Raw genomic sequence first — 92626 nt, 5'->3', positions numbered from 1 at the left:
CGGTGCTTCGGCCTCAAATATTGTGCCCCTTTCAACAACATTCACTTCAGCCCATCAGCCGACTGGAAGATCTGGATCAACATGCCCGCTATGGACTTAAACCCGGAGGTCTTTAACAGCAAGCACGATGGTTAATGAGCAGGCTGGGGGCGCTTTGGCGCAGGCAATCCGCAGCGCCGAACAGAGTGAGTCTGCCAGGATAGCCCGCAGGGACGCGGGCGAAAGGCGGGGCGGCACAGGGATGTGCCATCCCCGCCGTTCCGTCAGGCAGACGAACGAAGTGAGGGCACCGCGTCAGCGGCGCGAGGACGCCAGCGCCAAAGCGCCCCCAGCCTGCGTCGCCACCTGCGGACAACAACATCATTACCTGCGAACTACCACTTCAGCTGTGAATTAATCTGCGAGCATGCAACTGCATCAGCCAGCCTCAATATTTTCTACAGATTCAGGTGCAAAATTCAGCACCCGAACCCTATGCACGAGCCAGCAGCGCCACCAGTTCCTGCACATCCGCGACGTCATCCAACTCCATACAAATCGCTTCCAACTGTTCAACCTGCTCAACCGGCAATACACGCCCCGCTAAGCTACGGTATTTAGCCAGCAGCGCTTCAAGACTTAACGGATTGGCGGGCGCACCCGACGGCACCGGCACATGCTGCTGCCACTGCTCGCCCTGCTGGGTTTCAATCCGCACCCACGGCTCGTCATCGCGCCCCTGCTGCTCATCAATCATCAGCTCAATCCGCGCCATAAACGCATCAACCTGAGGGTGCAGACGTTTGGCATCATCGTAACTGGCTAACTCAGCGGAGCCGTACAACGCTCGTGCTGCCAGTGCATACGGCAGGCTCATTTGTGCACTTGCCAGGCTTTTCAGCTCACGTCCGCCACACATCTCCAGCAGGAACGGATTTAATCCCACCAGGATACGTTCAATCTGTGCAGGCTGTACCGAATGCTGCGTCAGCATCAGGTTCAAGGCATCCACCGCAGAATGGGTTCCACGACAGGCGGCATACGGCTTGATCGAGCAGCGTGCCAGCTTCCACACCACGCCAAGATCGGCGGTTAACGCAGCGGGTTGCTGTGTTTCAGATGCAAGGGTTTGCAGGAATCCGCCCCACTTCGCTTCGAATACCGCCGATGGCCCATTAATACCGCGCTGCGCCAGTTGCGCTGCCTGCACCCCACCTTCAGCTGCACGTGCGGCATGCAGCTTTTTGGTGTGCGAACCGTCGTGAATAAAGCCCCACAACCCACCGCTAAAGCTGGCGGCAATGCCCATGGCCGACGCGCACTGTTCGCGATCCAGCTGCAGCAGTGAACACACCGCCGCTGCGGCACCAAACACGCCACAGCTGGCGGTGGAGTGCCAGCCTGCGCCGTTATGCGCAGAGTAGCCGCCGCAAGCTTCCAGCACCCGGCGTCCGACGTCATAACCGATCACCATCGCCACCAGCAGCGCCTGGCCGTCAACCGGCTGCGTCGCCAAAGGCAGCGCCGCCAGAATAGCGGGAATAACCACCGCGCCCGAGTGATCGCAGCCGCCGGTATCATCCAGCTCATACATATGCGCAGCCACGCCGTTGAGCCATGCCGCCTGGCGTGGACTCACCTGCTTTGCACTTCCCCACACTTGTGCCTGCTGATGCCCACCTTCTGCGAGCGCCATTAGCAGACATTCGCGCCAGATTGGGCTGTCGCTGCCCGCCAGTGAAGCCCCGAGCGTATCCAGCAAATGGCGTTTTGCCTGTTCGACCAGCGCATCAGGCAGCTGTTCAAAACCTGTTTCGGCGATAAATGCCGCCAGTTGATCAAGCGAACTGCCCATGCGCACCTCCTGTGATGCGGGTAAACACTTCGGCTGGATGGGAGATATCGTTACCCGGCTGCGTTTGCCAATGCGTCGCCAGCTGCTCCGCCGTGGCGATCCACACGTTGTGCTGTTGCAGCGTCTCGATCAATTCACGCAGCAAGCCGATGCGCCCGGCAGTGCCGATGATTTCCGGATGCAGGCGCAGCAGATAACACAGGCCAAAGCGGTGGAAGCCCTGGAAGTCTTGCGTCATGTTTGCCAGCGTTTCGGCATAAGGTGCAATCCGCGACTGCCCCGGCGGGATGGCCGGGCTCAGGTTAAAGGCGAAATAGGGTTCGTCTTCCAGCGTGTAGTGCATCGGCAATTCCACCAGCCGCGTGCCTGGATGGAAGTACGGCAGATCGTCGCCGCGCCAGCTGGATGACCAACGAATACCCTGATCCACCAGCGCCTGTGCCAGACCCGGTTTCCACTGCCCTGCTGGGGTGCGGAAGCCCTGAATCGGTTTGCCGGTAAACTGTGCCAGCTGCTCACAGCCGCGCGTCACGCTGGCAATCTGCTGCTCCAGCGACAGCACCGAGAAATCTTCATGGCGCTCGCCGCTACAGGCGATTTCATGGCCATCAGCCACGATGCGTTTAATCAGTTCCGGCTGCTCTTGCGCGACGATTGCCGGTAAGCACCAGCTGGCTTTCAGCTGTTTATCTGCCAGTAATGCCAGTAAGCGATCCACACCGCGCAGGGTGCCATAGCGCCATACCGACAGGGTTTTATCGCGTCCGGCGACGGCCGGTGCCTGCGTCAAAATGCCGTGAATGTCGTTGAAATCGATGGTCAAAACGGCGGCGGACTGGAAGCCCAGCGGCCAGCGGGAAGATTCAGTCATGCTGTTGCTCCTGCAGATACCACTGCGCCACCGCATCACAGCGTGCAAACCACACGTCGTCACGCGCTGTCATATGTTCAAACAACTGCTCCAGCAGCAAGATACGCCCTGGCTGGCCAGAAATTTTCGGGTGGAATAACGTGGTCAGGCACAAGCCTTCATCCATCGCACCATCGAATTCGCGCTGCCAGTTATCGCGTGTGTGCGCATAGCTGGCGATGCGGTCGCCGCCTTTCGGGAAATCGGGCTGGCGCGTGTAAGCCAGCGAGGCGTAATCATCCATCTCCCACTTGCCAGGGATCTCGACCAGCGGCGTGTGACCCGCCACCGGGATGCTATAAGGACGGTCGTCGCCGCGCATGCTGCTGGAGTAAATCACCCCAGCATCACGCAAAATTTGTGGCGTTTCGGCATGCCAGTCACCCGACGGCGTGCGGAAACCGCAGGCCGTAATGCCCAAATGCTGTTTAAAGATTTCAGCGGATTTCGCCATCACGGCACGCTGTTCATCCGGCGAAATCGCCCAGAATGATTCGTGACGATAGCCGTGATAGGCCACTTCGTGGCCTTGTTCGATAATCGCCTGACACTGCTGCGGCCACTGCTCCACCACCCACGCCGGCACAAAAAACGTAGCGGGAATCTGGAAAGCGCGCAGCAGGTCGAGCAACCGCCCGAGCGCACGGTACGGCCCATACGCACCGAAGGTGAAATATTCTGGCGTTGACCACAGGCTGCCATTCAACATGGCATCGCCAGTGGGACCATCAAGGTCAAACGCCAGCGCCATACAGCCGCGTTTCCCCTGCGGCCAGCGCACTGCGCCCGGTTGTTGCATCGCTACGCTCCTTTAGCCCTGGTTAACGGTCGCCTGAGTCACGCCATTGTCGGCCAGACCCCATTTCGCGAGGATCTTCTGGTAGCTGCCATCGGCAATCATCGCGTCAATGGCCGCCTGAATGGCTGTGGTCAGCTCGCCTGCATCTTTACCGATTGCCATGCCGGTGTACTGGAAGGAGAAGGCTTTATCGAGCGGCTTATATTTGCCTTTCTCAAGATCCATGATGTACGGCAGCGTTTCACTCCCCTGCACCACGCCATCCAGACGGTTTTGACGCAGCTGAGTACGCGCATCGGCCGTCCCTTCGGCGCCGACCACAATGATCGCTGGCTTGCCGGCGGCTTCGCAGTGCGCTTTCGACCAGTTGGCAATCTCTACCGGGAAGGTGGTACGACGGCTGGTGCCGACTTTCTTGCCGCACAGATCCATGGCGCTGTTGATGTCGCTGCGCGCGGCCTGGGTGTAGAACTGCGGGCCGGTTTTGAAGTAATCGATGAAGTTAACCACCTTCTGGCGTTCTTTGGTGTCGGTCATACCGGACATCACCAAATCGACACGCTTGGTCACCACGGCGTTCACCATCTGCTCAAAGGCGATCTCCTGCCAATTGATCTTCACACCCAGCTTCTCACCGATCGCCTGACCGAGATCGTAATCCACACCAGTGAGCTGGTTGGTGGCCGGATCTTTGAAATCCATGGGCGGATAGTTCGGCATGATCGCCACGGTCAGGCCTTTCTCTTTGATGGCGGCCGGCACGGCGATGTCCGCCCAGGCGGAAGATTGCAGTAACAGCGCGGCACTGATGGCACTCAATAACAGTTTTTTCATGTTTTTCACCCCGGTCACGTTAAAGAAGAATCGCGTTAATAAAGTTTTTCATCCGTGGGTTTTGCGGGTTCAGCAGAATGTCTTCTGGTGCGCCCTGCTCGATAATGCGTCCCTCGTCCATAAACACCACCTGATTGGCCACTTCACGGGCAAAGCCCATCTCATGAGTGACCACCAGCATGGTGGTGCCCTCTTTTGCTAACTGGCGCATAACGGCCAGCACTTCGCCCACCATCTCCGGATCCAGCGCCGAAGTAGGTTCGTCAAACAGCATCAGTTTCGGTTTCATCGCCAGCGCACGCGCAATCGCCACACGCTGCTGCTGCCCGCCAGACAGTGACTGCGGGTAGTCGTGCGCTTTGTGTGCCAGACCAACGCGATCCAGCAGTGCCATTGCCTCTTCCGCCGCCTCACGCTTCGGACGCAGCAGGACACGGCACGGCCCTTCGATAATGTTCTCCAGCGCGGTTTTGTGCGGGAACAGATTAAAACGCTGGAAAACCATGCCGGTTTGCAGGCGCTGGCGGGCAATCTGCTTATCGCTTAACGCATGCAGTTTGTTGCCTGCAATGCGATAGCCCGCTAATTCGTTGTCGACCCAAATGCCACCCTGATCGACCTTCTCCAGCTGGTTGATGCAGCGCAGGAAGGTGCTTTTACCGGAACCGGAAGGCCCGAGGATGCACATCACCTCGCCGTAATTCACTTCGAGGCTGACATCCTTCAGCGCGTGGAACTGGTCGAAATATTTGTTCACCTTGACGGCGCGCACGATGTTTCTCATCTCTCTCTCCCAATTACTGACGCTGGCGGTGGCCGCGTGAGAAGAAGCGCTCAAGGCGACTTTGACCAAACGACAGCACGGTGACGATGATCAGGTACCAGATGCCCGCCACGAACAGCAGCTCCATCACGCGCGCATTGGCGAAGTAGATGGTTTGCGTGTTGTAGAGCAGTTCGGAGTACTGGATCATGCTCGCCAGACTGGTGGTTTTGATCATGCTGATGAATTCATTGCCCACCGGCGGCAAAATCACGCGCATCGCCTGCGGCAGAATAATGCGTTGCAGCGCTTGCAGACGTGGCATGCCAATCGCTTTCGCCGCTTCATATTGACCGGTATCCACAGACAGCAAGCCGGCGCGCACCACTTCGGAGGTGTAAGCCCCCTGGTTGATGCTCAGACCCAGCAGCGCCGCGAGGAACGGCGTCATGATGGTGACGGTTTGCACGCTGAACACGCCGGGAATATTGATGGTGGGAAACACCAGCGCGAGGTTAAACCACAGCAGCAGTTGCAAAATCAGCGGCGTACCACGGAAGATCCACGCGTAGCCCACGGCGATGTAGTGCAACACCGGATTGGGCGACATATACATAATCGCGGTGATCACGCCGAACAGGATGCCGAGCCCCATTGCCAGCACCGACATAATCAGCGTGTTCACCACGCCGTTGAGGATCGCCTGAGCAGTAAAGAACTGGCCGACAAATGACCATTCAATGTTGCCGTGCGCGAAGGCATTCACCAGCAACGCCAGCAGCACCAGGATCACCGCCGAGGCAGTGATGCGACCGTAATAACGGCGCGGCACCACCTGATAGCGATCCAGATCGTAATGCGTCTGCTCGCGGCTGTTTTTCAGGCTGGGTTCAACCGGGGTGGTTTGCGACATCAGCGTCTCCTCAGGCGCGCGGGCCAGCGTAATCTTCAGTCCAGCGCTGCTGGTCCTGCATCAGAATTTGCAAACGCGCTAACTGTTCACGTACCCGGGCGGGTGCAGTGCCGCCATAGCCACTGCGTGCCGCCAGTGCGGCTTCCAGCGTCAAAGCGCTGCGCACTTCTGGCGTTAAACGCGCGTCGACGGCCTGCAACTGCGCATCGCTTAAGTCGGACAGACCGCAATCTTCGCGTTCACAAAGTTGCACCAGCTGACCGGTGATTTCATGCGCTTCACGGAAAGGCACACCGCGCATCGCCAGCCAGTCGGCGACTTCCGTTGCCAAAGTGAAACCATCCGGCGCTTGCTCACGCATGACGTCGGTGTTGAATTTCAGCGTCGACATCATGCCCGCCATAGCAGGCAGCACCAGCAGCAGCGTGTCCACAGCATCGATCACGTTGCGCTTGTCATCACTGAGGTCGCGGTTATAGGAGAGCGGCATCGCTTTCATGGTGGTGAGCAACGCCATCAGATTGCCGACCAGACGTCCTGAACGACCGCGCGTCAGTTCGGCAATGTCCGGGTTTTTCTTCTGCGGCATGATTGAGCTACCCGTGGCATAGCTGTCATGCAATTCCACCCAGCGGAACTGGCGCGACGCCCACATGCACACTTCTTCACACAGGCGAGACAGGTTGATACCGATCATGCTGGTGACGAACAGGAATTCTGCGGCGTAATCGCGGCTGGCAACGGCATCGATCGAGTTCTCGCACGGTGCCAGATAGGCCAGATCTTCAGCGGCTTTTTCCGGCTGGCGTGCAATTACCGATCCTGCCATCGCTGCGGCACCGAGTGGGCAGCGCGCGCTGCGGCGATCCCAGTCCTGCATACGCTCAATATCGCGGGCAAAAGATTGCGCATGAGCCAGCAGTTGGTGACCAAACACAATCGGCTGTGCCTGTTGTAAATGGGTGAAGCCCGGCGCCACGCTTTCGGTGTGCAGTGCCGCTTGCTCAACCAGAGATTGCTGCAGTGCCAGTAAAGCGCTGACCACTTTGCGGCCGTTATCACGCAGGTAGAGACGCAAATCGTTGACCGTCTGATCGTTACGAGAGCGACCGGCGCGCAGTTTGCCGCCCAGTGGTCCTAAGCGCTCGGTCAGTGCGCGTTCAATGAACGTGTGGACATCTTCATCAGCAGCAATCGGGTGCAGATTGCCCGCACGATAATCAGCATCCAGCGCATCAATCGCTGCCAGCATGGTTTTGAGTTCTTCACTGCTCAGCAGATCGCCGCGTGCCAGTTCACGGGCATGTGCCCGGCAGCCTGCTAAATCGTAAGGTGCCAGGGCAAAGTAATAATCCGGGCTGCGCGACAGCGCGGTTAAACTGGCCGCCGGTGCCGCTTTAAAACGCGCGCCCCATAACAGTTCGGCATTATCAGACATGCTATTTCCCCTTACAAATACTCGTCAGCGATATGGAAAAGATATGAATAAACCAGCTGTGATAATAAAAACTTATTTCACACTCACACTGGTAAATACGTCATATTTCAGGTTCACTGTACTTTCACCGCAATTATTCCGGAGTTGAATAGCAAAGATGGAAAGTAAAGTTTCCCAGTCTGGAAACAATGCAAATAATCGCGGCGACAATGCGGTTCTGGCACTGAGTAATATTGACTTAAAATTGCTTCGCGTATTTAAATGCGTGGTGGAAGCCGGAGGATTAACCGCTGCCAGCAACGAACTGAATATTGGTTTAGCCGCCATCAGCAAGCAGGTTTCCGATCTGGAGATTCGTCTCGGCATGACGTTATGCAGCCGTGGACGCGAAGGCTTTGAACTGACGCAGTACGGCATTAATGTCTATCAGGCCACGCTGGAGCTGTTCGTCTCCCTGAATCTGTTCCGCGAACGTCTGCACAACAGCCGCAATGAGTTGCTGGGTGACATCGCCATCTGTGTGGTGGACAACACTATTTCTGATCCGCATTCACCGGTCACTGCGGCGGTGCAACAGTTGCACCAGAAAGCACCAAAGGTGCAGATTCGCTTACAGACTGCGCAATTAGATGATATTGAACGGGGCATGAGTGAAGGTCGTTTTCATTGTGGCATTGCGCCGGTTTATGAAATGAAAAGTGATTTTGATTACTTCCCGCTTTATAAAGAATATTCGAAATTATATTGCTCCATGTCACATCCTTTATATTCTGGATCTTGTGATAAGAATATATCGGTGGAAATATTACGTGAGCAGAAAATCATTAATCATTTATATGTCACGCCGCGCGATGACCGTCGCCTCATTCCATTACAGGACAGCGGTGCGCAGGCGGTGCAAGTGGAATCCGTCGCCATGCTGATTCTAACCGGGCACTTTATTGGTTATTTACCCGAACACTATGCCGCGCCCTTTATTGCGAGGGGGCAGCTTTGTGAGTTGGGTGATGAGTCGGTGCGCCGGGAAAATCCGTTCTGCCTGATGATGAAAAAAGGCCGGAAAATTAATCCGATTATCCGGCTATTTATGCAATCACTGGGCCTGGCAGAGGCCGAAGAGGCGCACTAAGTTGGTGCAATCACCCCACCACTTTATACATCACCGTGGTGGCATCTAACGCCCCTTCCGTCGATTCGGCGTACAACGGAATGGAACCCGCAATTTGCCAGTCCATCGATAAGTAGAGTTGCGTGGCCACATCGCCGCTGCGCGTATCCAGCACCAGCAGTGTTTTACCCTGCTCAACCGCTAATTGCTCAGCCTGCTGCATCAGACGACGCGCAATTCCCTGACGCCGGGCACGGGGATGCACCAGCAATTTACTGATCTCCGCGCGATGACGGCCATTCGGCATAGCACTAAACCCGACCATCACTGTCGCGACAATCACACCCTGCTGCCACGCCACGAGCAGTTGATTATCGCCGCTTGCCAGGCTGTAGATTTTATCCTGCCAGAAGCGTTCCATTGCTGCGCGATCCCCGGCATCAATAAAACCGACGCTGGCCCCGTCAGCCACGCAACCGTGTAACACCTCGGTCAGCGCGGCCAGCAGGGGCTGTGCCTGTGTAGCACTTAACTGTTCAATTTCAGTCATGGTTTGCACACCACCAAAATGTAACGTGCGCCGCCTTCCGGGTGCGCCTGAAATGATGATTTGCCGGTGAGATGAAAACGCAGGCAATCCCCCGCCTGCAGCGTCCAGCGTTGATCGTCCATGGTGAACGTCAGCTCGCCGGATTGCAGCCAGATATGCTGTTCCAGCCCCTGTACCGGAGGTGCGTCATAATCGATGCGCGCGCCGGGGCGCAGCACGCCTTCCACCATTTCCGCTTTGAAGTGGCTGGCCGGTGGCGAGACGCTGCGGCGCTGATACCCGCTGGCATCATCACGCCACACCGTTTGATCGCTAGCCTTGAGTAGCAGCGCCGCTTCCTCTTCCACTTCACTCAGCAGGCGTGACATGGTCAAGCCATAGGCAACGCACAGCCGGTTAAGCAAAGCGGCTGTGGGGCTGGTTTCAGCCCGTTCAATGCGCGACAATGAAGCCCGGCTGATGCCGGTAGCCATCGCCAGTTCGTCCAGTGACCAGCCACGTTGCACACGCAATTCGGCTAAACGTGCGGCCAGTCGGTCTTCGGTATCCGGTACAGACATGTTCACCTCTCATATATGGGAAATAATTCTCACATATGAAATAAAGCCTTAATTTGCATAAACCGTCAAGTTGTACAAACATAAAAGAGTTGTACAACCCAAACGAGGCAGTTAAGGTGTTGTAATGCAGGTCAGAATTTTCGAGGACGCCATGGCCTTATACAGTATCGGCGATGTTGCCGAACGCTGTGGAATCAACCCGGTAACGTTGCGCGCCTGGCAGCGCCGTTACGGTTTATTAAAACCTCAGCGTACAGAAGGCGGTCACCGCCAGTTTGATGATGAAGATGTTCAGCGGATTGAAGAGATCAAACGCTGGATAGAGAGTGGTGTGCCTGTTGGCAAGGTCAAAGCCCTGCTGGAAGGCCAAAGCATTAATGTGCACGATGGCTGGACCGCACTGCAGGAAGAGCTAATGAGCGTGCTGCGTCACGTTCGTCCGGCTAAACTACGCACTAAAATTGCCACCATTGGCCGCGAACATCCGGTGGATGCACTGATTGATCATGTGTTTGTCCCGGTGCGTCAACGTCTGGGGCTGGATCAGCACACCGCGCGCACCATGTGTAGCCTGTTAGATGGCGCACTGATTGATTACGTGGCGTTTTGTCTCGCTGGCGGCCGAAAAAAGGCCGGCAAAGATGCTTTAATGATTGGCTGGGGCGTGGAAGATCGTACCCGTCTTTGGCTCGAAGCCTGGCGCTTGTCACAGCAGGGCTGGCGCATGGATGTCTTAGCCGAGCCGCTGGATATGCCGCGTCCTGAACTGTTCCCCGGTCAGAATCTGTTTATCTGGACCGGTAAAAAACCAACACGACGCCAATTAGAGCAGTTTGAGCACTGGCAGGCGCAAGGGTTTGCCACCCATATTCACGAACCAGCCTGACAAAAAATCGCACACACGGCCTTTGCCTTGCCGGGTGTGCGCGTTATCATGCCGCACTCCATGACTTTTCTCAGGTTTCCCTTATGAACTGGAATAAAATTCTCATTGGCACCCTGTTTGCCGTGATGGCCATTGGCGGCATGGGTGGCATGATGCTGGTAGGCTACAGTCTTATCCTTCCCAGCCACTGAGTTGACGTTGCACGCGTTCTAACACGCGGTCGCAAATCAGTGCCAATAGCGCCACCAACAGCGCGCCCTGAATGACATAGGCGGTGTTAAAGCCGCTCAGTCCGATAATCACCGGCGATCCCAGACTTTCTGCGCCCACCGTAGAAGCGATCGTTGCGGTGCCGATGCTGATCATCACCGATGTACGCACGCCAGCCATGATCACCGGTGCGGCCAGCGCCAGTTCAATCTGCCATAAGCGCCGCCAGGGCCCCATACCCAGCCCAACGGCAATTTCCCGGTTGCTGTCGGGCACGCTATCTAATCCTGCCAGCGTGCCCTGCAAAATCGGCAACAGCCCGTAAAGAAACAGCGCCATAATGGCAGGTGTCGCGCCAAATCCCATCACTGGCACGGCTATCGCCAGCACCGCTACCGGCGGAAAAGTCTGCCCTGCTGCCGCCAGCGTCTCCAGTAACGGTCTGAATGCCCGCCCGGCACGTCGCGTGGCGAAAACCCCACAGCCTACGCCAAAAATTATCGCCAGGGCGCTGCCGCTGACCACCAGTGACAGATGTGCGAGGGCCAGCCGCCAGAAGCTCTCCTGCTGATATAACGGACGTTCCAGCTGCGGGAACCAGTGGGTAAACAGCGATCCGCTGTACGGCAATCCCCACAGCAACAGCAAAAACGTCGCCAGCAGCCAGTAAAGGGGATCGCGCCATAACCGCATCACATCGCCTCCCGCTGGCGCAACAGATCGCTGAAGTGCAATACACCCAACGGCTGTTGATGCTGATCGATCACCGGCAGTTTGTCGGTGCGCCGGGCGATAAACTGAGACAGCGCCTCACGCAGCGTCAGGCTGGCAGCTATCGGCTCACCGTCCAGCCACTCACCGCGCCGTGCTGCACCGCCCGCACGGCCCAATGCCAGCAACCGTACGCCTAGCTCGCTGCGGCCAAAGAATTCACGGGCAAAATCCGTGGCCGGTTGCGTCAGCAGTTCAATCGGCTTGCCCTGCTGCACGATTTCACCGCCATCCATCAATACCAGTTGATCCGCCAGCGTCAGCGCTTCGTCGATATCGTGCGTCACCAGCACCACCGTGCGTCCTGACAGCTTCTGAATGCGCAGCATCTCCTGTTGCAGCGCCTGACGGTTCACCGGATCGAGCGCGCCAAACGGCTCATCCATCAACAATAGTTCGGGATCGGCCGCCAGGGCGCGCGCCACGCCAACCCGCTGCTGCTGACCGCCGGAGAGTTGATGGGGAAAACGCGTCGCCAGATGCGTATCCAGATTCAGCAACGCCAGCAGTTCCTCTACGCGCTGTTGAATTTTTGCCTGCGGCCAGCCGAGCAGTGACGGCACGGTGGCGATGTTCTTTGCCACGTTCCAGTGCGGGAACAAGCCAATCGACTGAATGGCGTAGCCAATGCGCCGCCGCAGCGCGCGCGCATCCATGCGTTCAATCGGTTCACCGGCAAAGCGGATTTCGCCGCTGTCATGTTCCACCAGCCGATTGATCATTTTAAGCGTGGTGGATTTGCCTGAACCGGACGTGCCAATCAGCACGGTGAAACTGCCCTTCTCAATGTGCAACGTGAGATCACGCACCGCCGCTTTGCCGGCAAATATTTTGCTTACCTGGTGAAACTCAATCATCGGTTCTCTCCAGCAGTGCCGACAGTAAACGCAATGCGGCATCAAACACCACCGCCAGCGCGACCACCGGAATCACGCCCAGCAACACCAAGTCCAGTGCGCTGCTTAGTAATCCCTGAAAAACAATGGCGCCAAAGCCACCGGCACCAATCAGCGCGGCAATCACCGCCAGGCCAATGGTTTGTACCACCACCACGCGCAAGCCCGAAAGCCACACCGGCAGCGCCAGCGGGAGTTCGGCGAGCCAGAACTGTTGCAGCTCGCTCATGCCCATACCGCGTGCGGTTTCACGTACCTCCTGCGGCACCTGCTGCAACCCCGCCACCACGCTGCGCACCAGCGGCAGCAACGCATACAGCACCAGCGCAATCAGCGCCGGAGCCAGACCAATACCGCTGATGCCCCAACTTGCCAGTACCGGGAAGTGAGCCACCAGCCCCGCCAGCGGCGCAATCAGCAAACCAAACAACGCCACAGAAGGCACGGTCTGGATCAGGTTGAGTACGCTGAAAGCGGCACTTTGCCAGCGCGATCGCCGGGCAATCACCAGGCCGAGCGGCAAACCAATCAATACCGTCGGCAACAGCGTGCCAGCCAGCAACAGCAGATGCTGGCTGAAGGCGGCATCAAATACCGCCGTGCGGTTGGCATACTCTTTCATCAGAGAGAGGTGGTCGAGATGACCGCTGAGCAATAACAGCAGCGGCACCAGCCAGATTTGCAGATTCAGCAGGATACGCCATGGCGTACTGGCGGTGAGCTGGCGGATAGCCTCAGCGGCCAGCAATAACGCCAGCGCCGCCGCACACCATAAACCGCTGCCAAAGGCCGTACGTGCCAACGGGCTGCCATTGTTAGCCAGCTGCGCCGCCGTCTGCCCGCCAATAAAGATCAGCAGCGCAAACAGAATCTCAGCGTCCAGCAATGCCATCACCAGATTGCGACGCCGTGGCTTCCACCACAATCCTTGCCATAACCAGAGTAACGGCAGCAGCAACAACCAGGATTGCGCCACTTGCCATAACATCAGCGGCTGTCCGGACACCAGTCGGTTGGCGGCGAAACTGAGTAACGGCAAGGTAGCCAGAGCCAGCGTGATCAGCAGCGTTAAAACCAGCAGCACCGGCTGCTGGCGCGGTCTCAGTAACAACGACACCGCTTACAGCAACTTATTCTGCTGTAGCCACTGCTTCGCCACCTGGCTGGCATCCTGACCGTCAACCGCAATCTGCGCATTGAGCTGTTGCAGGGTTTTCTCATCCAGCTTACTGAACACCGGCTGTAACCAGTTGCCGATGTCCGGATACTGTTTCAGCACGCTTTCGCGGATCACTGGCGCAGGCGCATAGATCGGCTGCACCCCTTTCGGATCGGTCAGGGTTTGCAGTCCGAGCGCCGCGACCGGGCCATCGGTGCCATAGGCCATCGCGGCATTTACGCCAGACGTTTGCTGCGCGGCCGCTTTGATGGTCACCGCTGTATCACCGCCCGCCAGCGACAGTAGCTGTGACTGATCCAGCTTGAAGTTGTAGGCTTTTTCAAACGCAGGCAGTGCATCGCTGCGTTCGATAAATTCCGCCGACGCCGCCAGCTTGAAGGTTCCGCCTTTTTTCAGGTAAGCGCTGAGATCGTCGAGGGAGTTAAGATTATTTTTCTGTGCCACATCGCCGCGCACCGCAATGGTCCAGGTGTTATTGGCGGGTGCAGGAGCTAACCACACCAGATGGTTTTTATCCGCATCGAGCTTTTTCACCTTCTCATAGCCCTGCTGCGCATTTTTCCAGGCCGCATCTTTCTCATCACTGAAGAAGAACGCGCCGTTACCGGTGTATTCCGGGTAGATATCCAGTTCACCTGCGGTGATGGCTCCGCGCACGACCTGCGTGGTGCCGAGCTGGATCTTGTTAACCGTTTTCACCCCATGTTTATCCAGCACCTGCAGAATAATGTTGCCTAACAGCGAGCCCTCCGTATCAATCTTTGAACCGACCTTAACCGGATCGGCGGCATTCGCTGCGCTTACACCCATCGCGAGTGCGATTATCCCCAATAAACCCTGCTTAATCATGCCGCTGTCCTCTGCTTATGTTTTCAGTCTGTGACTATCAAGCGTAGCCTGGCGAAACAGGATGGGGGCGGTCAAGCGCCTAAGTTCGAGCTTTTTCTGCTATTTAATGCACATTGCTTATAACCCATTTGCAGGACTTATAACCAAATGGAATTTTTATTGCGTTTTAGTAGGCTTATTCTCATAGGCCCACTCTTTACAATAAAATACATAACATCATGTCCGATTTAGCTTCTCCGGCGCACGTCGCGCTGGCAGGGAATGCGCCAACTGGCGAAACCAAGTGGATACGCAGCGCGGCTGACGTGTCGAATCTCGTTAACAACAGCAACGAATCACGCAGCAATGCGCGCATCGTGGTGGCCATCGCCCTCGGCGGAGTGTTCCTGGATGCCTACGATCTCGGCGCACTGGCCTTTGGTATCAAAGATGTCACGCGCGAATTTAACCTGACGCCGACCGGCACCGGCATGGTGGCCTCCGCGATTACCTTCGGCGCGATTGTGGGTGCGCTGATTGGCGGTTATCTCACCGATAAAATTGGTCGCTACCGCGTGTTTATGGCCGATATGTTCTTCTTTGTGATTGCCGCTCTCGCCTGCGCTTTTGCCCCTAACGAATATGTGTTAGGCGGTGCGCGCTTTGTGATGGGGCTAGGCGTTGGCATCGATTTGCCGGTCGCCATGGCGTTTCTTGCCGAGTTTTCTAAACTGCGCGGGCAAGGGAATAAGGCCGCCAGCGTGGCGATGTGGTGCCCCACCTGGTATGCGGCGATCAGTATTTCCTATCTGCTGGTGCTGCTGCTGTATGCGGTGCTGCCGGAGAGTCACACCGATTGGTTATGGCGGCTGATTCTTGGTTTCGGCGCGGTGCCGGCGTTGCTGATCATCGCCATTCGCAGCCGTTATATGAGTGAGTCACCGGTATGGGCGGCCAATCAGGGCAATCTGCACGGCGCCGCGCAGATCCTGCAGCGCTCTTACAACATCAATGCACACGTTGCGGATGATGCAGAACTGACGCCCGCTAAACCGGTGCGCAAAGCCAGCTGGCGTAACTATGGCGCGCTGCTGCAGGGGGTTTATCGTCGCCGAACGATTCTGGCCACCGTGACCTCTATTGCTTCATCGTTTGCCTATAACGCGGTGGCTTTTGGCCTGCCGGTGATTATTTCCAGCTTCTTTGCGCAATCGATGCTGACCACGATTTTGGTGTCACTGGCGTTGAATTTGCTGTTCGCTTTCGTCGGTGGCTTGCTGGCCGTGCGTCTGGTGCCGCGTCTCGGCGCGTGGAAGATGTCGGTGGCGGGTTACAGCTGTCAGTGCATTGCGTTACTGGGTCTGGCGCTGATTGGTCGTCCGGAAGGCGGTGAACAAGCGGCATTGGCGATTGCGATGCTGGCGCTGTTCCTGTTTGGTCAGGGGTTCGGTCCGGGTTCACACACCATGACCTTTGCCTCGCTGAGCTACCCTGCTTCATTGCGTGGCGTGGGTGTTGGCTTTAACCAGACGCTGATGCGCGGCAGTTCAACCGTGTCGCTGTTCCTGTTCCCACTGCTGGTGGCGGCCTTTGGCACCGGCGTGTTCTGGGTGATTTTCCTTGCCCCGCTGATTGGCTTGCTGGCGCTGCTGGCGATTCGCTGGGAACCCTCAGGCTACGATGTGGATGCGGAAGACTTTGTGTAAATAACAGCGCCCCTTCACGGGGCGTTTTTTATGCGGTCAGGCGGAAATCGCCGAACGTATGGGGAATGCGTGGGAAGGTGTGCAGGAACCAGGGCGTAAATTGTTCGGGCTGATCCTGCATCTCCTGCTGAATCTGTTCAACCGAACGATAACACCAGGCATCCGCTTCTTCCGGATTGAGTTTCGGCTCAACATCACTAATGGCAAAGAAGACGTGGCCATACTCGTGCTCGGTCAGCCCATTGCTAAGTGGCAGGTTGTAGCTCAACTCGAACACCGGGGTCAGTGCCAGTTGCATCCCCATCTCTTCACGCAAGCGACGTTCAGCCGCATCGCGGGTCGATTCCTGCGGATAAGGATGTCCACAACAGGTGTTGCTCCACAGGCCGCCACAATGATATTTACCATTAGCACGACGTTGCAATAGCAGTTCATGGCGCGAATTGAACACGTAGACCGTCACCGCACGATGCAGCAATCCTTTCTCATGTACTTCCAGCTTTTCCATCTTGCCGGTGGGACGATCGAGGTGGTCGACGAGAATAACTTCAATGGCGGGCATGACAACTCCTTCAGATAATTCTCAGCTATTGTACACAACCTCAAAGACCGAAACTGAGGAAATCGCGCACATTCCGTGCGCTTAAGTGGCGAAATTTAAGCTTAGCAGTCATCAGACAAAGCGGTAACGACGACGGAGGCAGAAATCATATTGATCGGCGCTGAGCAGAATAAAGCTGTCGTAGTCATCAGCTGAACTGCGGTTGCGAGCGCCATTCCGGCCCCTTTGCATCCCACGTCATCGCATTTTAAAAGCTCGAACGGTATAAGCGCGCAAAAGCTGCCATTCCTCACATGGCAGCCATATTTGCAAAAATCCCAAACGGGGAGGCATGCGTTCTAAGGTCGCCCCTTTAGTTTTAGCTCGGATTCGATCGTCGTATCGCGGGCAGTTGTGTGACGGGTTGCGCCCCACACTTCATCATATTCATAACCAGTGAGATCTTTAATCACCACACGCGTTTCAGCATCGCAACCTCTCGCCGTGCCACCCAATTTGCGGCGCGCCACCTCTTTGATCAGCAACTTATGGCTACGCTGCGTCAGTTTGAATTTAAAAGTCAGCCAGAAGCTCGCCATCAGCAGAGCCGTGGTAACAAACACCATCAACCCGACAATCGCATGGATGGCGCTTTCCGGTTGCGCGCCGTTGCCTTTTACAAAACCACTCTCCTGCAGCACGATGCCAATCATGAAAATGGCGATGGCCACCGAACTTTTACGCGTCAACACCATGACACCAGCAAATATCCCTTCACGTCGCTTACAGGTCACCATCTCATCAATATCGGGGATAAAGCTGTAGATGTTCCACGGGATGTAAAACAGCCCGGCGCGTACGATGCCCAAAAACAGAAAGACTGCGCTGAACAGCAGCGTGGGCACCTGCCATTGCCAGAGATAAACCGCAAACAGGAACAGGAAGATGACGACGATACTCAGGTAGGAGATCCGTAGCGCGTTGGAGGGCGTCATATTAAAGCGGCCCAGCAGCATCATGAAAATGAAGGTGCCGGGAATCGACATAAACATCATGTTGCTCAGCAGCAGCGAAGCCAGTGAGGCATCCTGCTTCAGGCCATAGATCACGAAATAGGTGAACACCGCCAGAAACGCATCCATCGCGGTGAAAGAGCAGATATAGATCAGCAGATGCTGGCGAAAGGCTCTGATTTTAAAAGACGATGCCAAATCGACAAACAGATACTTCAGGTGGGCTTTGAGGCTGCCTTGACGCGCCGAATGTTGCGCTACATCCTCTTCCGGCTGGATGTCTTTGGCCTCCCAGGTGGTCAGCCAGGTAATAAACACCGCCACGCAATAAATCACCGAGAAGATGATGCCGGTCAGCGTATAGGTAATGGCATTATCTTTGCCGGTATAGGTCATGATGACGCCCGGCACCGAGACGGCGAGGAAACTGCCAAGCGCCGAGAACATCAGGCGCACGCCCGAAAGACGTGTGCGCTCGCTAAAGCGATTGGTCATCTCCGAGGACAAGGTTTCCCACGGCACCAGCACCATCGCTGACAGCAACTCGATGGTGAGATAGGTGCCGAGATAGTACCAGTAGCCCATATCCGTGACCCACAGTGCGCCATACAGCAGCATCAAGGGAGAAGAGATCAGCAGGAAGAAACGACGGCGGCCAAACTTACGTCCCAGCCAGGTGTTGCCGAAGTTGTCGGTAATGTAGCCCATGATTGGGCTTAATATCGCGTCAATGACGCGGGCGATGGCAAATATCGAGCCCGCTTCAAACACCGATAATCCGCAGTAGGTGGTATAGAAAAACAGCAGCCAGGTGCCAATCACCGCAAAGGCACCTCCACCAAATAAGTCCGTCAGGCCGTAGCCGATTGCGACGCCATAACCGACGCGACGTTCTGTAGGTTTAACCATCGATCCGATTCCTGTTCTGGTAGGGTATGTAGTAGCGGCAAGGTGCTATGCCCTGCCGCCGTTGTTATCAACAGAATTGGAAATCAACTTATTGGGCCGGGATGCTATCCCGCATTGGCTAACATCTGCGCTTTGACACAGAGTTCCGCCGCCTTAAAAGCATGGGCTTGCGTCATGGCGTGCTCTGTACGATGGAGGCAGTCGTTAATCAGTTGTCCAAAGAACGGGAAGCCAACTTCGCCGGAAACGGCATAGCGGAACTCGCCCTCTTTGTTCACCAGATACACAACGTCCTGCTCGCCACGCGTGAGATCGGTGTATTTGCGAATCTCGATGTAACCGTCAGTGCCGAGCAGCGTCATGCGTCCATCGCCCCAGGTCGATAAGCCGTCCGGTGTAAACCAGTCGCAGCGGAAATAACCGGTGGCACCGTTCTCGCCTGCCAGCATCGCATCGCCAAAGTCTTCAAATTGCGGATGTTGAGGATGGCGGAAATTCCGCACCTGGCTGGCCACCACCGTGGCTTCGCTGTTGCCGGTGTAGTAGAGGAATTGCTCGATTTGATGGCTGCCGATGTCACACAGGATGCCCCCGAAATAGCGACGCTGATAGAACCAGTCGGGCCGTCCGGTGCCTTCACGATGTGGCCCCGTGCCAAGGGTTTGCACCACCTGGCCGATAGCCCCTTTTTCCACCAACTGACCGGCAAACACGGCGCTCTCCACATGCAGACGCTCGCTGTAATACACCGCATATTTGCGCCCGGTTTTAGCGCACATCGCTTTGGCATCTTCCAGCTGTTCCAGGCTGGTGAGCGGGGCTTTATCCGTGAAGTAATCCTTGCCCGCCGCCATCACTTTCAGCCCCAGTGCACAGCGTTCTGACGGAATCGCCGCGCCTGCCACCAACTGCACCTGCGCATCGGCCAAAATTGTCTCCAGCGAGTCGGCGATCTGGACCTGCGGGAATTGCTGCACAAACTTATCGACTTTGGCGGCATCGGGATCAAATACCCACTTCAGCGTGGCTCCGGCTTCGGTCAGGCCATTGCACATGCCGTAAATGTGGCCGTGATCCAGTCCGGCCGCCGCAATGATAAATTCCTCCGGCTGCACCACCGGCTGCGGTTTGCCTTTCGGCGCGTAGTTCATGCCATCCTGCTTATTCATGGTTGTTTCCTCACGCAAAGTTTTTGCCCAATGGGATGTCATCGACATCGGCGAAGTTGTCGACCGAAGCCTGTTTTTCATAGAAGTGCGGTGCATGGGCGATCAGCCCGCCGGTGCGATAAAAGGCATCATCTTTAGGGATAGGTAACGAGACGGTGCTTTTGGTGATGGCCGATTTATAGATGGCGGTAATCAGTTCCAGCGAGCGTTTGCCCTGCTCGCCATCAATCAGCGGTGCACGCTGCTGCTCAATCGCCGAGAAGAAGTCATCGACCTGTCCGGCGTGCAGCGTCCATGTGAGAGGTGCGGTGCTGGCATGCAGGCGATCCAGCTCGCGCTCCAGCGCCAGATTGTTCTCTTTTTCCGGGAAACCGTTCTCCGCTGCCTGCATGGCGACCGCTTTCCACGGAGCCGACAGGCGCGCGTTCTCCCCCTGCAGCACGATTTTCTGATCTTCACCGTGATGCACAACGGAAGCGGTCAACTGCGCCAGCGTGCCGTTGGGATAGCGGAATATCGCGGCGCTGAGGTCTTCCACTTCGGCGTTGTCATGTGCCACGTTGCCGATCATCGCCACCACTTCACTGGGCGCACCGAGCATCCACTGCATGGCATCAATGTGATGAACCGCATGGTTAAGCGTGCAGCCGCCGCCCTCTTTTTCCCAGGTGCCGCGCCACCACAGGTCGTAGTACGAATGGCCACGCCACCAGAATGAATCGATCTGCGCGTGGCAAATTTTGCCTGCCAGCCCCGAATCCACCACGGCTTTCAACTGCCAGAACGCATCAGTGAAACGGTTCTGCGCCACCACTGACAGAATTTTGCCGCTGGCTTTTTGCGCGGCAATCATCGCATCGCACTCTTCCAGCGAAGCCGCCATCGGTTTTTCGCACAGCACATGCTTGCCCGCCTGCAGCGCTGCAATAGTGTTTTCCGCATGCACATATGGCGGCGTACAGACATCGACCACGTCGATATCCGCGCCCTCGGCCAGCATCTCGCGGTGATCGTGGTAAACCCGCACATCGTGCAGACCGTAGCGCTGCAACTTCTCCCGCGCTTTTTCGGGATACATATCCACCACCGCGACAATTTTGCCGCGCTCTGGAAACTGCAGAAACGCCTGGATATGTGAATTGGCGATGTTGCCCATGCCCACTATGGCAATTTTTAACATGGTGATTCTCCGCTCATGACCGCTGTTGAGGTGTTTGCGAGGAACATAAAAAAGCGCTGCCAACCGGACAATCTGTTTTTGTGAGAATGCTCGCAGAGCGATGCAGGAGTTTGTGAACCAAATGTAAAAACGTCTTAATATCAGTCCACTGCGTCTGCAAAAATTTGCAAAAAATGATTGGGATGGGGATCACACTATGGCCGGCAAGCTCAGGATGGACGAAATTTCAGCAATTACGGGCTACTCGGTCAGTACCGTTTCGCGCGTGCTGAGCGGAAAATCCTACACCAGTGATAAGGCGCGTGAGGCGATTGTCGACTGCGCCCGCCGACTGGGCGTCTTGCAGGAAATGGTGAGTGGTCGTCTGCTGATCAATGACATTGTGGTATTTGCGCCGGGACGCACCTTCACGCCACGCGGCGATCACTTTTATCATGAGGTGACACGCGGGATAGCCGAGGCATGCGCATCGCATGATGTGCATATCAGCTATTGCCCGCTGGAAGAGCAGCGCGCCGATGTGAAGCTGTTTCTGGAGAAGGCGAGTGCGAAAAACATCAGCGCCATCATCATTATCGGTATCGACGATCAAGCGATCTTTAGCCTGGCGGCGTCACTCGGCAAACCCTGTGTGCTGATTAACTCTCGTGATAAAGATATGCGGCTGGATGCGGTGTCCCCCGATCATCGGGCGATTGGTTTCAGCGCTATGCAGCATCTGTTTGAACAAGGCCACCGCCGGGTGTTGACCGTCACCTGTCTGCGACGTGAGACGCTATTTTTGCGTCTGGAAGGGATCAAAGACGCTTACCGCCATTTTCATATGCCGTTTAATGCGCAGCAGGATTTGATTGTCATCGAAGCTTACTCCTCGCAGGACACCGAGATCGCACTGAATCACTGGCTGGATACACACCCACGCGATCAATGGCCTGATGTGATTTTGCCCGGCGGCAAAGGCATTATTACCGGCGTGCAGAATGCACTGCTGTCACGCGGCTTGCGCATTCCCGAAGATATTTCGCTGATGACGACAGATTTAGCCAGCCGGCTGGAAGGATCGCCAGAGATGCCCATCACCGGCTTTGCGGTGCCGTGTCGCGAGCTGGGTTATGAGGCGATCCAACTGATCCAGAACCGCCTTAATCGTCCGCAGTCGTCGATTTACAATCTGTTGTTGCAGGGAAAACTGGTGGATCGCGGTACGGTGGCGAATGCCACTCGCCATGCCGCGCGTGAGGAGATCCGTAACGCGTTTCCGTGAGATGCCCCAGACCAAAAACGAACGTAATAAGAACATCGTGCCTGCGCACCCAAACCCAACGTCAAATCCTCGGCGCTGAAATAACCCTTTGAGTCACCAATCCATTCAAGCCTGAAACACATAGGCCTTTTCTAACAAGCCACACAAAAGTTCAGAAGCAAGCTGGTGTCGCGCAGGGGCAGGCAATCCGCAGCGCCGAACAGAGTGAGTCTGCCAGGAGAGACCGCATGGATGCGGTCGAAAGGCTGGGCTGGAACAGGGATGTTCCATCCCAGCCGGTCCGTCAGGCGGACGAATGACGTGAGGGTACCGCGTCAGCGGCGCGAGGACACTCGGCCCCTGCGCGGCACCAGATTGCGTTATCACCTTTCGCTCAACAGACAGCTTTCAACGCTACAGCAAGTGCGCACTCCTTGCGCACCGCTTCTCTTACAACTTAAAGCTCTGCACCACCAGCTCCAGCTGCACGCTCTGCTCTTCCATCGCGCGCGCGGCAGCCGACACCTGCTCGACCAGTGCGGCGTTCTGCTGGGTGCTGCCATCCAGCTGGGTGATCGCCTGGTTAACCTGCTCGATGCCCATACTCTGTTCGCGGCTGGCAGACATGATTTCACTCATCAGGGTGGTCACACTGCTCACGCCCTGCATCAGCTCATCCATGGTCTGTCCGGCTTGTTCCACCAGCTGGCTGCCGGTATCGATATTCGCCACCGACTCCTCAATCAGCTTCTTAATCTCACGCGCCGAGTTCGCGGAACGTTGCGCCAGATTACGCACTTCTGACGCCACCACGGCAAACCCACGACCCTGCTCACCCGCTCGGGCTGCTTCCACCGCCGCGTTAAGCGCGAGGATATTGGTCTGGAAGGCGATGCTGTCAATCACACTGATGATATCCACCACTTTACGGGATGAGTGATTAATCGCCCCCATGGTGGTGACCACCTGACGCACCACATCCGTTCCGCGCGCCGCCACCTGCGAGGCGCCGTCCGCCAGTTGATTGGCGTGGGTGGCATTGTCGGCGTTCTGACGTACCGTGCCGGTCAGTTCTTCCATTGAAGCCGCAGTTTCAACAATCGAACTGGCCTGCGACTCGGTGCGAGCAGACAGATCGGCGTTGCCGCTGGCAATTTCACGTGAGGCAGAGGTAATTGCCAGTGCGCTGTCGCCCACCTGACGCATCAACCCCTGCAGATACTCAATAAACTGGTTAAAACTTTGCGCCACCGCGTTAAATTCCGGGCTGTTGCTGGCAGGCAGACGCTGAGTTAAATCCGCGCCGCCAGTCGACAGCGCTTCGATATTGCGGTTAAGCAGGCTAAGACGTTTCATCATGGCGCGCACAAAGCCGAGCAGCACCAGCAGCAGAATCACCGCCAGCGGGATCTGCACCAGGCCGAGGCGAGTCAGCATGCTGTGGGTTTGCGCATCCAGCAAACTGGACGGCACATCGCTGGCGAGATACCACGGGCTACCGGCAATCGCCTGCAGGAACAGCGTGTGCTCGCCATCTTCGCCTTTAAAGGTGGTTTGCGTAGGCTGATTACCTGCCTGGCTCAGCAGACCTTTCAGCGCACCCGCCATCGGCAGTTGCGTATCCGCGAGATTTTCCAGCTTCGGTGCGCCTTCCAGCAGTGCGGCGTTGCCCACCACTTTGCCATCCGCTTCAACGATCAATACACGTCCGTGAATGGCGTCGCCCATCTGTTTCGCCAGTTGGTTGAAGAAACCGAGCGTGACGTCGATGGTTGATACCCCCCACACCGTGCCATCACGATAAATTGCCATCGCACAGTTGGTTCGCGGCTGCGGGCTCGCCGCATCCTGATAGGCTTTAGCCCAGGCACATTGCCCTTTGGCCGCGGCCATACCGTCTTTGTACCACGGCTGCTCCCAGTATTTGTCCGCCGCATCCGAGTTCCAGTAGGTATTGACCTGCAACTGATTGCTGGCGTTACGGGCAAAGAACGAGCTGTCTTTCTCTTTCGCCGGATCGCGACGATTAGGCAGCGGCCAAATACCGCCGCCAAACACGTTGCTGTCCTGATACTGGTTCACCAGCGCAGGCAGCAAGTTGTCGATGGACGCGCTATCCATCACGCCTGCGGCTTCGGTAATGGCACGTTGCTGCGCCTGCACGCGGTTCATCTGCTCGACGATGCGTCCCGCCAGGCCATCCACCTCATAGCGCACCAGACGGCTTTCGTTTTGCGTTAACTGCGGAGCGATAAACTGATTGATCACCACCACGGTAACCAGCATCAGCACCACGAAAAATGCGACCAGCGTCGCGGTAAAACGAGATTGTGTAGTTTTTAACATTGATGTGCCCTTACCCTGGTTGGCGAGTTGCCTGATCGAGGTTAACGGCGTGTTGCAGGGGAACTTGAGGTGCGCCAGATCACAAAAATGCAAATAGTTGATTTAGGTGATCATTAGGCGGGTGACTAACGTTGCGCTTACTGAGTCGCGTGCGGGCAACCGCCCGCAGAGAGGGCTATTGCGGCGGATCCACCACTTCCTGACGTGGCCGAAATACATGGTTATTACCTTCTGCCCGCAAACGCTGCAGCAGCTGTTGTCCACCGCGATCGTCGGCCTGAGCAAACTGACGTTCCGCTTCGGTGATTGGGGTGGCCCACAGCAGATTCGGCCGGTCGCCATCGCGCTTGGGCAGTCGGAACTGGGCACCTTCCGGTGCTAAGCCATTGGCCAGCAGGAAACTCTCGAAGCCCACTGGCGCCACTTCCGATGCCAGCGTATGCCCTTCGCCAATCCACGTCAGGCGCGCCCACGGCAAGTGCGCGAATTCCGCCAGCGCGCTGGCCATCTGCACCGCATTGGCTTCGGTCATCACTTCGCCGTCCACTGCCATCGCCAGCTCAACACGGCGGTACTGCGGGGCCAGCTCATCAAACAGGTAATCCACTTGCGGCATGGGCCGAATCCCCATACCCAGCGTGAGAAAAACCCACACGCCATTGTGCCAGTGCTGAGAGATGGCCATTGGCGGCCAGCTCCCCTGATCGATGGCGTAATACTTTACCGACTCACCAAACTGCGCCTGGTAGCACTGCATCAGCTCATGCTGCACAACATCCCATAAATGGCCGTCATGCCAGTCACGCCAGAAGTGCCGCTGCTGCTCGGCGCGAGCATAGTAATCATTGGTGGAGGCGGAGCCGAGCGGCGCGGTCAGGCGATTCTCTTTGATGCAGCCCGCGGAGAAACTGACCTGCTTATCCTGATACAGACTCCAGCCAGGGATCACCGCCAGCAGTTGGCCGTAATACCACAGGGCTGCGCCGTCATCACTCGGTTCCCACAGAATCTGTAGACCGGCAGGATCGAGCATCGGCTCGGCTTCTAAGGTGCGGCAATACTCTGCGCTGAGCAGGGGCGCAATGCCCTGCTCCATCGCTTCACGATCTTCACGCGCCGGTGCAGGCAACAGATTGCGCAGCCAGCAGCCGCGCACCGCATACTGGCTGCGAAACAGATCGTTCGGCCAGATGTAAAAGTAGGCCGTGCGCGCATCCTGTTCGACGATAGCGGTGAGTGTGTTTTGCTGATTTGGCACCTCAGCAATCAGAGGTTGGTGTGTCATAACGCCTCGACAAAGCCTTGAGGGATCCATTTTCCCTGAGAATAGAGCAGGATCGGCACTCGCACCACGTGACGCAAGGGTAAAACTCTCAAAGTGCAGTCAGAAACCGTGAGAATGGCTGATGAATGCCAGCACAACGCCCTGACAAACTTCAAATTAATTCGCGATTCATTTGCCGCCTCGCATGCTATTGTCTGCACATTCCTCCTTGCGGAGCTGCTCAGCATGGTGCTGCAAAACCTCGATTTGAACCTGCGCGATGTCGTGATTTTCGCGATTTTGGTGTGGCTGTTTCTTCGCTATACATGGGTGATGTCAGCGCTCACGTTCATGCTCGGTGGTGCGGTACTCTTGGTGTTGTTACCCATCGACATTTACTACAGCTTGTTGCCATTAGCGCTGCTGGGAGTGGGATTAGGGATGCTGCTTCATCATTATCAGCAGCGCCAGCTCACCCTTAAACGTGAAGCCCGCACACCGCGCACCTACACCAAAAAGCAGGACGAGATGCATTTGTAGCGTTAGCGTCCCATGCGTTGCATGGCGCGGGAATAAGCCCCGCGCTGAATTGACCAGCGCAGCAAACCAGCAATCACCGCGATCTCTTTATCCACGCGCCACTGTGTCAACGGGCTGATCGGCTGCTGAATTTGCTGTTGCGCCCAGTCCGGTAGCAATCCCATCCCGGCTTTTAGCATCACCCGCATCGCCGGTTTCGCCTGCCAGCTTGGAGCCGGTGCATTGATTAGTAGCTGCATCACTTCCAGCGTGCGTTCATCGCAAATCAGTTCCGGGCGCATGGCTTGCAGATAAGCGTCCACCGCCTGCACCGTTTTCGGTACCTTTTCCGCGCCCAGCGCTTCGGCGATGAGCGCCGCTTCATCGTAATAGCGATCCTGCTCGGCCAGTGAGAGCTGCGGATTTTTATAGCGCAGATGCGCGGCGAGGAAGCGGCTGGTTTCCGCCACGTGCACCCAGGTCAGTAAATGCGGATCGCTGGCGGCGTAAGGTTGCCCGGCGTTATCAATACCGGTGACGCGCAGGTGGATACCTTTAACACGCTCGATCAGGATGTTGGCATCCTGCGTGTTACCAAAGGTGGTGACAGCGATGAACTGGCTGGTGCGCCGTAAACGGCCCAGCATGTCCTGACGAAAATTAGAGTGATCCCACACGCCCGCCAGCGCTGCCGGATGTAGCATTTGCAGCATGAGTGCGCTAATCCCACCGCACAGCATCGAAGGGAAATCGCCGTGCACACGCCAAATCACATGATCGGGGCCAAACAGACCCGGATCGCCCAACGGTTGCGAGATATCGAATTCGTTCAGTGCGAGGCCATTCAGGCGAAAGACTTGCTGCTGGATGCGGTTACGAAGATTCATGGTGTCTGGATGATGAGCTGATTGACGTAGCAGGCATAAATGCCAACCCTGTAAAATCTGGCAAGCAAAGCATTGCAGGAGCAGCACTCAGGCCAACCCTGCAAAACCTGGCAAGCATGGCGTTGTCAGGTTTTTAGGTCAACCTGACAACACCCCGCCAGCATAGCATTACAGGGACAGCATTCCTGCTGACCCTGTGCCAAATCGCACTAACGTTTACAGATAATCAAACTGCCCGTCTTGCGTGCGGACCGAATCCAGGCCAATCATCACATTGAATTTGCCCGGCTCGGCGACATGCTGCATTTTTTGATTCCAGAATTTCAGTGCATCCACATCAATCTTAAAGCTTACGGTCTGTGACTCGCCCGCTTTCAGCATGATGCGTTTGAAGCCGCGCAACTCCTGCACCGGACGGCTGATGCTGGCCACCGGATCGTTGAGATACATCTGTACCACCGTGGCACCATCACGTTTGCCGGTGTTGGTAACAGTGACGCTCGCTTCAACGGATCCATTGCGCGGCATGGTTTTGGCGGACATTTTCACCGGCGAAACGGTGAAAGTGGTGTAGCTCAGACCGTAACCAAACGGATACAGCGGGCCATTCACCGCATCGTAGTAATGCGAGGTGTACTTGTTCGGCTTCGCGAAGTTGTACGGACGCCCGGTTGGCAAGTGGTTGTAGTAAATCGGCAGCTGGCCCACGGAGCGCGGGAAGGACATCGGCAGTTTGCCCGATGGGTTGTAATCGCCAAACAGTACATCAGCAATCGCATTCCCCCCTTCGGTGCCGCTGAACCAGGTCTCTACCATCGCATCCGCGATACGATCTTCATTCACCACCGTCAGTGGACGGCCATTCATCAGCACAATCACCAACGGCTTGCCGGTCGCTTTCAACGCCGCCAGCAGTTTTTGCTGGCTTGGCGGAATCACCAGGTCACTGCGGCTGGAGGCCTCATGCGCCATCCCCTGCGCTTCGCCCACGGCAGCAACCACCACATCCGCTTTCTTCGCCTGGGCAACGGCTTCATCAATCAATTCCTGCGGCGAGCGTTTATCCACGCTAACCGCCTGTTCGTAGAGGTTGAGGAAGTCCTGAATACCTTTGTTATCGGTGATGTTGGCCCCTTTGGCATACAGCACGGTGCCTTTGCCCGCCATCGCATTGCGCACGCCCTGCAGCAGCGGAATCGACTGTTTCGCCACGCCTGCGGCTGACCAGCTGCCCATAATGTCACGCTGGCTGTCGGCCAATGGCCCCACGAGCGCCACGGTGGCGTCTTTTTTCAGCGGTAAGGTTTCATGCCAGTTTTTCAGCAGCACAATGCTTTTACGCGCCACGTCACGCGCTTCGGCACGATGCAGACGGCTCTCGGCATTGGTGTCCTGCGGATCGCTGCCTTTTGGCCCTAAATGGCTGTAGGGATCGTTAAACAAGCCCATATCATATTTGACGTTCAGCACGTGACGCGCTGCATCGTCGATCTCTGCCATGGTAACAGCACCACTCTTGACCAGCCCTGGCAGGTATTTGCTGTAGTACTCATCGCTCATACTCATATCGATGCCGGACTTCAGCGCAATACGCACCGCATCCTGCGGATCGCTGGCCACACCGTGCTTCAGCAGCTCTTTGATCGCGCCGTGATCGCTGATGGTGATGCCTTTAAATTTCCACTCACCGCGCAGCAGGTCTTTCAGCAACCAGCCATCCGCCGTCGCTGGCGTGCCGTTCAGTGAGTTGAGCGCCACCATCACGCCGCCGCTGCCCGCATCCAGAGAAGCTTTGTACGGTGGCAGATAATCCTGGAACAGGCGCTGTGGGCTCATATCCACGGTGTTGTAATCACGTCCGCCCTCCACTGCGCCATAAGCGGCGAAGTGCTTCACGCTGGTCATGATCGAATAACGGTCGGCGGCGCTTTTGCCCTGCATGGATTTCACCATCGCGCTGCCCATTTGTGAGGACAGGAAAGTGTCTTCTCCGAAGCCTTCAGACACACGTCCCCAGCGCGGCTCGCGCGTGACATCCACCATCGGCGCCCAGGTCATATTGAGACCATCATCGGCGGCTTCATAGGCGGAGATGCGGCCGACTTCCCTGATCGCATCCAGATCCCAGCTGGCTGCGAGGCCGAGCGGGATCGGGAAAATGGTACGCTGACCGTGCACCACGTCGTAGGCGAAGAACAATGGAATTTTCAGGCGGCTGAGTTGCATCACCTGATCCTGCATCGCGCGAATATCCGGACGCGTCACGGTATTGAAGATTGCGCCAACCTGACCGTGCTGGATCATGTCGCGAACCGCCTCTTTTGGCGTGTCTGGCCCCACGCTGATCAAGCGCATCTGCCCGATTTTTTCATCAAGGGTCATTTTGCCGAGCAGCTGATTAACAAAGGCGTCACGCGCCTGTTCAGTCATCGGATGGGGGCCAAACAGGTCATCTGCGAAGGCAGGCTGCATGGCAAGGGAAACAGCGAGGCTAACAGAGCAAATCCATTTCATCAGGTCGGGTTCTCTTAAGTGACTGCGCAATATCGAAATAACCGGGCCAGTGTGCCACAAGTTCAGGATAGCAGGTAGCCACCGATGTCACACCGCGACCATGCCGTTGACGCGTGCTAAAGTAGATGCGCAACGTTAACGACAAGGACAGGTTCATGAATAACAACACCTCACACCCTACACTGCTGGCTGAACTGCGCCGCCTCGTCGGCCCTTCACACCTGTTAACCGAGGCGGAACAAACCGCACGCTATCGTAAGGGTTTCCGCTCTGGTGAAGGCGATGCGCTGGCGGTGGTGTTCCCCGGCTCCTTGCTGGAGTTATGGCGGGTATTGCAGGCGCTGGTGCAGGCCGATGCGGTGATTCTGATGCAGGCCGCCAACACTGGCCTGACCGAAGGCTCGACGCCCAACGGCAATGATTACGATCGTCCAGTGGTAATCATCAGTACTTTGCGCCTCGATAAATTGCAGCTGATCGATGGCGGCAATCAGATTCTGGCCTTCCCCGGCAGCACCCTTTATCAGCTGGAAAAAGCCCTTAAGCCGCTGGGACGTGAACCGCACTCGGTGATCGGTTCCTCATGTATCGGCGCGTCGGTTATGGGCGGGATTTGTAATAACTCCGGCGGTTCGCTGATCAAACGCGGTCCGGCCTACAGCGAAATGGCGCTTTATGCGCAGATTGATGCCGAAGGCAAACTGAAGCTGGTCAATCATCTCGGCATGGATCTCGGCCACTCGCCGGAAGAGATGCTCGGTCGACTGGATGACGATCGCTGGCAGCAGAGCGATGTGCGCTGGGATGAACGTCATGCTTCGGATCATGAATATGCAGAACGCGTGCGCGATATCCATGCGGATACACCCGCTCGCTTCAACGCCGATGAGCGCCGCCTGTTCGAGGCTTCGGGTTGCGCGGGCAAACTGGCGGTATTCGCCGTGCGTCTTGATACCTTCCCCACCGAACCAAAACAGCAGGTGTTTTATATCGGCACCAACGATCCGGCGGTATTGGGCGATCTGCGCCGCCATATTCTGGCCGAGTTTAACAACTTACCGGTAGCGGGCGAATACATGCACCGCGACATTTTCGATATCGCCGAAGTGTACGGCAAAGACACCTTTGTGATGATCGACAAGCTCGGCACCGACAAAATGCCGCTGTTCTTCACGCTGAAAGGTCGGGTGGATGCCTGGCTGGGTAAGCTGAGTTTTGTTAAACCGCACTTCACCGATCGCGTGTTGCAGCGCATCAGCGGTTGGTTACCTGCCCATCTGCCGAAACGCATGAAGCAGTATCGCGATAAGTTTGAACATCACCTGATGCTGAAAATGTCCGGTGAAGGCGTAGCGGAAGCGCAGGAGTATTTGCACGAATACTTCCGCGAAGGCGGTGGCGAGTTCTTTGCCTGTGACGGCAAGGAAGGCGCACATGCTTTCCTGCATCGCTTCGCCGCTGCCGGTGCCGCGGTGCGCTACCACGCGGTGCATGCGGATGAAGTGGAAGATATTCTGGCACTGGATATCGCGCTGCGCCGCAATGATAGTGACTGGTTTGAGCGTTTACCCGCCGAGTTTGACAACGATCTGAGCCATCGCCTCTATTACGGCCACTTCTTCTGCCATGTATTCCATCAGGATTACATCGTGAAGAAAGGCGTGGATGCGCATGCGCTGAAGGAGAAGATGTTGGCGATTCTGAGCGAGCGTGGTGCCGAATATCCTGCCGAGCACAACGTCGGGCATCTTTATCAGGCGAAACCGCAGTTGCAGGCGTTTTATCGTCAGCTCGATCCGACCAATACCTTTAATCCGGGGATTGGTAAAACCAGTAAGCAGAAGGGTTGGGCGGTGAAGGCTTGATTAAACTAATGGGCGGCCCGAGAGCCGCCCATTGGATTATGACAGTTGCTCGCCTTCATCCTGCGCTGCGGCAGGTATTGCCCGACGTTCAATGATCATCGTCTGCGGTGTCGAGAGCACAATGCCCTCTTTACGCAGGCGTGTCAGAATATCAAACAGCAAATCACTCTTGGCGCTGGAGATCTGACGCTGGCCCGCCACGTTGCCGGTGACGCTCAACACGATACCCGCAGAGGTCAAATCCTTGAATGAGACGGATGGCTCAGGCGTTTCCAGAATACGCTCGTTCTCCTGGTAAACCTCCAGCAGAATCTCACGCACGCGCACCGGATCGATATCCAGCGGGAAGGTCAACATAATGGTCACCACACCCTGTGCATTGCCCATGGTGGCGTTACGCACGTTCTGTGAGATGAACTGTGAGTTCGGCACAATCACCGTGGATTTATCACTCAGCTGAATCTCGGTGGCGCGCACATTGATACGGCGAATATCCCCTTCAATGCCGCTGATACTCACCAGATCGCCCACTTTCACCGGGCGCTCGGTTAACAGAATCAAACCGGAGATAAAGTTCTTCACTATCTCCTGTAAGCCGAAACCGATACCGACCGACAAGGCGCTGACGATCCACGCCAGTTTGTTCCACTGCAGGCCCATGATCGACAGCGTCAGCAGAATGATCAACACATAGCCGATATTGCTGAACAGCGTCACCAGCGACACGCGCATGCCCACGTCCATGGTGGTTTTTGGCAGGAAATCTTTATCCAGCCAGCGACGCACCGAACGCAGCACGTAGATGCCCACCACCAGACACAGAATGGCATTCACCATATGCGCCGGCACGATGTTCAGTGATTCCAGACCTTTGCCGCCCCAGAACTCAATCACTTTCTGAATCAGCTCGATCGGTGTCGACGAGGCAAAAGTGCCGTTCAGCAGCGCCAGCGCCACAATCCCTATCAGTGCGGTTTTACCAATGGCGCCCAGCAGCGTGGCCGCCTGTTGCAGATGACGTTCATCAATGTTCAATGACGTCTGCAGACGTTTGCCGGTGGCGTTGTTAGTGGAGAAAAGGCTTTCACAGCCGTCATTGATCAAATGGCTAAGGAAGTAGAACGAGCCAAACAGAATGCCGCACCAAATCACCTCATAACCGAGGAAGCGTGCCAGCGTGACATAACCGATGATTAACGAAATCAGAATCGCCAGCGCGGTCAGGGTTAACGCGAGTTGAACCAGGCCAACGATGGTCGGTCGAGCTTCCGGCGCATTGCCCTCCTGCACCATACGACGGCGTACGCGATTAGTGCGCATGCTGATCGCCATACCGGTGGTGCCGATCAGCAGCGCCGTCAGGCCGTTCGCGAAGATGGTGGTATTGAGACTGGTGCCGACGCTGTAGTTAAAGGACTCTGCCGTCTGGAAAAGAAACACCAGTCCTGCCGTAATCGGCGGGAACGGCTTGAGCGCCTGCGCCACTTCATTGGAGATACTCGGCAAGCGCCAGCTCGGACGACGCGTGGACAGGAAGGCGCGGCCTAATCCGGCGATCAAACCGCAATAGACGCTGAGTTGCACCAGGCGCTCAACAAAATCCTGCACGTCAGTTGAAACTTCATCACGGCGAGTAAATGCCAGCGCGATAAAGTTGAAGGTCAGCACCACGGCCGCCAGGGTAGTTAAGGCAATTGCCGCAGCCAGGAAGCTACGACGCAAGCGCCCTTCTGGCAGTTTATTTATGCTCACCCAAGCCAAAAACTCTTCGCTGTAGCGACGACCCAGGGTCATCACCAACATCGCCGCAATCAACCAGCCAATGGTGCCGAAACGCCAACCGGGTTCCCAGGAGAGCGCCGCCGTGTCCTGTAGTTCAGCGATAAAATCACTGATCTTCTCACCGTCCAAATCCTGCCGGCTGACCATCGGTGCCCAAAAACGCGGCCCCAGGATACTGCCAGAATTGAGCGCCAGCTGGCTCTTCAGCTGGTCACGACGCAGGTTGACGATCTGGGAGGAGAGCACCAGCGCGCCATTTTTAATGCCATCGGCCTGCTTGATTTGATCGTCCAGTTTACTTTTCTGGCTCTCCAGCGAGGCGCGTTTGCGCGTCACTTCCGGCGTTTCTTTCACGCCGCTGTCCGGTTTTGGTGCCGGACCCAGTACCGCTAGCTGCGCATCCAGCTGCTGCCCTTGCGGGATCAGCGCCTGGCTGAGGGTTTCCGCGTTGCCGGATAACTCCAGCGCCATTTCATTCAGCTGGTTCAGCTGGTTTTCATTGGTATCGCCTGAAACCTGACCTTTGATCTTGTCGAGGATTTTCTGCATTTTCGGCAGCTCAACCGCCGGATTGACCTTGGGTGCGGCGTCCTCTTGCTGAGCCGCGGCGGCAGTGTTGTCATCCGCGTAGCTCAGTGCCGGGCTTAACAGCACCAGCAGCAGTATAAATGGGGTAAATAGCGAACGAAGCTTGTACATATGAGTGAGATTCCAGCGCAATGACAGCCGATAAATGCCAGTTAACTTTAGATGGCGGCCAGTGTAGAGCGTAGCCGAAGCGGAAACTATAGGAATGAAGCGCGAAAACTTTGGTGCTAACGATTAGGGATTTTTTTGGTCGTTCGGGAGTGCTTATCCCGCCAATCGGAAGCACTCACAGACGCACAATCCATTGTGCATCTGTGAAGGGAAACAGACGTCGTGATTACTCGTTGCTGGCCGTTTGCGACGATTTCTGCTTCTTGTAGGCCAGCGCCGCTGCCGGAACCGGCGCCGCTTTGCCGGTTTCCAGCCAGTCACGCAGACGGTTGGCATCGGCAAAGTGGGTGTACTTGCCAAACGCATCCAGCACCACCAGCGCCACCGGACGGTTGTTGATCACCGTGCGCATCACCAGGCAGTGGCCGGCTTCATCGGTATAACCGGTTTTGGTCAGCGCGATACGCCAGTCGTTTTTGTACACCAGATGATTGGTATTACGGAACGGCAGCGCATAGTTCGGATGTTTAAACACCGCTGTATCTTCTTTGGTGGTGCTCAGTTCACCAATCAACGGATATTGACGCGTGGCTTTTGCCAGCTTAATCAAATCTTCCGCATTGGAGACGTTGTGAATCGACAAACCTGTCGGTTCAACATAGTGGGTATGCGTCATGCCCAGCGCACGAGCTTTGGCATTCATCGCGCGGATAAAGGCGTCATAGCCGCCCGGATAGTGATGCGCCAGGCTGGCGGCAGCACGGTTTTCCGATGACATCAGCGCCAGCAGCAGCATATTGCGGCGGCTGATTTCACTGTTCAATTTGACGCGCGAGAACACACCGCGCATCTCTGGCGTGTGGCTGATATCCACCGACAGCATCTCGTCCATCGGCAGTTTGGCATCCAGCACCACCATTGCCGTCATCAGCTTGGTGAGTGACGCGATAGGCCGCACACGATCCGGATGGCTGGAGAACAGCACTTTATTGGTTTCAAGATCGACAATCATGGCACTGCCGGAGGCGATTTGCGGTTGGGCAATCGGCGCCAGATTAGACAGCGCAGCAGGCGCGGCCAGTGCCGGAGTGACAGCTGCCGGTGCGGCGACAAACAGCGCCAGCGACAGCAAGGAAATACGCATTTTTACAGACATCGTGTCAAAAAAATCCGGTAAGGAGTTTTGCGCCGTGTTTAAGACACAGGCCGCGCGCATCAAACCAGACGGGATGCGGGCTGGCAGCAGCATAATACGCGCTTATCTGCGAAATTTCTTAGGTAGATTGTTTCTGAGCGTTAAAAAAACGGGAGACCTAATGGCCTCCCGTTCACGGTGTCATTGCAGGTTAGAACAATCGTGGTCCGTAACCCCACAACACCACGGTCAGTGCCAGCAGCACTTCAAACACCAGCACACCAATCGCCAGTGTCGATCCTGAGAAGCGCATGCTCTCTTCACGATCAATATTGAGGAACACCGGAATGCCGACGTACAGCAGATAACCGGTATAGAGTAACGCCACCGCGCCGACCAACACACACAGCCACACCAGCGGATAAAGTGCCACCAGCCCACTGATAAACAACGGGGTGGCGACATAGCCGGCAAACACGGTACAGCGCTGAACGCTGGGACGCTGCGGAAAATCGCGCGCCATCCAATGAATGACGCGACCCATCACCGCCACGCCGCCTAAGATAATCAGATAGAAAAGAATGCCGAGACCGATGCCCGTCAGCAGGTTGAGTTGTACGAACTGCCCTTCGCCCAGATTCCAGCCCAGTTGTGTGGTACCGATAAAGGCACAGATCACCGGAATCGCTGCCATCATCAAAACATGGTGGGTGTAGTGGTGCGAAACGCTCTCATTTTCTTGCTTGATATCGCGCATTTCCTGGTTAGGATGCGCCAGAAGACCCCAGACATGATTCATAAAATCACTCCTCTGATGCGATGGGCTGCCCCTTCAGCGATCAGGCCATGCAACTCAGGCAGCTTCCCTTCAAGTATAATCGGGGCTGCTGTTTTTGCGGACAGCGGCACAAAAAAAGCTGCTGGCGTATAAACTGTTACCTGAATCACTCGCGACAGGGAGGAAAATTTGCATCTCGATATCAATGGATTAATTACCCAATACGGCTATCTCGCCTTGCTGATCGGCTGTATCGCGGAAGGGGAAACTTTTACCCTGCTGGGCGGCGTGGCGGCCCATGAGGGGTTACTGCACTTTAGCGGCGTGGTGCTGGCCGCGATGATTGGAGGGATTATTGGCGATCAGCTGCTGTTCTGGCTGGGCCGTCGCTATGGTACTCGCATCCTGCGCCGTTTCCGTAAACACGAGGATACGATTCGTAAAGCCAATCGCCTGATTCAGAAGCGCCCGAGTCTGTTTGTGATTGGCGTGCGCTTTATGTACGGCTTCCGCATTATTGGCCCGATCATCATCGGTACCAGCCGGTTAAAACCGCTGCGTTTCTTTGTGCTCAACGTGATAGGCGCCGCGCTCTGGTCGCTGATTTTTGTCACCCTCGGCTACTTCGCCGGGGAGATCATTACGCCGTGGCTGCATAAGCTCGACCAGCACCTTAAACATTTGCTGTGGTTAGTGGCGGCGATTGTGTTCGGCATCGCACTACGTTACGTGATTCGCCGCTGGAACCGCCGCCGGGCGGATTAGTGGTGGTAACCTTTAAACTGCGGGTTGGCCAACATAAAGCCACCGTCAACAATAAACGATTGTCCGGTGGTATAGGTCGCCCATTCCGAACACAACCACGCCACTAAACTTGCCACTTCACGCGTATCGCCGGGGCGTCCAATCGGAATTTCCGGCATACGTGTGCTGCGCGCCTGATCATCAGTCAGATGGTTCATCGCGGTGGCAATTGCGCCCGGTGCAACGGCATTCACCAGAATGTGATGGGGCATCAAACTCAACGCCATCGATTTGGTCAGACCGCCGAGCGCATGTTTCGCCGCGGTGTAAGCGGTGGCATCCGGCAACGGAGTGTGTTCATGCACTGAAGTGATGTTAATGATGCGCCCACCATCGCCCTGATCGACCATATGACGGGCAGCGATCTGTCCGCAGATAAACGAACCATCCACATCGACGCTGAACGTTTTCCGCCAATCCTCAAAGGTGACATCGAGAAAATCAGCTTTCATCATCACGCCCGCGTTGTTGACCAGTACGTCAATGCGACCCAGTGAATTAATGAGCTGCGCCAGTTGCTTGCCGCCTTCTTGCGGATCGGAGAGATCCAGCTGCCGCACCTGTGCGGTTTGCCCTTTACTCTCGACCAGTCGCGCCGTTTCCTGTGCCCCCGCTTCATCTGAGCGCCAGGTGATCCCTAACGTGTAGCCCGCTTCAGCCAGCATGACGGCACAGCTGCGGCCAATGCCGGAATCGGATGCGGTAACCACGGCCACTTTCTGTTTGCCCAGTGCCATAACATTCTCCTGCGTGATGGGTGTCTTCACAGTATAGAAGTTATCGATCTGTGCCTCGGGTCAGCCGAAAACACCCTTTCGTCTATAGTTAACAATCAGATGCAGTCAAGGAGGCAGGATGAGCAAAATTAAACGCAGAATTGATGATCATGGCGTGATTGGGGATTTACGGACCTGTGCATTGATCGCCAATGACGGCACCATCGATTATCTCTGCTGGCCGGAACTGGATAGCCCGTCCGTGTTTGCTGCGTTGCTGGATGGCGATGATGCCGGTCTGTTCTCACTGGCGCCAGACTGGAAAAATGCGCGCCAGCAGCAGCTCTATCTGCCGGACACCAATATTTTACAGACGCGCTGGTTAGGCGATGCGGGCGTGGCAGAGATCACCGATTACATGCCGATCTGCGACCAGCCCAATAAAGTGCCGCGACTGGTACGTCGGGTCAAAATGGTGCGCGGAACGGCCACCTTCAATCTGCTGTGTGCCCCGCGCCATGATTATGCCCGTGCCGAAACCCACACCGAACTGCGCCCCGGTGGCGTGGCCTTTCTTGCCGAAGGCCAGCCCGCGTTACGGCTGAGTGCTACGGTGGTGATGACCCGGGAAAACCACAGCGCAGTGGCCGAATTTACACTCCAGGCCGGGGAATCTGCTGAGTTTGTCTTTGGCAGCGATGACGATCCCTTTGTGGCGGAGATTGCCACTGAACAGTGCTTCAGCGAGACACTGGCCTACTGGCGGCGCTGGAGCAGCCACAGCACGTATCGCGGACGCTGGCAGGAAATGGTGACGCGATCCGCACTGGCACTCAAACTACTCACCTCGAAACAGCACGGTTCGATTGCCGCTGCGGCAACCTTTGGCCTGCCGGAAGAGTTAGGCGGCGAGCGCAACTGGGATTATCGCGCCTCGTGGATTCGGGATGCCTCCTTTAGCATGTATGCGCTGATGCGCCTGGGTTATGTGGAAGAAGCGCGAGACTTTACCCATTGGGTGGGGCGCTGCGTCGAGCACAGTCATGACGACACGCCGCACCTGCAGGTGATGTACCGTCTGGACAGCGGTACCGAACTGCATGAAACCGAGTTGCTCAATCTTTCCGGCTATGCCAACTCGCGCCCGGTGCGCATCGGCAATGATGCGTGGCGGCAGACCCAGCTGGATATTTACGGCGAGCTAATGGATGCCATTTACCTTGCCAATAAATACGGTGAAGCCATTTCACAGCGCGGCTGGCGGCATGTTTCCAGCATGATTGATTATGTCTGCGGCAACTGGAATCAGCCCGATGCCGGTATCTGGGAGATGCGCGGTGAGCCAGAGCACTTTCTGCATTCGCGCCTGATGTGCTGGGTGGCGCTGGATCGCGCCCTGCGTCTCGGTCTGAAGCGTTCATTGCCGATGCCTTATGAGCGCTGGGATCGCGTGCGCAGCGAGATCCGCGATGACATCTGGCAAAACTTCTGGAGCCCGGAACTGGGCCATTTTACCGCCACACGCGGCGGCAAGTTCCTTGATGCATCTATGTTGCTCATGCCGCTGGTGCGCTTTGTCAGCTCCACCGATCCCGACTGGATTGCCACCCTTGACGCGATTAAAACGCATCTGGTGAGCGACGGTTTAGTGCGCCGCTATAACATTAGTGAAACCCCTGCCGATGCCTTAACCGGGGGTGAAGGTTCCTTTGCCGCCTGTTCCTTCTGGTATGTGGAGTGTCTGGCGCGGGCCGGGCGCGTGCATGAAGCCCATTTTGAGTTTGAAAAGTTGCTGAGCTATGCCAATCCCCTGGGGTTGTACGCCGAGGAATTTACCACTCATGGCGAAGCGCTGGGGAATATGCCGCAGGCGCTGTCGCATCTGGCGTTAATCAGTGCCGCTTTTTTCCTCAATCGTAAATTGAGCAATGAAGTGACGCTGTGGCAGCCTTAAGAAAATTCACATTTTGGGCGGTACGGCAACGAGATGGGTCGGGAAATGCCCACTATTTAAGTAAAGTATCATCAGCCATTGAAAATCCTGATTCCCATCACTGCGCCTATGCACATATAATGCGCACCGGGTCATTGAGACCAAGATGGATTCGACACACTGACAAGCCTGAAACACGGCTATAACGACTTGAAAAACATGAAAAAGAGCATTCGCGCGTTCGCTTCACTTGCTTTGGTACTGGCGGCGTTCAGCCAGTCGGCATTCGCAGTAGTGTATCCGCTGCCAGCGGCTAACAGCCGTTTGATCGGCGAAAACCTTGAAATCACCGTGCCTGATGACAGCCGACTTCCGCTGGAAGCCTTCGCTGCTCAGTACCAGATGGGCCTCAGTAACATGCTGGAAGCCAATCCGGGCGTTGATGTTTATCTGCCAAAAGCGGGCACCAAAATGGTGATCCCTCAGCAGCTGATCCTGCCTGACGCCCCGCGTGAAGGCATCGTGATCAACAGCGCGGAAATGCGTCTTTATTACTATCCGAAAGGCACCAAGACCGTGGTTGTGCTGCCAATCGGTATCGGTGAACTGGGTAAAGACACGCCAGTGAACTGGACCACGACCGTTCAGCGTAAGAAAGCCGGTCCAACCTGGACGCCAACCAAAGCGATGCACGCAGAATACGCATCACGTGGCGAAAGCATTCCAGCGGTATTCCCGGCAGGTCCGGATAACCCGATGGGACTGTATGCGCTGTATATCGGCCGTCTGTACGCAGTTCACGGTACTAACGCCAACTTCGGTATCGGTTTGCGCGTGAGCCACGGCTGTGTGCGTCTGCGTGCTGACGACATCAAATGGCTGTTCGACAACGTGCCGGTTGGCACTCGCGTACAGTTTATCGACCAGCCGGTGAAAGCCACCGTTGAGCCAGACGGTTCTCGCTATGTAGAAGTGCACAACCCACTCTCTACTACCGAAGAGCAGTTTAACTCACGTGAAGTGGTGCCGATTACGCTGACCGCTGCAGTGACCAAAGTGATTGCCGATGGCAGCACTAACCAGGATGCGGTGAATAACGCGATTCAGGCGCGTAACGGCATGCCAACTAAAATCAACGGTCCGCAGGGTGAAGTGATGCCTGCTCCGGTACCGGTTCAGGAATCTTCTGACGCCACGCCAAAAGAAGAGCCGATGACCCCGCAGGGCGCCAGCGCCGTTGCACCGCAGAGTGATGTGGCTCCAGCTGCTCAGCCTGCGCCAGCGACCGGCAACAGCCTGTAATCGCTGACTCGCCATGCAGTAAAAAGCCAGCCCATTGTGGCTGGTTTTTTTTTGCCCGGTCGCCATAAGTGGCAACCCTACGATGTTATTGCGTAATGCTTGTCACTTAACCCGGTACGCATAAATGCGCCCCCTACGAATACCCTACCCATACTCAACGTTGTAGGGTCGCCATTAATAGCGACCAAAGCGCACTTAAATACGCACTCATTGGCTTATCTACAGGGTTATTCCCGCCGCCGTCTCAACGCCAGCCAGCCCGCCACCAGGGTAAACACCAACACCACAATCACCAGCAGTAAGAAACCGTGCGGATTATTCGCCAGCGGAATCCCGCCCACATTCATACCGAAAAAGCCGGCAATGATGTTAATCGGCAGCGCCAGCACGGTGATCACCGTCAGTAAAAACAGCGTGCGGTTACTCTGCTCCATCAAACTCGCGGCAATCTCTTCCTGCAACAAGCGAATGCGTTCCATCAGTCCCGCCAGGTCATTCAATGCGACGCTGAACTCTTCGGTAAAGATGCGCAATTCACTTAGCGGTTCGCGCTTGAGCCACTTTGGTGGCCGATTTAACAAACGAAATAGCGCGGCGGGTTCCGGTGCCAGCAAACGCTGCACACGCAGTAGCATACGGCGTAAATGGCCCAACTCACTGCGGTTGCTTTTAATCGCGGCACTGAGCAAACGCTCTTCAATGGCATCCACCGCCTGACTGGAGCGGCGCACCACTTGCTCTAGTTGCGCTTCCTGCTCACCCAGCAACCACAACAGCATCGCATCCGGCTCGGCGAACGGGAGACGATCAATTTGCTGATGCATGCGCTCAATCATTCCCACCGGACGATAACGCGCGGTGACAATGGTGTGCGTACAGCACCAAATCCACAGCGTGGCATTCTGTGTACTGCGCTCTTCTTTACTGAAAGTCACATCATTGAGCACGGCCAGCAGCGCATCGTTTTGATGGGCCAAACGCGTGCGCGGTGAAGCAGAATGGATCTCATCGAAAAAATCATCGTCTACACTAAAGTGGTCCTGAACCCAGCGCTCGGCACGGGCATGATTCAGGTTGATGTGTAGCCAAAGAAAATAGGATTCCGGCAAATTCTGCTGCGCGAGCTGCGAAGCTTCACGCGCGTTGAGCCGCTGTGGCGGTGCTTCCGGCGTGAACAGATACCCATGAATGAGTCCGGCCACTTCATTATTGAAGTCCGGCAATGAGGCAAGCGGTAAGACAGGCTGGAGCATGGCAGCGTGAGGATCCCGAAGCGGTCAGATCCACAGACTGCGACAGCCGTGTTACAGCAAGATGACAGAGCGTGATCGCGATCATCATTCTGTCATACAAACCACGTATCACACTGCGGGTAACGGATGCCAATCGAGCATCGTCAATCCACACCGGGGTGTGTTATGGCTGAAAACAGTTTACCTGCATCTACATCAACATCATCGTCCCAAAACGGTCGCCCGAATCTTAACCAGGGCAACGGAAAAATCTCACGCATCATCTTCCTGATCTTGCTGTGCGGCGGCCTGCTGTTCACCGCCATCAACCTGTTTAATGACGTTGAGGAGACCGGCGCGCCTGTCACCAGCTATACGCCGTTCCTGCTGCTGGGCGTGGCTTTAGTGATTGCCCTCGGCTTTGAGTTTGTTAACGGCTTCCACGATACCGCCAATGCTGTCGCCACTGTGATTTATACCCATTCGCTGTCGCCGGGTGTTGCCGTGGTGTGGTCTGGCTTCTGCAACTTCCTTGGCGTTTTGCTCTCCAGCGGCGTGGTGGCGTTTGGCATTATCTCACTGCTGCCGGTGGAGCTGATTCTGCAGGCAGGTAGCGGCAACGGCTTCGCTATGGTGTATGCGCTGCTGTTCTCAGCGATCATCTGGAATCTCGGCACCTGGTACTTCGGCCTGCCGGCGTCCTCTTCACACACGCTGATCGGTTCGATCATCGGCGTGGGCGTGGCGAATGCCCTGCTGCACGGTCGTAGTGGTACCAGCGGTGTGGATTGGGATCAGGCGATCAAAGTGGGTTACGCCCTGCTGCTGTCGCCGATTGTCGGCTTTATCTGTGCGGCGCTCCTGCTGCTGGCGATGAAGGCCTTTATCCGCAACCGCCAGCTGTATGAAGCACCTAAGGGCAATCAGCCTCCACCGGCATGGATTCGCGGCCTGCTGATCCTGACCTGTACCGGTGTCTCATTTGCCCACGGTTCAAACGACGGCCAGAAAGGCATGGGCCTCATCATGCTGATTCTGGTGGGCACCATGCCCATTGCTTACGCCCTGAACCGTTCGCTGCCGCCGGATCAAATCCCGCGCGTGGCCGCATTAACCCAGGTCACCGAGCAGCAGCTGCTGACGCTGCAACCGGCACCCGCCGCGATGCCCGCGCCGCGTGAAGTGCTGACCGAGTTCGTGCGCACCAGCCAGAACCGCCCTCAGGTACTCCCTGCCCTCGGCATGATGCTGGGCGATATCGGCGATCAGATCCGTCGTTATGGTGCGGTGGAGAATATCCCGGCTCAAGCGGTGACTAACACCCGTAATGATATGTACCTCGCCTCCGAAACCATCAAACATCTGCAATCGGCTAAAGTCGCGATGCCGGAAGAGATTGCCAGCAATCTCACCGCCGTGAAGAAAGAGTTGGATGCCGCCACGCGCTTTATCCCGATGTGGGTGAAAGTGGTGGTGGCGATTGCCCTTGGGCTCGGCACCATGGTGGGCTGGCGCCGCATTGTGGTCACTGTCGGTGAGCGCATCGGCAAAACCCATCTGACCTACGCACAGGGTGCCAGTGCGGAGCTGGTGGCGATGGCAACCATCGGCGCGGCGGATGTGTTCGGTTTGCCGGTCTCCACCACTCATGTCCTGTCATCAGGCGTGGCCGGTTCGATGGCCGCTAACAAATCTGGCCTGCAGCTCTCGACGATTCGTAACCTCGCGCTAGCGTGGGTGCTGACGCTGCCGGTCTCAGTCTTACTTTCAGGGCTGCTTTACGCTCTGTTTATTCATCTGTAACGGGGAAAAGTCATGGCGACACACGACAATAGCTTCCACAGCGAGACCTTCAATGCGCGTCTGCTGCAGGAGTTTTACGACAGCTACGACGAAGAGCTGGAAATGGAGCTGGATGATCTGCGCTTCAATGATAACGGTGAACCGCAGCAGGAAGGCGATAAGGCTTTCCGCCGCCGCTACTTCCGTGAGTTGCTGCATCTGCAGGGCGAGTTGGTGAAGTTGCAGGATTGGGTGATGCGCACCGGACATCGCGTAGTGATTTTGTTTGAAGGCCGTGATGCCGCCGGGAAAGGCGGGGTGATCAAGCGTATCACCCAGCGTTTAAACCCACGTACCTGTCGCGTCGCCGCCCTGCCCGCGCCGAACGATCGTGAGAAAACCCAGTGGTATTTCCAGCGCTATATCGCTCACCTGCCTGCAGCCGGTGAGATTGTGATGTTTGACCGCAGCTGGTACAACCGCGCAGGCGTAGAGCGCGTGATGGGCTTCTGTAATGAAGCCGAAGTCGAAGAGTTTTATCGCAGCGTGCCGGAATTCGAAAAAATGCTGACCCGCAGCGGCATTCAGATCATCAAATACTGGTTCTCGATCACCGATGAAGAGCAGGAGCTGCGCTTTCTGAGCCGCATCCACGATCCGCTGAAACAGTGGAAATTGAGCCCGATGGATCTCGAAAGCCGCCGCCGTTGGGAAGATTACACCGAAGCGAAAGAAGAGATGCTGGAGCGCACGCACATCCCTGAAGCGCCATGGTGGGTGGTGCAAGGTGTGGATAAGAAGCGTGCGCGCCTGAACTGCATCAGCCATCTGCTGCAACAGGTGCCGTACGAAGAGAGCGAGAGCAAAACCATAATGTTACCGACGCGCGAACGTCATGAAGATTATCGCCGCGCGCCAGTGCCAGACAACATGGTGGTACCAGAGAAGTATTAGTTAACAGTTTGCACGGCTGCCTCGCGGCCGTGCTGCTGTTGCAGACGCAATGTTATGGCAAATGCGCCCAGCACCATCAGAGCCGCCGCCAGATACACTGACTGCATCCCCCAATGACCAATCAGCAATCCCGCCACCGGACCGGTTAATCCCAGCCCTAAATCAAGAAACGCCGAGTAGGTGCCCAGCGCCGAGCCCTGATCCTGCTGCTGCACGCGTTTAACCGCTTCCACGCCCAGCGCCGGGAACACCAGCGAGAAACCACCGCCGGTCAGGAACGCGCCGATATCCACCAGCCAACTGCTATCAGCCTGCCAGATTAACAGCAGACCGGCACACTCCAGCACAAATGACACCAGCGACACTTTCAACCCGCCAAAACGAGTGATGTAGCGGCCACCGGCCAGGCGCACCAGCACAAAGCCCAGACTAAACAACGTCAGGGCAAAAGCAGCGCCGCTCCAGTCGCGGCTGGCAAAATAGAGCGTGATAAACGTTGAGATGACGCCAAATCCGATGGTGCCAAAGCCCAATGCCAGCCCAAACAGCCAGACGCGGCTGACCACGCGATGAAAAGGGATACGCACGCCCGCGGTGACGCTGACCGCCGCTTTACGGCTCGCCATGCAGAAACCGATGACGCCCATCAACGCCACAAGCCCGGCAAAGCCGCTGATGCCGAACATTTGATTGAGCAGCACCCCGAGCGGTGCGCCTATCGCCATCGCAAAGTAGGTGGCAACGCCATTCCATGAGATCACACGCGCCGTCTGCAACGGTCCGACAATGTTCATCCCCCACAGCGTTGAGCCAGTACTGCTAAAGCTTTCACCCACCCCCAGAAACAGCCTTCCCACTGCCAATAGCGCCAGACTGAGCATCGGCACATCGGTGAACAACGCAGCGAAAAGGGAAAGTACGCCACTCATGCCGCAGCACACCAACCCCATCATCACCACACGTTTCGGGCCATAACGATCGGCCAGACGGCCCGAATGCGGACGGCTGAGCAGCGTGGCGAAGTACTGCAGGCTGATGATCAATCCGGCGATGAACGAACTGAAACCCAGTTGGTTATGCACAAATCCCGGTAGCACCGCGAGCGGCAACCCTACCGAGAGGTAGCAGAAAAACGTGAAGACAATAACGGAGATGATGCGTTTATTTAACTGAGCATGACTCAGTACAGCGGCGTCAGACATAAGTGATGGCATTACAAATGAATGTGAAACGCTACTATAGCGCAATTAGCGTTGAGCTTGAACCTGACTTTACATGGGACTGTGTCATAGGGTAATTCTGTATAATTCCATTATCAGGCTTATTTAAATATCGCCCCAGCATTTCACCTTCGATTAATAACAGAAATTAATTCAATTTCTTTTACACATCGGCCTGACAAATCTGAAAAAAAACCTTTTCGGAAAACGATTATCCAAAAAATATTCCATTAAAATAGCAACAAAACCAACTGTTAATCTTTTCAGGTCGCGCGAATGCTGAGAGAGGCGCGCGCAATCATTCACATTAAGACATAGATTACGCCCCCGATTGCCTTTAGGTTACAGACTAACCAATCAAATACCGATCGTTACTTTCGGTGCGTAATAGGCATAGCGGCAACGTTGAGCCTGTGCACCCGCTTAAGCCAATTTCTGACCTCTGTTCATTCTGTTCCCTACCGACCAGGAGAGATTATGAAGATAATCATCAGTGGAAGCGGATATCCTGAAAAAAGAAATATCATCACTAACCCACACAACAAATATATTGATTGCCGCAAAAAGAATATCTATTTCTATTTAAATGCCGTCAAAGCAAAAATCTTACATAAAAATAAACAATTTATTTTTCTTCCGCTCCCCGGCTTACTGCCACACGATGCGGATGTCATTCACCTTTTCAATGAAGTGGCCGACACCAAAAGGAACTGGATCGCCACCTTTGAAACCGAGATCCCACGCGTGCTGCCGGTGCCCGGTGTGGCAAAATACGACAATCCTGAATTGAAGTCGCAGCTGCAATTAATCGCGAAAGCGGAATGCCTGACGTTGATTGCCATCTCGCAAGCGACCCTCGACATCCAGTGGAAGCTGCTCGATGCGTTTCCCGCGATCAAAGCCGCCGTCAGACACAAGCTACACGTTCTGCATCCGCCGCAACCGCTGTTGTGCGTTAAACCGCGCCTGATCTCGCCCGGAGAAATACGTTTCATTTTTATCGGCAATGAGTTCTATCGCAAAGGCGGCGCGGAAGTGGTACTGGCCATCTCGCAATTAACTGAAGAGGATGTGTTCACCCGCGGCCAGATTCAGGTCACGCTGATCGGTGACATCACACAGCGTCATAATATTGCCCATCGGCAATTTCAGGATGATGAGGCGTTCTACACGCGCATTGAGCAGTTAATCAAAACCTCGCCCCACATTCAGCATTTCACTACCCTGCCCAACAATCAGGTATTGACCTTACTGCAGCATTCGCACGTGGGATTGTTGCCCAGCTGGCAGGATACCTACGGCTTCTCGGTGCTGGAGATGCAAGCCAGTGGCTGTCCGGTGATCACCACCAACATTCGCGCCTTGCCGGAGATCAATCCACCCGGTTCAGGGTGGCTGATTCAGCAGCCGGTGAATGACGAATATGAGTATGTGGTTGATTCTCAAGAGAGCAAACTGCAGATACGCCGACAAATCGTGCAGCAGCTAAAGGCGCATATCATTGATATTTTGCGTAATCCGGGCGTGATCACGCAATACTCTGCGCAATCGCTGAAAAGAATTGCTGAGCATCACGATCCGGGGAAATTCAGTGAGCAACTCGCCCTGTTTTACTCAGCCAGCAAGCAGATGCACTACACAACGGCATTTAAATGAGGAAGGGTTAAACCGGTGCGGTTAACTGAAGCGCGTGGCGCTCAATTGCCGTGGCGATCTCTGCCGATACGCGCAGGGTGCGGATTTCACTGAACAGCCCATCGGCTTCGTTATAGGCTTTACGCAAATAGCCAAGCCACTGTTTGATGCGGGCGACGTGATACATGCCGGTATCGCCCTGCTTCTCTAACTGCGTGTATTTGAGCAGCAGTTCGACCACTTCAGGCCACGGCATCGGTGCTTCGTTATATTTCACCACACGACCGAGATTCGGGATGTTGAGCGCACCGCGGCCCAGCATCACCGCATCGCAACCGGTGATGCGCAGACAGTCTTGCGCATCCTGCCAGCTCCAGATCTCACCGTTGGCGATCACCGGAATCGACAGACGCTGGCGAATTTCGCCAATCGCCTGCCAGTTAATGCTTTCAGCGCGATAGCCATCTTCTTTGGTGCGACCGTGCACCACCAGTTCGCTGGCGCCGGCCTGCTGCACCGCGTCGGCAATTTCAAAGCGGCGCTCGCCCGAATCCCATCCCAGACGCACTTTCACCGTGACGGGAAGGTGATCGGGTACGGCTTCACGCATCGCTTTCGCGCCGCGATAAATTAGCTCAGGATCTTTGAGTAAGGTGGCGCCGCCGCCACTGCCGTTCACAAGCTTTGATGGACAGCCGCAGTTGAGATCGACGCCCCAGGATCCAAGCTCCACCGCACGCGCGGCGTTTTCTGCCAGCCACTCAGGGTATTGCCCGAGGAGCTGCATACGCACGCGCGTACCGGAAGCCGTTCGGCTGCTGTTGTGCAGCTCGGGACACAAACGGTAGAAGGATTTTACTGGCAGCAGTTGATCGACCACGCGTAAAAACTCAGTGACGCACAGATCATAATCATTTACCCCGGAGAGCAGTTCGCGTACCAGCGAATCCAGTACGCCCTCCATCGGTGCCAGTAGTACCCTCATGGCGTTAGATGTTCCCGCTCTTTTTCGCTGCCGGACGACGACGACCGCTGTTGGCGGCTGGCGCATTTTGACCGGCACTGCTGCCCTGGCGACGTGCCGGGCGCGCTTCGCCTTGTGGACGTGCGCCATTGCCACCCTGTGGACGCTGACCGTTGCCACTGTGCGGGCGAGAGACATTACCGCCTTGTCCACGACCCTGACCACCCTGACCACGGCCCTGGCCGCGACCCTGCTGCTGGCGACCATTCTGAATCGGTTCCGCTTTAATGCTCGGGTCTACTTCAAAACCTTCCAGTTCAATGCGCGGGATCTCACGCTTCAGCAAACGCTCAATGTCACGCAGCAGTTTGTGTTCGTCGACACACACCAGTGACAGCGCGGCACCGGTTGCCGCAGCACGACCGGTACGACCAATACGGTGCACATAATCTTCCGCCACGTTTGGCAACTCGTAGTTCACGACGTGTGGCAGTTCTTCGATATCCAGACCACGCGCGGCGATATCCGTCGCCACCAGCACACGAATGCCACCGGATTTAAAGTCAGCTAACGCACGAGTACGCGCGCCCTGGCTTTTATTGCCGTGGATCGCCGCTGCGGTGATGCCATCTTTGTTCAGCTGTTCAGCCAAGTGGTTAGCGCCGTGTTTGGTACGAGTGAACACCAGCACTTGCTGCCAGTTATCGCGACCAATCATCAGCGACAGCAGTTCCCGCTTACGCTTCTTATCAACGAAGTGCACCTGTTGTGAAACTTGCTCAGAGGCGGTGTTACGACGCGCCACTTCAACCTGTTCCGGGTTGGTCAGCAGTTTTTCCGCCAGGGTTTTGATCTCATCCGAGAAGGTGGCAGAAAACAGCAGGTTCTGACGTTTCGCCGGCAGACGCGCCAGCACACGGCGGATGTCGTGGATGAAGCCCATATCGAGCATGCGATCCGCTTCATCCAGTACCAGAATTTCGACCTGTGACAGATCAACCGCATTTTGATGCGCCAGATCCAGCAGACGGCCAGGGGTCGCCACCAGCACATCCACACCCCCGCGCAGTTTCATCATCTGCGGGTTGATGCTCACGCCACCGAAGACCACCAGTGAACGGATATTGAGATACTGACTGTACTCACGGACGTTCTCGCCCACCTGCGCCGCCAGTTCACGGGTTGGGGTGAGGATCAACGCACGTACCGGACGACGGCCGCGCGCGTTAGAAGGATTCGCAGTGAGACGCTGCAACAGTGGCAGCGTAAAACCGGCGGTTTTACCGGTACCGGTTTGGGCGCTCGCCAGCAGGTCACGGCCCGCCAGCACTACGGGAATGGCCTGACGCTGAATCGGCGTTGGTTCCTGGTAGCCTTGTTCCGCTACCGCACGCAAAATATCGGCACTTAAGCCGAGAGAGTCAAATGACATGCAGGTGTATTACTCCGAACCGCCCTGTTCGCCGTCAGCGATGTAGTTTTCAGGGGGTATATGACGCAAGCCTGGTGGGCTCACGTGTGAAAAGGGCACAAACTACCATGCGTAAGGGCGGGAGTTTAGCAGGTTTCCGCTGCCACCGCGACTGACAATAGTCACGGCACTGTAACATGATGTGGGTAATCTTACTGACGTGGCAAGCGTGGTGCCGATGCTTACCGCGCCCGTTATCGCGCGGCGCATAACAAAAAAGGAGCCGCATTCGGCTCCTTTCTGTTCGCCACCGAGCTTGAGCTTAGCTGCGTTTTTTCTCCACGCGATGCGCGGGTTCTTTCGCCAGCAGTGACACCAGTGCCGGCCCGACCAACATCACCACGCCCAGGCAACCGATCAACAGGTTGTTATGGATGAAGCGAGAGATCAGGAACAGCGTCAACATCGCTGCGCCGAAGTAATACGTTGTCGTGACTTCTTCCAGCGCGTCACCCATGCGACGTAAACGGGCACTACGCTGCAGAGCCATCATGGCGATAAACACCACTGCATAAGCTGCTACCAGGGTACTGCTCACTTCAACCAGCGCCTTGTGCTTCCAGCCCCAAACCAGCGCGGCAATCACCAGCAGGTGCATGGCAATGTGCAAACAGGTTTGACCGGTAACGATCTGAACACGATTAGACCATTTCATTCTCTTCTCCTGGCAGACCCAACAGGTCGCCCAAGTGTATCTGGCTGCGGCCAGACGGATTTCCTCAATGTAAAGCAAATTTCGGATAACGCCCTAATTTTCTGCGCCCTTCACCACCCATTTGTGACAAAGACTACACTTTGTGCTGTTGATGATGAAAAGGAGCGCGTCGAAGTATGCCACAAAACACGCAAGGATTTTCATTTAAAGTCCTGACGATCAATACCCACAAGGGGTTCACCAGCTTTAACCGCCGCTTTATCCTGCCGGAATTGCGCGACGCTGTCCGCGCCACCTCGGCGGATATTGTCTTCCTGCAAGAGGTGATGGGCACCCACGCTATCCATTCGCTGCACATTGAGAACTGGCCGGAAAACTCTCATTACGAGTATCTGGCCGATACCATGTGGCATGATTTTGCCTATGGCCGTAACGCAGTTTATCCCGAGGGACATCACGGGAACGCGATATTGTCACGTTTCCCTATTGTTGAATATGAAAATCTCGATATTTCTGTGGCGGGAAGCGAAAAGCGCGGCATGTTGCACTGTCAGATTCGCCTGCCGGATCGTCCCGAACCGCTGCATGTCATCTGTGTACATTTAGGGCTAAAAGCGCAGCATCGCCAGGCGCAGATGAAGATGATGAGTGATCGCATCAACGCCCTGCCACATGATGCGCCGCTGGTGGTAGCCGGGGATTTCAACGACTGGCAGGTGCGTGCCAACCGCTTCCTGAAGCGCAGCGCGGGATTGCAGGAAGTGTTCAGCATGAAAAATGGCCGCCCGGCACGCACCTTCCCGGCACGTTTTCCGCTGTTGCGGCTTGATCGCATTTATATCCGCAACGCCACCGTCAGTCAGCCCTGGGCGCTGCCAGTGAAACCCTGGTCACACCTTTCCGATCATGCTCCTTTGGCCGTGGAGATTTTTCTATGAATTTCAGCTGGCGTGAAGGCAATCAATTACGGTTGCTGGAGAACGGCGATCAATTCTTTCCCTGCGTTTCAGCCGCGATTCAACGTGCCGAGCGCTCGCTGTTGCTGGAGACGTTTATTCTGTTTGAAGACGACGTCGGCAATGCGCTGCATAGCGATCTGCTTGCGGCAGCGCAGCGGGGTGTGAAGGTCGAAGTGATGGTGGATGGCTATGGCTCACACGATCTCTCCGACGCGTTTGTGAACACGCTAACCGAAGCCGGCGTGCGTTTTCTCTATTACGATCCGCGCCCGCTGGTGATGGGCATGCGCACCAATGTTTTCCGCCGCCTGCACCGTAAAATTGTGGTGGTGGATGATGCCCTCGCCTTTGTTGGCGGCATCAACTTCTCCGCTGAGCACAACAACGATTACGGCCCGGAGGCAAAGCAGGATTATGCGGTTGAAGTTAAGGGACCGGTGGTGCTGGATATTGCTCGCTATGTGCAGCAGGCCATCGGCAGCAAACAGACCACACGGCGCTGGTGGGGAGGACGTTCGCAGCGACTGGCGGTCAACGCCATGCCCGGCGATGCGCAAGTGCTGTTTGTCTATCGCGATAACGATGACCATCGCGACGACATTGAACAGCACTATCTCGATATGCTGCGCAAGGCAAAGCAGGATGTGATCATCGCCAATGCCTATTTCTTCCCCGGCTATCGACTGTTACGTGAAATGCGCAGTGCAGCACAAAGAGGTGTGCGCGTGCGGCTGATCGTGCAGGGCGAACCGGATATGCCCATTGTCAAAGTGGGCGCCGAATTGCTTTACAACTATCTGGTGGATGCCGGGGTTGAAGTCTACGAATATTGCCGCCGCCCGTTGCACGGCAAAATTGCGGTGCAGGATCAGCACTGGGCCACGGTAGGCTCCAGCAATCTCGATCCCCTGAGTTTATCGCTCAATCTGGAAGCCAATCTCATCGTGCACGATCGCACTTTCAATCAGACGCTGCGTGACAATCTGGAAGCCTTGCTTCAGCACGATTGTGTGCGTGTGCAGGATGACAAACTGCCGCCGCGCACCTGGTGGCACCTCACCAAAAGCGTGATTGTGTTCCATTTCCTGCGTCACTTCCCGGCCATTGCCGGTTGGTTGCCCGCGCACACGCCTTCGCTGGCGCAGGTTAATCCGCCGGTTCAACCAGAAATGGAAACCCAGGATCGGGTCGAAACCGGCAACGAAGGAGCGAAACCCTGATGAGCAAAAAACATTCGCGCTGGCAATGGGCAAAGAAAATCCTTACCTGGCTGTTTTTTATTGCGGTAATCGTGCTGCTGGTGATCTATGCGCGCAAAGTGAACTGGCAGGACGTTTATCAGGTGATCGTAGGCTACAACCGCTATGTGGTGCTGGGCGCGGCGGCGCTGGTGGTGGTCAGCTATCTCACCTATGGCGTGTATGACTTGATCGGCCGCGCCTACTGCGGACACAAACTGGCCAAGCGTCAGGTGATGCTGGTGTCGTTTATTTGTTACGCCTTCAACCTGACGCTCAGTACCTGGGTGGGCGGCGTGGCAATGCGTTATCGTCTCTATTCCCGTCTCGGCCTGCCCGGCGGCACTATAACGCGCATCTTTTCCATGAGTATCGCCACTAACTGGCTTGGCTATCTCCTGCTGGCGGGCGTGGTGTTTGTCGCGGGCATGGTACCGATTCCGCCGCGCTGGTTTATCGGCGAAAGCACTCTGCGCATTATAGGTGCCGTGTTATTAGCGCTGGTCGCGATTTATTTGTGGGCCTGTGCTTTTGCGAAAAAACGCCGCTGGACAGTCAAGGGGCAACATTTACAGCTGCCGTCGCTACGTATGGCGCTGATTCAGTTTGCCGTCTCCAGTGCAAACTGGCTGGTGATGGGCACCATTATCTGGCTGCTGCTGGCGCGACAGGTGGATTACCCGCAAGTGCTGGGGGTGTTACTGATCAGCAGTATCGCTGGGGTGATCATTCATATTCCTGCGGGCATCGGGGTGCTGGAAGCGGTGTTTCTGGCGCTACTGGCTGGCGAGCATGTTTCGCACGGAACCATTATTGCCGCCCTGCTGGCTTATCGCGTGCTGTACTTTATTTTGCCGCTGCTGCTGGCGCTGGTGTTGTATCTGGTGCTGGAGAGCCGTGCAAAACATCTGCGGCAGAAGAATGAGCGCAAGATGGCGAAATCAGACGCGGGATAACCGAAGAGAAGGTACTAACACGCAGAGGGCACCATCAATGGCGCCCTCTAAAAAATGCGGTGCAGATGGATACGGTCGACATTGATGCGCGCGGGCCAAAATCAATGGCGCCCCCTACACGCATCCTGTTTGGAGGTTGTAGGAGGCGCAATCACACAGGCCAGAAGCGGTGAGCGGGAGTTAACGGCGGTTGCCGAAAATACGCAGCAGCATTAGGAACAGGTTGATGAAGTCGAGATACAGCGTCAATGCACCCATGATTGAGTAACGACGCAGGTTCTCTTTGTCATTGACGTCAATGGTCTCGCCAATCGATTTCAGCTTCTGGGTGTCATAAGCGGTCAGACCGACAAACACCACCACGCCGATATAGGTGATCGCCCACATCAGCGCCGGGCTTTTCAGCCAGAAGTTAACCAGTGACGCCAGCACGATACCAATCAGCGCCATAAACAGCAGGCTGCCAAAGCGGCTAAGATCACGCTTGGTGGTGTAACCGTAGAAACTCATGGCACCGAACATCCCTGCCGTCACGAAGAAGGTGCTGGCAATCGAGGAGTAGGTGTAGACGAGGAAAATACTGGCCAGCGTCAGACCCGTCAGCGCCGAATAGAGCATAAACAACCCGGTGGCTAAGGTACTGCTCAGGCGATGCACCATGCCCGACAGCACAAAGACCACCGCCAGCTGCACAATGATCAGCCCGAAGAAGGTGATGCGATTGGCAAACACCAGCTCCATCACCGCCGGCGTGCGCGCTGCAAACCAGGAGACAAAGGCGGTTAGCAGCAAGCCGCAAGTCATCCAGCCATAAACCTGCGCCATATACGCCTGCAGCCCGGTGGACGCCTGCTGCACGATAGAATTATTACGTGGATATCGGTCCATGATGCACCTCTTTAAGTTAGACAAACGCTCTAAGTGTGGAGTCTACACCGCATTGCGTCAACGGCGCGTCAAGCACTGCTGATATCGGCCATTTACGCGCTGGGCAAACCAGGCGGTAGTCAGGTTGCGGGTAATCTTGGGGCTTTCCAGTTTAATGCCCGGCAGCATTTCACGCGGCAGACGTTTACCGGCCATTTTATCCGCCAGAATAAACGTCTGCTTCCAGAGCGTGCTGTTGCTGAAGCTTTCCGTATCGCCCTTCTCCAGGTCGCGACGGATTTCCCGATTGCTCATATCCAGTTGCTTGCTCAGCGTGCGTACCGCTAATTCGGTGGAACCCGCTTGCTCGCTGCCGTACATAATCAGATCGCCATCCAGCGCCAGTTTGATGCCGCTGGCGCGCGCCACGGCTGCCTGGAAAGCGGCGTTGCGGCTGGCGTACCAACCGGCATTGAAATCGGCAAAACGGTACAGCATCTGGCTGTAATCCGCCGGATAGCCGAGCAGATGCAGCGTGCCAAAGTAGATGCCGCCTCGGCGGGTAAACACCTCACGACGAATCGAGCCGTCAATCGCGTACGGATAGCCTTTGGCATGCGCTTCAGCAAATTCAATGCTGACCTGCATCGGGCCGCCGGTGTGAATCGGATTGAGATTGCCAAACAACTTCTGCCCCATCGGCACCATGTCGATAAAATCATCGAAAATTGCGCTCAGCTCTTTCTCACTGCGCACCTTATCCAGTCGCGCGGCGTAGCTTTCCCCGGTGGGCGATTTAATCAGTAAGGCGGTGCGCACTAAGAACGCGGGGACATGAACTTTGGCGGCGCGGCGGTCAATTTCACCCCAGGCGATTTTGGGTAAACCTGGCACCGGCGCATCAGCACTGAAATTGGACTCCTGATCGGTGACGGCGATCACCGCGCAGACGTTACTGGCGCTGGGATCGATCTGCTGGACGCGAAATGCCGTGTAGATGTCGTCCGCCCAGGCGCTTTTTTGGCTGACATCGTTCGGCAGTAACTTCTGAATTTGCGATTTGACGTCGGCGGGTTGACGCGCGGGGGCCTGCGGTTCTTTTTTGGTACTACATCCGGCCAGTACCAGCGCGGTGAGCAGCGCCGCGCCTTTGAGCAATTTAGTGGTATTCATCTTGTTCCCTGACAGGCCAGCAAAACCCGTACCTTAACGTTTTCAACTCGCTACGGCTATCAGAGCAGGTCGGTTTTATGCGCTACTTCCAGCGATCGGCGGCCTGATGGTCACTGTCGCGCGCATCGACCCAGCGTTCGCCCTGTTCAGTGGCTTCACGCTTCCAGAACGGCGCGCGGGTTTTCAGGTAGTCCATGATGAATTCGGTGGCGGCAAACGCGCTACTGCGATGGGCGCTGCTCACTCCCACAAACACAATTTCATCGCCGGGGAACAGTTCGCCCACGCGATGAATCACCGTCACCTGCTGCAACGCCCAGCGCTGACGCGCCTCTTCGACAATTTCTGCCAGCGCTTTTTCCGTCATACCCGGATAGTGTTCCAGGGTTAAAGCGGCCACGCTGTCACCGAGATTGTGATTGCGCACTTTGCCGGTAAAGGTGACCACCGCGCCATCACTGTCATGCGCGGCGAGTTGGCGATACTCCTCGCCGACATCAAAAGGCTCAACGCCAACGCGAATACGTGTGACCATGCTCATCCTCCGGTGACCGGCGGGAAGAATGCCACTTCATCACCCGCACGCAGAGGATGAGTCATCGGCACCAGCGTCTGATTGACCGCTGCCAGCAACTTGCCGGATTCGAGCGCCAGCGCCCAGCGATCGTTCTTGCTGGCCAGCGCGGCTCGCAGCGTGGCGACATCCTGATACTCCGGTGCCAGCTCCAGCGTGCTGGTGCCGGTCAATTCACGGACCTGAGCGAAAAACAGCACCTTAATCATGTGCCACCGCCTGAAAATCGCCGGATTTGCCGCCGCTTTTGCTGAGCAAACGCAACTGATCGATCACGATATCTTTCTGCACCGCTTTGCACATGTCGTAAATGGTCAGCGCAGCCACCGATGCGGCGGTCAGCGCTTCCATTTCCACGCCGGTTTTTCCGGTCAGACGGCAACGCGAGGTCACGCGCACGCGGTTGTGCTCAGGCTCGGCCACCAGCGTCACTTCCACCTTGCTCAACATCAGCGGATGGCACAGCGGGATCAACTCCCAGGTGCGTTTCGCGGCCTGGATCCCGGCGATGCGTGCCGTGGCGAACACATCGCCTTTATGATGGCTGCCGTCGATGATCATCTGCAGCGTTTCCGCGCTCATCAGCACCAGCGCTTCGGCCTGGGCTTCACGCACTGTTTCGTTTTTACCGGAGACATCCACCATGTGGGCTTCGCCAGCGGCATTGATATGAGTTAATGATGACATGCTTACAACTTCTTCAAATGAGAGACAAAATTACAAGGGCGCGTGCGTGCATCCAGCTGTTCTTCAATGATGCGTTCCCAACCGCTGCGGCAGGCGTTGGTCGATCCCGGCACGGCAAAAATCAGCGTCTGATTCGCCAGCCCGGCCACCGCGCGTGATTGCAGCGTGGAACTGCCAATCTCTTCGTATGAGATCATGCGGAACAGTTCGCCAAAACCGTCAATTTCCCGATCAAACAGCGGCAGCAGCGCTTCCGGCGTACTGTTTTTGCTGTTAAAGCCGGTTCCGCCGTTGACGATCACCACCTGTACATCATCGCTGGCAATCCAGCGCGACACCGTGGCGCGAATGCGGTAACGGTTATCAGGCACGATCGCGCGATCCACCACCTGATGCCCGGCTTCTGTCAGTGCCTCGCGCAAGTAGTCGCCCGAGCTATCATTGCTGGTATCACGGCTGTCCGAGACGGTCATCACCGCCACATTCAAGGCGACAAACTCGCCGGTAGGTTTACCCATGGCTGTAACTCCTGTGTTTAGCCGCCAATGAAGGAGAGGTTTTGTGTGATGCCGGTATTGCCCTGATGCAGGAAGTGCGTCTGCTTTTTCTGTCCGAGACTGTGGGCAATACGCGCCTGTAACTCACTCTGCTGGGCATCGGATGCCAGTAAATCGCGCAGCGGAACACCGCCGTCGCCAAACAGGCACAGATGAAGATTACCCATGGCTGACACGCGCAGACGGTTGCAACTGGCGCAGAAATCTTTTTCGTAAGGCATGATCAGACCGACTTCACCCTGATAGTCAGGATGGCGGAATACCTGCGCAGGACCGTCACTGCGACCGCGCGACTGGCGTTGCCAACCCTGCATGATCAGCTGATCGCGAATCACCTCACCCGAGATGTGATGACGCCGGAACAGATCACCGCCCTCGCCGGTTTCCATCAGTTCGATAAAGCGCAGCTGAATCGGACGGGTGCGGATCCAGTCGAGGAAGGTCGCCAGACTGTGGCTGTTGAGATCGCGCATCAGCACGCTGTTGACTTTGACCTTCTCGAACCCGGCGTCAAACGCGGCATCAATTCCGGCCATCACTTCCGCGAATTTGTCCTGGCCGGTGATGGCGTGAAACTGGCGCGCATCAAGGCTATCGACACTGACGTTAATGTGGGTGAGCCCGGCATCACGCCACGCGCGCACGTCTCGCGCCATTCGGTAGCCGTTGGTGGTCATGGCGATCTGGCGAATGGCATCGTTTTCGCGCACCGCAGCGATGATATCGGTGAAGTCACGACGCATAGAGGGTTCGCCGCCGGTGAGACGCACTTTTTCCGTGCCCGCGGCCGCAAAGGCACGCGTCACGCGGCGAATCTCGTCCAGCGAGAGGAAACTTTTGTTGTGATTACCGTTCGGTTTATAACCATCGGGTAAACAGTAGGTACAACGGAAGTTACACACATCCGTGACCGACAGGCGCAGATAGTAGAAGCTGCGCGCATAGGCATCTGTAAATTGTGGCACCTGAACACCTTTCCAAATACGGGAGATGCAGTCATTTCTTTCTGCACCCTGGCAGCGATGCTGCGGCCAGGCATCCATATCGTTATGACTTAGGCATGCCAGGCTTGGGAGTCTGTTGTCATTGTGGACAACACGGTTAATTCGAATGGTAGCGCGATTTCTCCCTCGCATCCATCAGTGAATTTCGCTATATATATTGATACATAACGTTTTTTCACCGCATTTTCGCCGCAGGATACGGTAAAATGCGCGACAGATATTGATACACATCACTTCAACTGCACGACAACCTGCAGTTGTCAGTTAAAAGGAACAGCATGAATCGTACCCTGGCAGATTTGGATCGCGTGGTAGCACTGGGCGGCGGGCACGGCCTGGGTCGTGTGATGTCGGCGCTGGCACCGCTGGGCTCACGCCTGACCGGCATCGTGACCACCACCGATAACGGCGGATCCACCGGACGCATTCGTCGTTAGGAAGGCGGTATTGCCTGGGGAGATATGCGTAATTGCCTGAACCAGTTGATCATGGAACCGAGTGTGGCGTCGGCAATGTTTGAATACCGCTTTGCCGGTAACGGTGAACTGGCCGGCCATAACCTCGGTAACCTGATGCTGAAGGCGCTTGATCACCTTAGCGTGCGGCCGCTGGAAGCCATCAACATCATCCGCAATCTGCTCAAAGTCGATGCCTTCTTGATTCCGATGTCGGAGCAACCGGTAGACCTGGTGGCGCAGGATTGCGAAGGCAATATGGTGTATGGCGAAACGGCGATTGATGAGATGAAGCTGCCGCCGCAAGAGTTGATGCTGCATCCCAATGTCACTCCCACTAAAGAAGCACTGGATGCGATTGCGGAAGCGGATTTGATCCTGATTGGCCCAGGCAGCTTTTACACCAGCCTGATGCCCATTCTGCTGATGGAGGAGATGGCACGCGCGCTGCGCCGCACCCCAGCCACCATGGTGTTTATTGGCAATCTTGGACGCGAGTTAAGCCCGGCCGCCAGCCTGACGGTGGCGGATAAACTGGCGATGATGGAAAAAGCCATCGGCAGGCGAGTGATTGATGCCGTGGTGGTCAGCCCGTCAGCGGACGTCAGCGGTGTGGAAGATCGCCTGATTGTACGCGAACCGCTGGAGGCCGCCGATATCAAGTATCGCCATGACCGCCAGCTGCTGCGAATTGCATTAGAACATGCGATTCAGGCGGTCTGACCCTGCGAAAGCCGTGTGCGTGATGGCGCTCCCTACGAAGACAGAGATAGCACGCTGCCAGCGTAGGAGCGCTATTCACAGGACATAACGGAAGCTTTCGTTGGGCCGCCATGTGATGGCGACCCAAACCCTCACGCTTATATTAAGAAGCGGCGATAAACAACTCGCGCAACTGGTGCAACTGGTCGCGCACGCTGGCAGCCTCTTCGAACTCCAGATTCTGCGCGTGCTGCTGCATCTGCACTTCCAGCTCGTGAATTTTCTTCTGCATGGCTTGTGGCGTCAGCGCCAGATAGTTGGCCTCTTCTTCTGCCGCCACACGTGAGGCAGTTTTGCCCTTGCCGCGTGTTTTCACCACGTTTTTGCCCAGCTCAAGAATATCGGTGATTTTCTTGTTGAGGCCCTGCGGCACAATGCCATTCTCTTCGTTGTAACGCTGCTGCTTCTCTCGACGACGTTCGGTTTCGCCCATCGCGCGTTCCATCGAAGGGGTGATCTTATCAGCGTACAGAATCGCCTTACCGTTGATGTTACGCGCCGCACGGCCAATAGTCTGGATCAGTGAACGTTCGGAACGCAGGAAGCCCTCTTTATCCGCATCGAGGATCGCCACCAGCGACACTTCCGGCATGTCGAGACCTTCGCGCAGTAAGTTGATGCCCACCAGCACATCGAACTCACCGAGACGCAAATCACGAATGATCTCCATACGTTCAACCGTATCGATATCGGAGTGCAGATAGCGCACCTTCTCGCCGTGCTCCACCAGATATTCGGTAAGATCTTCCGCCATGCGTTTGGTCAGCGTGGTGACCAGCACACGTTCATTGATCGCCACGCGTTTGCGAATTTCTGACAGTAAGTCATCCACCTGAGTGGCGACCGGTCGCACTTCCAGAATCGGATCCAGTAGCCCGGTGGGACGTACCACCTGATCAATCACTTCGTCACCGGATTTTTCCAGCTCATATTTACCCGGCGTGGCCGAGACATAAATGGTTTGCGGTGCCAGCGCTTCAAACTCTTCAAAGCGCATCGGACGGTTATCCAGCGCCGAAGGCAAGCGGAACCCATATTCTACCAGCGTCTCTTTACGTGCGCGGTCGCCACGATACATGCCGCCAATCTGGGGAATGGTAACGTGCGATTCGTCCACCACCAGCAAACCATCGGCGGGCAGATAGTCAAATAAGGTCGGCGGTGGCTCGCCCGGACCGCGACCCGAGAGATAGCGCGAGTAGTTTTCAATGCCGGAGCAGTAGCCGAGTTCGTTCATCATTTCGAGATCGAACTGGGTACGCTGGCTGATGCGCTGCTCTTCCAGCAGTTTGTTGTTTTCCAGCAGCACCTTACGGCGATCCACCAGCTCAACTTTGATCTCTTCCATCGCCTGCAGAATACGCTCGCGCGGCGTCACGTAGTGCGTTTTCGGATAGATAGTGAAACGCGGAATCACGGACTCAATCTGGCCGGTCAGCGGATCGAACAGCGACAAGCGCTCAACTTCTTCGTCAAACAGCTCGACACGCAAGCCGATGTCGTCGGATTCAGCCGGGAAGATGTCGATCACTTCGCCACGCACGCGGAAGGTGCCACGCTGGAACACCTGGTCGTTGCGGGTATATTGCAGCTCCGCCAGACGACGCAGAATGCTGCGCTGGTCGATAATCATGCCACGCGTTAAGTGCAGCATCATTTTCAGATAGAGATCGGGATCACCCAGGCCGTAAATCGCCGAGACCGAGGCCACCACAATCACATCGCGGCGCTCCAGCATCGCTTTGGTGGCCGAGAGACGCATCTGCTCAATGTGTTCGTTCACGGCCGCATCCTTCTCAATAAAAGTGTCGGAACTCGGCACATAGGCTTCAGGCTGGTAGTAATCGTAGTACGAGACGAAAAACTCCACGGCGTTATCCGGGAAGAACTCTTTCATCTCACCGTACAACTGCGCCGCCAGCGTTTTGTTCGGTGCCATCACCATCGTCGGGCGATTGAGATCGGCAATCACGTTGGCGATGGTAAAGGTTTTACCCGATCCAGTTACCCCCAACAGGGTTTGGTGTGCGAGACCATCCTCCAGCCCCTCTTCAAGACGACGAATGGCCTCAGGCTGATCGCCTGAAGGTTTGAATTCAGAGTTGAGTTTGAAGGCTTTACTCATGGTTTTGCGGTTCCTGCAGAAGATGTCAGCGAGCAGGCTGATAATTCTACTCTGCTATGACGAATTTGCCAGAAAAAAATACTGGATATATTTACAGATATCTTGCACGATAACGGGGAAAGCACCTGTTTCGCTTCAGTGCAATTTAAGCGGCAAAAGGCAAAAGCTTGTTGCGCAAGGTTATCCCCAGAGCCGTGACGCTTTTAACATTTGTCAAGAGAGCGTCATTAAATTGCAGTCCGATGACAAGGCAGAAAAATCTCAGGCTTGCTTTTAATTAACCTGCTGATTTTATTGATAATGACTTCAAAGTCCAGTTTCGCAGCATAATGTATGCAGGCCGCGTATTTCCTCGCTTCCACACGGTTTTCAGTCGCTAATGCACAAGGTTATCCACAGGAATAGTGGATAACTGAATCCAGCCCCGAGCCCATCAGCTGTGTATAATTTTCTCCGCTCTTATCCTGGCGTGCGAAATATTTTTTTTTGCGTTTTTTTTCCGCCTGCCTTAAACCGCTTTAACTATCCTTTTCGCAAGTCAAGCACCATTGTTGTCGTAAAAACCGTACCTTGAGACCACTTATTTCTTCAGTGATTGCCTTATCAGTGAACAGATGCACCAGAAACGTTAAGCATTCAGCACCGTCAAAGTGCAGCCAGGTTATTACCCAGTGGAATTATTAAGCATTACTCACCTTTTAAGCCCGCTTTCACCTGATTCTGACGCAGAATGCCTCGTCCCACTAACCTGGCCTGGTAATTGCAGTAGTTTAACCATGGAGTGACGAGTCCATACGGCTTGCCTTGCGAGCTAACAACAGCAGTGTCCACCCTAATCGTGCACGACTGTATGCCAGACGACACAGAGCGGGAGCATTCAGGCAAATAATCTGGAAGGAGTATGTCAGATGCTGAGTTTACGTTCGGTGAATCAGTTCTACGGTCACAACCATATCCTGTGGGATGTGGATCTCGATCTGCCGCCCGGTACCTGTACGGGTGTGCTGGGCAGTCCTGGCATGGGCAAAACCACGCTGGTGAACTGCATTATGGGTCGCTTGCCCATTAACAGTGGCTCGATGATCTGGCAGGAAGATGGCTCGCCACCCGAGAATTTGTTGCTGCAGCCCGCTGAACAGCGTGCGCGCATGGGGATCGGTTATGTGCCGCAAGGTCGCCATATCTTTTCGCAGATGAGCGTGGAAGATAATTTAATGATCGCCCTGATGGCCGCCCAGGACGATCGCAGCCGCGCCATTCCTGAAATGGTATTTGATCTGTTCCCGGCACTCTATTCCTTGCGTCATCAGCGCAGTGGCGAATTGCCGATGGATCAACAGCAGCAGCTGGCACTGGCGCGTGCATTAGTGCTGCAACCTAAGCTACTGATTCTGGACGAGCCGACCGAAGGGATGTCTCCGTGGCTGGAAGAGGAGATGGGCAACCTGATCCGCCGTCTTAATCGCGATTACGGCCTGACCATTTTGCTGCTGGAGCAGCATGTCTCCTTCATCCGCCGCGTGGCAGACTATTTCCTGCTGCTTCACCGTGGTCGCAATGTGGCGCAGGGTAAGGTCGCTTTGCTGGATGATGTGACGGTGAATAAGTGGCTGACAGCGACCTGATGACCTGGTCGCCATCAATCAACTGCACCCCAAATGCTGGTTCATAATCTGACATTGAAGGTGCGGGTCTATGGCGGCCCTACGGACGAAATGACGTCAGGTGCGCATTGTTGCGCACCTGAGATAGGTTCGCCATTCATAACGATCCTACGGGCGATATAAACCAGAGTGCGCATGGAAGCGCATCTTAAACAGGTTCATTATTGCGGCAACGTCAAATACTGACCGCACTCGGCCTGTTGTGCTTCACTGTCCAGGTAGGGAATTTCACCGAGAAACGGTGCATCAATACGTTGACGCAGGGTGGCCATATACTCAGCATGTCGCTTACCCGGCGGCTGAATATCATTGGCAATCCAACCGGCTAACCGCAACCCACGCGCCTTCACCGCTTCCCCTGTCAGCATCGCATGGTTAATACAACCCAGCTTTACACCCACCACCAGAATCACCGGCAGCTGTTCTGCTTCGACCCAGTCGGCATAGGTCTGCGTCTCGGATAACGGCGTAAACCAGCCACCCGCGCCCTCTACCAATACCCATTCGGCCTGCTGCTCGAGCGCACGCAATCCGGCGGATAAGGCAGAAAAAGCGATCGGCCTGCCCTCTTCCGCGCTGACAATATGCGGTGACGTCGGCTCGACAAATGCCACTGGATTAACCTGCTCATAGCTGAGCGTCAGGCTGCTGTAGCGCTGCAACGCCAGCGCATCGCTGTTGCGCACGCCTTCAGGGGTGATCTCACAGCCCGATGCCACAGGCTTGTATCCTGCGGTACGTAATCCCGCTGCGCTTGCCGCCTGCAACAGTGCGCCACTGGCGACCGTTTTCCCCACTTCGGTATCCGTTCCGGTAATAAACCAGCGTGTCATTTATGCAAAACTCCATACATCAGGTGATAACTAAGGCGATAACCCTGCGCATCCTGCGGCCAGTACTGCTCCAGTTGCGCGAGCTGCGAGCGCGTGAGCGGCTGCGCGCCACGTCCGTCGTGCAGATGCGTGGCACCAATGCCTTTCAGAGAACGCATGGCACTCAGCGCGCTGGGGAAATGCAGCGTGATAATCTGCGGCTGGCACTGTGCCGGTAAGCCAGTGAGAGCGGCAGAGAACTGTGCTGCACTGAGAAATCGGTTGGCGTGCTGACGGCCATCTAACCTAGCCCAGGCTTCATGCACTTCATGCAGGGAGCCATCAAGCAAGGTCGAGAACAGCACGCTCCCCCCTGGCCGCGTGACGCGCAGGAACTGATGCAGCGCCAGACGCAGATCGCTACTCCACTGCACCGCCAGATTGCTCCATACACCATCAACGCACGCATCCGGCAGCGGCAGGTTATCGATATCGCCTTGCAGATAGTGCTGCGCCGAGCGCTGCTCTCGTGCGGCATCCAGCATCACGCTGGAGAGATCCAGCGCCGTCAGTTCGCGCCCACGATCGCGCCAGTAGCGGCTGTACCAGCCGGTACCACAACCCGCATCCAGCAGATGCGGCCCGAAACCCGCAGGCGCCAGTGCCAGGAGCGCATCGCCGCTCAGGCGTTGCAGTTCGGCATGCTGCTCATAATGCTGTGCCGCACGGCCAAATGCTTTGGCAACGGCTTGCTTGTTAACCTGCAGCGTCATACAGCGCCTCCAGCAGACGATCAATATCGTCATGATGATGAGCAGCCGTGAGCGTAATACGCAGCCGTGCCGTGCCCGGTGGTACGGTCGGTGTACGAATAGCACTGACCCAGTATCCGGCTTGCGCCAGCCGTTGTGATAACGCCAGCGCCGCGCTATTTTCACCGACGATCAACGGCTGAATCGCACTGTTCGATGGCATCAGCTGCCAGGGCAAATCAGCGGCACCGGCGCGGAACCGCGCAATGTGGCTGTTTAGCCGCTCACGCAACGCATCGCCCTGCTGAATTTGCTGCAATGCCGCCAGCAGCGCACAACACTGCGCCGGTGGCATCGCGGTGGAATAGATGAGATGGCGTGAAAATTGCTCGACATAATCCGCCGTGGCATCATCACACAGCAGCGCGGCACCACTGACGCCGAAGCCTTTGCCAAAGGTGACAATCAGCAGTTCCGGCTTCACGCCTTGCTGCCAGCAACTGCCGCGCCCCTGCTCACCACATACGCCAATGCCGTGCGCATCATCCACCAGCAGCCAGCCGTTGGCGCGCCGCGTCTGTTCCGCAAGGGCGGCGAGCTGTGCGCTGTCACCATCCATGCTGAATACGCCTTCCGTCACCACCAGCGTGCCGCCTTCTGGCGGGGTAGCCAGCAGCTTCGCCAGGCTCTCTGGCTGATTATGCGCAAAGCGGCGTAACGTCGCCGGGCTGTGGCTGGCCGCATCCAGTAACGAAGCATGCGCCAGCTTATCGGCAAGGATACGATCCTGCTTTTCCGCCAGCAGGTGGATCACCGCCTGGTTGGCGGCAAAGCCAGAGATAAACAGCAGCGCACGCTTGTAGCCCAGCCAGTCAGCCAGCTGCTCTTCCAGTTGTGCATGATGACGGCTATAGCCGGTGACATGTCCCGATGCGCCAGCCCCCGCACCCGCTTCTGCTGCGCCCTGTTGCCAGGCCGCAATCACCGCTGGATGCTGGCTCAGCCCGAGATAATCATTGCTGGAAAAATGGCGGTAGGTACGCCCCTCCAGCGTTATCTCACGCACGCTGTTGTGTTCAACCCGGCGCCGCAGTCGCCAGCCATCGGCTTCACGTCGCGCCGTCAGCGCCTGTTCGATGCGTGATGACCAGACCATCACACCGCCGCGTTGTAGAACTGCTCGGTATCGGCGTGCACCAACTGCTCGCTGAGATGATACTGCTGTTCGTTATCACCGGCAGTCGTGGCGGTATGTTCTGGATTAAGACCCAGCTTGCGGAACAGGATCAGATCTTTGTCCTCTTCCGGGTTTGGCGTGGTCAGCAGTTTGCAGCCATAGAAAATCGAGTTGGCACCCGCCATAAAGCACATCGCCTGAGTCTGCTCGCTCATCTGTTCACGTCCTGCGGACAGGCGGACATGCGACGATGGCATCATGATGCGCGCCACGGCGATGGTGCGGATAAAGTCGAACGGCTCAACGTCATCGTTATCGGCCAGCGGCGTGCCTTTCACTTTCACCAGCATGTTGATCGGCACGCTTTCTGGCGGTGTTGGCAGGTTCGCCAGCTGCACCAGCAAGCCAGCGCGGTCTTTCACGGTTTCACCCAGCCCGACGATGCCGCCAGAACAGACTTTGATGCCTGCGCCGCGCACTTTATCCAGCGTATCCAGGCGTTCCTGATAGCTGCGCGTGGTGATGATGCTGCCGTAGAATTCCGGCGAGGTATCAAGGTTGTGGTTGTAGAAATCGAGTCCCGCTTTGGCAAGGCGTGCCGCTTGCGTATTTTCCAGCGTGCCCAGCGTCATACAGGTTTCCATGCCCATCGCTTTAACGCCCTGCACCATCTGCTCCAGATACGGCATGTCGCGTTCGTGCGGGTTTTTCCACGCAGCGCCCATGCAAAAACGGCTGGATCCTGCCGCTTTCGCTTTACGCGCCGATTCCAGCACCGCTTCCACTTCCATCAGCCGCTCGGACTCCAGCCCGGTTTTGTAGCGCGCACTCTGCGGGCAGTATTTACAGTCTTCCGGGCAGGCACCGGTTTTGATCGACAGCAAGGTGCTGACCTGCACCTGGCGCGGGTCAAAATGTTGACGGTGAACTTGCTGCGCTTCGAACATCAGCTCAAGGAAAGGTTTATCGAACAGTGCCTGGGCTTGTGTCAGTGTCCAGCGGTTTGCCATTGCTTACTCCAAAAAAAGGGGTTCATCCCGACGATTAACGTGGTTATACTCGTAAACTAAATCTTTTCAAAATGGTTTACAAGATCGATGTTCACCCAAGACGACCTCCACTTTGATCGCCAGCATATCTGGCATCCTTACACGTCAATGCGCGATCCCCTGCCCTGTTATCCGGTGGTCGCGGCGCACGGTTGCCAGCTTCAGTTGGCCGATGGACGCGAACTGGTCGACGGCATGTCGTCGTGGTGGGCAGCGATTCACGGCTATAACCATCCTCGTCTCAATAAGGCGCTGACGCAGCAAATGGCGCAGATGTCACACGTGATGTTTGGTGGTATTACCCATCCGGCAGCCGTTGAACTGAGCCGCCAGCTGGTTGCCATGACACCGGAAGCGCTGGAGTGTGTGTTCCTCGCCGATTCGGGGTCGATTGCCGTCGAAGTGTCGATGAAAATGGCGTTGCAGTACTGGCTGGGGCGCGGTGAAACGCGACAAAAATTCCTGACGTTAAAACGTGGCTATCACGGCGATACCTTTGCCGCAATGTCGGTGTGCGATCCGGAAAATTCGATGCACAGCCTGTGGCGCGGCTATCTGCCAGAACATCTGTTTGCTGCCGCACCGCAGTGCGGTTTTGATGATGCATGGAACGAAGCGGACTTCGCCGATTTCGCCCGGTTAGCCGAGACGCACCATCGCGAGATTGCCGCCGTGATCCTTGAACCCATTGTGCAGGGAGCGGGCGGCATGCGTTTCTATCACCCGCGCTACCTGCAACAGGTACGTGAGCTGTGCGACCGTTACGGCATCCTGCTGATTGCCGATGAGATCGCCACCGGCTTTGGCCGCAGCGGCAAGCTGTTTGCCTGCGAACACGCCGGGATTACGCCAGACATTCTCTGCCTCGGTAAAGCACTCACCGGCGGTACCATGACGCTTTCCGCCACGCTGACCACGCGTGAAGTCGCCGACACCATCAGCCGCAGTGCGGCAGGCTGCTTTATGCATGGCCCGACCTTTATGGGTAATCCGCTGGCCTGTGCGGTGGCCATTGAAAGCCTGACGATGATCAACGAGGGGCTCTGGCCCGCGCAGGTGGCGGCGATTGAACAGCAATTGCGTCGTGAGTTGTTGCCGTTGCGTGAGCATCATGCGGTGGTGGATGCACGCGTGCTGGGCGCGATTGGTGTGATTGAAACGCGTTCACCGGTCAATATGGCGGCACTGCAGCAATTCTTTGTCGAGCGTGGCGTATGGATTAGGCCGTTCGGCAAGCTGATCTATCTGATGCCACCTTATCTGATTTCTGCCACAGAGCTGGCGCAGTTAACCCAGGCGGTGCGCGCGGCATTGGACGTTGAGGCGCATTTCCTGCCTTAAGCTAACTGGAAGTGCCGCGTGTTTTCCACCATGATGGAGGACACACTGCACAACGGAAAAGGAGAAGTCATGCGCGTAGTTAGCCAGGATTTTAACGATGGCGATAAGATGCCAGAGCGACACGTATTCAACGGCATGGGTTATCAAGGCGATAACCTGTCACCGCATCTGGCGTGGGATAATGTGCCCGCGGGGACCAAAAGTTTTGTGGTGACTTGTTACGATCCTGATGCACCGACCGGTTCTGGCTGGTGGCACTGGGTCGTGGCGAATATTCCGGCGGACGTTACCGAGTTGCCGCAAGGCTCTGGTTCAGGCGTGGTCGAACTGCCTCAAGGTGCACTTCAAACCCGTACCGATTTCGGACAAACCGGCTACGGCGGCGCAGCACCACCGCAGGGCGAATCTCATCGCTACATCTTTACCGTGCACGCGATGGGCACCGATAAGATTGATGTCGACGCCGGCGCGAGCGGCGCTATGGTAGGCTTTAATGTGCATTTCCATGCACTGGCGAGTGCATCAATCACGGTGATGTATTCTTAACATGCAAACGGCGCCAAAAGGCGCCGTTTCTCAACCTGGATTCAGATCAATCCAGGGTGTGAATCACCACCCACATCGGGCCTTGCCCCACCGCATAACGCGCCAGCGGTTGCAACAGACCGCGATCGGCAATCTTGTAGACTTCGATATGGTGCGACTTCTGCCCTGCCGCCACCAGATACTGACCGCTGTTATCGATATTGAAGCCGCGCGGCTGAGTTTCGGTCGGCTGATAACCTTCAATCGCCAGCACTGAGCCATCTTCGCTGATGCTAAATGCGGTAATGGTGTTGCTGGTGCGATCGCAGGCATAGAGGAAACGGCCGTCTGGCGTGATATGGATATCGGCCGCCCAGCGCGTATCGCTGAAATCTTTCGGCATCATATCCAGACTCTGCACGCGCTCAACCTGACCGTGCACGTTGTTCAATGCCCACACATCTACGGTGCTGTCGAGTTCATTGACCACATAGCCATAATCGCCATTCGGATGGAAAGCCATATGACGCGGGCCTGCACCTTCAACCGTAGTTACCTGCGCTTGCTCGCGCGGTGTCAGAGTACCATCCGCATTGAGCTGGAACAGGCAGATACGATCCTGCTTCAGTGCCGGTACAAACAGCGTTTGGTTGCTGAGATCGATATTGGCTGAGTGGCAGCCATCCATGCCGCCAATCACCTGGCTTGGGGCTTGCGGTAAACCGTCGCTGTCGATCGGGCTGATGCTGACGCACGCGTCGTTGTAGGAGCCGCAGAACAGATAGTTACCCTGGCGATCGGTCGAAATATGCGTTGGGCTGCCCGGCAACGGCGCTTCACCCGCCAGACTCAGGGAACCATCGGCCGCAATGCGGTACGCTAACACGCGAAAATTCGGACGAACGCCGACATAGAGGAAATCTTTCTTCGGGCTCACCACCATCGGCTGCACCTGACCGGCCACGTCCGTGACCTGCAATAACGTCAGTGCGCCATCTTCCTGCAACTGCCATGCGTGGATCTGCTGGCTCTCTGGACTGGCGGTATACACGACTTGTTTCATGCGTTTTTCCTTATTCGCTGCCTGATGAAAGGGATAACTGTAGCGCGTTTCATATTGCCGCGCTGGATTCATTTGTGCCCTGTTTTTTGTCTCAGGGCCGCTGCCGGGTGTAGACTTAACGCTTTGCTAACTCCCGGACGGAAAGTGTAATGAGCTACCGCGTAATCGCCCTTGACCTTGACGGCACCCTGCTGACCCCCACAAAAACCATTTTGCCTGAATCGATCGAAGCTTTAGCCCGCGCACAACAGGCGGGTGTCAAAGTGCTCATCGTTACCGGTCGCCACCACTGCGCGATTCATCCTTTTTATCAGGCGCTGCAGTTGGATACACCCGCAATCTGCTGTAATGGCACCTACTTGTACGATTATGCAGCGAAGAAGGTACTCGCTGCCGACCCGCTGGAGAAAAGCCAGGCGACCCGCGTCATTGAGATGCTCGATCAGGAAAACATTCACGGTCTGCTGTATGTCGATGATGCCATGCTGTATCAAGAGCCGACTGGCCATGTGACCCGCACCCTGAACTGGGCACAATCCCTGCCGGAAGCGCAGCGTCCCCTGTTCCTGCAGGTGCCAAGCCTGGCGCAGGCGGCGCTGGATGCGCAATCCATCTGGAAATTCGCGCTTTCCCATCCTGACACGCATGCATTGCAGCAGTTTGCGGAACGCACCGAAGCGGAGCTCGGCCTGGCGTGCGAATGGTCGTGGCACGATCAGGTTGATATCGCTCAGGCAGGCAACAGCAAAGGCAAACGTCTGGCACAGTGGGTTGAGAGTCAGGGCTTCAGCATGCAGGATGTGCTGGCGTTCGGCGATAACTACAACGATCTCAGCATGCTGGAACAGGTCGGTTTAGGCGTGGCGATGGGCAATGCTGACGAGGCGATTAAAGCGCGCGCCAAAAAGGTGATTGGCACCAATCTGGAGCCGGGTATTGCCGAAGTGATTTACAAAGAGGTTCTATAACTCTCTGATTTAACAGGTGTGCATAAATGCGCTAATGCCGCTAACTTAGGCCAATGAGAGCATATTTAATCCGGTACGCCTGAATGCGACCCCTACGAAAACCGCACCAACTTTGTAGGGTAGCCATTAATGGCAACCGAAACGCACTTAAATGACCAGCAGTAGTGGATAAATGCACACCTTACAAATGACTCTGGGCCGTTATTGATCATGCCCCTAACTATGCCGTGATCGCCACGCTCTTAATTTGCGCATAAAGCCACTGATCGGGTCGAATCCCCAACTCGTCTCGCGCCCACGGCGAAATCCGCGCCCACAGCTCGCTAATGCCAATGCGCAGCTTCACTTCAACCTGATCGTCAATCTCTAATAACTCGACCACCTGAGCTGGCAGGATATTGCGCACCGAGGTGTTTTGTGGCGGCTGCAAAGCGAGTGAAACATCTCCAGAAGCGATACGAATGCGCAGTGCCGTTTTCAGCGGCTGGTTAACACGGCTTACCCAGATATGCTGATCGCCCAGTGAGAGTGCCGTCATCGGATAATCAGGATGCTGTTCCAGCACCTGCACTCTCAGCACGCTGCTGCGATCGGCAATCGGCAGCCACGGGCGCATGGCTGCACTGCTCCACACTTTCTCCAGCGAACCAAAGGCTTTGACTTTGCCGTTGTCGAGCACCAGCACGTTGTCCGCCAGTTGCAGAATTTCATCCAGACTGTGAGAGACATAGAGAATTGGAATATCGACCTGTTTCGCCAGCTTTTGCAAATACGGCATCAATTCGCGCTTGCGTGGTAAATCCAGCGACGCCAGCGGCTCATCCATCAACAAAATATCTGGCGCGGTGAGCAGCGCACGGCCAATCGCCACACGTTGCTTCTCACCACCTGACAGCGACGCCGGAAAGCGGCTCAGTAAAGGCTCCAGTCCAAGCAAAGTCACCAGCGCGTTAAACTGTGGCTTCATCGCCGCAGCCATCCCGTATTGCAGGTTGCCGCGTACCCGATAGTGTGGGAAGAGACGTGCATCCTGGAACACGTAGCCAACGCGGCGTTTTTCCGGTGGCAGATTGACCTGCGTCGCCGAATCAAACAGCAGACGATCGTTGAGCTGAATCTGGCCGCTTTGCGGTTGTGTCAAACCGCCAATCGCGTTGATCAGCGATGTTTTGCCCGCACCGGATACACCGAAAATAGCCGTAATGCCGCTGCCGGGCACCTGCACGTTGACGTCCAGTTGGTGATCGCCCAGCAGCTGGGAAATATTGAGATTAAGCATCAGGCAGCCCCTAACCGCTTACGGCCCCAGCGTGCCAGCAGTTCAGAGGCCACCAGCGATAACAGCGCCAGCGCAATCGCCACCGCACACAAGCGGGCGGCGGTACCTTCTGCGCCGGGGGTTTCAATCAGGGTAAACATCGCCGAGGGAATGGTGCGCGTTTCGCCGGGGATATTTGAAACGAAGGTGATGGTGGCGCCAAATTCACCCAATGAGCGAGCGAAAGCGAGAACGGTGCCGACAATGATGCCCGGCAGCGTCAGCGGCAAGGTGATCGTAAAAAACACGCGCCAGCGACCGGCCCCCAGCGTGCGCGCTGCCTGTTCCAGTTTGGTATCAACCGCTTCCAGCGCCAGACGAATGGCGCGCACCATTAGCGGGAAAGCCATCACTGCCGAAGCCAGTACCGCCCCGCGCCAGCTGAAGGCCAGGGTGAAGCCGAACCAGTCGTATAGCCACTCGCCGATAAATCCACGTCGGCCCAGTGCAATCAGCAACAAATATCCCACCACGACCGGTGGCAACACCAGCGGCAAATGGATAAGACTGTCGAGTAAGGTTTTACCTGGAAACCGGCAACGTGCCAGAATCCATGCCATCATGATGCCAAACGGCAAACTCAACAGCACCGCTACGCTGGAAACTTTTAAGCTGAGAAAAACGGCCTGCCATTCGGGATCACTGAGTATCATTTCTTCGGCGCAAATCCATACTGTTTAAACACAGCAGCGGCATCCGGCCCCTGCAAATATTTGTAGAAGGCTTCAACCGTTGCGTTCTGATGATCTTTTACCACCGCCATCGGATATTCCACTGGCTTGTGGCTATCATCCGGGAAACGTCCTACCACCTGCACTTTGTCACTGGCGACCGCATCAGAACCGTACACGATGCCAAAAGGTGATTCATTGCGTTCTACCAGCGCCAGTGCCGCACGAACATTATTCGCCGGAGCCAGTTGCGTCGAGATGCTGTCCCACGCGCCCAGTTTTTGCAGCGCTTCCTTCGCATAAATTCCGGCCGGAACATGATCCGGGTCGCCCACCGCCAGACGTTCGCCTTTCAACAAACTTTTCCAGTCGGTTTGGGCATTAATGGTCACCGCTTTTGCGCTGTCGCTTTTCGGTGCCACCAACACTAAATCGTTGCCCAGCAGCGTGTAGCGCGTGTTCTCCACCACACTCTTTTTATCCACTGCATAGTCCATCCACTGCTGGTCGGCAGAGATAAACAGATCGGCCGGTGCGCCCTGCTCAATTTGACGCGCCAGCGTGGAGGAGGAAGCGAAGGACGATACCACTTCAAGGCCGCTCTTTTTCTGATATTGCGAGGCAATATCCTGCATCGCATTGGTTAACGATGCCGCAGCAAACACAGTGATCTTCTCTGCCGCCACGGCGTGACCGGCCATGGAAACAGTCAATACGGTAACAGCGGCCCAACGGTAATTGATTTTCAGCATTTTTTACTCCTTGTTACGTTATATATTCGATAATACAACGTGGGAACAAATGCTGTCATGAACTTAATATCGGCAGGATTGAGGGGAAGTTAAAGAAAAAACGCCCGCTGGGTGCGGGCGCTTGTAAAATCAGTGTTGCGAGCTGTTGGCAGGACGATCGTCGCGGCGGCCAAATTTGGAGATGACGTTGAACACTTCACCCAGGCCGTAAATCAGACCGAGCATAATGGCCATCACAATTGGCACCATGATGACAGCCACAGCCAGGCTTTTAAGCAGTTCCAGCATGGAAACCTCACGCAGAAAATAAAAAAGTGATTGTAACGGTTAGGGAAAAAAACGCACTGCCCTTTTCGTGCTTTTACTTTTGGCCTTACACTTGTCGCACTAACTTAAGGAGCTGACATGCAGGCAGAACTTTCTCTACACATTCGTCTTCAGCACAAGCTGTTTGCCGACCCACGCCGCATTGAACTGCTTAAGCGCGTTCAGGAAACCGGCTCCATCAGCCAGGGCGCTAAATTAGCGGGTATCAGTTACAAAAGCGCCTGGGACGCCATCAACGATATGAATCAGATGGCTGATCAAACCTTAGTTGACCGCGCCACCGGTGGCAAAGGCGGCGGCGGTGCGCAGTTGACCCGTTATGGTGAACGTCTGATTCAGCTGTTTCAGCTAATGGAACAGATTCAGCAGAAAGCCTTTGATGCGCTGCAAAACGACAGCCTGCCGCTGGACAGCCTGCTGGCAGCGATTGCGCGTTTCTCGCTGCAAACCAGCGCACGAAATCAGTTGTTTGGTACGGTCATGGCGCGCGACCATCAGCAGGTGCAGCAACACTTTGATGTGCTGCTGGCCGACGGCGTCACACGGTTGCAGGTGGCGATCACCGAACGCAGCGCTGAGCGCCTGCAGCTCGACAGCGGCAAAGAGGTATTAGTACTGATTAAAGCGCCATGGATACAGGTGAGCCGTGATGCCCTAAACAGTGATAATCAATTGCAGGTGACGATAAGCGCGATCGAGCCGGGTGAACAGGTGAGCGAAGTGTTGATGACATTGCCGAGTGGTGAAACCCTGTGTGCAACGGTGAACAACGCGCAGGTGCAACAGCAGAATCTGCAGCCAGGCGATAGTGTGACCGCCAGTTTTAATGCTGAACACGCCATCATCGCCACACTGCTCTGAAATCAAGGCCATGATTTGACTTCGTCTGCGTCGCTCGCTACAACTGAGTAACACGATGCATAAAACGGAATGAATCATGGCTTCATTGCAAATTTCGCAAGGCATATTTCACCTTAGCGACACCCGAGCACTGTCCCTTAACGATCTTATCCTCAACAGCGGCGAAAGTTGGGCCTTTGTCGGCGCCAACGGCAGCGGCAAATCCTCGTTAGCGCGAGCGCTTTCCGGTGAACTCTCACCAGGTAAAGGCACGGTCACGCAGGATTTTCAGCGTCGCACACGCCTCTCACTGGAGCAGTTACAGAAGCTGGTGGCGCAGGAGTGGGAACGTAATAACACCGATCTGCTGAGTGAGGGCGAAGACGATACTGGTCGCACCGCCGCACAGATCATTCAGGATGAAGTCAAAGATGCAGCACGTTGCCAGGCACTGGCCCAGCAGTTTGGCATCACCTATCTGCTTGATCGTCGCTTCAAATACCTCTCCACCGGCGAAACGCGCAAAACGCTGTTGTGCCAGGCGCTGATGGCGCAGCCGGATTTGTTGATTCTTGATGAGCCTTTCGATGGACTCGATGTGGCCTCACGCGCCAGCCTGGCGGAGACGCTGAGCGATCTGCACCAGCAGGGTTTTACTGTGGTGTTGGTCCTCAACCGCTTTGACGATATTCCTGACTTTGTGCAACAAGTCGGTGTGCTTGCTGAGTGCACCCTGACGCACTTGGGCGAGCGCCAGGCGATACTGGCAGAAGCGCTGGTGGCACAACTGGCGCACAGTGAGAAACTCGATGGCATGGCGTTGCCAGAAGCGGATGCACCGGATCAGTTACCCCAACTGGCGGAAGATGCGCCGCGTGTTGTTCTGCGTAATGGCGTGGTGTCGTATAACGATAAAGCGGTGATCGAGGGGCTAAGCTGGCAGGTGAATCCCGGCGAGCACTGGCAAATTGTGGGGCCCAACGGCGCGGGAAAATCGACCCTGTTGAGCCTGGTGACCGGCGATCATCCACAAGGCTACAGCAACGATTTAACCCTGTTTGGCATTCGTCGCGGCAGCGGTGAAACCATCTGGGACATCAAGCAGCACATCGGCTACGTCAGTAGCAGTTTGCACCTCGATTACCGTGTTAGCTGTAACGTGCGCACCGTGGTGCTTTCCGGCTTTTTCGATTCGATAGGCTTGTATCAGCCCGCATCAGACCGCCAGAAAGCGTTGGCGCGCCAGTGGCTGGCACTGCTGGGCATGGATAATCATCTGGCTGATGCACCGTTCCACGGTTTGTCATGGGGCCAGCAGCGCCTGGTGCTGATTGCGCGGGCACTGGTAAAACACCCCACCTTGTTGATTCTCGATGAGCCGCTGCAGGGGTTGGATCCGATCAATCGCCAGTTGGTCCGCCGCTTTGTTGATGTGCTGATCGGTGAAGGACGAACGCAGTTACTGTTTGTCTCACACCATGCCGAAGATGCGCCGCAGTGTATTACTCACCGCCTGAGTTTTGTGAAACAAGATGAAGGGTACGGATTCCAGCAGGACGATTTGCGATAACCTCGTTGTCATCCACCCCGCCCCTGCATCGTAGGGGCATATTCATGCTTCTATCCGGTCGTCAGCTAAACCCTTAAGCATTGTCGTGTGCGCATTGATATGCACTTCATTGAACAGCCGATGTAACCGCTACCATTTACCCGCCTGGTATTTCAGCAAACTCGCGCTATAACCCCACAAAATGAGAATCGTCACCTTGTGTAAACGATACCATTTATCCAGACTGGATCACGCTTTGGGGCCCGCCTTTGTGCTACCTTGATCGCAGTGATTTTGATCCGTTTGCCGTTTACCAGGACTCGTTATGGAAAAATTTAATCCGGTTGATCATCCGCATCGCCGTTATAACCCATTGATCGATCAGTGGGTGCTGGTCTCTCCGCATCGTGCCAAGCGTCCGTGGCAGGGTGCGCAGGAAACGCCTGCGCTGGAACAACTGCCTGCGCACGATCCTGACTGCTTCCTGTGCGCGGGTAATACCCGCATCACCGGGGATAAAAACCCGGATTACCAAACCACCTATGTTTTCACCAACGACTTTGCCGCGCTGATGACCGATACACCCGATGCGCCGCAAAGCGACGATCTGCTGATGCGCTGTGAGAGCGCACGCGGCACCAGCCGGGTTATTTGCTTCTCACCTGACCACAGTAAAACGCTGCCGGAATTGCCGCTCAGTGGACTGGAAGATATCGTGCGCACCTGGCAAGAGCAGACCGCCGATCTCGGCCAGCACTATCCGTGGGTGCAGGTGTTTGAGAACAAAGGCGCAGCGATGGGCTGCTCAAATCCGCATCCGCACGGCCAGATCTGGGCCAACAGTTTTCTGCCAAATGAAGCGCAAAAAGAAGATGATAATCAGCGCCGCTACTTTGACGAAAAAGGTTCGCCGATGCTGGTGGATTACGCCGCACGCGAGCTGAAAGACGGTAGTCGCACCGTGGTGGAGACCGAACACTGGCTGGCCGTGGTGCCGTGGTGGGCGGCGTGGCCATTTGAAACCCTGCTGCTGCCGAAAGCCCATATCAAACGCATTACCGATCTTACCCCGGCGCAGCGCAGCGATCTGGCGCTGGCACTTAAGCAGCTGACCAGCCGTTACGACAACCTGTTCCAGTGCTCCTTCCCCTATTCGATGGGCTGGCACGGCGCGCCATTTAACGGTGAAGCCAACGATCACTGGCAGTTGCACGCTCACTTCTATCCGCCGCTGCTGCGTTCAGCCACGGTACGCAAATTTATGGTTGGCTACGAAATGCTGGCCGAAACCCAACGTGATTTAACGGCGGAACAGGCAGCAGAACGTCTGCGTTCTGTCAGCGATATCCATTTCCGCGAGGCGCAATAAATGTCATTAAAATCCATCACTCAACAGGTTTTCGCTGACACTTTTGGCTATCAAGCCACGCACAGCATTCAGGCACCAGGCCGTGTGAACCTGATTGGCGAACACACTGACTACAATGACGGTTTTGTCCTGCCCTGCGCCATCGACTACCAAACCGTGATTGCCTGCGCGAAGCGTGACGATCGCCAGGTGCGCGTGGTCGCGGTTGATTACGACAACCAGCAAGACAGCTTCTCGCTGGATGCACCGATAGAAGCGTTGAAAGAGCCGATGTGGGCCAACTACGTGCGTGGCGTGGTAAAACATCTGCAAAAGCGTGATGCCAGCTTTGGCGGTGCCGATCTGGTGATCAGCGGCAACGTGCCACAGGGTGCGGGCCTGAGTTCATCAGCGTCACTGGAAGTGGCGGTCGGCACCGTATTCCAACAGCTCTATCAGCTGAAGCTGGATGGCGCGGCCATTGCCGTGAACGGTCAGGAAGCGGAAAACCAGTTCGTCGGCTGTAACTGCGGCATCATGGATCAGCTCATCTCGGCACTCGGCCAACCCGATCACGCGATGCTGCTGGACTGCCGCACCCTCGGCACACGCGCCGTCTCGATGCCGGAAGATGTCGCGGTGGTGATCATCAACTCCAACTTCCGTCGCAGCCTGGTCGGTAGCGAATACAACACCCGCCGCGAGCAGTGCGAAACCGGTGCTCGCTTCTTCAACAAGCCCGCACTGCGCGACGTCACGCTGGCCGAATTTGAGGCCTCTGAATCGCAACTGGATGCACTGGTGGCAAAACGCGTGCGCCATGTCATCACCGAAAATGCCCGTACGCTGGAAGCCGCCGATGCGCTGAGCAGTGGCGATCTGAAGCGCATGGGTGAGTTGATGGCTGAATCTCACGCCTCAATGCGTGATGATTTTGAAATCACCGTTCCCCCGATCGATCAGCTGGTGGAAATCGTTAAGGCAGAACTCGGCCCACGTGGCGGCGTTCGTATGACGGGCGGCGGCTTCGGCGGCTGCATTGTGGCCTTGATGCCAACCGAACTGGTGGATCAGGTGAAAGCTGCCGTTGCCGAAAAATATGAGGCGCAGACCGGCATCAAAGAAACTTTCTACGTATGCAAAGCCTCTGCAGGAGCGGGCCAATGGTAAGTGATGTCAATTCACATGCGCCAGACGGGCAACCGTGGCGCATCACCGTATTACGCAATCATAACGGCATGGTCGTGACGTTTATGGATTGGGGCGCGACATGGCTCTCCTCGCGCGTGCCCATGCAGGATGGCAGCGTACGTGAAGCGCTGCTCGGCTGCGCGACACCCTCGGATTATCTGCATCAGGATGCTTATCTCGGTGCCACGGTTGGCCGCTACGCCAACCGTATCGCTTCGGCTGAGCTGAAGCCGCTGAATCTGCTGCTGGCCGCCAATCAGGGCGCGCATCAGCTGCACGGCGGCCCGGAAGGGTTTGATAAACGCCGCTGGCGAATCGTCAGTCAAAGCGAAACCGAAGTGCACTATCGCCTCGATTCACCGGATGGCGATCAGGGTTTCCCCGGCAATCTGATTGCCGACGTGGTTTACCATCTTGACGATGATAACTGCCTGTCAATCCGCTATGAGGCGCAGACTGACAAGCCCTGCCCGGTGAACCTGACCAACCATGCTTACTTTAATCTTGATGCGCATCATGGCGATGCGCGCCAGCATCGCTTACAACTGCATGCGGATCGTTACTTACCGGTCAACAGCGAAGGCATTCCTAACGCGCCATTGAAAGCCGTGTCTGGCACCAGCTTCGATTTTACGCAGCCGAAGCGCGTGATGGATGACTTCCTCGCCGATGACGATCAAAAAGCGGTGAAAGGCTATGACCATGCATTTCTGCTTAACACCGCAGGCGACAGCAGCCAACCCGCCGCCGAACTGTGGTCGGCCGATGGCAAACTGGCGCTGACCGTGTTTACCGCCGCACCGGCGTTGCAGTTCTACTCCGGCAACTATCTGGATGGAACACGCGCCCGTGAACAGGGCAGCTATACTGCTTTCCAGGGCATCGCGTTGGAGAGTGAATTTTTACCGGATTCGCCCAACCATACCGAATGGCCGCAGCCTGATTGCTGGCTGCAACCCGGCGACCGCTGGCAGTCTGTGACGCGTTATCGCTTCACACCGCAGTAAGCCAGCGGATGAAAAACGCGCACTGCGTTAGCGACAGGCTTACGCCGTGCGTTGTTTTCCGCTATGGTATGGCGCTATCAGTGTGCCGCTTTTCAGGTGGCCGCAGCCGGTTTCTATAATCATCGAAACATCAAGCATTAAGGAGTTAAGCTATGGCCGTAACTAAGCTGGTTCTGGTGCGACACGGCGAAAGCCAGTGGAACCAGGAAAACCGCTTCACCGGATGGTATGACGTGGATCTGTCAGACAAAGGTCGCACCGAAGCCAAAGCAGCCGGTCAGCTGCTGAAGAAAGAAGGTTTCGTGTTTGATTTCGCCTATACCTCCGTGCTGAAACGTGCCATCCACACCCTGTGGAACGTGCTGGATGAGCTGGATCAGGCGTGGCTGCCGGTTGAGAAAACCTGGCGTCTGAATGAGCGTCATTACGGTGCGCTGCAGGGTCTGGATAAAGCCGAAACCGCCGCTAAATATGGCGACGACCAGGTGAAACAGTGGCGTCGTGGCTTTGCCATCACCCCACCAGAACTGGATCGTGCGGATGAGCGTTTCCCGGGCCACGACCCACGTTACGCATCACTGACCGATGCACAGCTGCCAACCACCGAAAGCCTGGCGCTGACCATCGAACGTGTTATTCCTTACTGGAATGAAAGCATTCTGCCGCGCATTAAAAGCGGTGAGAAAGTGATCGTTGCTGCACACGGTAACTCACTGCGTGCACTGGTAAAATATCTTGATAACCTGAGTGAAGATGAAATCCTCGAGCTGAACATCCCAACTGGCGTGCCGTTGGTGTATGAGTTCGACGGGAACTTCAAACCGCTGAAGCGTTACTACCTGGGTGATGCAGACGAGATTGCCGCGAAAGCCGCAGCCGTTGCTAACCAGGGTAAAGCCAAGTAATTCCCGGCTGAAAAACAAAAAGGCCAGACGCGAGTCTGGCCTTTTTTATTGCGCGTTAAGCGATTAGCCGCGGCGCTGTTTGATCGCCTGCGCCAGTTGGCGCAACGCTTTCTCGGTATCGTCCCAACCAATACAAGCATCGGTCACGCTCTGGCCGTAAACCAGCTCTTTACCGCTGTCGAGGCTCTGATTCCCTTCCACCAGATGACTCTCGATCATCACGCCGGTAATCGCCTGCTCACCGCCCGCGATCTGCTGCGCCACATCATCAGCGACGACCATCTGACGCTGGAACTGCTTGCTGCTGTTGGCATGGCTAAAGTCGATCATCACCTGCGGACGCAAGCCCGCTTTCTCCAGACCGGTTTTCACCGCTGCCACGTGTTCTGCACTGTAGTTCGGCTCTTTGCCGCCGCGCAGAATGATATGGCAATCTTCGTTACCGCTGGTTTCGACAATCGCCGAATGACCGAATTTGGTGACGGAGAGGAAGCAGTGTGGCGCGCTGGCAGCACCGATAGCGTCGATGGCCACTTTGATGGTGCCATCCGTGCCATTTTTGAAGCCGACCGGGCAAGATAAACCGGAAGAGAGTTCACGGTGCACCTGGGATTCGGTGGTACGCGCACCAATTGCGCCCCAGCTCATCAGATCCGCCATATATTGTGGGGTGATCATATCCAGGAACTCGCCAGCCGCAGGCAAACCGATGTCGTTGATGTCCACCAGCAGCTTACGCGCCAGACGCAGGCCATCGTTGATCTGGAAACTGCCATCCATAAACGGATCGTTGATCAGCCCTTTCCAACCCACGGTCGTGCGCGGTTTTTCGAAATAGACGCGCATCACCACTTCAAGCTCGCCTTTCAACTCGTCACGCAGCGTCAGCAGACGGCTCGCGTACTCTTTAGCGGCTTCGGTATCGTGGATCGAGCAGGGACCGATCACCACCAGCAGACGATCGTCCTGGCCGTGCAGAATACGGTGAATCGCCTGACGTGCCTGCGCAACAGTTTCAGCGGCTTTATCGGTAGCGGGGAATTTTTCGAGCAAAGCAACAGGCGGTAATAATTCTTTGATTTCTCTGATGCGTAAATCGTCGTTCTGATAATCCATACATAATTCCATTCAAATTTCTGGCCCCGCGTACGCCGGGCGCAACCCGTTAAATGTATCCCTTCAGGCTGCAGGTGTAAATTCCACGCTCGCGTAAATGCTTCTGTGAAATTTGCATTTACACACCCATGGACTAAGCTTTTTAAACGCAAGCACTGAGGAATGAGGTTCTTGCGATATTTAATTTTTAAGCGAAGCGTTAAAGATGGAATTTTATTCCGTCACGGTACGTTATTTTCGGCACTCAACACCCGTGGTGTTTGACGGCAACTCTCCATCGATTAAAGGAGCATAATGATGAATAAGTTTGCAATTATCTTTCTGACGGCAGCGATGACCCTGGGCAGCGGCGCGGCAATGGCTGCGGACAGTAATAACGGTGACGCGAATGCCTCAGCAGAAGCTGGCGCGGCGGCAGGCGGCGCGAAACAGAATCTGCCACCCAATAATGTGGACAATAGCAAAATTAACAATGGCAGCATGAACACCAACAGCACTGCGACGTCTGGCACCAGCACTGGCAACATGTCAGCTGAGCAGATCCACAAAAATTCTATGTGTAAAGACGGTAAATGTCCGGATATGAATAAAAAGGTCGATACTAAAGAAGGTGGCGGCCATGTGAAACACAAAACGGACGGCACGACCCAATAACGGGTTATCCGATCACACAAGGGAGAGCATTGGCTCTCCCTTTCTATTTCCGTGCAGGCTTTTCCGCTATGCTGAAGCCATGAAATTCAGAGGAACTGTTTCATGGCTTCACTGCTGCTTATTGATGATCATCCTTTAGTTGAAGTCGCGCTGGAAGCGGCCTGTATTCACTCCCCTATCCCGGTAAAACTGCACGCCGCCGCGACCGAAGCTGAGGCGCGTCAGCTTTTACAGCAGCATCAATTTGATCTTATTGTGCTCGATATCGGCCTGCCGGACAGTGATGGCCTCGAACTGTTGCGCCGTCTGCGCGCCCGCGATCCGCACTGCCCGGTATTGATTTACTCCGCTCAGCAGAGTCGCCACACGTTACTCAGCGCCGTTTCGCTCGGTGCGGCGGGCTATGTGGTGAAGAGTCAAAGCATGGCGCAGTTGCTCAGTGCAATTCTGGCCGTGCTTGGCGGACAGCAGGCGTTTCCACCGCTGCCTGACCGTATCGAACTGCCACTCACCGAGAAAGAGCAGCAAATTGTCGCACTGCTGGTGCGCGGTCTATCGAATTTGCAGATTGGTGAACAGCTGCATATCAGCAATAAAACCGTCAGCACCCACAAGAAAAACATTCTGGAGAAAACCGGCGTGCAGTCAGTGGTGGAGCTGGCTGAACTGTGGAAAGCCCAACAGTGAAAGCCATTCTCTGGCTGTGTCTGCTGCTGATTAGCTTTACAGTGCGAGCCGACCTACAGCCTGCCAGCAGCGTGATGCTCCCCGCCATGATGCCTGCACCGCATGTCGAGCCATGGCCGCAACCCACCTTACGCGTTGCCGTGCCGGCGCAAAACAGCGCGCCCTGGGCGATGCAAATTGGCAATCGTATCTGGGGCATTGATGCCGATTACCTCAGCGCGCTGAGCCAATTGACCGGCACGCACTTTAGCCTGCAAAGTTACGCCGATCGCGCCCAGCAGTTGGCAGCACTTGAGCGCGGTGACGTTGATTTCGTACTGAGCAACGAACATGCGCAGCTGCCGGAAAACATCCTGGTTAGTGACAGTTGGGTTAACAGCCCGATCCGCATCTACCGCAATCGTGATAATCAACGCGCGGTGATGTTCAACAGTGAAAACGCCCAGCTCACCATCGCGCAAGCGACACTGGCGCAACTGCCTGATGCCTTTGTGCAAAACCATCGCTGGCACAGCCTGCCCGGCGATTTGCAGGCGCTGTATGCGCTGCTCAATCAGCAAAGTGACTATCTGGTGGCGGATGAAACCAGCGCCGGCTTTCTGCTTAACCAGCTGCAGCAGGGACAGATTTACCAGATCACCGCCGATCCCGGCGCCGGTGAACTGTCGCTACGGGCGCTGTCGCGCGATCCCACACTGATTCACTGGCTCAATACTCAGTTACGTCTGCTGCCCGCAGAGTTCAGTAATCGCGTGCAACAGCGCTGGAGTCCGCCATTGCTGCGCTATCAGGATACGCAAACGCTGATGCTGTCGGCTGCCGAGAAGCAGTGGCTGGCCGCACACAGTGAGATTCCTTATGCCGCAGAAGTGGATAACGCCCCCTGGAGCTATCGCGATGGCAACGGTAATGCGCGCGGTTTTGGCATTGATCTGCTTAATGCGTTAAGCCAAAGCACCGGATTGCGCTTTACGCCGCACTGGGTAAACAATCCACAACAGGCGCAGACGCTGATGCAACAACATCAGGTGATGCTCAATCTGTTACAGCCTTTGAATGGCGACGATGCCAGCAGCAACACACTGCCGGTATGGCGTGCAATTTGGGGGATCTACACGCTTAACACGCAGCAGCCGATGAGTTGGCCCTCTCTGCAAAAGCAGCGTGTGGGCGTGCTGCGAGCCGATCTGGCGCAACGCTTGCTGCCTGAAGACATCACGCCCCAACTGTTCGATGACCGTGCGCAACTCTGGCAAGCCCTGAACAATGGTCAGATTGATGCGCTGGTGGATAATGTGCTGTCTGCACGCTGGCGCATGGCCAGCCACGCGGATAATCGTGTCCATTTAGCCTTTGCCGCCAGCGATGTTGCCTGGCCACTGGCACCTCAGGTGAGCCAGGATCAGCCGCAACTCCAGGCGCTGCTGGACCATGCACTGCAGCAAATCCCACCGGATACGCTCAATCAGATGCGCATTAACTGGTCACAGCCCCCCCAGCCCGGCACCAGTATGGCGATGCGCAATGTGCCGCTGATGATTTTGATGGCTGCCGGGATGATCATTGTGCTGCTGTTAGTGCTGCTGCTGCGCCGCTACCTGCAACAGCGGCGCGATCGCCTGCAGCGTGAACAGGCAGAGCGCGCTAACGCCGCCAAAAGTCAGTTCCTCGCCACCGCCAGCCACGAATTGCGCACGCCAATGCAGGCGATTCTGGGCCTGCTGGAGCTCGAACAGCAGCAGCATCCCAGCGAACGTTTGACACTGATGCACAGCAGTGCGCGCTCGCTGATGGCGCTGCTGAACGATCTGCAAGACCATGCGCGTATTGAGAATCAGAGTTTTCGCCTCGCACCGCATCCTCTCAATCTGGCAGATTGGCTGCAGCAACAGCAGCAGTTTTATCACCCTTTGATGCGTGAATCCGGTCCGATATTGTTGGTTGAGGCGCTCACGCCTTTGCCGACGCGCGTGATGCTGGATGGCGATCGCTTGCAGCAGGTGGTGAACAATTTGGTGGCCAACGCGCTGAAGTTCACGCGCCAGGGCGAAGTGCGGCTGTCGCTCGCCGTGACGGATCGGATTCAGTTCACGGTCACCGACAGCGGCAGCGGCATTCCACTCAGCGAACAGGCTCAGCTGTTTGAACCCTGGTATCAGGCTCCTTCCGGCAAAAGCCATGCGGTACAGGGCAGCGGGCTGGGTTTGTTTATCTGCCGTGAGATAGTGCAACGTATGGGCGGCCAGTTAACGCTGACTTCTGCGCCGGAGCAAGGCACCACGGTGAAGGTGATATTACCGCTCGACATCTGTGAGGATGCGCCCACCGAACGCCATGCTTGCTGGCCGCGCTATCCGCACCTGCGCGTGGCGATTGTCGATGACCATCCCACCAATCTATTGGTATTGCAGCAGCAGCTGGCTCAATTCGCTATCACGGCGCAGGTGTTCGAAGAGGGGCGCAGCCTGTTGCGCGCCGATGCGCTTCAGCCGTTTGATGTGCTGTTGATTGACCAGATGATGCCGCGCCCGGATGGATTAACACTGCTGCGCATTTTACGTCGCCGCCAGCAGCGCCGCAGCAAGCCGGCACTGCGCGTGCTCTGCTCTGCCGATGTGCAACTGCTGAAGATCGCGTTGCAAGAGAACGAAACACTGTTGTTGAAACCGATTGAGCTCGATCATCTGGCAGCACTGCTGGCACGGACGGTGCGCGATCCTCTCCGTCAATTGCCTGACAGTTTATTGATTCTGGCACAGCACAATGAGGCCTTTATCCCGCGGATTTGCCAGACACTGCAACGCACGCTGCAGCAGGATCGCGATGCGCTGCTGGCCGCCAGCCTCCAGCCTGACTGGCCCGCTATCGAGCGTGCCGCCCATCGCATGAAAGGCAGTTGGCTGTTGCTGGGCATGGATGAGATTGCCGAATATTGTCAGCAGCTGACTGATCAGGCAAAACAGCAGCGTCTGGACGATGATGCGTTCAATTTACTGATATCATTAACGAACAGGTTACTCGAACAACTGGAAAGTTATGGCACACACTCATTCCCACGGCGCGCATAACGGCAATCGTACGCGTCTGGCGGCGGCGTTCGGCGTCACCGCGCTGTTTATGGTTGCCGAAGTGATTGGTGGCGTGGTGTCGGGTTCGCTGGCGCTGCTGGCAGATGCCGGACATATGCTCACTGACGCCGCCGCGCTGTTGATGGCTTTGCTGGCGGTGCAGTTTGCCCAGCGCAAACCCAGCGCCCGTCACACCTTTGGCTTGCTGCGCCTCACCACACTTGCCGCCTTTGTGAATGCTATCGCGCTGTTGGTGATTACCGTATTGATTGTCTGGGAAGCACTGCGCCGCTTCTATCAGCCACAACCTATCCAGGGTGGGTTGATGCTCGGCATCGCCATTGCCGGCCTGCTGGCCAATCTGCTCTCTTTCTGGCTGTTACATCGTGGCAGTGAAGAGAAAAACCTCAACGTGCGCGCGGCAGCACTGCATGTGTTGGGCGATCTGCTCGGCTCCGTCGGCGCGATTGCCGCCGCCATTATCATCATGCTAACCGGCTGGACGCCGATTGACCCGATTCTCTCGCTGCTGGTTTCACTGTTGGTGGTACGCAGCGCGTGGTCGTTGCTGCGGGAAAGTCTGCATGAGCTGCTGGAGGGCGCGCCGAGCGGCATTAACGTGGATAAACTGGCGCGCGAACTGACACGCAACATCGCGGAAGTGCGCAACGTGCATCATGTGCATGTATGGCAAGTGGGAGAGAAGCCGGTGCTGACATTACATGTGCAGGTGATCCCACCTTATGATCATGATGGGTTGCTGGTGCGTATTCATCAGTATTTGCATGAGCACTATCAGATTGCGCATGCCACTGTGCAGATGGAGTATCAGCCTTGTACCGGTCATGATTGCGAACTCTGCGCGGAACAGAGCTCGCATCATCACTCACATGAGCATCTCACGCTGGATGGCCACGCCCATCACCCTCATTGATTCGACAGCGCGCGCGACCCATGTTCGCGCGCGCTTTGCATCCACAAGCGTGAACCGTTAAGTGCAATCAACGTCAGAATCACGTACTCCAGCGACATCGCGTAAACGCCCTGACGGGCAAAGATCATCACGCTAATCACGTTGATCACCACCCACAGTAGCCAGTTCTCGACGTATTTTCGCGTCATCAGAATCATCGCCACAATCGACAACACCATCATGCAGGAATCCCAGAACGGGAACGCATCCGGCTGCAGTTGTGGCATCGTCACGTTCAGGCCGAAACTTTGCATGATACCGACGGCGGTTTTGGTCAGAAACGCGAAGACCGGATCGATATACAGCGTCATCAGCGCAATGGCGATGACGCACGCCGCGCCCCAGCCGAAGGCTTTCGGCAACGGCAGCCAGCGAATCTTCAGTGCGGCTTCGTTGGCGGTGTTTTGTCGACTCCACGCGTACCAGCCGTAAACATTGGCGACAAAGAAGAACAGCTGCAGCAGTAAGCTGGCATACAGCTGAATCTGGAAGAAGATCACCGCAAACAAGGTGACGTTAATCAGCCCGAAGAAGTAGTTGATGATCTTCTCCAGACTGGCAAGCCAGATGCACAGCAAGCCCGCAAGCGTGCCCACCGCTTCGATCCATGAGAGGTCATAGCCCCCAACACCGATAGGAATGTGAACCAAAATATTTTGTGTGCTGAAGAAGTCCATGATCTGCACCTGTATGAAAGCCGCCTCAGGCGTTCCCTTTCACTTTGAGTTTGAGTTGTGCTGCAAAGTCTAGCATGCGATTTAGCGGTATCAATGCGGCTTCACGCAGCGCGTCATCGACATGGATTTCATGCTCGCTACCGCCGTGCTCCAGCCCTTCCGCAATCGCTTTCAGGCCATTCATCGCCATCCACGGACAGTGCGCACAGCTGCGGCAGGTCGCGCCCTCGCCTGCGGTTGGCGCTTCCAGCAACTCTTTATCCGGTACCGCCTGCTGCATCTTGTAGAAGATGCCGCGATCGGTCGCCACGATCATTTGCGGATGTGGCAGGTTTTTCGCCGCCTGAATTAACTGGCTGGTGGAGCCCACTGCATCAGCCAGATCGACGATCGCCTGCGGGGATTCCGGATGCACGAGGATCGCCGCTTCTGGATAGAGCGTCTTCATGCGCTGTAAGGCCTGGGTTTTGAACTCATCATGCACGATGCACGCGCCCTGCCAGCACAGTACGTCCGCTTTGGTCTGTTGGGTGACGTAACGGCCCAGATGACGATCCGGCGCCCAGATGATTTTTTCGCCCAGGCTGTCGAGATGCTCGATCAGTTCAACCGCAATGCTGGAGGTGACGACCCAATCTGCGCGCGCTTTGACGGCGGCTGAGGTGTTGGCGTACACCACCACGGTGCGATCCGGATGTTCATCACAGAAGCGATTGAACTCGTCGATCGGACAGCCGAGATCGAGCGAACACTCTGCATGCAGTGTCGGCATCAACACCGTTTTTTCCGGGCTGAGGATTTTTGCGGTTTCCCCCATAAAACGCACGCCCGCCACCAGCAGCGTTTTTGCCGGGTGGGTGCTGCCGAAACGCGCCATTTCCAGTGAGTCCGAGACACAACCGCCGGTCTCTTCCGCCAGCGCCTGAATTTCTGGATCGGTATAATAGTGCGCGACCAGCACCGCATCGCGCTCCTTTAATAAGCGTTTGATTTCAGAGATGTAATGGGATTTTTCATCCTGGCTGAGACGCGCCGGTTTCGGCGGAAAGGGATAAATCGCGCTTTCGGGATCGAACATCAGACTCATGACACGGCTCTCGTTTTCTCAATTTAACAAAATCGCCTGTTACAGCGATGATGCGGCATCAAAACCGCCATCGTGTTTTATATGCTAAACACGATAGCGGAAATGCGCGAGAGTGTCGTCTCTTTTTTACCCGGTTTACAAGCCACCTAACGATTTCTGCGGGTTTTCCAGTTCCAGCAAGAAAGCTTTCACCGGCAGACCGCCCGCGAAGCCAGTGAGCTTACCGTTGCTGCCAATCACCCGATGGCAGGGCGCCATGATCGACAGAGGATTTTTACCGTTGGCCGCCCCTACCGCGCGCATGGCTTTCGGATTGCCGATCTGTTCCGCGATTTGCTGATAGCTACGGGTTTCACCAAACGGAATGGTGAGCAGCGCTTGCCAGACTTTTTTCTGGAAGTCAGTGCCGACCGTGTCGTAAGGCATGTCGAACTGCTGGCGCTCTCCGGCGAAGTATTCACGCAGCTGGCGCTCGGCCTCGCACAGAATCGGATGCTGGTCGTTACGGCTGATAGGCTTCAGAGGTACGCGTTGCGCGCCTTCGTTTTCCCACAGAATCGCTGACAACCCGTTATCGGTCGCAATCAGCGTCAGTTCACCAACCGGCGTTGGGATGATTTTGGCATGATACATAAGGCACCTCCGGCATAAATCAGTGTGTCATTATCGCACTTCTACCGCGATAAACTGGCTGTTTTCGGTCATGAGCATAAACTGGTTAGCTGTCCGAAAGCAGCGAGTTTTGCTTTGCCACTTGCGCGACGATACCCAAAATACTGCAAGGCGCAGGAAGGCGGCAAACGAGAGGCTCTTCGAACAGCCGATTCAAACCGCGCTGGCCCGCAGGGGAACCTTCCTTAGGAAGTTCATCATCCCGATGCACTTTATCAAGTACGTGATTCGGATGAACGAGAGCAGCCAGCGCTTCTGCGCTTTAAAGTAGGAAAGGTATAGCCGGTTTATGAGCTGGAGACGATGATGTTTGATCCCGAGATTGCATACCAGGCGCTGACCTCGCGCGACAGTCGTTTCGACGGCGTGTTCTTTGTTGGCGTGACCTCAACCGGCATTTACTGCCGGCCCATTTGTCCGGTGAAAGCGCCGATGCAGAAGAACTGCCTGTTTTTTAACAGCGCCGAAGCCGCCGAGAAAGCGCATTTCAGACCGTGCCTGCGCTGTCGTCCTGAACTGGCTCCGGGCTTCGCCCCGGTCGATAGCCATCACCGCATCGCCGATCGCTTGATTCGTCGTATTGAAGAGGGCTTGCTGGAAGAACAAGAGACACTGGCCGATATTGCCAGCGAGTTTGACCTGAGTGAACGACAGCTACGCCGCGTGATCCAGCAGGAGCTGGGCGTGTCACCGCTGGAGCTGCGCCAAACGCGGCGCATGCTGCTGGCGAAGCAACTCTTAACTGAAACTTCGTTGCCCGTCACCGAAATCGCCTACGCCAGCGGCTTTCGCAGTTTGCGCCGCTTTAATGATGTGTTTCAGGCTCGCTACCGTATGACGCCTTCGCGTCTGCGCAAGCAGAGTCAGCCGGAGAGCGTGACCACCGTGCAGGAGAGCGCGGAACTGCGTCTGAGTTATCGTCCCCCTTATGACTGGGATGCCATTCTGGATTTTCTTCAGCAGCGCGTGATGAAAGAGGCCGAGTGGGTTAGTGAAGGGGCTTATCACCGTACCGTGGCGCTGGGAAACTGTCGGGGCTGGGTGCGTGTCAGCCATTTGCCGGAAAAACAGGCGCTCAAGGTGCAGTTCACCACCACCTTAACGCCGGTTTTGCCTGCTCTGCTGCGTCGCCTGCGTGACCTGTTTGATTTGGATGCCCAGCCACAGCGCATCAGCGAGCAGCTAAGCCAGGATCCGTTGTTAGCTGAGAGTCTGGCTCGTTATCCTGGGTTACGCGTTCCTGGGGCGTTTGACGGCTTTGAGTTGGGGGTGCGCGCAATTCTTGGCCAGCAGGTGACGGTGAAAGCGGCCACCACACTGAGCAGTCGCGTGGCGCAGCGTTTCGGCGAGCCTTTTGCAACGCCCTGGCCTGAACTCTCCCGGCTGCCCCCGACGGCGGAATCGCTCGCTAGCGCAACCATTGATGATATCGCCAGTCTCGGCATTGTGAGCGCTCGCTCGCAGGCGATTCAGGCGCTGGCACAGGCATGTGCCTCCGGTGCGTTGCGTTTTAACGGCGCAGTGAATCCTGATGTGGTTCAGCAGCAGTTGCTGGCATTAAAGGGCGTTGGTCCTTGGACGGCGAGTTATATTGCCATGCGCGCCCTGCGCTGGCCGGATGCGTTCCCTAAAGAGGATATTGCGATTCGCAATAATCTGGGTGGGGTGAGTGCCAAAGTAGCAGAGCAGTTATCGCAGGTTTGGCGCCCGTGGCGCAGCTATGCGGTGTTGCATATCTGGAAGAGTTTGACGCCGGGTAAGAAATAAATTCGTGCGTTCCAGCCGGTCAAGGCGGGAGTGGAAGAGCGAAGCGTCCGAGCCATGTACAGGGCCATCGATTGCACACTTAAGCCGTTAGTAAAAAAACGACTGTGCGTTTCAGTCGGCAATAAGGGGCGGTTGCGTAAAGACGCCGTAAATACATCCCTGTAGGCTCTGGTGGCGCATCCATGCGCCACAAGCTTTACTCCACCGCCCCTAATTGCCGCCTTCATGCCGGATCTGTGCGCTTTTTAGGAAGCAACGATTAAGCCTCATAAGCCAGTCAAGGCGGGAGCGGAAGAGCGAAGCGTCCGAGCCATGGATGGCGAGGCCGATCCACAGGGATGTGAGACTCCTTCGCGATCCGTCCCGCCTTGACAGGCTGACGCACAGACCCACAGCAATCCCACCAAACATGGGTTCGGTATCAGATCCCTTCGCCATCCTCCCACCCGGAAAGACTGGCGCTTCTGACTCACAGCAAATTCAGCTAAATTTTTTGAACAGCGCAGATTTGAGAAACGCAGAAAAGCAAAAAGGCGCCTTTAGGGCGCCTTTCTACATAGTGGTGGGTCGTGCAGGATTCGAACCTGCGACCAATTGATTAAAAGTCAACT

The 92626-nt window shown here is 56.0% G+C and carries 81 protein-coding genes, 1 pseudogene and 1 riboswitch; of the genes and pseudogenes, 31 read left to right on the top strand and 51 right to left on the bottom strand.

What is annotated here, in order from left to right; all coding sequences use genetic code 11:
- Positions 1 to 472 precede the first annotated feature (472 nt).
- Genes IAE30_RS25990 through argH form a run of 7 tightly spaced genes read right to left on the bottom strand, consistent with a single transcriptional unit; the run spans position 473 to position 7491 of the window.
- Positions 473 to 1834, bottom strand: coding sequence for an MmgE/PrpD family protein (locus IAE30_RS25990; protein WP_200681267.1), 1362 nt, complete (start codon positions 1832 to 1834; stop codon positions 473 to 475).
- Positions 1818 to 2705, bottom strand: a complete 888-nt coding sequence (locus tag IAE30_RS25985) for a polysaccharide deacetylase (protein WP_200681266.1) — start codon at positions 2703 to 2705, stop codon at positions 1818 to 1820. The genes IAE30_RS25990 and IAE30_RS25985 overlap by 17 nt, the downstream gene beginning before the upstream one ends.
- On the bottom strand, positions 2698 to 3543 hold the full coding sequence (locus IAE30_RS25980; RefSeq protein ID WP_034820981.1) for a polysaccharide deacetylase: 846 nt from the start codon (positions 3541 to 3543) through the stop codon (positions 2698 to 2700). The genes IAE30_RS25985 and IAE30_RS25980 overlap by 8 nt, the downstream gene beginning before the upstream one ends.
- A gap of 12 nt (positions 3544 to 3555) precedes the next feature.
- A complete protein-coding gene (locus IAE30_RS25975) occupies positions 3556 to 4377 on the bottom strand; it encodes an ABC transporter substrate-binding protein (protein WP_038650203.1) in 822 nt (273 codons plus the stop codon).
- Between the two features lie 19 nt (positions 4378 to 4396).
- A complete protein-coding gene (locus IAE30_RS25970) occupies positions 4397 to 5161 on the bottom strand; it encodes an amino acid ABC transporter ATP-binding protein (protein ID WP_038648005.1) in 765 nt (254 codons plus the stop codon).
- 13 nt (positions 5162 to 5174) lie between these two features.
- A complete protein-coding gene (locus IAE30_RS25965; RefSeq protein WP_052059431.1) occupies positions 5175 to 6053 on the bottom strand; it encodes an amino acid ABC transporter permease in 879 nt (292 codons plus the stop codon).
- A 10-nt stretch (positions 6054 to 6063) separates the two neighbouring features.
- Positions 6064 to 7491 carry an argininosuccinate lyase gene (argH, locus tag IAE30_RS25960; RefSeq protein ID WP_200681265.1) on the bottom strand — a complete coding sequence of 476 codons (1428 nt, stop codon included), beginning with the start codon at positions 7489 to 7491 and terminating at the stop codon, positions 6064 to 6066.
- 157 nt (positions 7492 to 7648) lie between these two features.
- Here argH and IAE30_RS25955 point away from each other — a divergent pair, with 157 nt between their 5' ends.
- Complete coding sequence (locus tag IAE30_RS25955; protein ID WP_038648010.1) at positions 7649 to 8620, top strand: LysR family transcriptional regulator; 972 nt, start codon at positions 7649 to 7651, stop codon at positions 8618 to 8620.
- Between the two features lie 10 nt (positions 8621 to 8630).
- Here IAE30_RS25955 and IAE30_RS25950 read toward each other — a convergent pair whose 3' ends face one another.
- Positions 8631 to 9149, bottom strand: coding sequence for a GNAT family N-acetyltransferase (locus IAE30_RS25950; RefSeq protein WP_200681264.1), 519 nt, complete (start codon positions 9147 to 9149; stop codon positions 8631 to 8633).
- Entirely contained in the window at positions 9146 to 9709 is a 564-nt protein-coding gene (locus IAE30_RS25945; protein WP_200681263.1) for a helix-turn-helix domain-containing protein, read from the bottom strand. Before IAE30_RS25945 ends, IAE30_RS25950 begins: the two co-directional genes overlap by 4 nt.
- 151 nt (positions 9710 to 9860) lie before the next feature.
- Here IAE30_RS25945 and IAE30_RS25940 point away from each other — a divergent pair, with 151 nt between their 5' ends.
- The gene (locus IAE30_RS25940) at positions 9861 to 10595 is read left to right on the top strand and encodes a MerR family transcriptional regulator (protein ID WP_038650207.1); all 735 of its coding nucleotides are present in this window, start codon (positions 9861 to 9863) and stop codon (positions 10593 to 10595) included.
- Between the two features lie 171 nt (positions 10596 to 10766).
- On the opposite strand, the gene IAE30_RS25935 is transcribed toward IAE30_RS25940, so the two are convergent.
- Genes IAE30_RS25935 through IAE30_RS25920 form a run of 4 tightly spaced genes read right to left on the bottom strand, consistent with a single transcriptional unit; the run spans position 10767 to position 14501 of the window.
- Complete coding sequence (locus IAE30_RS25935) at positions 10767 to 11498, bottom strand: ABC transporter permease (protein ID WP_200681270.1); 732 nt, start codon at positions 11496 to 11498, stop codon at positions 10767 to 10769.
- Positions 11498 to 12433 (bottom strand): ABC transporter ATP-binding protein, encoded by a 936-nt coding sequence (locus IAE30_RS25930; protein WP_038648020.1) that lies wholly within the window; start codon positions 12431 to 12433, stop codon positions 11498 to 11500. The genes IAE30_RS25935 and IAE30_RS25930 overlap by 1 nt, the downstream gene beginning before the upstream one ends.
- Complete coding sequence (locus tag IAE30_RS25925) at positions 12426 to 13589, bottom strand: ABC transporter permease (RefSeq protein WP_200681262.1); 1164 nt, start codon at positions 13587 to 13589, stop codon at positions 12426 to 12428. Before IAE30_RS25925 ends, IAE30_RS25930 begins: the two co-directional genes overlap by 8 nt.
- A gap of 3 nt (positions 13590 to 13592) precedes the next feature.
- Complete coding sequence (locus IAE30_RS25920; protein ID WP_200681261.1) at positions 13593 to 14501, bottom strand: ABC transporter substrate-binding protein; 909 nt, start codon at positions 14499 to 14501, stop codon at positions 13593 to 13595.
- Between the two features lie 218 nt (positions 14502 to 14719).
- Between IAE30_RS25920 and IAE30_RS25915 the strand changes: the two genes are divergently transcribed.
- A complete protein-coding gene (locus IAE30_RS25915; protein WP_038648028.1) occupies positions 14720 to 16186 on the top strand; it encodes an MFS transporter in 1467 nt (488 codons plus the stop codon).
- Positions 16187 to 16214: 28 nt separating this feature from the next.
- Here IAE30_RS25915 and idi read toward each other — a convergent pair whose 3' ends face one another.
- The 4 genes from idi to IAE30_RS25895 form a co-directional block, all read right to left on the bottom strand.
- Entirely contained in the window at positions 16215 to 16748 is a 534-nt protein-coding gene (gene idi / locus IAE30_RS25910) for an isopentenyl-diphosphate Delta-isomerase (protein ID WP_038648030.1), read from the bottom strand.
- Positions 16749 to 17086: 338 nt separating this feature from the next.
- Positions 17087 to 18649 (bottom strand): MFS transporter, encoded by a 1563-nt coding sequence (locus IAE30_RS25905; protein ID WP_200681260.1) that lies wholly within the window; start codon positions 18647 to 18649, stop codon positions 17087 to 17089.
- A gap of 104 nt (positions 18650 to 18753) precedes the next feature.
- On the bottom strand, positions 18754 to 19818 hold the full coding sequence (locus IAE30_RS25900) for a Gfo/Idh/MocA family protein (protein WP_038648035.1): 1065 nt from the start codon (positions 19816 to 19818) through the stop codon (positions 18754 to 18756).
- Positions 19819 to 19828: 10 nt separating this feature from the next.
- Positions 19829 to 20998 carry a Gfo/Idh/MocA family protein gene (locus IAE30_RS25895; protein ID WP_200681259.1) on the bottom strand — a complete coding sequence of 390 codons (1170 nt, stop codon included), beginning with the start codon at positions 20996 to 20998 and terminating at the stop codon, positions 19829 to 19831.
- Positions 20999 to 21194: 196 nt separating this feature from the next.
- Here IAE30_RS25895 and IAE30_RS25890 point away from each other — a divergent pair, with 196 nt between their 5' ends.
- Positions 21195 to 22262: a LacI family DNA-binding transcriptional regulator gene (locus tag IAE30_RS25890; RefSeq protein ID WP_038648040.1), complete on the top strand. Its 1068-nt coding sequence runs from the start codon at positions 21195 to 21197 to the stop codon at positions 22260 to 22262.
- A 429-nt stretch (positions 22263 to 22691) separates the two neighbouring features.
- Here the strand turns inward: IAE30_RS25890 and IAE30_RS25885 are convergent, their stop codons facing one another.
- Together IAE30_RS25885 and IAE30_RS25880 are read right to left on the bottom strand one after the other, a co-directional pair.
- Positions 22692 to 24587 (bottom strand): methyl-accepting chemotaxis protein, encoded by a 1896-nt coding sequence (locus tag IAE30_RS25885; RefSeq protein ID WP_200538945.1) that lies wholly within the window; start codon positions 24585 to 24587, stop codon positions 22692 to 22694.
- 175 nt (positions 24588 to 24762) lie between these two features.
- Positions 24763 to 25872 (bottom strand): suppressor of fused domain protein, encoded by a 1110-nt coding sequence (locus IAE30_RS25880; RefSeq protein WP_200538944.1) that lies wholly within the window; start codon positions 25870 to 25872, stop codon positions 24763 to 24765.
- Between the two features lie 114 nt (positions 25873 to 25986).
- On the opposite strand from IAE30_RS25880, the gene IAE30_RS25875 reads away from it, so the two are divergent.
- Positions 25987 to 26391: a hypothetical protein gene (locus IAE30_RS25875; protein WP_234472861.1), complete on the top strand. Its 405-nt coding sequence runs from the start codon at positions 25987 to 25989 to the stop codon at positions 26389 to 26391.
- Between the two features lie 2 nt (positions 26392 to 26393).
- Here the strand turns inward: IAE30_RS25875 and IAE30_RS25870 are convergent, their stop codons facing one another.
- The gene (locus IAE30_RS25870) at positions 26394 to 27257 is read right to left on the bottom strand and encodes an oxygenase MpaB family protein (RefSeq protein ID WP_038648048.1); all 864 of its coding nucleotides are present in this window, start codon (positions 27255 to 27257) and stop codon (positions 26394 to 26396) included.
- Between the two features lie 216 nt (positions 27258 to 27473).
- Positions 27474 to 29771, bottom strand: a complete 2298-nt coding sequence (bglX, locus tag IAE30_RS25865) for a beta-glucosidase BglX (protein ID WP_200538943.1) — start codon at positions 29769 to 29771, stop codon at positions 27474 to 27476.
- Positions 29772 to 29926: 155 nt separating this feature from the next.
- Between bglX and dld the strand changes: the two genes are divergently transcribed.
- Positions 29927 to 31636, top strand: a complete 1710-nt coding sequence (gene dld, locus IAE30_RS25860) for a D-lactate dehydrogenase (protein WP_200538942.1) — start codon at positions 29927 to 29929, stop codon at positions 31634 to 31636.
- Between the two features lie 36 nt (positions 31637 to 31672).
- On the opposite strand, the gene IAE30_RS25855 is transcribed toward dld, so the two are convergent.
- From IAE30_RS25855 to IAE30_RS25845, 3 genes are all read right to left on the bottom strand, one after another.
- The gene (locus IAE30_RS25855) at positions 31673 to 34117 is read right to left on the bottom strand and encodes a DUF3772 domain-containing protein (protein ID WP_200538941.1); all 2445 of its coding nucleotides are present in this window, start codon (positions 34115 to 34117) and stop codon (positions 31673 to 31675) included.
- 226 nt (positions 34118 to 34343) lie between these two features.
- The gene (gene pbpG / locus IAE30_RS25850; RefSeq protein ID WP_034821245.1) at positions 34344 to 35273 is read right to left on the bottom strand and encodes a D-alanyl-D-alanine endopeptidase; all 930 of its coding nucleotides are present in this window, start codon (positions 35271 to 35273) and stop codon (positions 34344 to 34346) included.
- A 190-nt stretch (positions 35274 to 35463) separates the two neighbouring features.
- A complete protein-coding gene (locus tag IAE30_RS25845; protein WP_200681258.1) occupies positions 35464 to 36051 on the bottom strand; it encodes a Yip1 family protein in 588 nt (195 codons plus the stop codon).
- A gap of 168 nt (positions 36052 to 36219) precedes the next feature.
- Between IAE30_RS25845 and IAE30_RS25840 the strand changes: the two genes are divergently transcribed.
- Positions 36220 to 36795, top strand: a complete 576-nt coding sequence (locus tag IAE30_RS25840; RefSeq protein ID WP_200538939.1) for a DedA family protein — start codon at positions 36220 to 36222, stop codon at positions 36793 to 36795.
- On the opposite strand, the gene IAE30_RS25835 is transcribed toward IAE30_RS25840, so the two are convergent.
- Positions 36792 to 37571 carry an SDR family oxidoreductase gene (locus IAE30_RS25835; RefSeq protein WP_200681257.1) on the bottom strand — a complete coding sequence of 260 codons (780 nt, stop codon included), beginning with the start codon at positions 37569 to 37571 and terminating at the stop codon, positions 36792 to 36794. The genes IAE30_RS25840 and IAE30_RS25835 overlap by 4 nt on opposite strands.
- A gap of 118 nt (positions 37572 to 37689) precedes the next feature.
- Here IAE30_RS25835 and IAE30_RS25830 point away from each other — a divergent pair, with 118 nt between their 5' ends.
- Entirely contained in the window at positions 37690 to 39504 is a 1815-nt protein-coding gene (locus tag IAE30_RS25830) for a glycoside hydrolase family 15 protein (protein WP_200681256.1), read from the top strand.
- Between the two features lie 198 nt (positions 39505 to 39702).
- The gene (locus IAE30_RS25825) at positions 39703 to 40785 is read left to right on the top strand and encodes a L,D-transpeptidase family protein (RefSeq protein ID WP_034821064.1); all 1083 of its coding nucleotides are present in this window, start codon (positions 39703 to 39705) and stop codon (positions 40783 to 40785) included.
- A gap of 227 nt (positions 40786 to 41012) precedes the next feature.
- On the opposite strand, the gene IAE30_RS25820 is transcribed toward IAE30_RS25825, so the two are convergent.
- Complete coding sequence (locus tag IAE30_RS25820) at positions 41013 to 42038, bottom strand: transporter (RefSeq protein WP_045816455.1); 1026 nt, start codon at positions 42036 to 42038, stop codon at positions 41013 to 41015.
- A 165-nt stretch (positions 42039 to 42203) separates the two neighbouring features.
- On the opposite strand from IAE30_RS25820, the gene IAE30_RS25815 reads away from it, so the two are divergent.
- On the top strand, positions 42204 to 43820 hold the full coding sequence (locus IAE30_RS25815; RefSeq protein ID WP_045833554.1) for an inorganic phosphate transporter: 1617 nt from the start codon (positions 42204 to 42206) through the stop codon (positions 43818 to 43820).
- Positions 43821 to 43832: 12 nt separating this feature from the next.
- Positions 43833 to 44753, top strand: a complete 921-nt coding sequence (gene ppk2 / locus IAE30_RS25810) for a polyphosphate kinase 2 (RefSeq protein WP_038648073.1) — start codon at positions 43833 to 43835, stop codon at positions 44751 to 44753.
- On the opposite strand, the gene IAE30_RS25805 is transcribed toward ppk2, so the two are convergent.
- On the bottom strand, positions 44750 to 45955 hold the full coding sequence (locus tag IAE30_RS25805; protein ID WP_075564123.1) for an MFS transporter: 1206 nt from the start codon (positions 45953 to 45955) through the stop codon (positions 44750 to 44752). The two genes, ppk2 and IAE30_RS25805, sit on opposite strands and share 4 nt — an antisense overlap.
- Before the next feature lie 495 nt (positions 45956 to 46450).
- Between IAE30_RS25805 and IAE30_RS25800 the strand changes: the two genes are divergently transcribed.
- Positions 46451 to 47629 carry a glycosyltransferase family 4 protein gene (locus IAE30_RS25800; protein ID WP_200681255.1) on the top strand — a complete coding sequence of 393 codons (1179 nt, stop codon included), beginning with the start codon at positions 46451 to 46453 and terminating at the stop codon, positions 47627 to 47629.
- A gap of 7 nt (positions 47630 to 47636) precedes the next feature.
- Here the strand turns inward: IAE30_RS25800 and dusC are convergent, their stop codons facing one another.
- The 3 genes from dusC to IAE30_RS25785 all read right to left on the bottom strand — a co-directional run bounded on the left by dusC (position 47637) and on the right by IAE30_RS25785 (position 50698).
- Positions 47637 to 48593, bottom strand: coding sequence for a tRNA dihydrouridine(16) synthase DusC (gene dusC, locus IAE30_RS25795; RefSeq protein ID WP_200538935.1), 957 nt, complete (start codon positions 48591 to 48593; stop codon positions 47637 to 47639).
- A 4-nt stretch (positions 48594 to 48597) separates the two neighbouring features.
- Entirely contained in the window at positions 48598 to 50004 is a 1407-nt protein-coding gene (gene rhlE / locus IAE30_RS25790; protein WP_045816461.1) for an ATP-dependent RNA helicase RhlE, read from the bottom strand.
- Positions 50005 to 50305: 301 nt separating this feature from the next.
- Positions 50306 to 50698, bottom strand: a complete 393-nt coding sequence (locus IAE30_RS25785) for a YbhQ family protein (protein WP_200681254.1) — start codon at positions 50696 to 50698, stop codon at positions 50306 to 50308.
- Positions 50699 to 50874: 176 nt separating this feature from the next.
- Here IAE30_RS25785 and IAE30_RS25780 point away from each other — a divergent pair, with 176 nt between their 5' ends.
- From IAE30_RS25780 to IAE30_RS25770, 3 genes are read left to right on the top strand one after another with little or no spacing between them, the layout of a single operon-like run.
- Positions 50875 to 51636, top strand: coding sequence for an endonuclease/exonuclease/phosphatase family protein (locus tag IAE30_RS25780; protein ID WP_200538933.1), 762 nt, complete (start codon positions 50875 to 50877; stop codon positions 51634 to 51636).
- The gene (gene clsB, locus IAE30_RS25775) at positions 51633 to 52877 is read left to right on the top strand and encodes a cardiolipin synthase ClsB (RefSeq protein ID WP_200681253.1); all 1245 of its coding nucleotides are present in this window, start codon (positions 51633 to 51635) and stop codon (positions 52875 to 52877) included. Before IAE30_RS25780 ends, clsB begins: the two co-directional genes overlap by 4 nt.
- Positions 52877 to 53851, top strand: coding sequence for a lysylphosphatidylglycerol synthase domain-containing protein (locus tag IAE30_RS25770; protein ID WP_200538930.1), 975 nt, complete (start codon positions 52877 to 52879; stop codon positions 53849 to 53851). The genes clsB and IAE30_RS25770 overlap by 1 nt, the downstream gene beginning before the upstream one ends.
- A 180-nt stretch (positions 53852 to 54031) precedes the next feature.
- Here IAE30_RS25770 and IAE30_RS25765 read toward each other — a convergent pair whose 3' ends face one another.
- From IAE30_RS25765 to moaA, 7 genes are all read right to left on the bottom strand, one after another.
- On the bottom strand, positions 54032 to 54739 hold the full coding sequence (locus tag IAE30_RS25765) for a Bax inhibitor-1/YccA family protein (RefSeq protein ID WP_038648093.1): 708 nt from the start codon (positions 54737 to 54739) through the stop codon (positions 54032 to 54034).
- A gap of 57 nt (positions 54740 to 54796) precedes the next feature.
- On the bottom strand, positions 54797 to 55891 hold the full coding sequence (locus IAE30_RS25760; protein WP_038648095.1) for a DUF1615 domain-containing protein: 1095 nt from the start codon (positions 55889 to 55891) through the stop codon (positions 54797 to 54799).
- An 82-nt stretch (positions 55892 to 55973) separates the two neighbouring features.
- Positions 55974 to 56426: a molybdopterin synthase catalytic subunit MoaE gene (gene moaE / locus IAE30_RS25755; RefSeq protein WP_038648098.1), complete on the bottom strand. Its 453-nt coding sequence runs from the start codon at positions 56424 to 56426 to the stop codon at positions 55974 to 55976.
- Positions 56427 to 56428: 2 nt separating this feature from the next.
- Positions 56429 to 56674 (bottom strand): molybdopterin synthase sulfur carrier subunit, encoded by a 246-nt coding sequence (gene moaD / locus IAE30_RS25750; RefSeq protein ID WP_038648100.1) that lies wholly within the window; start codon positions 56672 to 56674, stop codon positions 56429 to 56431.
- A complete protein-coding gene (gene moaC, locus IAE30_RS25745; protein WP_038648103.1) occupies positions 56667 to 57152 on the bottom strand; it encodes a cyclic pyranopterin monophosphate synthase MoaC in 486 nt (161 codons plus the stop codon). Before moaC ends, moaD begins: the two co-directional genes overlap by 8 nt.
- A gap of 2 nt (positions 57153 to 57154) precedes the next feature.
- Positions 57155 to 57670, bottom strand: coding sequence for a molybdenum cofactor biosynthesis protein B (gene moaB, locus IAE30_RS25740; RefSeq protein WP_038648106.1), 516 nt, complete (start codon positions 57668 to 57670; stop codon positions 57155 to 57157).
- A gap of 17 nt (positions 57671 to 57687) precedes the next feature.
- Positions 57688 to 58674 (bottom strand): GTP 3',8-cyclase MoaA, encoded by a 987-nt coding sequence (gene moaA, locus IAE30_RS25735; protein WP_038650214.1) that lies wholly within the window; start codon positions 58672 to 58674, stop codon positions 57688 to 57690.
- Positions 58663 to 58797: riboswitch (molybdenum cofactor riboswitch) on the bottom strand. (Overlaps the previous gene by 12 nt.)
- A gap of 194 nt (positions 58798 to 58991) precedes the next feature.
- Here moaA and yvcK point away from each other — a divergent pair.
- A pseudogene (gene yvcK / locus IAE30_RS25730) lies at positions 58992 to 59891 on the top strand (uridine diphosphate-N-acetylglucosamine-binding protein YvcK).
- Between the two features lie 142 nt (positions 59892 to 60033).
- On the opposite strand, the gene uvrB reads toward yvcK, so the two are convergent.
- Positions 60034 to 62055 (bottom strand): excinuclease ABC subunit UvrB, encoded by a 2022-nt coding sequence (gene uvrB / locus IAE30_RS25725; protein WP_038648108.1) that lies wholly within the window; start codon positions 62053 to 62055, stop codon positions 60034 to 60036.
- 908 nt (positions 62056 to 62963) lie between these two features.
- Here uvrB and IAE30_RS25720 point away from each other — a divergent pair.
- Positions 62964 to 63680, top strand: coding sequence for an ABC transporter ATP-binding protein (locus IAE30_RS25720; protein ID WP_034821129.1), 717 nt, complete (start codon positions 62964 to 62966; stop codon positions 63678 to 63680).
- A 200-nt stretch (positions 63681 to 63880) separates the two neighbouring features.
- Here IAE30_RS25720 and bioD read toward each other — a convergent pair whose 3' ends face one another.
- Genes bioD through bioB form a run of 4 tightly spaced genes read right to left on the bottom strand, consistent with a single transcriptional unit; the run spans position 63881 to position 67470 of the window.
- On the bottom strand, positions 63881 to 64552 hold the full coding sequence (gene bioD / locus IAE30_RS25715; protein WP_038648110.1) for a dethiobiotin synthase: 672 nt from the start codon (positions 64550 to 64552) through the stop codon (positions 63881 to 63883).
- Positions 64549 to 65304: a malonyl-ACP O-methyltransferase BioC gene (bioC, locus tag IAE30_RS25710; protein ID WP_038648112.1), complete on the bottom strand. Its 756-nt coding sequence runs from the start codon at positions 65302 to 65304 to the stop codon at positions 64549 to 64551. Before bioC ends, bioD begins: the two co-directional genes overlap by 4 nt.
- A complete protein-coding gene (gene bioF, locus IAE30_RS25705; protein WP_200681252.1) occupies positions 65288 to 66439 on the bottom strand; it encodes an 8-amino-7-oxononanoate synthase in 1152 nt (383 codons plus the stop codon). Before bioF ends, bioC begins: the two co-directional genes overlap by 17 nt.
- Complete coding sequence (gene bioB, locus IAE30_RS25700) at positions 66439 to 67470, bottom strand: biotin synthase BioB (protein WP_200681251.1); 1032 nt, start codon at positions 67468 to 67470, stop codon at positions 66439 to 66441. The genes bioF and bioB overlap by 1 nt, the downstream gene beginning before the upstream one ends.
- Positions 67471 to 67557: 87 nt before the next feature.
- Here bioB and bioA point away from each other — a divergent pair, with 87 nt between their 5' ends.
- Complete coding sequence (bioA, locus tag IAE30_RS25695; RefSeq protein ID WP_038648119.1) at positions 67558 to 68850, top strand: adenosylmethionine--8-amino-7-oxononanoate transaminase; 1293 nt, start codon at positions 67558 to 67560, stop codon at positions 68848 to 68850.
- Between the two features lie 69 nt (positions 68851 to 68919).
- Positions 68920 to 69396, top strand: a complete 477-nt coding sequence (locus IAE30_RS25690) for a kinase inhibitor (RefSeq protein WP_038648122.1) — start codon at positions 68920 to 68922, stop codon at positions 69394 to 69396.
- Between the two features lie 46 nt (positions 69397 to 69442).
- Here the strand turns inward: IAE30_RS25690 and pgl are convergent, their stop codons facing one another.
- Positions 69443 to 70438, bottom strand: coding sequence for a 6-phosphogluconolactonase (pgl, locus tag IAE30_RS25685; RefSeq protein ID WP_200681250.1), 996 nt, complete (start codon positions 70436 to 70438; stop codon positions 69443 to 69445).
- Positions 70439 to 70587: 149 nt separating this feature from the next.
- Between pgl and IAE30_RS25680 the strand changes: the two genes are divergently transcribed.
- On the top strand, positions 70588 to 71406 hold the full coding sequence (locus IAE30_RS25680; RefSeq protein ID WP_200538911.1) for a pyridoxal phosphatase: 819 nt from the start codon (positions 70588 to 70590) through the stop codon (positions 71404 to 71406).
- A gap of 220 nt (positions 71407 to 71626) precedes the next feature.
- Here the strand turns inward: IAE30_RS25680 and modC are convergent, their stop codons facing one another.
- The 4 genes from modC to IAE30_RS25660 form a co-directional block, all read right to left on the bottom strand.
- Positions 71627 to 72685, bottom strand: a complete 1059-nt coding sequence (gene modC, locus IAE30_RS25675; protein WP_045833541.1) for a molybdenum ABC transporter ATP-binding protein ModC — start codon at positions 72683 to 72685, stop codon at positions 71627 to 71629.
- The gene (modB, locus tag IAE30_RS25670) at positions 72685 to 73377 is read right to left on the bottom strand and encodes a molybdate ABC transporter permease subunit (RefSeq protein WP_038648131.1); all 693 of its coding nucleotides are present in this window, start codon (positions 73375 to 73377) and stop codon (positions 72685 to 72687) included. The genes modC and modB overlap by 1 nt, the downstream gene beginning before the upstream one ends.
- Positions 73374 to 74147 (bottom strand): molybdate ABC transporter substrate-binding protein, encoded by a 774-nt coding sequence (modA, locus tag IAE30_RS25665; RefSeq protein WP_038648134.1) that lies wholly within the window; start codon positions 74145 to 74147, stop codon positions 73374 to 73376. The genes modB and modA overlap by 4 nt, the downstream gene beginning before the upstream one ends.
- A gap of 129 nt (positions 74148 to 74276) precedes the next feature.
- Positions 74277 to 74435 (bottom strand): AcrZ family multidrug efflux pump-associated protein, encoded by a 159-nt coding sequence (locus IAE30_RS25660; RefSeq protein ID WP_013508338.1) that lies wholly within the window; start codon positions 74433 to 74435, stop codon positions 74277 to 74279.
- A 117-nt stretch (positions 74436 to 74552) separates the two neighbouring features.
- On the opposite strand from IAE30_RS25660, the gene modE reads away from it, so the two are divergent.
- From modE to gpmA, 6 genes are all read left to right on the top strand, one after another.
- Positions 74553 to 75335, top strand: a complete 783-nt coding sequence (gene modE, locus IAE30_RS25655; RefSeq protein ID WP_038648139.1) for a molybdenum-dependent transcriptional regulator — start codon at positions 74553 to 74555, stop codon at positions 75333 to 75335.
- A gap of 76 nt (positions 75336 to 75411) precedes the next feature.
- Positions 75412 to 76884: a molybdate ABC transporter ATP-binding protein ModF gene (gene modF, locus IAE30_RS25650; RefSeq protein WP_200681249.1), complete on the top strand. Its 1473-nt coding sequence runs from the start codon at positions 75412 to 75414 to the stop codon at positions 76882 to 76884.
- A 304-nt stretch (positions 76885 to 77188) separates the two neighbouring features.
- Positions 77189 to 78232 carry a galactose-1-phosphate uridylyltransferase gene (galT, locus tag IAE30_RS25645; protein WP_038648145.1) on the top strand — a complete coding sequence of 348 codons (1044 nt, stop codon included), beginning with the start codon at positions 77189 to 77191 and terminating at the stop codon, positions 78230 to 78232.
- A complete protein-coding gene (gene galK, locus IAE30_RS25640; RefSeq protein WP_038648148.1) occupies positions 78233 to 79381 on the top strand; it encodes a galactokinase in 1149 nt (382 codons plus the stop codon). It begins immediately after the preceding gene.
- Positions 79375 to 80409, top strand: coding sequence for a galactose-1-epimerase (galM, locus tag IAE30_RS25635; protein ID WP_200681248.1), 1035 nt, complete (start codon positions 79375 to 79377; stop codon positions 80407 to 80409). Before galK ends, galM begins: the two co-directional genes overlap by 7 nt.
- Positions 80410 to 80561: 152 nt before the next feature.
- Complete coding sequence (gene gpmA, locus IAE30_RS25630) at positions 80562 to 81314, top strand: 2,3-diphosphoglycerate-dependent phosphoglycerate mutase (protein ID WP_200681247.1); 753 nt, start codon at positions 80562 to 80564, stop codon at positions 81312 to 81314.
- 63 nt (positions 81315 to 81377) lie between these two features.
- Here gpmA and aroG read toward each other — a convergent pair whose 3' ends face one another.
- The gene (aroG, locus tag IAE30_RS25625) at positions 81378 to 82430 is read right to left on the bottom strand and encodes a 3-deoxy-7-phosphoheptulonate synthase AroG (protein ID WP_200538905.1); all 1053 of its coding nucleotides are present in this window, start codon (positions 82428 to 82430) and stop codon (positions 81378 to 81380) included.
- A 297-nt stretch (positions 82431 to 82727) separates the two neighbouring features.
- On the opposite strand from aroG, the gene IAE30_RS25620 reads away from it, so the two are divergent.
- The 4 genes from IAE30_RS25620 (at position 82728) to zitB (ending at position 87773) form a co-directional block, all read left to right on the top strand.
- Positions 82728 to 83084, top strand: coding sequence for a YbgS-like family protein (locus tag IAE30_RS25620; protein WP_200681269.1), 357 nt, complete (start codon positions 82728 to 82730; stop codon positions 83082 to 83084).
- Between the two features lie 102 nt (positions 83085 to 83186).
- Positions 83187 to 83771 carry a response regulator transcription factor gene (locus tag IAE30_RS25615; RefSeq protein ID WP_200681246.1) on the top strand — a complete coding sequence of 195 codons (585 nt, stop codon included), beginning with the start codon at positions 83187 to 83189 and terminating at the stop codon, positions 83769 to 83771.
- Positions 83753 to 86839: an ATP-binding protein gene (locus tag IAE30_RS25610; protein WP_200681245.1), complete on the top strand. Its 3087-nt coding sequence runs from the start codon at positions 83753 to 83755 to the stop codon at positions 86837 to 86839. The genes IAE30_RS25615 and IAE30_RS25610 overlap by 19 nt, the downstream gene beginning before the upstream one ends.
- Entirely contained in the window at positions 86808 to 87773 is a 966-nt protein-coding gene (gene zitB / locus IAE30_RS25605; protein ID WP_038648164.1) for a CDF family zinc transporter ZitB, read from the top strand. The genes IAE30_RS25610 and zitB overlap by 32 nt, the downstream gene beginning before the upstream one ends.
- Here the strand turns inward: zitB and pnuC are convergent.
- The 3 genes from pnuC to IAE30_RS25590 form a co-directional block, all read right to left on the bottom strand.
- Positions 87767 to 88489, bottom strand: a complete 723-nt coding sequence (pnuC, locus tag IAE30_RS25600; RefSeq protein WP_200681244.1) for a nicotinamide riboside transporter PnuC — start codon at positions 88487 to 88489, stop codon at positions 87767 to 87769. The genes zitB and pnuC overlap by 7 nt on opposite strands.
- 25 nt (positions 88490 to 88514) lie before the next feature.
- Complete coding sequence (gene nadA / locus IAE30_RS25595) at positions 88515 to 89576, bottom strand: quinolinate synthase NadA (protein ID WP_038648170.1); 1062 nt, start codon at positions 89574 to 89576, stop codon at positions 88515 to 88517.
- A 135-nt stretch (positions 89577 to 89711) separates the two neighbouring features.
- Positions 89712 to 90209 (bottom strand): methylated-DNA--[protein]-cysteine S-methyltransferase, encoded by a 498-nt coding sequence (locus IAE30_RS25590; protein ID WP_200681243.1) that lies wholly within the window; start codon positions 90207 to 90209, stop codon positions 89712 to 89714.
- Between the two features lie 345 nt (positions 90210 to 90554).
- Between IAE30_RS25590 and IAE30_RS25585 the strand changes: the two genes are divergently transcribed.
- Positions 90555 to 92015: an AlkA N-terminal domain-containing protein gene (locus tag IAE30_RS25585; protein ID WP_200681268.1), complete on the top strand. Its 1461-nt coding sequence runs from the start codon at positions 90555 to 90557 to the stop codon at positions 92013 to 92015.
- Positions 92016 to 92626: the final 611 nt, after the last annotated feature.

It is taken from the genome of Pantoea sp. S61 (assembly GCF_016625145.1).
Lineage (GTDB): Bacteria > Pseudomonadota > Gammaproteobacteria > Enterobacterales > Enterobacteriaceae > Pantoea > Pantoea rwandensis_B.
Note: the sequence above shows the minus strand (reverse complement) of the source record. Positions and strands in the feature narration are given on the sequence as shown.

What these genes read in the sequence shown, in the direction of transcription:
- ppk2 (WP_038648073.1), top strand. Translation starts at nt 43,833, where the DNA reads ATGGCGACACACGACAATAGCTTCCACAGCGAGACCTTCAATGCGCGT.
- IAE30_RS25760 (WP_038648095.1), bottom strand. Translation starts at nt 55,891, where the DNA reads ATGAATACCACTAAATTGCTCAAAGGCGCGGCGCTGCTCACCGCGCTG.
- IAE30_RS25940 (WP_038650207.1), top strand. Translation starts at nt 9,861, where the DNA reads ATGGCCTTATACAGTATCGGCGATGTTGCCGAACGCTGTGGAATCAAC.
- IAE30_RS25780 (WP_200538933.1), top strand. Translation starts at nt 50,875, where the DNA reads ATGCCACAAAACACGCAAGGATTTTCATTTAAAGTCCTGACGATCAAT.
- pbpG (WP_034821245.1), bottom strand. Translation starts at nt 35,273, where the DNA reads ATGTCTGTAAAAATGCGTATTTCCTTGCTGTCGCTGGCGCTGTTTGTC.
- IAE30_RS25935 (WP_200681270.1), bottom strand. Translation starts at nt 11,498, where the DNA reads ATGCGGTTATGGCGCGATCCCCTTTACTGGCTGCTGGCGACGTTTTTG.
- IAE30_RS25890 (WP_038648040.1), top strand. Translation starts at nt 21,195, where the DNA reads ATGGCCGGCAAGCTCAGGATGGACGAAATTTCAGCAATTACGGGCTAC.
- IAE30_RS25825 (WP_034821064.1), top strand. Translation starts at nt 39,703, where the DNA reads ATGAAAAAGAGCATTCGCGCGTTCGCTTCACTTGCTTTGGTACTGGCG.
- IAE30_RS25855 (WP_200538941.1), bottom strand. Translation starts at nt 34,117, where the DNA reads ATGTACAAGCTTCGTTCGCTATTTACCCCATTTATACTGCTGCTGGTG.
- IAE30_RS25895 (WP_200681259.1), bottom strand. Translation starts at nt 20,998, where the DNA reads ATGTTAAAAATTGCCATAGTGGGCATGGGCAACATCGCCAATTCACAT.
- IAE30_RS25805 (WP_075564123.1), bottom strand. Translation starts at nt 45,955, where the DNA reads ATGTCTGACGCCGCTGTACTGAGTCATGCTCAGTTAAATAAACGCATC.
- idi (WP_038648030.1), bottom strand. Translation starts at nt 16,748, where the DNA reads ATGCCCGCCATTGAAGTTATTCTCGTCGACCACCTCGATCGTCCCACC.
- IAE30_RS25950 (WP_200681264.1), bottom strand. Translation starts at nt 9,149, where the DNA reads ATGACTGAAATTGAACAGTTAAGTGCTACACAGGCACAGCCCCTGCTG.
- IAE30_RS25900 (WP_038648035.1), bottom strand. Translation starts at nt 19,818, where the DNA reads ATGAATAAGCAGGATGGCATGAACTACGCGCCGAAAGGCAAACCGCAG.
- pnuC (WP_200681244.1), bottom strand. Translation starts at nt 88,489, where the DNA reads ATGGACTTCTTCAGCACACAAAATATTTTGGTTCACATTCCTATCGGT.
- IAE30_RS25965 (WP_052059431.1), bottom strand. Translation starts at nt 6,053, where the DNA reads ATGTCGCAAACCACCCCGGTTGAACCCAGCCTGAAAAACAGCCGCGAG.
- IAE30_RS25870 (WP_038648048.1), bottom strand. Translation starts at nt 27,257, where the DNA reads ATGAATCTTCGTAACCGCATCCAGCAGCAAGTCTTTCGCCTGAATGGC.
- moaD (WP_038648100.1), bottom strand. Translation starts at nt 56,674, where the DNA reads ATGATTAAGGTGCTGTTTTTCGCTCAGGTCCGTGAATTGACCGGCACC.
- IAE30_RS25930 (WP_038648020.1), bottom strand. Translation starts at nt 12,433, where the DNA reads ATGATTGAGTTTCACCAGGTAAGCAAAATATTTGCCGGCAAAGCGGCG.
- bglX (WP_200538943.1), bottom strand. Translation starts at nt 29,771, where the DNA reads ATGAAATGGATTTGCTCTGTTAGCCTCGCTGTTTCCCTTGCCATGCAG.
- bioC (WP_038648112.1), bottom strand. Translation starts at nt 65,304, where the DNA reads ATGACGCTGCAGGTTAACAAGCAAGCCGTTGCCAAAGCATTTGGCCGT.
- IAE30_RS25975 (WP_038650203.1), bottom strand. Translation starts at nt 4,377, where the DNA reads ATGAAAAAACTGTTATTGAGTGCCATCAGTGCCGCGCTGTTACTGCAA.
- bioA (WP_038648119.1), top strand. Translation starts at nt 67,558, where the DNA reads ATGTTCACCCAAGACGACCTCCACTTTGATCGCCAGCATATCTGGCAT.
- IAE30_RS25820 (WP_045816455.1), bottom strand. Translation starts at nt 42,038, where the DNA reads ATGCTCCAGCCTGTCTTACCGCTTGCCTCATTGCCGGACTTCAATAAT.
- IAE30_RS25615 (WP_200681246.1), top strand. Translation starts at nt 83,187, where the DNA reads ATGGCTTCACTGCTGCTTATTGATGATCATCCTTTAGTTGAAGTCGCG.
- IAE30_RS25590 (WP_200681243.1), bottom strand. Translation starts at nt 90,209, where the DNA reads ATGTATCATGCCAAAATCATCCCAACGCCGGTTGGTGAACTGACGCTG.
- modB (WP_038648131.1), bottom strand. Translation starts at nt 73,377, where the DNA reads ATGATACTCAGTGATCCCGAATGGCAGGCCGTTTTTCTCAGCTTAAAA.
- bioF (WP_200681252.1), bottom strand. Translation starts at nt 66,439, where the DNA reads ATGGTCTGGTCATCACGCATCGAACAGGCGCTGACGGCGCGACGTGAA.
- modE (WP_038648139.1), top strand. Translation starts at nt 74,553, where the DNA reads ATGCAGGCAGAACTTTCTCTACACATTCGTCTTCAGCACAAGCTGTTT.
- IAE30_RS25920 (WP_200681261.1), bottom strand. Translation starts at nt 14,501, where the DNA reads ATGATTAAGCAGGGTTTATTGGGGATAATCGCACTCGCGATGGGTGTA.
- bioB (WP_200681251.1), bottom strand. Translation starts at nt 67,470, where the DNA reads ATGGCAAACCGCTGGACACTGACACAAGCCCAGGCACTGTTCGATAAA.
- IAE30_RS25845 (WP_200681258.1), bottom strand. Translation starts at nt 36,051, where the DNA reads ATGAATCATGTCTGGGGTCTTCTGGCGCATCCTAACCAGGAAATGCGC.
- dld (WP_200538942.1), top strand. Translation starts at nt 29,927, where the DNA reads ATGAATAACAACACCTCACACCCTACACTGCTGGCTGAACTGCGCCGC.
- IAE30_RS25970 (WP_038648005.1), bottom strand. Translation starts at nt 5,161, where the DNA reads ATGAGAAACATCGTGCGCGCCGTCAAGGTGAACAAATATTTCGACCAG.
- gpmA (WP_200681247.1), top strand. Translation starts at nt 80,562, where the DNA reads ATGGCCGTAACTAAGCTGGTTCTGGTGCGACACGGCGAAAGCCAGTGG.
- IAE30_RS25875 (WP_234472861.1), top strand. Translation starts at nt 25,987, where the DNA reads ATGGCTGATGAATGCCAGCACAACGCCCTGACAAACTTCAAATTAATT.
- aroG (WP_200538905.1), bottom strand. Translation starts at nt 82,430, where the DNA reads ATGGATTATCAGAACGACGATTTACGCATCAGAGAAATCAAAGAATTA.
- argH (WP_200681265.1), bottom strand. Translation starts at nt 7,491, where the DNA reads ATGTCTGATAATGCCGAACTGTTATGGGGCGCGCGTTTTAAAGCGGCA.
- IAE30_RS25815 (WP_045833554.1), top strand. Translation starts at nt 42,204, where the DNA reads ATGGCTGAAAACAGTTTACCTGCATCTACATCAACATCATCGTCCCAA.
- pgl (WP_200681250.1), bottom strand. Translation starts at nt 70,438, where the DNA reads ATGAAACAAGTCGTGTATACCGCCAGTCCAGAGAGCCAGCAGATCCAC.
- IAE30_RS25985 (WP_200681266.1), bottom strand. Translation starts at nt 2,705, where the DNA reads ATGACTGAATCTTCCCGCTGGCCGCTGGGCTTCCAGTCCGCCGCCGTT.
- modC (WP_045833541.1), bottom strand. Translation starts at nt 72,685, where the DNA reads ATGCTTAATCTCAATATTTCCCAGCTGCTGGGCGATCACCAACTGGAC.
- modA (WP_038648134.1), bottom strand. Translation starts at nt 74,147, where the DNA reads ATGCTGAAAATCAATTACCGTTGGGCCGCTGTTACCGTATTGACTGTT.
- moaE (WP_038648098.1), bottom strand. Translation starts at nt 56,426, where the DNA reads ATGGTCACACGTATTCGCGTTGGCGTTGAGCCTTTTGATGTCGGCGAG.
- rhlE (WP_045816461.1), bottom strand. Translation starts at nt 50,004, where the DNA reads ATGTCATTTGACTCTCTCGGCTTAAGTGCCGATATTTTGCGTGCGGTA.
- IAE30_RS25680 (WP_200538911.1), top strand. Translation starts at nt 70,588, where the DNA reads ATGAGCTACCGCGTAATCGCCCTTGACCTTGACGGCACCCTGCTGACC.
- uvrB (WP_038648108.1), bottom strand. Translation starts at nt 62,055, where the DNA reads ATGAGTAAAGCCTTCAAACTCAACTCTGAATTCAAACCTTCAGGCGAT.
- IAE30_RS25785 (WP_200681254.1), bottom strand. Translation starts at nt 50,698, where the DNA reads ATGAAATGGTCTAATCGTGTTCAGATCGTTACCGGTCAAACCTGTTTG.
- IAE30_RS25885 (WP_200538945.1), bottom strand. Translation starts at nt 24,587, where the DNA reads ATGTTAAAAACTACACAATCTCGTTTTACCGCGACGCTGGTCGCATTT.
- IAE30_RS25955 (WP_038648010.1), top strand. Translation starts at nt 7,649, where the DNA reads ATGGAAAGTAAAGTTTCCCAGTCTGGAAACAATGCAAATAATCGCGGC.
- IAE30_RS25660 (WP_013508338.1), bottom strand. Translation starts at nt 74,435, where the DNA reads ATGCTGGAACTGCTTAAAAGCCTGGCTGTGGCTGTCATCATGGTGCCA.
- nadA (WP_038648170.1), bottom strand. Translation starts at nt 89,576, where the DNA reads ATGAGTCTGATGTTCGATCCCGAAAGCGCGATTTATCCCTTTCCGCCG.
- IAE30_RS25915 (WP_038648028.1), top strand. Translation starts at nt 14,720, where the DNA reads ATGTCCGATTTAGCTTCTCCGGCGCACGTCGCGCTGGCAGGGAATGCG.
- IAE30_RS25770 (WP_200538930.1), top strand. Translation starts at nt 52,877, where the DNA reads ATGAGCAAAAAACATTCGCGCTGGCAATGGGCAAAGAAAATCCTTACC.
- galT (WP_038648145.1), top strand. Translation starts at nt 77,189, where the DNA reads ATGGAAAAATTTAATCCGGTTGATCATCCGCATCGCCGTTATAACCCA.
- IAE30_RS25765 (WP_038648093.1), bottom strand. Translation starts at nt 54,739, where the DNA reads ATGGACCGATATCCACGTAATAATTCTATCGTGCAGCAGGCGTCCACC.
- IAE30_RS25830 (WP_200681256.1), top strand. Translation starts at nt 37,690, where the DNA reads ATGAGCAAAATTAAACGCAGAATTGATGATCATGGCGTGATTGGGGAT.
- zitB (WP_038648164.1), top strand. Translation starts at nt 86,808, where the DNA reads ATGGCACACACTCATTCCCACGGCGCGCATAACGGCAATCGTACGCGT.
- IAE30_RS25945 (WP_200681263.1), bottom strand. Translation starts at nt 9,709, where the DNA reads ATGTCTGTACCGGATACCGAAGACCGACTGGCCGCACGTTTAGCCGAA.
- IAE30_RS25880 (WP_200538944.1), bottom strand. Translation starts at nt 25,872, where the DNA reads ATGACACACCAACCTCTGATTGCTGAGGTGCCAAATCAGCAAAACACA.
- IAE30_RS25800 (WP_200681255.1), top strand. Translation starts at nt 46,451, where the DNA reads ATGAAGATAATCATCAGTGGAAGCGGATATCCTGAAAAAAGAAATATC.
- IAE30_RS25690 (WP_038648122.1), top strand. Translation starts at nt 68,920, where the DNA reads ATGCGCGTAGTTAGCCAGGATTTTAACGATGGCGATAAGATGCCAGAG.
- IAE30_RS25905 (WP_200681260.1), bottom strand. Translation starts at nt 18,649, where the DNA reads ATGGTTAAACCTACAGAACGTCGCGTCGGTTATGGCGTCGCAATCGGC.
- moaC (WP_038648103.1), bottom strand. Translation starts at nt 57,152, where the DNA reads ATGTCATCATTAACTCATATCAATGCCGCTGGCGAAGCCCACATGGTG.
- bioD (WP_038648110.1), bottom strand. Translation starts at nt 64,552, where the DNA reads ATGACACGCTGGTTTATTACCGGAACGGATACCGAAGTGGGGAAAACG.
- moaB (WP_038648106.1), bottom strand. Translation starts at nt 57,670, where the DNA reads ATGGGTAAACCTACCGGCGAGTTTGTCGCCTTGAATGTGGCGGTGATG.
- IAE30_RS25980 (WP_034820981.1), bottom strand. Translation starts at nt 3,543, where the DNA reads ATGCAACAACCGGGCGCAGTGCGCTGGCCGCAGGGGAAACGCGGCTGT.
- IAE30_RS25990 (WP_200681267.1), bottom strand. Translation starts at nt 1,834, where the DNA reads ATGGGCAGTTCGCTTGATCAACTGGCGGCATTTATCGCCGAAACAGGT.
- modF (WP_200681249.1), top strand. Translation starts at nt 75,412, where the DNA reads ATGGCTTCATTGCAAATTTCGCAAGGCATATTTCACCTTAGCGACACC.
- IAE30_RS25620 (WP_200681269.1), top strand. Translation starts at nt 82,728, where the DNA reads ATGAATAAGTTTGCAATTATCTTTCTGACGGCAGCGATGACCCTGGGC.
- IAE30_RS25835 (WP_200681257.1), bottom strand. Translation starts at nt 37,571, where the DNA reads ATGGCACTGGGCAAACAGAAAGTGGCCGTGGTTACCGCATCCGATTCC.
- IAE30_RS25720 (WP_034821129.1), top strand. Translation starts at nt 62,964, where the DNA reads ATGCTGAGTTTACGTTCGGTGAATCAGTTCTACGGTCACAACCATATC.
- clsB (WP_200681253.1), top strand. Translation starts at nt 51,633, where the DNA reads ATGAATTTCAGCTGGCGTGAAGGCAATCAATTACGGTTGCTGGAGAAC.
- galK (WP_038648148.1), top strand. Translation starts at nt 78,233, where the DNA reads ATGTCATTAAAATCCATCACTCAACAGGTTTTCGCTGACACTTTTGGC.
- IAE30_RS25585 (WP_200681268.1), top strand. Translation starts at nt 90,555, where the DNA reads ATGTTTGATCCCGAGATTGCATACCAGGCGCTGACCTCGCGCGACAGT.
- galM (WP_200681248.1), top strand. Translation starts at nt 79,375, where the DNA reads ATGGTAAGTGATGTCAATTCACATGCGCCAGACGGGCAACCGTGGCGC.
- dusC (WP_200538935.1), bottom strand. Translation starts at nt 48,593, where the DNA reads ATGAGGGTACTACTGGCACCGATGGAGGGCGTACTGGATTCGCTGGTA.